The sequence below is a fragment of the Brevibacillus composti genome (assembly GCF_016406105.1).
GTDB lineage: Bacteria > Bacillota > Bacilli > Brevibacillales > Brevibacillaceae > Brevibacillus > Brevibacillus composti.
Genome location: NZ_CP066308.1, coordinates 2,365,439 through 2,480,781, shown reverse-complemented (window position 1 = coordinate 2,480,781; position 115,343 = coordinate 2,365,439). Strand labels below are relative to the sequence as shown.

Genomic DNA, 115,343 nt, shown 5'->3' with positions numbered 1-115,343 from the left:
CATCTCCGCACTGGCGGTCTTGAAGGCAGGCGGAGCCTATGTGCCGCTCGACCCCGCCTATCCCACAGAGCGTCACGCCTATATTTTAAAAAATGCAGACGTGAAGCTGCTTCTGACAAACGTGGAAGCGGAGCTGGACATGGCGCCGAGCGGCTGCCGCGAACTGCAGTGGGAGACGCTCCACCAGGCCGCTTTGCAGGCGAGCAAAGCAAATCCGGACATAGTCTTCACGAAGGAACAGCTGGCCTACATCATCTACACATCAGGCTCGACCGGGACGCCAAAGGGTGTCGTGGTTCGCCATCAGCCCGTCATCAATCTGTTTGACTGGGTGAATAAAACCTTTGCCGTCGGCGAGGCGGATCGCATGCTCTGGATTACGTCGCTTGGCTTTGATTTATCGGTCTACGACCTGTTTGGTATGTTGGCGGCAGGAGGATCGATCCGTATCGCAGATGAGGAGGAGGTGCGCGAACCGGAGCGTCTCTTGGCGTATCTGGACAGCGGAGAAATTACCTTCTGGGATTCTGCTCCTGCCGCGCTGCAGCAGTTGGTTCCCTTTCTCGACCGACCGTCGCGGGAATTCGGCAAAAGCAATTTGAGACTGGTGTTTTTGAGTGGCGACTGGATACCGATCGGCATGCCGGATTTGCTAAAAGAACATTTTCCACAGGTGGAAGTGGTCGCCCTCGGGGGAGGGACCGAAGCCACAGTCTGGTCCAACTTCTATCGCATCAGAAAGGTTGCCAAGGAGTGGATAAGCATCCCGTACGGAAAACCGATCCAAAACGCCAGGTACTACGTCCTGGATTCACATCTCAACCAGTGCCCCGTGGGAATCCCCGGCGAGCTGTACATCGGGGGCGAGTGTCTTGCCGAAGGCTACGCGAACGATCCGGCACTGACGGAAGCCCGATTCATCCCCGATCCGTATGGAAAGCCGGGGGGCCGCATGTACCGAACCGGAGATCTCGCTCGCTATTGGCCGGATGGAAATCTCGAGTTTCTCGGCCGTGTGGATAACCAGGTAAAGATTCGCGGCTACCGCATCGAGCTTGGCGAGATTGAAAAAGCGATCACCTCGCATCCCGAGGTGCAAAGTGCCGTCGCGCTCGCCTATGAAGAGACGCCGGGAGACAAACGCTTGGTGGCGTACGTGGTCGCCAAACCAAACGCCAATCTCACACCGGGAGATATCCGCCAATTTATCAAGGCCAGTCTGCCGCCTTACATGGTGCCCGCGGCTTATATCTTTGTCGACGGGATTCCGGTGACCACCAATGGCAAGGTGGATCGGAGTGCATTGCCCAAACCGGTTTTCTCCCGTTCGGATCTGGGACAGGAATACGTCGAGCCGCGCACTTCGGCTGAAGCAGTCCTGGCAGAGATCTGGAGCGACATTTTGGGGCATAAGCAGGTGGGCGTCCATGACAACTTTTTCGAATTGGGCGGTCATTCGCTGCTCGCGACTCAGGTGGTGACGCGCGTGCAGGAGCAATTTGAAGTGGAGCTCAGCGTAAAAGAGATGTTTGAGCATCAGACGGTAGAGACACTGGCCAAAGTGATCGAGCAGAAAGTGGCAGAGGCGATCGAAGGACTTGCGGAAGAAGAAGTGTGGGAGCTCTTAAAAGTGATGGATTGAGTTGCAGAGAGGAGGGGAGTTACGGATGAGCGAGGAAATGCTGTCCCCGCAAAAAAACTTATCGGCAGCGAAGCAGTTATTGTTGGAAAAGCGGCTGAAAGGGAAGGGGAAGACCTCATCCCCGGCTCCGGCCATCAAAAGGCGTGAAAACAGGGAGCTGGCCGCGGTTTCTTACCCGCAGGAGCGAATGTGGTTTGTGAACCAGTTGCAACCGGAGAGCGCCGCCTATAACGTCCCGGGTGCGCTGCGGCTTACGGGAGAGGTGGATGTGGCAGCGCTGAAAAAAAGCATCGACGAAATCATCCGCAGGCATGATGTGCTCCGAACGACTTTTCGCGCGGTCGACGGACGACTTGTCCAAATCATTGAAAAAGAGATGCAGTTTGATTGGCGCGTGGATGATCTTCGCCATTTTCCCCAGGAAAAGCGGGAAGAGGAGAGAATCCGGGCCGAAGCCGAGATGGCATGCCTTTCCTTTGCCCTCGACCAGGGACCGCTCATCGGGATGCGTCTCTTGCGGGTAGCGGACGATGAACACATCTTATTGCTGACGGTGCATCACATCATCTTTGACGGCTGGTCGATCGGGATTTTTGTCCGGGAGCTCGCCAGCCTGTATCGCGCCTACAGCAAAGGAGAAGAGGCGTCACTCCCGGAACTCGTGATCCAGTATGGGGACTATGCGGAATGGCAGCGGAATGTCTGGCTCGAACAGACGGAGATGGACAAGCAGCTATCGTATTGGCGGGAAAAGCTGAAGGGTATGCCTGCAGCGCTGGACTTGCCCACCGACCGGGTGCGGCCGCCTGTCCAAACCTTTCGCGGGGCGGCCAAGACGTTTGCCCTGCCTGCAGATTTGAAGCGTCGACTGGAAGCTTTGGGCAGGCAGGAGGGCGCCACCCTCTTCATGACCCTGCTGGCCGCTTTCAAGACGCTGGTGTACCGCTATTCCGGGCAGAGCGATCTCGTGATCGGGACACCGATTGCAGGCCGCAAGCATCGGGAAACGGAGTCCTTGATCGGCCTGTTCCTGAATCTGCTTGCGCTGCGGACAGACGTGTCGGGTGAGCTCAGCTTCCGGGACCTGCTCAGGCGAGTCAAACAGGTGACGCTGGAGGCTTATGCGAATCAGGATATCCCCTTTGAAAAGCTCGTGGAAGAGCTGAAACCGGAGCGCGACCTGAGCCGTCATCCGCTGTTCCAGGCGATGTTTGTCTTGCAAAATGCGCCTGTCCCTTCTTTGGAATGGGAGGAATTGCGCATCGAGATCCAGGAGCTGGAGACGGGTACCGCCAAATTCGACCTGAATGTATGGATGACAGAGACAGCGGAAGGGTTAACAGGGACGTGGGAGTACAACACCGATCTGTTTGATGAGCAGACGATCGTGCAGATGGCCGGACATTTTGAGAACATCCTCCGCACCGTGGCAGACGACGCCGACCAAAAGCTAGCGGAGCTGCCCATTCTCACGGACAGGGACCTTCAGGTGCTGCAGGAATGGGCAACCGGGCCGCAAGTCGAGATGCCAGAGACGACGATCCACGAATTGATCGAAGCCCGGTCTGCTGAGACGCCTGATCGCATTGCCCTGGTGTTTCGGGAACGGCAGATGACGTACGCCGATCTGGATGCCGAGGCAAACCGGCTGGCCCATTACATCCTGGAGCGCTCCGCGGGAACCGATCCTTTTATCGGTGTGTATTTGGAACGTTCACTGGAGATGGTGATCGCTCTCCTCGCTGTGTTGAAAGCAAACCGGGCTTACGTGCCGATTGATCCTGAGTATCCCGAAGAACGAATCCGCTACATGCTGGAGGATTCCCGGGTTTCCTTGATTCTGACGCAAAGCCGCCTGCGAGAGAGCTTGCCAGCCGGGATCGATGCGATTTGTCTGGACCGCGATAGACGGCTGTGGACGGGCATGAGTCCGAGAAAGCCGGAGGGGACCTCCTCTCCTGATCAGGAGATGTACATGATCTACACCTCCGGTTCGACTGGTAAGCCGAAAGGGGTTATCAACAACCACCGCGGGGTGGTCAATCGGCTGCTCTGGATGCAGCAGGAATACCGGCTTACCGAGGGGGATCGCGTGCTGCAGAAAACGCCGTTCAGCTTTGACGTGTCGGTCTGGGAATTCTTCTGGCCCTTGCTGGCTGGAGCGCAGCTGGTGATCGCGGAGCCAGGCGGTCATCGGGACTCCTCGTATCTGGTCAGGCTGATTCAAGAACAACAAATCACGACCCTGCATTTCGTTCCGTCCATGCTGCAGATTTTCCTGGAACATCCCGAATCGAGCCGATGCACCTCCCTGCAGCGCGTCATTTGCAGTGGCGAAGCCTTGACTGCCCAGCTGCAAAAAGCATTCTACGAGCGTTTGGATGCAGGACTTTACAACCTGTACGGACCGACGGAAGCGGCCGTCGACGTGACGGAGTGGAAATGCCAAAAGCATGACCCGAACACCGTCGTTCCGATCGGCTACCCCATCTCCAATACACGCATCCTCGTACTGGATGCCCGGCTGCAGCCGGTCCCCATCGGTGTGGTTGGCGAACTGCACATCGGCGGTGTACAAGTGGCCAAAGGGTATCACAATCGTCCGGAATTGACGGCGGAGCGCTTTATCCCCGATCCGTTCAGCAGCGAACCTGGCGCTCGATTGTACAAAACAGGCGATCTGGCCCGTTTCCGTTGGGATGGATCAATCGAGTACATGGGGCGGATGGACAATCAGGTGAAGCTGAGAGGGCTCCGCATCGAGCTCGATGAGATCGCGGCCACACTGGAGCAGCACAAAGACGTCCGGCAAGCGGTCGTGCTCGTTCGGGATGCAAGCCCGGAGGATAAACGCTTGGAGGCTTACCTGCTGTTGGAAAAAAATGCGGCGGCATGGGAAGCGAAGGAATGGCGGGATTATCTCAAAAAGAGGCTGCCGGAGTACATGGTGCCAGGCAGATTTATCGCAGTAGAGGAGATGCCCTTGACCGCAAACGGAAAGCTGGATCGAGGCGCTTTGCTGAAAATGGCCGGTGAGCCGGTGCTGCCACAGGAAGCATATGTCGCTCCGCGGAATGCCGTCGAGGAGGTTTTGGCTGAAATCTGGCGCGATGTTCTGGGGACGGAGCGGGTCGGTGTCCACGATGATTTCTTTGAACTGGGCGGCCACTCTTTGCTCGCCACCCAAATTGCGACGCGCGTCGCGCAGGTCTTGCACAGTGAACTGCCACTTATCCCATTCTTTCATCATCCCACGGTCGCAGGAGCGGCCGAGCTCATCCTGCAAGACCCGCTTCAAAGGACGCGCATCGAAAAGACGGCCCAGCTGCTCGTGAATCTGTCCCGCCTCTCAGAAGAAGAAGTAGATGCGCTGTTGCTGGAGTCCAGTACCACGAAAGGAGGGAGAGACGCATGACTTCTTCCGGCAGTATGATGAAACTTTCGGAAAAGAAACGGATGTTGCTGGAACGTCTTCTCCAGGAAGAAGGCATTGAAAAGGCAAACATGGCCGCCGGTCCGATCCCTTCACGCGAGAACAGAAACGGTATCCCCCTTTCTTATACCCAAGAGCGGCTCTGGTTTGTCCATCAGCTGGAGCCCGATAACCCCGTATACAATATGCCCGCCGCTCTGAAGTTCAAAGGGCAGCTTCATCTCGCGGCGCTTGAGCGCAGCATTCACGAAATTATTCGCCGTCACGAAGCGCTGCGAACCGTTTTCCGGGTCATCGACGGACAGGCAGTCCAGGTGATACTGCCCGACCTGCAATTGCAGCTCAGCGTGGACAAGCTCCACATGCTTCCGGCAGAAAAGCGTGAGGAGGAGCTGCAGCGTCTGAAGCGGGAACATGCACGTCAGTCGTTTCCGCTGGATGAGGGACCGCTCATGCGCGCGAGGCTGGTGCAGGTGGAGGAGCAGGAGTATGTACTGCTGCTCACGATCCATCACATTATTTTTGACGGCTGGTCGATCGGTGTCTTTGTGAGGGAACTCGCCAGTCTGTACGAATCGTACGCGCAAGAAAAAGAGCCTGCGCTCGCGCCGCTGCCGATCCAGTTCGGAGATTTTTCCCTCTGGCAGCGAGAGCAGTTGGAAGGAGAGAAGCTGGATAAGCTGCTCACCTACTGGCGCGAGAGACTTCAGGGAGCGCCGGCGTCTCTGGAATTGCCTGCGGACCGCAAACGTCCGCCAGTTCAAACATTTAACGGTTCCACCAGTACCTTTACGATCCCGGCCGCTTTGAAAAAGAAGGTGGAGGAGCTGGGCCAACAGGAAGGGGCCACCCTGTTCATGACCCTGCTGGCTGCGTTCAACACCTTGCTGTATCGCTATACAGGGCAGACGGATCTCGTGCTGGGGACGCCGATCGCCAATCGCAATCGGATCGAAACCGAGGCACTGATCGGCCTGTTTTTGAACATGCTGGTCTTGCGGACGGATTTGAGCGGTCAGCCCACCTTTCGGCAACTGCTGCACAGAGTGAAGGAAGTTACGCTGGGAGCCTATGAACACCAGGACCTCCCTTTTGAAAAAGTGGTGGAGGCTCTGGGGCAAGATCACGACCTGAGTCGCAATCCATTATTCCAGATTCTGTTCGTCCTGCAAAATGCGCCTGTACCCGCGCTCCGATTGCCGGGCGTGGAGCTGGAGCTGCAAGAATTGGAGACCGGGACCGCCAAGTTTGACCTGAGCGTATGGTTCACAGAGACAGACGAAGGGTTGGCAGGGACATGGGAGTATAATCGCGACCTGTTCGATCCGGAGACGATTGAGCGGATGGCGGCGCAATTTGAAAGGTTGCTCGCCTCTGTGACAGAGCGACCTGATCAAAAGGTGACGGAGCTCTCTATCTTGCCCGATGAGGAATACCGTCGTGTGGTCTACGACTGGAATGATACGGAGACGAGCTATCCGCAGGATGTCTGCATCCATCAGCTGTTTGAGCGGCAAGCGGAGCATAGGCCTGACTCCACGGCGCTTCTCTTTGAAGACCGGCATGTCACGTACCGGGAGCTGAATGAAAAAGCGAATCAATTCGCTCATTATCTGCGCAAGGCAGGGGTGGGCCCCAACACCCGGGTCGGCATTATGATGCAGCGTTCTGTAGAAATGATCGCCGGTGTGCTGGGTGTCCTGAAAGCAGGCGGTGCCTATGTGCCGCTCGATCCGTCGTACCCGGCGGAGAGACAGCAGTACATCTTGGAAAATGCCGAGGTCAAGGTTCTCTTGACGCAGGGCAGTGCAGCGGAGGGCAGGGGCTGGAGCGAATCAGAAAAAGAGGTGGACAGCGGTGAGGATCGGGGCTGTCTGGTGCTGGAGTGGGAGCGCTGCGGCGAGCATATTCGCCGAGAGAGCCGGGAGAACTCCGAGCCCGCCGCCACTCCGGACGATTTGGCTTACATCATTTATACCTCTGGTTCTACAGGCAGGCCAAAGGGCGTCGTCGTCCGGCACAAGCCGGTGATCAACTTGATCGACTGGGTGAACAACACTTTTCAGGTGAACCCGTCCGACCGCATGCTTTGGATCACATCCCTAGGCTTTGATTTATCCGTCTACGACATCTTTGGCATCCTGGCCGCGGGCGGTTCTATCCGGATCGTCCCCGATGGCGATGTTCGTGAACCCGAGCGTCTGCTGGAGCTGCTCGACAGCGGAGAGATTACCTTCTGGGATTCCGCACCGGCTGCGCTGCAGCAGGTCGTCCCGTTTCTGGAAAGCGGCTCTCGAAAGCCGGGCGAAAGCAGGCTGAGGCTAGTCTTTTTAAGCGGCGACTGGATACCGGTAGGGATGCCGGATCTGCTGAAGAAAAATTTCCCCCTCGTGGAGGTCGTCGGGCTCGGCGGCGGGACGGAGGCGACAGTCTGGTCCAATTACTACCGGATCGGGGAAGTGCCGCCGGAGTGGATTAGCATCCCGTATGGCAAACCGATTCAGAATGCAAAGTACTATATCCTGGATCCCCACGGCAATCCCTGTCCGATCGGCGTCCCGGGCGAACTGTACATCGGCGGGCAATGTCTCGCCGAGGGGTACGCGAACGACCCCGAGCGAACGGCAGAAAGATTTATCCCTGATCCGTTCGGCAAACCGGGAGAGCGGATGTATCGCACAGGAGATCTGGCTCGCTTCTGGCCGGATGGAAACATGGAATTTCTCGGCCGCGTCGACAATCAGGTCAAAATCCGCGGGTACCGCGTCGAACTGGGCGAGATTGAGACCGTCGTCTCGCAGCATCCACAGGTGAGGAATGCGGTCGTCATCGTCTTCGAAGAAGAACCCGGGGACAAACGGCTGGTTGCCTACGTGGTCACGCATCGCGAGGAAACGGTTGCCGTCCCTGAACTGCGCAGCTTTTTGCGCGAAAGACTGCCCGAGTACATGGTTCCCGCCTCCTTTGTATTCGTCCCAGCCATACCCGTCACGACGAATGGAAAGGTCGACCGCAAAGCATTGCCCAAGCCCGTTTTTTCCCGCTCTGATTTGGGGCTCGATTACGTTCCGCCCCGCACACCGGTCGAGGAGACATTGGCCGCGGTATGGGAAGCGGTGCTCGGCCAAACCCCTGGCATTCACGACAATTTCTTTGAGATGGGCGGAGACTCCATCCTCGCGATCCGGGTGATTTCTCTGGCCAAGGAAAAAGGGCTCCGATTTACCCCAAAGGATTTGTTTCAGCATCGGACCATTGCCGAGCTGGTCAAAGTGGTGAGGACAGCCGAGCGGCTGCAGCATGAGCAGGGAATCGTGGAAGGACCGGTGCCGCTGACGCCGATCCAGCATTGGTTCTTTGAGCAGGAGATGACGGAGCTCCATCACTTCAACCACGCGGTGCTGCTGGAGGAAAAAGAGCCTCTCGACCTCGGCTTGTTGGAACAAGCCATGCAGCATTTGCTCAGACATCATGATGCCCTGCGACTTCGGTTTACCCGTGGCGAAGCGAGATGGGAGCAGCACAATGCAGGCGGGGGAGATGAGGTGTCACTCGAACGTGTCGATCTCTCCTCGCGATCCGCAGAGGAGCAGGCAGCGGCCATGGCCGACAAGCTGGCGGAGTGGCAGGCTTCCATGAATCTGTCGGAGGGGCCGATCATCCGCATGGGACACTTTTCTTTTGGGGAGGAAAAAACGGGTCGAATCTTTCTCGCGATCCATCACCTCGCCGTCGATGGAGTTTCCTGGAGAATTCTTCTGGAGGATTTGGACACGGCCTACCAGCAGCTGAAAAACGGTGAGAGTATCCGCCTTTCGCAGAAGACGACGTCTTTTCAGCACTGGGCTCATCGGCTTGTCGACTTTGCTCGTACCGGACGTGTTCAGCAGGAAATCGATTATTGGTTAACGGCATTGCCTGAGCAAGCAACGAAAATTCCTGTTGACTGCGAGACGGGAGAGAATGCAGTGGACTCCGCAGAAACGGTAACGGTGGGGCTGGAGGCTGATGAAACCACGCAACTGCTGACAGAGGTGCCAAAGGCATATCGCACACAGATCAACGAGGTGCTGTTGGCTGCCCTGGTCCGATCATTTGCCAGATGGACCGGATCAGATGAGCTGCTGATCGACCTCGAAGGGCATGGCCGCGACCCATTTGCGGAAGACCTCGATCTGTCGCGGACCGTGGGCTGGTTTACCAGTCTGTACCCGTTGCATGTGAAGGCGAGTGCCGCACATGGCCCCGGACTTTTGCTGAAAGCCGTAAAAGAGCAGATGCGCGGCGTGCCCAACAACGGAATGCGTTACGGACTGTTGCGCTACTTGTCCGGCGATGATGCAGGGCAAGCATTGCGCAAACTGCCGCGGGCTGAAATCAGCTTCAACTACTTGGGACAGTACGATGAGACGCTGACCCGGCTGAAGACGTTTACGCTGGCGGAGGAGTGCAGCGGGCCGGATCGGAGTCCCCGTGCCACACGGCCTTATCTAATCGAGATCAGCGGAAAAATTATGAGGGGCCGGCTGCATCTGGAGTGGAACTACAGCCGCAATGTCCATGACCGCTCCACGATCACCAGGCTGGCCCATGATTATATGGCATCGCTGCGGGAAATCATCGCCCACTGTACGTCTCCGCAGGCAGGCGGTTTCACACCATCAGACTTCCCGGCGGCTAAAATCTCCTCGGGCGAGCTGAGCAAGCTGCTCCTACGGGTACAGAAAGAAATGGGGGGACGAAATCATGTCGATAACCGTTGACGACAGACAGACAGTGGAAGACAACATCCAGGACATCTATCCGCTGTCGCCGATGCAAGAAGGTCTGCTCTTTCATTCCCTGTTTTCTCCGCAAGGCGGAATATATTTTGAACAAATGGTCTATCGCGTTCAAGGAGAACTTCATGTTGCCCATTTCCAGAAGGCATGGCAGGAAGTCCTAAACCGCCACTCGATTCTCAGGACGGCTTTTTACTGGGAGGAGACTGAAAAGCCGCTTCAGGTCGTCTTTCGTGATGTGGCCTTGCCTTTTACTTATCAGGATTGGAGTCAGCTCTCCGGCGCGGAACAAGAGAGCAGATTGGAGGAGTATCTGCAGGAGGAACGGGAACAGGGCTTTGAGCTGACCATGCCGCCCTTGCTCAAAGTAAGCCTGATCCAGATGGATGCGGACGTCAGCCAGATTGTCCTGAGCTTTCATCACTTGCTGCTGGATGGCTGGTCACTTCCTCTCCTTCTCGGCGAAGTTTTCGCCCTGTATCGGGCCTACGAGCAGGAGCGCAGCATCGTGCTGGAAAGCTCCCGCTCCTTTAAAGACTACATCCTATGGCTGAATGAACAGGATACATCCCGGGCAGAGCAGTACTGGAGAAAAACCTTGGCTGGTTTTCAAACGCCAACCGTTCTGCAGATTGATCGCGCGGAAGGGAACAGCGCCGGACAGGCAGCAGTTTTTTCCGAGCGGGAAGCACGCCTCTCTCCGGCCGCCACGGCAGCTCTGCAAGCCCTGGCCCGCCAGAGCGGAGTGACGCTCAATACCATGGTGCAAGGAGCATGGTCCCTTTTGCTCAGCAGGTACAGCGGCGAAAAAGACGTCGTGTTTGGGAACGTCCTCTCCGGCCGCTCCGGCGATCTGGCCGGAATCGAATCGATGGTCGGGATGTTCATCAATACCTTGCCCGTCCGAGTAAAGATTCCCAAGAATGAAACGGTGCTGTCATGGCTGAAAACACTGCAAGAGCAGCAAGTGGAATTGCGCCAGTACGAGTACAGCTCCCTGCTCCAAGTCCAAGGGTGGAGCGAAATCAAGAGAGGGCAATCGCTGTTTGACAGTGTCCTGGTCTTTGAAAATTACCCTGTGGATGAACAGATCAAAGCAGGCATGGGCGGGTTGTCGATTGAAGCGGCCCGGTTTATCGAGCGGACCAACTATCCGCTCAGCGTGCTCGTCGCACCGGACCATGAATTGATGGTAAAAGTCATCTACGACTCCATTCGGTTTGGCGAGAGTTTGGTGGAGCGGATGGTAGGGCATTTGCTCACCTTGCTGGAGCAGATGGCAGAAAATCCGGAAGGCGCGGTCGAAGCGCTGGAGATGATGACCGAAGCGGAGAGGCGGCAGATTGTAGAGGAATTTAACGATACCGCTGTCGATTACCCGAGCCATCTTACCGTGACAGAGCTTTTCGAGGAGATGGCTGCCTATGCGCCGGATCGGCCGGTTCTGTTTTACCAGGACCAGTCCTTCACGTACCGGGAGTTAGACGAGCGGGCGAGTGGATTGGCTTATCAATTGAAAGCGATGGGCGTGCAGCCAAACGAGTTGGTGGCGGTATTTGCCGAACGATCGCCGGAGATGGTGATCAGTGTGCTCGCCATCCTCAAAGCGGGAGGTGCCTATGTACCCATCGACCCCGACTATCCGAGAGAACGAATCGAGTGGATGCTGCAGGATTGCAACGCCCGCGTCATGCTTGCTTCCGCTGTCATCGAGCAGATGGACGTCTCTTTTTCCGGAACCATCCTCAACCTGAGTCAGATCGATTGGAATGAAGCCAAGGCGGCTCGTGAAGCCCCTGCGGGTGATGAGGGACGGCAAGCCTTCCCATCCAGCACAGATATCTGCTACGTCATGTACACCTCTGGCTCGACCGGAAGGCCAAAAGGAGTCATGGTCAGCCACCGGAATGTCGTCCGGCTGGTGAAAAATACGAACTACGCCCAGTTTGACGAAAACACTCGCATCCTGCAGGCAGGCGCCCCCGGTTTTGACGCCTGCACCTATGAGATCTGGGGCGCTCTGTTGAATGGAGGCCGCCTTTATCTGGTGAACAAAGAGGTCCTCCTCGATGCCGGCCGGATGAGAGACGTGATCCAGGGATGCGGAATTACCGACATGTTCCTCAGCAGCCCGCTGTTCAACCAGTTGTCCCAACAGGACAGCACGATGTTTGCCGGGATGAAAACCTTGCTGGTCGGCGGTGATGTCGTGTCCGCGCCGCATGCCAAGCGGGTTGCGCGGGCCGCCCCTGATCTCGTCGTGGGCAATGCATACGGTCCCACGGAAAATACGACCTTCTCCACGTTTTGTCCGGTGGGCACAGAGCCTTCCTCGACCATCCCGATCGGACGGCCGATTCATAACTCGACCGCCTATATCGTGGACGAGGAGCTGCGCCTATTGCCGATAGGCCTGATCGGAGAGCTGGTACTGGGGGGTGACGGCGTCGCGCTGGGTTATCTCAACCGCCCCGAATTGACAGCGGAAAAATTCGTGGACAGTCCCTTCCGAAAAGGGGAGCGCTTGTACCGCACGGGAGATCTGGCCCGTTTCCTCCCGAACGGAGAGATCGAATACCTGGGACGGACGGATGATCAAGTGAAAATTCGCGGGTTTCGCGTGGAGCTGGGGGAGATCATGAACCACTTGGCCGATCACCCGGCTGTCAAAGAAACCGTTGTGGTGGTGCGTATGAACGCACAGGGGACAAAAGAGCTTTGCGCCTACTACGCCGCCGAATCCGCCGTGGCCCCTGATCAGCTGCGCGATTTTCTGGCCGAGAGATTGCCCGCGTATATGATTCCGTCCCGCTATGTCCACATGGAACGGCTGCCTCTAAACACAAACGGAAAAGTGGACAAAAGCGCACTTCCCGAGCCGGACGAAACCGACAGGGAAAGCAGCCATGATTTTGCCGCTCCCCGCACCCAAGTGGAAAGGGCATTGGCAGAGATATGGCAGGAGGTGCTTGGGCATCCGCAGATAGGGATTCACGATAACTTCTTTGAACTGGGCGGAGACTCGATCCTCACGATCCGGGTGATTGCCCTGGCAAAAGAAAGAGAGCTTTCCTTTTCTCCAAAAGATTTGTTTGAAAACCGCACGATCGCACAGCTGGCTCGGGTAGTCAAAACCGGCGCCAGGGTCCAAAGTGAGCAGGGATTGGTCGTAGGAGAGGTGCCGCTCACCCCGATTCAGCATTGGTTTTTTGAACAAGAGATGACCGACCCCCACCATTTTAACCACGCTGTGCTGCTGATCGAAAACGAGCCCGTCGACCCGGAGCTGTTTGAGAGGGCGGTGGAACATCTGGTCAGACATCATGACACCCTGCGGCTGCGATATGAACAGGGGGCAGAAGGATGGCGGCAACGCATCGCGGACTGGGTGGAGCAGGTATTCGTTGAGCGGATCGAACTTACCGGCCTGTCAGCAGAAGAGCAGCAGGCAGCGATGATGTCGAAGGCGACAGAGATTCAGTCCTCGATCAGCCTTACAGAAGGGCCGATCATCCGGGCAGCCCGCTTTGCGCTTGGCGGGGAAAAGGCAGCACAGATCCTGATCGTCGTCCATCATTTGGCTGTAGATGGCGTCTCCTGGCGGATCTTGCTCGACGATTTGCAGACGGTGTATCAGCAACTGAAAAACGGGGAAGAGGTCCGGCTGCCGCAAAAGACCACCTCTTTCAAACAGTGGGCCGAACGCTTGGCCGAGCACGCCGAGTCCACGCACATCAAACGGGAGGCGGCTTATTGGAGAGAAAACCGTGCTGCCTGCAAGCTGCCTACTGACCACGAGCTTGCGCCGGGTACCGTAGCGGACCTCAATACGGTGGCGTCACAGCGATCCGTGGCGGTAAGTCTGAGCGCGAAAGAGACAAAAGAGCTGCTGCAGGAGGTGCCCAAGGCATACCAGACACAGATTCATGAGGTTCTGCTCGCAGCTTTGGCGCAGACCTTGGCTGTCTGGACGGGGGAGCGTTCTATCTTGATTGATCTCGAAGGGCATGGCAGAGAGACGATCGCCGAAGATTTGGACTGCTCACGCACGGTCGGATGGTTCACCTGCCTGTATCCGCTGGCCCTTACACCGGGAGAGACGGACCGTCCGGGAGAGGTTCTCAAGGCGGTCAAGGAACAAGTGCGCCGGGTTCCAAACGGCGGCATCGGCTATGGTCTTATCCGTTATCTCGCGGACGAAGGGAAGGAACATATGGGTTTGGCCGGTCCGCGTGCGGAGATCAGCTTCAACTACCTGGGACAGTTCGACGAAGTGCTCGCCAGGATGGATACATTCACGATTGCGCAGAATGGCTTGGGACCGGAGCGAAGCCCACGGCAGCAGCGACGATACCTGCTCGAGGTTAACGGCAAGATTTTGGGCGGCCGCTTGGAAATCACGTGGAACTACAGTGAACACATCCATCTTCCATCGACGATAGAAAAGCTTGCCGAGCAATTTATCGCGGCCCTCAGGGAGTTGATCTCACACTGCCTTTCTCCTGAAGCAGGAGGATACACCCCTTCTGACTTTCCGGAAGCAGAATTGGATCAAAGCGATCTGGATGCTCTGATGAAGGAGATGAGCGCGCTCAAGGAGGGGAAGTAACGTGCCGAAAAACATCGAAGCGATTTATCCGCTTTCAGCTGTACAAGAAGGGATGCTTTTTCACAGCATGTACGCACCGGAAGCAGGGGTATACGGCTGCCAGTTTACCTGTACCCTGACCGGGTCCTTACAGCCGGAGGCTTTCAGAGAGGCCATGCAAAAGGTGCTGGAGCGCCACTCCATCTTGCGAACGCTGATTTGGGAACGGCGGGAGAAGCTGTTTCAAGTGGTGGCCAACGATGTGGAGCAGCCATGGGAGTATCTGGACTGGCGCGGGATGTCAGAGCCCGAACAGGCCGCGAGATGGGAGCAATACCTGGATGAGGAAAGGCGACGCGGCTTTGATCTCTCCCGTCCCCCGCTTATGCGAACGGCGTTGATCCAGATGAAAGACGAGGCTTACCGCTTTATTTGGAGCTTTCATCACATGCTGCTGGACGGCTGGTCTTTGTCCATCGTACTCAAAGAAATGTTCACGCTGTACTGGTCGCACTGCAGCGGGCAGGAGATCCACCTCGATCAGCCTCGGCCGTACAAGGACTACATCGCCTGGCTGCAGCGGCAGGACATGTCCAAGGTAGAAGATTTCTGGCGCAAGTTTTTACAAGGATTCCTGGCGCCGACTCCCATGCATGTGGACAAGCCGATCGGCAAACGAAACAAACAGACGGAAGAGTTCACGGAAATCGAGTGGAAGCTCCCGCAAAAAACAACTACAGCGTTGCAAAACCTCGCGCGTCAGCACGGGTTGACGCTCAATACGCTGATTCAGGGCGGTTGGGCGGTCTTGCTGAGCCGGTACAGCGGGGAGGAAGACGTGGTGTTTGGGGCGGTCGTATCCGGCCGCTCGGGAGATTTGGCGGGGATCGATTCGATGGTAGGGCTGTTTATCAATACCCTGCCGATGAGAGTCCGGCTAAGCGCGGAGGATACCCTCATCCCCTGGCTGAAAAAAATCCAGGAGCAGCAGGTCGACCTGCGTCAGTATGAATTCAGCCCGTTGGTTGACGTCCACAGATGGAGCGAAGTCTCGCACGGCCACCCGCTTTTTGAGACGGTCCTGGTCTACGAAAACTACCCGGTGGACCGTACGCTCGGAGAGTGGGGCGGAGAGCTGTCTGTTCAGGATGTCGTCTCCCATACCTGGACGAACTACCCACTCAGCATCATGGTGGTTCCGGAAGCAGAGTTGAGAGCCAAAGTGCTGTACGATTCCAGCCGTTTTGACGGAGAGACGATTCAGCGGGTCATGAGCCATCTGGAAACCATCTTGACCGGGATGACCGAAAACCCGGCGGCCAAACTATCGGAATTGCCCGTCTTGACCGAGCAGGAGCGCCGCCAGCTGATGGAATGGAACGCGACAGACGCGCCATATCCGACGGACATCTGCATCCAGCAATTATTTGAGACCCAGGCGGCACAAAGGCCCGACGCGGTTGCCCTGCTGCTGGAAGACGAGCAGATGACCTATCGGGAATTGGATGAGCTCTCCAATCAGATTGCCCGCCGTCTTCTGAGGGAAGGAGTAGGTCCGAACGTCAGGGTGGGCGTGATGATGGAGCGCTCCATGGAAATGATAGCCGCCGTGCTGGGTATTTTGAAGGCTGGCGGTGCCTACGTTCCGTTAGACCCTTCCCATCCGGGCGAACGGCTGGCCTATGTCCTGGAAAATGCCGAAGTGGCCGTCCTGCTGGCTCATAGCAGCTGTGTGGAGAACCTGCCAGATGGACATCCTGTCGTGATTCTTTGGGAGGCGGAAAAAGAGTCAATCAGGCAGGAGAGCAGGGAGCGCCCGGGAGCGGAGACGTCGGCACAAAATCTGGCTTATATCATCTACACATCCGGCTCTACCGGAACGCCCAAAGGGGTAATGGTTCGCCATCAGCCTGTGATCAATCTAATCGAATGGGTCAACAACACCTTTGCCGTGAATGAGTCCGACCGTCTTCTCTGGGTGACGTCCCTCGGCTTTGACCTTTCTGTCTATGATATTTTCGGCATCCTGGGAGCTGGCGGCTCGATCCGCATCGTGAAGGATGCAGATGTACGTGACCCCAAGCGCCTGCTGCAGCACTTGAGAAGCGGAGAGATTACGTTCTGGGATTCAGCTCCTGCCGCTTTGCAGCAAGTCCTCCCCTTTTTGGGCGAGACATCTAGCGAGGCAGGCGAAAGCCGACTGAAACGGGTGTTCCTCAGCGGCGATTGGATTCCGCTGAGCATGCCGGACGAGCTGAAAAAGCATTTTCCGGGCGTCGAAGTAATCAGCCTGGGGGGCGGAACAGAAGCGACCATCTGGTCGAACTTCTACCGGATCGGCGAAGTAGAGGAGGACTGGGTGAGCATCCCCTACGGTAAGCCGATACAAAATGCCAGGTACTACGTCTTGGATGCCCATCTGAATCCCTGTCCGATCGGCGTTCCCGGCGAATTGTACATCGGCGGCGCCTGTCTGGCCGAAGGATATGCCAACGCACCAGAGTTGACAAGCCAGCGCTTTTTGCCTGACCCGTTCGGGGCACCGGGGGATCGCATGTATCGCACAGGAGACATGGCGCGGTACTGGCCGGACGGCAACATGGAATTTCTCGGCCGGGTGGACAACCAGGTCAAAATCCGCGGATTCCGGGTCGAGCTTGGGGAAGTAGAAGCGGCGATCGCCCAGCATCCCAATGTGCAAACCGCGCTGGCGACGATTCAGGAAGTCCCCTCGGGAGACAAGCGGCTGGTGGCCTATGTCGTGCCCAAATCCAAAGAAGAAGCCGTGTCGTCCGCGTGGGGCGCCGAACAGGTGTCGCAATGGCAAACCGTCTTTAATGAAATTTACCGGCAGCCTTCTCCGACGGAGGAGCTGGCGTACAACACGATTGGCTGGACAAGCAGCTATACGGACTTACCGATCCCGCAGGAAGAAATGAAGGAGTGGGCAGACCGCACGGTGGAGAGAATCCTCTCGCAAAAGCCGGGGCGCGTCCTGGAAATCGGTTGCGGTTCGGGCATGCTCTTGTTCCAAGTGGCGCCACATTGCGAGGAATATTGGGCGACCGATCTCTCCGAAGAGACGATAGCCCGACTGGGTCAACAGATCGCTGCGATGAATCTGCCGCAGGTTCATCTGGCGTGCAGAGAGGCGACCAATTTCGCAGGGATTGAATCAGGCTCCTTTGATATGGTCGTGCTCAACTCGGTGATCCAGTATTTCCCCTCCCTCTCCTATCTGATGGACGTGCTCGATGGAGCGATCCAGGCGCTGAAGCCGGGGGGCGTCATCTTCCTGGGGGATGTGCGCAACTATACGCTGCTGCGTACCTTCTATACGTCACTCGAACTATTCCAGGCGCCGGATACCCTCTCTGCCGCACAATTCCAGCAGCGCGTCACGAAGCGGCTGAACCAGGAGAAGGAATTGCTGATCGACCCGGCCTTCTTTGCCGCATTGCGCAAGCGCCACAGTCAGATCTCCGAGGTGCAGGTTCAGCTAAAAAAGGCACGTCATCAAAATGAGTTGAGCAAGTTCCGGTACGATGTGTTTCTCCATGTTGGCAAAGCACATCAGGCGCCGGCTGCGCCCAAAGAAGTCCAATGGGAGGAAGAAACATGGAATCTCGCCAAAGTCCGGGAGGTGCTCTCGGAGGAACCGGAGATTCTGGTCTTCCGCGACATTCCAAACCGGCGCGTACGCGAGGAGCAGGCAGCCGTGGATCTGCTGAGGAGCCCCTCTCACCCTGAAAACGTAGGGGAGCTGCGAAAAAGGCTCATCCCCGCCAGGGAGGAAGGGATGGACCCGGAAGAGTTCTGGCAGCTGGGAGAAGACCTGTCGTATGACGTCTTCATCACCTGGGCGTCAAGCGGGAGCAGCGATCGGATGGATGTGGTCTTCGCCCGAGAGCACGCACTCTCCGCGCCGCTTTCGTACGAAGCCATACTGGGCGGCTCTGGCAGGGATAGCCGTGAATCAAAACAGTGGAGCTATTATGCCAATAGTCCGCTGCAGGAAAAGCTGTTCCAGCAGATGCTGCCGCAAATCCGCGAGAGAGTCAAAGAAAAGCTGCCCGAGTACATGATACCGTCGGCCTATTTGTTCCTGGACGGCTTGCCGGTCACGTCCAACGGAAAAGTGGACAGGCGAGCGCTGCCACTGCCGGAATTGACGAGAGAAGGGGAACGGCAGTACCTCGCTCCGCGCGATCTCGTGGAGATGCAGCTGGCCCAGATCTGGGAGGAATTGCTGGGTACCCGGCCGATCGGCGTCACGGACAATTTTTTTGAACTGGGCGGACACTCTCTGCTCGCCGTCCGCTTGATCATGCAGATCAAGGAACAGTTTCAGCAAGAGCTGCCGTTGTCCGTCTTGTTTGAGGGGACGAGCATCGAATATTTGGCCCGCGTCCTCCGTCAGCAGGAAGCCGGGCAGGAGCGATCCAGCTCTCCGCTCGTCGCGATCAAACCCCATGGTGCGAAGCCGCCGCTGTTTCTGGTGCATCCGACAGGAGGAAATGTGCTCTGCTATCTCCATTTGGCGCGGCACATCGAGAGAGACCAGCCCTTGTACGCATTGCAATCACCGGGTCTGTACGGCGATTGGGAGCACGCTCAATCGATTGAGGCGATGGCCGCTCACTATATTGACGCGATTTTGTCGGTTCGGCCGGCCGGTCCCTACCTGATCGGCGGCTGGTCATACGGTGCCGCTGTGGCCTATGAAATCGCTCTGCAAATGGAGAGGAGGGGTCTGGACGTAGCCAAGCTGCTCTTGATCGACAGTCCGGCGCCGAACTACACACAACGCCTCCCGGAGATGAACCAGACCGCTTTCTTGCTCTCACTGTTTAGGGAACTGGAGCGCTTTTTCGGGGAATCGGTCGCGTTCACGGAGGAGGAGATCAGCGGACTGTCGCCGGATGAACAGCTGCCTTATTTGCTGGAGCAGATGATCCGGGCGGGTTTGATTCCGCCAGGTTCCGAGCTTGCCGATATCGACAGGCTCTTGGAAGTCTACCAGACCAATCTGTTTACGCTGCAAAGGTATAACCCGGCTGGCAAGTTCTCGGGTCAAGCGGTCCTCTTCCACTCGACTCTTCCGAATGAGGATGATGTCCTGAAGCAGATGGTAGAGGAGCAGGATGCTACTGCCGGGTGGCGTCATTACTTGTCGCGTCCCGTAGAAATGCATGCGATTCCGGGCGATCACGTGACGATGATCACAGAACCGAATGTCCGTGTATTGGCCGAGCGAATCCGTTCTGTGACAGAGACGGGTCAGAAGGTCAGCTCAATCTGAAAGGGGAGAGATGAACATGGGACAAACAGGACTGGTCTCACCCAGGGTAGAGGATCAATTTTCTACCCTGGTCCAGATGCTGCAGTACAGAGCGGAGCAGATGCCTGACCGTTTGGCGTTTCAGTATCTGCTCCACGGCGAGGAGGAAGGGCCCAGCTTCACCTACCGGGAGCTGGATCTGCGGGCGCGCTCCATCGGGGGGTATCTGCGCCAAAAAGGGCTGGAGGGCAAGCGCGTCCTCCTCCTGTATCACGCCGGATTGGATTTTATTGAAGCCTATTTCGGCTGTCTCTACGCAAACGTCATCGCGGTTCCTGCCTATCCCCCAAAAGGAAACCACCACATGCAAAGACTACAGGCCATCATCCACGACTCGGCAGCAAGTGCGGTCTTAACCACCTCGCAAGTAAAGGAAAGCGTGACCCATTCAGCAGACAGCGGCGGCCTGCACCAGATCGAATGGCTGGCCAATGACGCGATTTCCGCCGCGGAAGCCGCAAGTTGGTCAAAGCCGTATGCCGATGAGGAGACCATTGCCTTTTTGCAGTACACCTCCGGTTCCACCGGCTCTCCAAAGGGTGTCATGGTGACACACGGCAATCTGCTGCACAATTTCCGCAGCATCCAGACCTCCTTCGCCTTGACAGAAGAGACGCCCATCCTCAGCTGGCTGCCGCTGTTTCACGATCTCGGGCTGATCGGCAAGGTGCTGCTTTCGGTATATACCGGTTCTCCCGCTTATCTGATGTCGCCCTTGGATTTTATCCAGCGGCCCAGACGCTGGCCGGCTGCCATATCCAAGTACCGCATCTATTATAGCGGCGGACCCAATTTTGCATATGACATGACGGTGCGCAAAACAAAACCGGAAGAGCGTGAACAATGGGATCTCTCCTGCTGGCGGGTGGCCATGAACGGTGCCGAGCCGATTCAAAGCGAGACGCTGCGCAGGTTCGCCGAAGCGTTCGAGCCCTCCGGCTTCCGCCTGGAGTACTTTCATCCCGGCTATGGTCTGGCAGAAAACACGTTGATGGTATCCGCAAGAGGCATCCAGCAAAGGCTCGGGATCTACGAGGTGAGCAAACAAGCGCTGAACGACGGGTACGCTGCCGAACCGCTGGACGAATCGGATCGGAAAGAGGTAGTCGGCTGCGGCCATACCTCTACGGATCAAGAGGTGCGGATCGTACATCCGGATACCCGCCAGACATGCGGAGACAATGAAGTCGGGGAGATTTGGGTCAAAGGGAAAAGCGCAGCGAAGGGGTATTGGGACAAGCCGGAGGTCTCCCGAGAGGTGTTTTATGCGCAGACCGCTGACGGCGAAGACGGACCGTATTTGCGCACAGGGGATCTGGGCTTTACGCGCAACGGTGAGATCATCGTCACAGGGCGCATCAAGGACATGATTATCATGCATGGTCAAAATCATTATCCGCAGGATATCGAGTACACCATCGAAACCTGTGATCCGATCTTTCGCCCGAACAGTTCGGCTGCGTTTACGGTTGACAAGGACGGCGAAGAGGTCCTGATTGTCGTCGCCGAGGTGCATCGCAAATACTGGCCGGTCAGCAGGCAGACGTTTGCCGAAAGCAAGGTCAGCCATCGTACGCCCGTCGTTCTGGAGGAGATCTGGACCACTGCCAGGAAAGCCGTCGCCGAAGCGCATGAATTGCGTTTGCACGAGCTCGTCTTGATCAAAGAGCAGTCCATCCCCAAAACATCGAGCGGGAAAATCCAGCGCAACGCCTGCAAGCAGGAATACCTGAGCCGTTCCCTGTCCATCTGGGGCGAGGGAGCAGAGCAGTGAAAAGCCTGACAAGAAAAAATCGAAAACTTAGGGAGGTAATGGATTATGGATATGAGCATGACCACTCTGATCGTTCTGAGCTTGGCCTGTTTTCGCCTGACCCATTTGCTGATTTCTGATGTCATCACCGCTCCCATTCGCTGGATTTTTGTCGAAGAGGTGGAAGAGCCGGATGCGCAAGGCCGGATGAACAAATACGTCTATCCCAAAATGCCTGCCTGGAAAGCGATCTTCGGGATTCTCTTTTCCTGCCCATGGTGCATGGGCGTGTGGGTAGGGGCAGCCTTGACCGCCGGCTGGTATTACTACCCGTCGATTACCTTTGCCATCTCCCTCATCTTCGCGATTTCCGCGGTCGCCGGATTGCTGGAAACCGTTACTCGCTACTGGGCCGTTCATACGTACAGCCCGACCCAAACGCAACTAAACAAATTTGACGAAATTAAACAACAATTCATGGATAGCAAAAATAAATCCGCCTGATTGTCCAAATAAGGAAAAGGGGGATCCATCCATATGGCACTTTCATGGGACGACAAAGAGACGGTTGCTCATCAGCTGTACCATGTCTTGAAAAGCAAGGACAACACGTATCTGCGCATTTCCAGACATGCGCTCGAAAAGCGTGCGATGGCGTTCATTCAGTCTGTGTACACACTCTTTTTCCCCGATCATTTGGTGATTCCCGAACACGAAAAGGATTTTCTGAACTGGCTGACCGAGCAAGCCTCCGAGGTGGAAGAAAAGATCGTTGATCTGCTTCATCCGATCACCTGTCATGACACCAACGGGCGTGCATTGGGAAATTGTGACGAAGCTGGCGGATGCCGCGCTCACGCGGATGAATTGATTCACAAAATGCCGGAAATTCGACGGTTGATCAGCTATGATGTGACGGCAGTCTACGAGGGTGACCCGGCCGCCACCGGAGTAGAAGAGGTGATCCTGGCATATCCGGGGATATTTGCGGTGGTGGTGTATCGGGTGGCGCATGCGCTGCTGAACCAGGGGGTCGACGTGATTCCCCGCATGCTGACAGAGTGTGCCCACGCGGTGACGGGAATCGATATACACCCGGGAGCCAAGATTGGCAAAGGTTTCTTTATCGACCACGGGACAGGGGTCGTCATCGGCGAGACGTGCGAGATTGGCGACCATGTCAAGATCTATCAAGGGGTGACGCTTGGCGCATTGAGCATCCCGAAAAACAAGCGGAGCTCCCCGCTAGTCGATCAGAAGCGGCATCCCACGATAAAGGATGATGTCACCATCTACGCGGGAGCGACGATTCTCGGCGGCAAAACGGTCATCGGGGAAAGGGTGCAAATTGGTGGGAACGTCTGGTGCACCGAAAGTGTTCCCCCTAACAGCAGGGTCCTGAATCGTCCCTCCATCGAGATTGGAACCAGACGACAAGAGCTGAAGCAGCCCACCCTGCCGGAACGCTGCTGATGTCAGCCGGTGGAAACTACACATGGAACTGGAGTGGGAGGAATGTTTGTGCGGAAAAAAGCTTTTTTTCTAGCAGGCTCAATCCTGTTGATCTTAACTGGTTGTGCTCCTGCCCAGCAGGCAAACCATCTGGAGGAAGAACCCCAGGCAAAAGTGGTCCAGGTCTTCACTGTCCGGCAACAGGCAGAACAACCTGTCCATAAGACGCTGGGGATCGTGGAAGCCAGAGGGGACCTCCTTCTCTCATTTGGCTCTGCCGGGAAAATCGGAAATGTACAGGTATCCAAGGGGGATAAGGTAAAGCAGGGACAGCTTCTGGCTACGCTGGAGACGGGCTATCTGCAAAGCAGTATCGACGTCGCCCAGAGCGAGGTAGAAGCGGCAAGCGCCCGCAGGTCCAAAGTGCTCAAAGGCGCTGCCGAAGAAGAGATCCAGAAGCAGCGGCTGCAGGTACAGAGTGACTTGCTTAGGCAGCAGCAGGTCCAGCAAGACATGGAAAATGGCAAGCGCTTGTTCGCTGGCGGAGCCATTTCCCAAAAAGAGCTGGAGCTGTTGGAAGCACAAGCGCAGCAGGCGGCCTTGACACTGAAAAGCTCGCAGCTTCAGCTCGAACAGCTGGTGAATGGGACGAAGGCGGAGGATGTGACGGTCGCTGCCGCCGCTGTCAAACAGGCGCAAGGCCGCGTGGAACAAGTGAGGCAAACCATTGATGAGACCCGGATCGTCGCGCCGGTCTCCGGCACAATCGTCGATGTGAGCAAACGGACAGGTGAGCTGGTCGGTCCCGGGGAGGTCGTTTTTCACTTGATGGATACGGACCAGGTCGTGGTGGAGATACAGGTCGATGAGGATCAGCTGCAGAGCTACCAGGCAGGCGCAAGCGTGCAGGTAAGCAATGATCAGGGGCTGAAGAGCGAGGGGACGATTGCCTTTGTTTCCCCGGCACGCGATCGGGTCACGGGGAAATACGCGGTCGAAATTGCCGTGCCGAATCCGCAGGAGGCATGGCGTCATGGAATGATTGCGACCGTCGAGAAGCCGCAGAAATTGAGCGGTTTCATCGTTCCTCTGGAGAGCGTCGGCATCTCTGGCTCCGAGCGCTTCGTGATGGTCGTCGAGGACGGTGTCATCGCGAGAAAGGTGGTAGAAACGGGTCGAATCATCGGGAACCAGATGGAGATTCTCTCAGGCGTAAAGGAAGGCGACCAGCTGCTTCGTACCGGTATAACCTACTACGTAGCGGGTGAGAAGGTAATCGCTAAGGAGGACTAATCTTGGAAAAAATGATCGATTTATTACTGAAGCGACGGCTGATCATCTACTTGTCCACTCTCCTGATAGTGATTGCTGGATTAGGTTCCCTGTATTCTTTTAACATCGAACTGCTTCCGAAGACCAATCTTCCGCAGATCAGCGTCCGGGTCTCCGGTGCGGCTCTGCCTCCTGAAGAGATGGAAGAAAAAGTGACGAACCCAATCGAACAGGAGCTCAGGACGGTCGCGGGAATAACGGATTACACCTCGCGGACCGGCACGGGTTTTTCCCAGATCATGATCACGGCGGAAGGAAGCCAGGGGGAAAAAGTAAAGCAAGAGGTGCAAACCATTGTGAACCGCTTGCGAAACGGATTTCCCCAAGGCATCGACCAGGTAGACATCACACAGATGAATCTGGGGGATGAGCAGCTGATCGATTTTGCTCTGGTGGGTGCCGATCCCCAGGCGCTTCTCCAGATCGCCCATACCACGATTCGGAACAAAATCAAAGCGGTGCCAGGGGTAAAAGCAGTCGATGTCATGGAACGGAGTATCGGAAATGAAATCACCATCACGCTGGATCCCGATCGGATTGCCGTCTACGGCATGACAGTTTCCCGCGTGATGGAGCAACTGCAGATGATGAACGGGAAACAGGCTGTCGGCATGATCGAAAATACCGGATTTGACACGGTCGTCATGGTGGACGGCTCGATCAAAAGCGTTCACCAGCTCACTTCCGTGCTGATTGAAACACCGATGGGCGCTGTCCCCCTCCATACCCTGGCCACGATACAAGACAACCGGGGAAAAATCTCGGACTCTGTCGGGATGACAAACGGTCAGGTGCTGGTGCAGATCAGCGTGACACGAGGAGCGGGTACTGACCTGATCGAGACCCAGAGACAGGTGGAGCAGGCCGTAAAAGAAGTGGTTGATGCATCCAATGGTCAATATGAAGCCAAAGTGATGTTTGAAGGCGGCTCCTTTATCGAAAACGCGGTGGGCAATTTGAGCCGGGACGTGATGATCGGGGGATTGCTCGCGGTACTCATCCTGCTGGTGTTCTTGCGAAATTGGCAGGTCACTCTCGTCATCGCGACAACGCTACCGCTATCGGCTTTCATGACTTTCATCGCGATGAAAGTCGCGGGCTACCACATCGATCTGGTGACACTGGTCTCACTCAGTCTTTGTGTCGGACTGGTCGTCGATGCGGCGATCGTGATGCTGGAGAGCATCTATCAATTCCGGGAAAAAGGGGAGACTTTGCACAGCGCGATCGTCAAAGGAAGCAAAGAGGTATTCACGCCGATTCTCACCTCCCAGCTGACGCTGATCGTGGTTTTCTTGCCGCTTCTGTTTGCCGATTTTGAGGACTGGCTAAAGCCGATTCTGCACACCATCGCGTTTACGGTGACTTCCACGATCGTCGCTTCCACCATCGCTGCCTATTTTTTCGTGCCAGTATTTGCGCAAAGATTCTTGAAGCATGACAAAGGCTCGGCCCTAAAAGCAGGGGAGGGCACAAAGCAGCTCACCGTGGTCGGCTGGTTTTATCGGCTTTTGCAAATGGCCCTGAGACACCGCGTAAAAACCGTGCTTGTGGCTGTCGTCCTGTTCATAGGCGTGATGATGCTTGCTCCTTTCATCAAGATGGGTGAAAATTTGAACCCCTATGAAAATCTGATGCAGGCGGAAATCAGGATGCCCAGCGGCTTTACCGTAGAGATGACCAAACAGGCGGGGCTTGAGGCGGAAGAAAGTTTGCGCCAGATCGCGGATGTTCAGGATGTGTTTTTCTTTGCCAGTGAGGAGATGGCCCAGTTTTACATTTCCCTCGTGGGCAAAAAACAACGCCAGCACAGCAAAGAAGAATTGACCAAAGCAATCAATGAACGTCTCTCCCGGGTGACGTACGTGGAAAGGGTATCGACCACATTTGGTGGCAGCGGGGAAGACGCCCCGATTCAGATCAATGTGATCGGGGAAGATCTGGAAACCAGCCGCGAGATCGCGGGAGATATCGAAAAACTGCTGGCGACCGTTCCCGGCGTCATCAATATACGCAATGATTACGACCAGGGAAAAGAAAAGCTGACGCTGATTCCGGATCAAGAGAAGATGCTCCGGCTCGGTGTGGACCAGCGATCGCTGCTTGGCCAGCTCGGCATGATCCTGGGTGATCAAGTCGTAACGAAAATGACGATGAACGGCATGGAAGTCGATGTCGTCGCCAAGCTGCCGGAAGCATGGATGAAGCATCCGGATCAGTTGCGCAGCCTCATGATTACGACAGCGACGGGTGCTCAGGTCCGTCTCGCGGAGCTGGGAGAAATCCAGCACGGTAAATCTCCGGTCGTATTGAAGCATGAAAAAGGGGATCGACTCCTGACCGTATCGGCGGAATTGCTCGGAACAGATCTGGGAAGCAGTGGCCGTGCGATTAAAGAAAAGCTGAGCACGCTTGCCGCCGTGCCTGGCCATAAGGTGGAAATCGCCGGAAAGCTGAAAGAGCAGACAGCCAATATGACACAGGCTCTGTTCGTTTTCCTCGCAGTGGTGGCCATCATCTACGTCATTCTGGTCACCCAATTTGGCCGATTGTCGCATCCGTTTATCATCTTGTTAACCATACCGATGGCGCTGGTGGGCGTCGTGATCGGATTTTTGCTGACGAGGCGGACGCTCGGAGAGATGGCGATGATTGGCGTCATCATGCTGGTCGGGATCGTGGTGTCCAATGCGATCCTGTTGATCGACCGGATCAATCTGCTGAGAAGACGCGGTTATCAATTGAACGAAGCGATTCTCCAAGGGACGAAAGATCGTGTGCGCCCTGTCCTGATGACCAAGCTGACGGCGATCCTCGGGATGCTGCCGATGGCACTGGGACTGTCAGAGGGGTCCGATCTGCAAACCACGCTAGCTACTGCCGTGATTGGCGGATTGATTACCCATACGATGGTGACGCTCGTCTTGGTTCCCGTGCTGTATTCCCTGTTTGAGGGCAGAAAAGAAAAACGCTCACAAAAACGCCGCGAAAAATGGGAGACGGAAGCGATTTCGATACGCTAGACAGGGAGCGTGAGGTGGTCATGGTCCAGGTCTATGCAGTAAAAGTACCAGCCGTCATGCCGCAGCATATCTATGATGCGCTGATCGAACAGGTTTCGGATGAAAAACGCCAGAAAATCAGCAGATTCCGCAAGCAGGCGGATGCCTGCCGGACGTTGTTGGCGGATGTGCTTGCCCGTACCGTCGTCTCGCGAACGCACCAGATCGCAAAGGAAGAGCTCGACTTTCAGTACGATGCATATGGCAAACCATCTGTAAAAGGGAGAGCTCACATCCACTTCAATGCGTCCCATTCCGGAGACTGGGTCGTTCTCGCCATAAGCCCGGCTCCGGTTGGGATCGACGTGGAAAAGATCACTCCCCAGCATGTGGGCATTGCCAAACGTTTTTTTTCGCCGATCGAATACGAGGACTTCGCAAGACAGCCGGTGGAAAACCGTTGCGCTTATTTTTACGATCTTTGGACGCTGAAGGAGGCCTATCTGAAGGCAGTGGGCAAGGGGCTGTCCATACCGTTGGACTCGTTTGCGATCCGCAAGCAGGGGCACGACCATTTTTATTTGTCCGCCCACGCTGAGTCGCCCGAGCGTTGGTATTTTAAACAATATGGCCTCGACCCGGCCTATAAGCTGTCCGTTTGCGCACAGACGCGGGAATTTACCGATGAGCTGTACGTGACTCAGCCTTCTGAGCTGCTGACCTAGCAGACGGTATCCAGGGGCGATCTTGATTCTTATTGCTGTGAATTCCTGAAACGCAAAGCCGTCAGCGAGATTCTGGGCTCAGACGGTTTCCAAAGTGAGTGTCTGAGGAGGGGGTCTTTTGCCCAAGTACAAACTATTTTGCCTTCCGCACGCCGGTGGTTCTGCCAGCGCATATGCGAAGTGGAAGCCTCTGTTCCTGCCGAGAATGGAAGTGGTGCCAGTGGAGCTCGCGGGGAGAGGAGCGAGGTTGAAGGAAAAGTTGAACCGCAGCATGGAGCATGCAGTTTTCGACATCTACGAGCAGATACAGGGGCAGGTGGATGAGGGACCCTATGCGATTCTGGGACACAGCATGGGGAGCCTGCTCGCATTTGAACTGCTTCATCAACTCTCCGCCCGCGGACACAGGCTGCCCCAACTCGCGGTCTTTTCCGGCAGCAATCCGCCCCATCGGCCGGTGGGGAAGAGAAGACATCTCCTCTCTGACGAGGAGTTGCGGGAGGAGCTGCTGTTGTTTGGAGGGACGCCCGAGGAGCTTTTGCTGCATGAAGAGCTCCTGGAAATCATCATGCCGATCATCCGGGCGGATTTCCAGATCGTCGAGACGTACAGACCCCAAAACACTTCGGTTGCTTTTGATTGTGATTTTTTGGTTTTACAGGGGAAAGCCGATTTGTTTACGTCTGCGAAACAAGCGGGGGAATGGGGCAGGTACACGAGGCGATTGTGTCACCTGGAGCCGTTTCCCGGCGGTCATTTTATTCTGTTTGAACACGAGGAGGAAATTGCCCGTTTGATTCTGCAAAAAATGGAAGCGAAAACCCGCGCACTATTTCTCCATCCGCACTGACTGTCTTTCTTCCTAAGATAGGACGATGTTTGCCGTTTAGCCGGGAAATGTTCTTCAGATGGAAAGCGAAGAAAAAGGGGCTGTCCAGAAAGTCAGCATAAACTGACTTCTGGGCGCCCCGTTTTTGTTGAATGTAAAAAATAAGCACAAAAAAACCGTCTTTTCTTGTAAAATGGAAGTTACCACACTACCAATTCAAGAAAGGACGATTTTCTTGCGTAATCGGACGACTACTAATCATGATTATACCATGCAACTGGCTCTTCCTCTACAGGATGTGGAAGAAAAAATGATGCCCACGCGACATCTTGCCCCTACCTTCAAACCGTACGACAACAAGCAGGCTCAGATGATTCTGGATTTGGAGATGTATGTTCCCACCCATCATGTGGCTCGTGTCATTGATGAAATGATCGAAGCCATTCCGGATCAGCAGTTGTTTGCTCATTACACGGGCGGAGGCCGCAGTTCCTACCATCCCAAAATGATGCTTAAGGTGATCCTTTACGGCTACTCACAAAAGGTTTATTCCTGCCGCGGTATTGAAAAGCTGTTGCGTGAGAACCTCCCGGCCATGTGGCTGGCGGCGATGCAGCAGCCTGACTTCCGTACCTTGAACGATTTTCGCGGCGTGCGCATGAAAGCGTTCATGGACGAACTGTTTGAAACGATGATCCGCAAGCTCATCGCGGACAACTACATTTCGATGGAGCAGTACTTTTTGGATGGCACAAAGATTGAAGCCGATGCGAACAAGTACTCTTTTGTGTGGAAAAAATCCACGCTTCGCTTCGAGGAAAAGCTCAAGGAAAAGGTGCAGGCCACCCTTGCGCATATTCATACGCTCACGCAGCAAGAAGCTGGCGAATATGCAGCGGCAGACCCGGAAGAGCTCCCTGCCAAGCTCGAAGAAGCAGCGGCCGTGCTGGAGGAAAGAGTCGAAGGCTTAACCGAACAGCTCACGCAGACCAGCGGCAGCGAAGAGCGGAAAGCCTTGCGCAAAGCGCGCAGTGCCTTGAAGAGGCCGCTGAAACAGATTCGGAAGGATTTCCTTCCTCGCTTCGCCAAGTATGAGCAGCAGAAAGCCTGCTTTGGCGATCGCAACAGCTACTCGAAAACCGATCCGGACGCCACGTTTATGCGCATGAAGGAAGATCACATGAAAAATGGCCAACTGAAGCCAGGCTACAATGTGCAAATGGCCACGGAAAACCAGTTTGTTTTGTTCTACAGCATCCATCAGCGTCCTACGGATACACGATGCTTTATTCCGCATATGGAGCGATTGGCGGCGTCTTCGTTGCCGATGCCCAAAACCGTGATTGCCGACGCTGGCTATGGCAGCGAGGAAAACTACTTGTATGCGATGGGCGAAGAAAAACAGCCGCGATTTGAGTTTCTCATACCCTACGGCAACTATTTGAAGGAGAAAACCCGACGATACCAGAAGGACATCCGGCACGCTTCCAACTGGACGTATGAAGAGCAGGATGATCGCTTTGTTTGCCCGAATGGTCGATACGTTCGCTTTAAGAAATACCAGACGAAAAAAAACGCTTCTGGCCTGGAGCAAAGCTTCAAGATCTATGAATGTGAGGATTGTAGCGATTGCCCGCTCAAGCTCTCGTGCACCAAAGCAAAAGGGAATCGCCAGGTACACTGGAACACGATATGGGAAGAGTTAAAGGCAAAGGCCAAAAGAGCCCTTGAGGATGACGAGAAGTCCGCGATCTATGCTCGGCGTAAAGTGGAGGTAGAAAGCGTGTTCGGTCACCTCAAGGGCAACCGGTCGTTCCGACGGTTCTCCTTACGGGGGCTGGACAAGGTTCACGTCGAGTTTGGGATTGTGGCATTGGCCCACAATCTATTGAAAGTGGCAGGCATCCGCCTCGCTACTTTCCTGCAAAAGCAGCCGCACAAAAAAGCTGGACGGAAAACATTACGTTTTTCCGCCCAACTTTTTATTTTGGGGACTTATTGGACAGCCCCTTTTTACGTACGGTCTCTATTTCGGGAAAAGGAATTACATGCTGGAGAGCGTATCCGTCAAAACAGGCACGATTTGCTTTTTGCGGGAGACGACGCCTTTCAGCACCGCTTTGTTCTGATCCAGCTGTACGTTGTACGCTTTTTCCACGGCATGAGCAGCCTTGCCCAATGCCAGTCCGATGGAATCATTGTTCAGAATATCGGTCACGACAAATAGGAACAGGTCGAGCCCTTTTTCTTCGATAATGGCGGAAAGAGCAGCCTCGAGCTCGGCTTGACGAACCATGACTTCGTTGACGTCCACGGCATTTACCTGGGCGATTTCTACTTTGTAATTGCCCATTTGAAACTCCTTGGCGTCCAGGGAGATGAGCTGCTGGATAGATTTGTCGCTAAGATCCGCGCCTGCCTTCAGCATTTCCAGGCCGTAGCTTTCCAAGTCGACACCAGCGATCTCCGCCAATTCACGCGCTGCCGCCACATCCTGGTCGGTGCAGGTGGGGGACTTGAGAAGAAGCGTGTCGGAAATGATCGCGGACAGCATCAGTCCTGCCATCTCTTTGGAAATGTCTACGCCGTGCTCCTTGTACATTTTTTTCAATATCGTCGTGGTGCAGCCGACAGGCTCTGCACGGTAATAGAGGGGATTGCTTGTTTCAAAATTGGCGATGCGGTGATGGTCGATGACCTCTACCACTTGCACTTGGTCGATGTCGCTTACGCTTTGTTGACGCTCGTTATGATCTACCAGGATGACCTGATCCACTTCATTTGCGGCTGTTTCGATCAAACGGGGGGCGGCTACCTGAAACGTATCCAGGACGAAGCGCGTTTCCCCGCCAATTTCTCCGAGGCGAACCGGTTCTACGTCAGCGCCCAGTTTGGTTTTCAGATCCGCGTAGACCAGCGCAGAACAAATGGAATCCGTATCGGGATTCCGGTGTCCAAAGATAAGAGTTTTTCCCATCCGAATTGCTCCTTCATAGTTTTTTGGCGAGAAAATTATACCATGAATTGCGGGCAAAATGTGTTCAAAATGAAAAAACCCCCCACGTCCATAAAAGTCGTGAGCGGTTTTTTGTGTTGTGAGCTGGGAATCTTACTCTTCCACTTTAATGGAATCAGTTGGGCATCCTTCTGCCGCGTCACGTACGTCGTCAAAAAGGATTTCCGGAATCTCAGCGCTGTTGGTGTTGTCGTCGATCTTGTTGAAAGCGAGGCCCTCGTCATCGTAATCGAAAACGTCAGGAGCCGTTGCGCCACAAGCACCGCAAGCGATACAAGTATCTTTGTCTACCCATGTGGTCATCGTGGTTTCACCTCCCATACCCAATGGTACGTCCACTGTCATAACTCATTGTATGCTGTGTCTGGTAAGATTTCAAGAATGAATCGCATCTAAAAATGTACGACTATCGATACAGGGGGATTTCCGGTGTCTTCAAGCTGCTGTAATGCTTGTGCTGGAACTCTTTGAAGTCCCCGCTGTGAACCGCATCTGTCGCGGTGAGGACGCGGACGGCGGCATGGAGATCCTTGATTCCTAAATTTTTGACATCATCGGACTCGAACAACAAATCGAGCCGGGCCGTCAAATCTTCCGGGTTGTAGCCGCCCCATTTGTTGTGCGCTGTCATCGCAGTGGCCGCGAGGTACGTCTTGTAATGGAACGGCAGCTGCTTCCATTGCTCTATGCTGACTGCAGCCGGTAGTTCCTTGGGCAGAGGCTGCTTGGTGACATAAGCGGACTCCCAGGCCGCCAGCGAATGGTAAAATTGCTCGTTGGCTTTGAACCAGTTGGTCAAGGCGAGCCGGGCCGTGATTTCGTCCGGCGAGAGAGCATTATTATTCTGATCGGATAGCAATTGCTTCATACCATCCAAATAAGCCCGTGCCCCTGCTTGATACTGCGTATGGGCCTGCACCAGCAGAGGAGAGGTGGGCAGCGGCACTTCCTTGCCGAGCTGCGTAGTGGTTTGCTTGGCGGCTTCGATCAGGGCTTTTATGCTGTCTTTGCGAGTGGCAGGGTCCTGATCGGGCCAAGCCTCCATCTTTTCAAAATGGACGCGCTTCAGCTCCAGAAAGGGGGCGTAGACCGCGTAGTAAAAACGGATAAAGTCCTGTTCGCTGTAGAGCTTTTGCTCGCGCAGCTGACGCTCCCGCTCCGCTTCCAATCTCTGCTGTTCCACGATGGCAGCCTGCTCCGCCGCGATCTTTGATTTCATATAATAGGCGCCGAAAAAAAATCCGCCAACCAGGCAAGCAAGTGATATGATGATCATGTAGGCAAATAAAAATTCAGATTTCGACAGACGCTTGTTCATATAATCCTCCACAGTTGTTGGTACGAGTAAGGGATGCGTTCGCCGGGCCTTTGTACACGAGGGCCAGGGGAGCATGCCCGTTTATGAAAAGGAGTAGCCATGAGCAGTCCAACTCTTTCCGAACAGGAATGGACCTTTTTGTGTTCCCTGCTGCTCGGCGGGATGAAACCCCTGGCAGGGGAGAGGACGATCCAGTCCTTGTACTATATCCTTCGCGGACGAAAAGCCAACCAGACCTTGCAGGACGTTCATTTATACAGCCTTTATCCGTATTATCGGATGTTTCCCCGCCTTTTGAAAGAGGAATGGGAGAAAATTGTTCGGCGAATGCAGGAGAATGGCCTGATCATCGCCATCCCTGCAACCGAAAACAGGAAAAAGCCGTCCTTTCAGCTGACGGAAAAAGCGCAGCAACTGTCCCGGGAAGCCGAGGAGAAATACCGGCTATCCTTTTGGTTTGCTCCATTTGACAGAGCGGACATCCCCGAACAGCTGGACACGTTTTGGCTGCGCCTCCATCTGCTGGTGCAGACGTGCTCCCATTTGTTAGAAAATGACGTGTCCTTTCAGCCGATCGTCCAGGACAAACGGATCCAGCGCTGGGTCAGAATGCAGCTGTCTGGCGGGCAGGACCGGAAGCGCTGGCTTGACGGGCTGGCGGACGAGCTGTATGCATGCATGCGAATGCTGCCCGAGCCGGTTCAAGAGATCATAGTTCGCCTCTTCACAGGGTTGTCCCAATCGGGCGTGACGCTGACCCAGCTCGGCATGGAAAAACAGGAAGCGCCCTCCTACATACTGCTGCAGCTGCGGTCTGGCCTCGCCCGGATGATCACCTATTTGCAGGAGCACGCGCAGCAATTTCCGCTCCTTGCCTCTTTGCTCGCCAGGGAAGGAGAGCGGGATCCCCGCCTGACGGAGAGCGCATCGCTTACGTATGCGATGACCAAACGCGGCTGCACCATCGAAGAAATAGCCCAAAAGCGCGGGATCAAACCGAGTACAGTGGAAGACCATCTGGTGGAAATCGCCCTGCGTTGTCCGGAATGGGACAGTTCCGCCTACCTGCCGGCTGAATTGGCCGAACAGATTGCGGCCATTAGCGAAAAATTGGGGACAAGCAGGCTGAGAAGAGTGAAAGATCAGCTGGGACCGGGCGTTTCCTACCTGCAGATCCGCCTGGCGCTGGCGAGGGGGAGGGGAAGCGAATGAATGAGAGATGGCGGACATGGCTGCATGATCAATTGCGGCTTTATTTCGGCTATACAGCTTTCCGACCCGGACAGCTGGAAATCATGGAGAGGATCTGGCAGCGCAAGAATGTGCTGGGGCTGCTGGCCACCGGCGGAGGGAAGTCGATCACCTATCAGCTGCCGGCACTCTGCCTGCCAGGGACGGCCGTCGTCGTCTCGCCGCTGATCTCGCTGATGGTCGATCAGGTCCAGCAGCTACGCGGCAAGCGGCGCATTCCTGCCGCCTATGTCAACAGCATGCTGGAACCGGCGGAAGCGCGTGAGCTGTTGGCCGAGATCGCCAGCGGCGTCTGTAAAATGGTGTACGTGTCGCCGGAAAAATTGCAAAGTCCGGCTCTGCAAATGGCGCTGCGCCGCGCGGGAGTGTCCATGGTGGCTGTCGACGAGGCGCATTGCATCTCCCAATGGGGTCATGACTTTCGCACAGATTACCTCCGCTTGCCCGAAGTGATCAAACAGTTGGGTACCCCTCCCGTGCTCGCGGTGACGGCTACTGCTGCGCCCGGCGTGAGGGAGGAGATATGCAGACTGCTGCAGATTGAGCCAGGCGATGTGGTGGCACAGCCGCTGAACCGAGGCAATATTGCGATGGACATCATCCCGGTGAAGTCAGAGGAGGAGCGCCGACGTCTGGTCGCCAAGGCAATCGAGGAGCTGGAGGGGCCGGGCATCGTCTATTGCGGCACGAGGCAGGCGGTCGAGGCTTTGGCTGCCGAATGCCAGATTGCCGGAAAAAAACGAGTGCACGGTTACCACGGCGGAATGAGCGGCATGGATCGCATGGTCGTCCAGACCCAGTTTTTGCGTGACGAGCTGGATGTGATCGTGGCTACCAATGCCTTTGGCATGGGCATCGACAAGCCGGATATCCGCTACGTGCTTCACTATCACTTTCCCCCCAGCCTGGAAGCATACGCCCAGGAGATCGGCAGGGTGGGACGCGATGGGCAGGCTGGCTATGCCGGCTTGTACTATGCCCCGGAAGACAGGCTGATTCACGCCCATTTGCAGGGAAAAGAATATCCCACAGAGGAGCAGCTGCACCGTTTTCTGCAGCTCCTGTCAAGCCAGGGGCTGATCTCGCTGCAGGAGCTGCTTCTCGCCGACATACCGGAAGAGATGGCCGGCTTGTTGTTTTTTTATGCGGAGCAGGCGGGTTGCGTCAGCGATGTGTCCACAGGCCGCGATCACATTCGCTACGCCTTCGCGGAGGCGTCCCGCTCAGCCAGACAGGAGACAGCGGCGGCCATGATGCGGGCGATGGAGACGCCCAAACGGCAAAAGAGAAAAAAACTGATCGATATGCTCTCCTGGTTGGAGGGCGCTGGCTGCTTTCGGGAGCGGTTGAACCGTTATTTTGGCGAGACCGACCGCTCGTTTTCACACGCATGCTGTACATACTGCGGACTTGATCCATCGGCTTTCAAACGAGTTGGGACCCCGGCAAGCGGGCAGACGAACAAAACAGAATGGAATTTGCGGAAGGCATTGGAAAACCTTTTGCCGAATAAAAAGGGAGGCAGTGTCTGTTGAAAGAGCAGCATCCTATGATTGACGACGCGACACTGCGCTTTCATCTGTGGCTGACGCAGCTGATCGTACTGGGACTGGCAGCAGCGGGGAGCCTGATCTTTCACGGTTGGGAAAAATCGCTCGCCCTCTTCCATCTCCCGCCAGCAAGGGCATTACTCTGGTCGGGAGGGGTCGCTCTGCTCGTCGTCCTCACCAGCATCGCGATGGACCGTTATTTGCCGCCAAAATGGCAGGATGACGGAGATATAAACGAACGGATCTTTTCCGGGCTCTCTCCTTGGCAAACAGCGCTGCTTTGCATCATAATCGGCCTGGGGGAGGAATGGCTGTTTCGCGGCGTCATTCAGCCGTTTGCCGGGAACCTGTGGACCAGCCTTTTGTTTACGTTGGTCCATGTCCGCTATTTGAGAAAGCCGCTGTTAATCGGCAGTGTTTTTCTTACGAGCTGGCTGTTGGGCTGTCTGTTTGAAGCAAATGGTCTGCTGCTCCCGCCGATTCTTGCCCATATCTTGATTGATCTTTTGCTTGCCTTCTATATTCAGTGTGGTTGTACGCGTGAGAGGAGGAGCCGGAAGTGACAAGGCATGAAGACAAACAGCCTTCAAAAAACAACGAATTCCCAGAGAGAATCGAATTGCCGGGAAGCATGGAACTGCTTGAGAGCTTAAAGCTGCTTGAAAGCGGAGAACCGCCGGAGAGCAGCGCCGGTTTCGCAGATCGCGAATGGCCGGAATCCGGCTTTGCTCGCGCCCAGAGCGATGGGTCGCTGCCCGGGACAAGCGGGGAAGAGCATCCTCCCGTCACCCTCCCAGAGCGTGCGGGCGCAGCCGGACAGCAGGGTTTCCCGCCGCGCCGTCTCAAACACCAGCAGCCAAGCCGAGACGGCAGGACGAGGACAGGTCCGTTTCCCTATATGACATTGCTCAAGGCAGGGCTGGCGCTGTTCGGCACGCTTTTCTTTGTCTTGATCGGCTTCGAATTGTACAAGGCGGCGCAGTCCGCGCCCGCGAAAGTCACGGTGGAGGAGAAGGGGTATGCTCCCGCGGGTACGGCTTCCACCCAGCCCATCCAGCAGACGGAGCAGGCCGGGAACGCCAAGGCTCCTCTCCCGGCCGAAAAGGTGGGTGCAGAGGCAAACGGACAGGGCGGAGCAACTGGCGGCACAGATGCTGTCAGCCTTGCGAGCCCCGGCGCCGGCCAAACGACTGGCGAAAGCAGCCTGGCCGGGGACACTGACAACACAAACGCCAATCCGTCCAGTCCGGCATCCGCTTCCTCCGCAACCGGCGTGGCTGCCCGTCCCCAAGCAGGGGACAAGAACGGCGCAACAGCCAAATCCGATGTGGCAACGAAGAACAATGGTGCAGCCAAATCCGAAGCTTCAGCGAAGAACGGCGGTGCTCCCAAGCCACAAACGGCAGCCGAGCAGTCCGTATCACCGGCGGAGCCAGGCGTGAGACAGCATAAAGTGAAAAAAGGGGAGACGCTCTTCCAATTGTCGCGCCTCTACTACGGACATAACAGCGGTGTGAAAAAAATCGCCAGCTACAATGGAATCAGCGCCGACGCGCAGCTCGTAGAAGGACAGATCGTCAAAATTCCTCCCCAATCGTAAAATCCGGCAAATAAGCCTATGCGGCAATGGCAAAAATAAGCGAAACGAAAACAGGGTGGTATGAACGTTGACCTTTGACACCGTGATTATAGGCGGCGGGATCGCGGGGTGGCAAGCCGCGATTCAGCTATGCCGTTGCCTGCGAAAAGTAGCCGTCATCGATGCGGGGGGCGGACGCTCGTCTGCGTCCAAAGGCTACCGCAACCTGCTGGGATTTCCCGGCGGCGTGAGCGGAGCACAGCTGCGCGAGGCAGGTCGGGAGTATGCGATACGCATGGGTGCCGTCTCCATCAGCGATGAAGTCGTTTCCCTGGCGCAAAGGGAAGACGGCCTGTTTGAAGTAGAGACGAGAGGCAAACAGAGACTGCAAGGGCAAACGGTCGTACTGGCGACGGGAATCGCCGACCCCTTTCCCGATATCGTCGGGCTGAAGGAATGCCTCGGTATCTCTGTTTTCATTTGTCCGGACTGCGACGGGTTTGAATCCGCCGGGAAAAAGACGGCTGTGATCGGACTGGAAAAACAAGCAGTGGAGATGGCGAAGGCGCTCTCCTTTTTTACGGATGAGCTACTGCTGTTCCACCACCAGGATGCGGACGAGTCCCCGAGCATAAACGGCATACCAGGCGGGCCGGCGTCGCCCTATCCGATCCGCCGCGAACGAGTGGTCGAAGTGGAGCATACGGGGGGAGAGCTTACCCGTCTGGTGCTCAATTCCGGGGACACGGTAGAGGTGACCCGGGCGTTCCTCGCATTTCCCGGAGCGCGCGTCCAGTCCCGATTGCTCCAGCCTTTTCAGGTGCGCTGCAATGAAAAGGGACATGTCCTGGTCAACCCCCGGACAAAAGAGACCAGTCATCCGGGGATCTGGGCGATTGGAGATGTGACGGTTCACTCCCAGCAAGTGGCGATCGCCATGGGGGATGGCGTCCAGGCGGCCATCTGGATACATAAACGGCTGCTCAGCAGCAGGCCCGGCTGAGTAGATGTCGCTTCCCCAAGGGCGGTTATCAGGCGGCCTTATCCTGGCAACGGATAAATGTTTCCTGGGAAAGCGCAGAAAGCGACATCTGCCCACGCCGCCATCCCCCCTGTTCGCCAGTTTTCGACATGCAGCAGGGCGCGGGAGCAGTTGAAGGGGTTTCTCGGCTATATTCTTGTCCACAAATATGGTATGATGGTAGTAACCCAAAAAGCAGGAATTTGGGTATTCTACTACCAGGTATTCGTCGGAAAATGCGGAGAACTCTTACAGGCTTTCTTTCATAATTTGTAGTACGACTGGATGGCGAGGAGGGACGGTCATGCGTGTTGAACGCCTTGGTCAAGATAAAATACGAATCTTTCTGACGTTCGACGATCTGTCAGAGAGAGGAATCGAAAAAGAGGACATGTGGCGTGACATTCCCAAAGTTCATGAACTGTTCAACGATATGATGGAGCAGGCATATCACGAACTTGGCTTCGAAGTGTCGGGTCCTGTGGCCGTTGAAGTGTTTGCCTTGCCAGCACAGGGAATGGTCGTAATCGTAACTCGCGGAAAAACGGGAGCAAAAGCGGAAAAAGATGAGGATGACTATGATGACGACGATATGTACGAACTCGAGGTGACGCTCGAGGAAAGCGATCTTGTCATCTATTCCTTCCGCGATTTTGAGCATCTGGTCGAAGCGGCTCATCGGATAAACGCTTTCTTGATAAATGGCGGAGCAGCCTATTTTTACCAAGGGAAATACTATCTCGTACTCGAGGAGCTTGACGTGGACCAGGAGCGCTATCAAAAGCTGATTGCGATCCTCTCTGAATACGGAGAGGCGACTCCGACTACCGTATATGTTTTGGAAGAATACGGAAAAGTAGTCTTCTCAGACGATGCTGTCAAGGAAATCTGCAGGCATTTTCGTTAAATACACGACATCGCAGTATGCGAGTAAAAAGAGCACCGGGCCAATGGCCGGGTGCTCTACCTGTATATACGGGGGATGGCAGACAGGATCTGCCCGACGCCCGTGGCGATATCTCGAGACGATACTCCAGGGCGATACCGGAGGCGATACCCGAGGCGATCCTCAAGAGTTACGCGAGAACCCCCGCAAACAGATCCGACTCCTTTTCCCGATCGGCTGTGGCGGGTTGATCATCGAGATGGACCCGTATGAAATAGTTCGTATCCCGGACGTATGTGGTGTCTCCCTGAAGCACGCCGGGAAATACGCGCTGGACGGAGAGATGCTGTGTCCGATGGGCGGCCAAAGCCTGTGCCACCTGCTTCACATACTGGGGAGCGGAAATCAACGTCGTAATCGAGGACAGCGGATCGGTATAGGGAGGGGCCATATCGCCGAAGGTCTTTTCAGTGGCATGCGTTACATAGTACAGCTTTTGAACAGGTGTATCCGGACCGAACCTTTCGACAGCCAGGCGGGTTGCCGCAGAAATCGCCTGATGGTCGGGATGGCCGGAGATGCCGTGAGGAACAAACGTGATGACGATTTGGGGCTGGTGCTGCTTGATCGCATCCTGAATTTTTGCGGCGAGCTCCTCCGCGGGAACATGGGAGAGCTGTTTGTCTACGTACCCCATAAACTCCACACTGTCGATCCCCAGGATGGCAGCGGCCTGCATCAGCTCTTTTTCACGCACGAAAGGGAGCTCTTCTTGTGTGCATATAGGAGGATTGCCAGGCTTGCCTGCCTCTCCTCTGGTGGCGCACAGCAGGTGGATGGAGACATCCGGCTGGTTCGCGTAGTGACAGATGGTTACTCCCGAGGTAAAGGTCTCGTCATCGGGATGGGCGAAAACGAACAAGATTCTCTTCTTTTTCATGAGGAACCTCCGATTAGAAAGCGTGTGCTGCTACGAATATTATAAGGGGGAACTGAGCGTTTTGACAGTGAACGGGTGCATGCGAGGTAATGAGCACGGGATCAAACGGGCAAGCTATCTCCATCCGCAATTGTCCGCTGCCCCCGTGCGAGAGCACTCCCGACGAACAGTTGGCGAAACGGGACCGTGCAGAGAACGGCTGAAAAAAACAGTTGTGGCTAGCCCAAAAGTGCCGATTACGCCGCAAAAGGGAATTTTCATCTTCTCATCCCTGATACAAGCGTGTATACTTAACGATGGGTTTACCGACAACTATTTTGAGGTGAATATGTAATGGGTAATCACGAAGTGGTAACCGAAAACACCCAAGGACAGAAAAAACAACAAGAGAGCTTGAACTTGTTGCATTCTACCCAAACGGTGATCAAAGAAGCACTTGAAAAGCTAGGTTACCAGGAAGCAATGTACGAACTCTTGAAGGAGCCGTTGCGCGTTCTGACCGTACGCATTCCGGTTCGCATGGACAACGGAGAAGTAAAGGTCTTTACCGGTTATCGCGCACAGCATAACGATGCAGTTGGTCCTGCCAAGGGGGGCATTCGTTTCCACCCTGAGGTTACAGAGGATGAAGTTAAAGCGCTTGCAATTTGGATGAGCCTGAAAGCCGGCATCGTCGACCTGCCTTATGGCGGCGGTAAAGGCGGCATTATCTGCGACCCGCGTGAAATGTCGTTCCGTGAACTGGAGCGCCTGAGCCGCGGTTATGTTCGCGCAATCAGCCAAATTGTCGGTCCAACAAAAGACATTCCTGCTCCTGACGTGTTCACGAACTCGCAAATTATGGCTTGGATGATGGACGAGTACAGCCGGATTCGGGAATTTGATGCCCCTGGCTTCATTACCGGAAAACCGATCGCACTGGGCGGTTCCCACGGTCGTGAAACCGCGACGGCAAAAGGGGTAACCATCTGCATTCACGAAGCAGCCAAGCGCCGCGGCATCGATCTGAAAGGTGCGCGTGTGGTTGTACAGGGCTTCGGAAACGCAGGAAGCTACCTGTCCAAATTCATGCATGACGCGGGCGCGAAAGTCGTCGGCATCTCCGACGCATACGGTGCCCTCTACGATCCGAACGGCTTGGACATCGACTATCTCCTGGACCGTCGTGATTCCTTCGGGACCGTTACGAAATTGTTTACCAATACCATTACAAACAAAGAGCTTTTGGAACTGGATTGCGATATTCTGGTGCCGGCTGCGATCGAGAACCAGATCACGGCGGAAAATGCCCATAATATTAAAGCCCAGATCGTTGTAGAAGCAGCGAATGGACCTACCACGCTGGAAGCGACCAAAATCCTCACAGAGCGCGGCATTCTGCTCGTGCCGGACGTACTGGCCAGCGCCGGCGGCGTAACCGTATCTTACTTCGAGTGGGTACAAAACAACCAAGGTTACTACTGGTCCGAAGAAGAAGTCATCGAAAAGCTGGAAAAAGTGCTGGTAAAAGCATTTGATAACGTATATTCCCTGGCGCAAACCCGCCGTATCGACATGCGTTTGGCTGCATACATGGTGGGTGTCCGCAAAACGGCTGAAGCTTCCCGCTTCCGTGGCTGGGTATAAAAGTCGATTCGATTCATGGATTGATTGACCATAGAAAAACCTCCTTGCACCCGCAAGGAGGTTTTTTTGCATCTATCGGTCGAACAACTGCTGCAGCTCGGCAAAGTCTTTGGTCTGTTGCAGGGCCGCCATCAGTTTCAGGCGGGCTTTTTGCCCATTTAGTCCATTGGAGAAGATGACACCCATTTCTTTCAGCTGACGACCGCCGCCGTCGTAATCGTACACGTCTTGAACCTGCCCGTTAAAGCAGCGGGAGACGAGAACGATCGGAATTCCTTTGTCCAGCAGCTTCTGGATCTCGGGGAGGATGGCGGGGGGCACATTTCCCAGCCCAAATGCTTCCAGGACAAGTCCGTCTACTGGCTGGTCAAAGAGAAAAGCAAGCCAGCGCGGATCCATGCCTGCCACGGCTTTTAAAAGCGGCACGTTGGCCGTCGGATTGGCGATTGGGTAATGCTCCCGGACCAGCGGGGCATGGTGGTAGCTGACGTGCTTCTTCGCGATCGTGCCAATCGGGCCGTACTGAGGAGACTGGAAGGTCGCGACATTGCTGGTGTGTGTCTTGGTGACGTGTCTGGCAGCGTGGATTTCGTCGTTGAATACGACCAGTACCCCTTTGTTGCTGCTTTGTGGATCGGCAGCCGTCCGCACCGCAGAAATCAGATTGACCGGTCCGTCCGCGCCCAGCTCATTGCTGCTGCGCATCGCGCCAGTGACGACGATCGGGACGGTAATCGGCAGCGTGAGATCGAGGAAATAGGCGGTTTCCTCCAGGGTGTCTGTCCCATGCGTGACGACCACGCCGTCATAGCCGTGCTGCATCAGCTCCTCCTGGATGAAGAGGCGGAGCTGGTTCATGATTTCAGGCGTCATATGCGGACTTGGCAAGTTCAGATAGTTTATCATCGTCACGTCGGCATAGCGCTGAAGCAGCGGCTGTATTTTTTCGACAGCGTGCTCTTCCTGGGGTTTTACGCGCTCGCTTTCATCTATGGACATGGCGATCGTGCCGCCAGTGTTGATGACCAAAACTTTCTTTTGCATATACTCTCTCTCCTGTACGGGTTTTCAACTCACCAGTATTCATGGTACGATGGATTACAGTCTTATGTAAAGGAGCAATACTCAGATGCTTGCTGTGATCGGTGCGGCAATCGCCCCTGGTATCGCCATCCTGAGTTATTTTTATCTCCGTGACAATCTGGAGCCCGAACCGATTTCTCTGGTTACTCGTTCATTCCTGTTCGGGGTTCTTTTGGTGTTTCCTGTGATGGTTCTGCAGTATATTATGCAGAACGAGTGGAACTGGCAAAACGAACTGTTCGCCAGTATTTTCCAGTCGGCGGTGGTAGAAGAGTTTTTCAAGTGGATGGTCATTTACTTCGCTGTCTATAAACATGTAGAATTCGACGAGCCATACGACGGGATCGTTTACGCGGTAGCCGTTTCTTTGGGATTTGCCACATTGGAAAACCTGTTTTATCTGGTGCTAAACGGTGTGGACATCGCTTTTTGGCGTGCGCTTCTCCCGGTCTCCGGCCATGCCCTGTTCGGGGTCTGGATGGGCTTTTACCTGGGCAAAGCGAAGTTCTCCGGCGCGCATCGCCTGGAGCTGCGCCGCTTGTGGATGTCGCTTTGTTTGCCCATCGGTTTGCACGCGCTGTATAATGCCATCTTTTTGACGACCGAATACTGGTTTTGGCTGATCGTGCCATTCATGCTCCTGCTCTGGTGGCAAGCGCTGAAAAAAGTGAAGCGGGCCCATGATTTTGGTTCTAAAACGCTGACTTCCCGTCCACAATAGTACGGAGGAGGAGACGTATTGTGCCAGTCAATCAACGAGCAAAAGTGACCATTCGCTGCAATGTATGCGGAGAAAAATTTACGCTCCGGGGAAGACGAGATCCTTCCGGCAAAGTGGATACGGGCTTTAAGCAATGCCTTTGCAACAACGACAGGCATTTTAGTATTCACGAGGAAAATTGAAAAGCCTGACCAGGGCAAGTGGAAACATTCCCCATTAGGTACAGACCTAAAAGGAGAACCGGCGATAGCAGCCGGTTCTTTTTTGTTTGGGCGTTCAGCTTTTTCTCATCTCGTCCTGCTGATGGTGCATAAACCAATCCGGCTCCACTAACACTATGCAAAGATTGCATGATATGCCAAGGAGGATGTTGCTGTGGGACCGAGGTTGCGTGCAGGCGTACTGGCGGTGCTGGCGCTTGTCATCGGATGTTTAGTCGTTGCGGGACGAGCGGAGAAGCCCCTTGCCCCGATTCAGGAAGTGGAGGCGGCCGCTCCAGCTAAAGCCAAAACAAAAGCGAACACGACACAGAGTTTTCATCCCTCTCGATTATCAGAAAATGACATGAAGCTCATGGCGAATGCCGTGTATGGAGAAGCCCGCGGAGAGCCCTATGAGGGGCAAGTGGCCATCGCCGCTGTCATCTTGAATCGCATCGAGAGCCCGTCTTTTCCCGATACCCCTTCCGGCGTCATTTTTGAGCCCAGAGCCTTTACGGCGGTAGCGGACGGGCAGATCTGGCTCACCCCGAATGCGCAAGCAAAAAAAGCGGTTCGCGACGCTTTGAACGGATGGGATCCGACAGGCGGTTGCACCTACTATTTCAACCCGGCGACGGCGACGTCCAAATGGATTTGGAGCCGGCCCCAGGTAAAACGAATCGGAAGGCATATCTTTTGCCGGTAACTACGAAGGGAGGATGGTTTTGACATGGTATACGGAGCAGTAGCGCGCGTGCTCATGCCGGTAGCCCTGATCGGCCTGGTAGGTGCCGGGATGTGGGGGTACCAGGAGCACAATGAGAAAAACTCGATCCTGATCAAGGCGGAAAACCAGTATCAACGAGCTTTCCACGATCTCAACTACCACATCGACAAGCTGCATGATGAGCTGGGTAAAGCATTGGTGATCAATTCGCGAAGCCAGATGACCCCGTCGCTGACGAATGTGTGGCGCCTCGCCTACGCTGCCCAATCCGATGTGGGGCAGCTCCCGCTGACGCTGATGCCTTTTAACAATACCGAAGAATTTCTCTCCAAGGTAGCCGACTTTTCGTACAAGGTAGCGGTCAGGGATCTCGAGAAAAAACCGTTGACCGAAAAGGAGTACCAGACGCTGCGGGTATTGCACAACCACTCCAAGAGCATTCAGGATCAATTGCGTCACGTCCAGACCAACGTCCTAGACAGGCGCCTGCGCTGGATGGATGTGGAAACCGCTCTGGCGTCGGATGACAAAAAGAGCGACAACACCATCATCGACGGTTTCCGAACGATTGAAAAGAAGGTGCAGGAATTCCCCGAGGTGGATTGGGGGACCAGCATCCAAAGCCTGGACAAGAAGAAACAGCAGCGGATCAAAGGGATCGACGGCAAGCCAGTCTCCGAAGAGGAAGCGAGAAAAATCGCGTTGGACTTTACCGGACTCGATCAAAACCAAGCCAAGGTCGAAGTGGACCCCAATGGCAAGGCAGAAGAATATTCCGCGTACAGCGTGCGAATTACGTCAGGCCATGCGTCTTCGCCGATCTACATGGATGTGACCAAGCGGGGAGGCAAGGTCGCCTGGCTGATGAATGAACGGGATGTAGGAGAGCAGCGGTTGACGATGGAACAGGCGGAAGCCAGCGCCAAAAAGTTTTTGGAAGCACACGGCTATACCGATATGGTCGTGGCCGAAAGAGACGGATACGAGGGGATGGCTGTCCTCACCTTTGTGCCGGAGAAGAACCAGGTGCGCATCTACCCCGATGCGGTGACCGTAAAAACAGCGCTGGACAACGGCAGTGTCGTCAGCTTTAACGCCACCGAGTACCTGTTCAACAACAAGCAGCGCATCCTGCAGAAGCCGAAGGTGTCCAGAGAGGAAGCGAGAAAGAAGGTAAATCCGAGCGTCAAAGTGACGGAACAGCGGCTGGCCGTAATCGAAGGTAAAGATGACGGCAATGAAGTCCTCTGCTGGGAGCTGACCTGCGACTTCGACGGCAACGCCTATATGGTCTACATCAACGCGCTCTCCGGGGAGGAAGAAGAGATCGTCAAGATGACCACGGGCGGGGAAGACAGGGCACGGGAGTAGACAGGCCCAGCAGGAACCAAACAGATGGCAAAGTCGATGGGAAAGCCGAATGCATGCGGTTTTCCCTATTTGCCGTTAACAGATAGAACCAGTTATAATGGAAGAGGTATGAGGAGTAAAAGGGGGAAGCTTAGCCATGCTGCCAAAAATCGGACAAACCATCCACCTTGACCTCACGGGTGACGGGGAGGAGAACCAGCTCTACACGTATAAATCCAGGGTTGCGGATTTACGGGATCAGATCGCTGTCATCGAGCTTCCCATCAGCGAGAAAACAGGACGAACCTCTCCTCTGCTGGCGGGTACCGCATGCCATGCCTGGTACATTGGCGTAGACGGGTCGCGCTATGAATTCCCCACCACGATACTCGGCCGGTACAGCGAGAACATTCCTGTCCTGCACATGAGCCTGCCTGCAAAAGAGGAGGTCAGACGGAACCAGCGGCGCAATTACCTGCGGATTCAAACCAGCATCGAGATTGCCGTCAAGCTGGACGATTCGATCCGGAACTACCACTTTCTGGCGAGGACCGCTGATCTGAGCGGAGGCGGACTGTCCTTCACCTGCCAGGAGACGTACCGCTTGAAGGAACAGGACACCCTGAAGATTTGGCTCTCGCTTCCGAACAAAGCGGGTCAGGTGCAGCACGCGTATGCCGAAGGGGAGATCGTTCGCGTCAAAGCCCCTAAAGAAAAGGGCAAGCATCAATGGGTCTCCGTCAAGTTCGTGCAGATCAGCGAATCAGACCGGGCCAAGATTGTCCGCGCCTGCTATGAAAGGCAGCTCGAGATGCGAAAAAAAGGGGCAATCGAGTAAAACAGTCGGAAAGGTGATGTCTCATGGCTGATGACTTCGACCGGCAATTTACCCGCTTTTCCCGGCGCATGGAAAAGGGCATGATCCTCGCGATCGTCCTATGCGCTTGTTTGCTGATGGCCGGAGAAATGCTGCTTTCGTTTGAGCCGCTGCGCAGCACACTGGTGGAAACGGAACGGCTGGAGGGAGTTATGCACAGACCTTAAAGGTTTGCGCATGCTTCCATACTATGGTACTATTAAAGACAACATAGAGAGTTGAGAAAGTGATGCAGGGGCTTCGACAGAAGCTTTTCTTGTTTTGGTTTCTTTCCAGCCCTCATACATAGCAGGTGAGCACAGAATGAATATTGCAATTGACGGACCAGCGGGAGCAGGAAAAAGCACCGTAGCCAAACTGGTGGCAAAGCAGCTGGGATACCTGTATATCGATACCGGTTCGATGTATCGCGCACTGGCGTGGGCCGCTTTCGCCCACCAGGTACCGATTGATGACGAGAAAGCGGTATACGAACTCCTGATGAAGAATCGCATCACCCTGCAGCGCGATGGAGAGACGCAGCGCATCTTCTGGAATGACCAGGACATCACCGATTCGATCCGCACGCCGCAGGTGAGTCAGTACGCGTCCGTAGTGGCCAGCTACGCATTGGTACGCCAGCAGATGCTGGTGCTGCAGCGCGAGATGGCCAAAGGCGGCAATGTCGTCATGGACGGCCGGGACATCGGCACACATGTCCTGCCGGAAGCTGACGTGAAGATCTTCCTCACAGCCTCGATCCGGAAGCGAGCTGAGCGAAGATTGCAGGAATTGCTGCAGAAAGGGCACCAAACCGATCTGGCATCCCTGGAGGCGGAGATTGCCGAGAGGGATAAGCGCGACATGGAGAGAGAAGTGGCCCCGTTGCGCCAGGCGGAAGATGCCGTTTTGATCGATACATCAGAGTTGACCATTCCGCAGGTTGTGGACGAGATTCTGCAAATTTGCAAGCAATTGGGTGAATGAGCCAGTGAGTTACTATCGTACATTTCGCGGTCTGTTTCGATTTGTTTTTTCTGTCTTTTATCGATGGCAAGTCATTGGTGCCGAACATATACCTAAGGAAGGTCCTGTTATCCTGTGTTGCAATCATATCTCTTTATGGGACCCGCCTCTGCTTGGCAGCGGTATCGACAGACAGGTTCATTTCATGGCAAAGGAAGAGCTGTTCCGGATTCCGGTGATTTCCTTCCTCATTCAAAAATTCGGTGCGTTTCCGGTAAAACGGGGGGCGGGCGACCGTACCGCCATTCGCACCGCTTTGAAATTGCTTGAAGAGGGAAAAATCTTTGGAATCTTTCCGGAAGGCACGCGCAGCAAAGATGGAACATTGGGGCCTGGCATGTCCGGCGTATCGATGTTTGCCCTCAAATCAAATGCGGCTGTGATTCCGGTTGCGATCAAAGGTCCATACAAGTTGTTCCGTCCCGTCAAGATCATTTACGGCCAGCCGATCGACATCGCATCGCTTCGCGAGCGAAAAACGGACTCCGAGACCTTAAAAGAAACAACCGACCTGATCATGAGCCGTATCCAGTCACTTTTGGATCAACATTGATCGGAGCAAGACGGAATAGAAACGGCAAAGGGTAGAATACTAACTTTGCTGGAACTTCTTGGCTTGTCAGCTAGCTGTCAGCCCTCGGGCGGCAGTTGCAAATATACATGATCCCGCTTCTTTTCAGTGGATGTTTAAAAAGGAGGAGTAACCGGCTTGAAGTCGCGGCCAGTTTCCCGAAATCATGATTTTCTTTGGATTCCTCCGTTTTAAATAACCTCTCCTAGAAGCATGGACTTGATGGTATTGAAGGAGGTTTTACTCATGATGGAAGAAAGCAACGTAAGCCTGACGGATGCGACAACCATTTCCGTGGGGGATGTAGTTAAGGCTACGGTGACTAAGGTGGAAGAAAAGCAAGCCTTGGTGGACGTAGGTTACAAATACGACGGGCTGATTCCGATCAGTGAACTTTCTCCGTTGCATGTGGAAAAGGTGTCCGATGTCGTGGCAGTAGGGGACACATTTGAAGTAAAAGTAATCAAACTGAACGATGAAAAGGAAGAACTGGTCGTCTCCAAAAAAGCGGTGGCCATGGAAGTTTCCTGGAATGAGCTGGAGCAAAAAATGGCGACCGGCGAAATCATCGAAGCAGAAGTAAAAGAGATCGTAAAAGGCGGTCTCGTCGTCGATGTAGGCGTGCGCGGATTTATCCCGGCTTCTATGGTAGAGCGCCACTTCGTCGAAGACTTCAGCGAGTACAAGGGCAAGACCCTGCGCCTGAAGGTTGTGGAGATGGACAAAGAAAAGAACAAGGTGATCCTCTCCCACAAGGCCGTCCTCGAGGATGAGGCCAAACAGCAAAAAGCGTCGATTCTGGAAAAACTGCAGCCGGGCCAAGTGCTGGAGGGCACCGTTCAGCGCATGACCGATTTCGGGGTATTCGTCGACATCGGCGGCGTAGATGGGCTGGTTCACGTCTCGGAGCTGGCTTGGAATCGCGTGGAAAAACCTTCTGACGTCGTCAAGGAAGGCGAGAAGGTGAAAGTAAAAGTCCTGAAGGTCGACAAGGAGAACGAGCGCATCAGCCTCAGCATCAAGGAAACCCAGCCGGGTCCGTGGGCAGCGGCGGCTGAGAAGTTCAAGGCCGGCGAGATCGTCAGCGGTACCGTGAAACGCCTCGTATCCTTTGGTGCTTTTGTAGAGATCGCACCAGGCATTGAAGGTCTTGTGCACATCTCCCAAATTGCCAACCGCCGAGTAGGCACGCCAGGCGAGGTACTGAAGGAAGGCCAAGAGGTGCAGGTGAAGATTCTCGATGTGGTGCCAAACGAGCAGCGCATCAGCCTCAGCATCCGCGCGGTGGAAGAAGATCGCGTGGAACAGGCCGAGCGCGCCAGCAAGCGCGAGCAGCAACAATTCCAGCAAGAGAACAACCAGCCATTGGGTGTTACGCTGGGCGAGCTGTTCGGCGATCTGAAAGACAAACTGAAGTAAGAAACCAGGGGATGCGCGCGTGCGCGTCCCTTTTTTCATCAATCGAAATGATGCCGATGTTCCGATCCGATCGGATTTAGGAGAGCACAGGAGGGAGCTATGGAGCGTTCGCAACGGAAAATGGACCACATCCGGTTCACCTTGGAAACCAGAGAGGAGACCGAGAGCTTTTGGGACGATATTTCTTTTCCGCCCAACAGTTTACCGAATATATATTATGGAAACATCGAGCTTGGGACAACACTCGCCCCTTTTGCTTTGGATTCGCCAATCATCATTAACGCGATGACAGGCGGGGCGGCCGCGACAACCGAGATTAACCGCGCTCTGGCTGTCATCGCTCGGGAAAGAGGGCTGGCGATGGCAGTCGGCTCTCAGATGGCCGCCCTCCGCGACGAGGCTGTGTCACATAGCTATCAGGTGGTGCGTAAGGAAAATCCGACCGGGCTGATCTTTGCCAATCTCGGAGCGGAGGCCACCGTCGATCAAGCGATGCGCGCAGTTGAGATGATTGAAGCGGATGGTCTGCAAATTCATCTCAACGTCATGCAGGAGCTCCTGATGCCCGAAGGAGACCGCGACTTTCGCGGCTATCTCGACCATATCTGCGAGATCAAGGAGAAGCTGCCAGTGCCCGTGATGGTGAAAGAAGTGGGATTCGGCATGGCAAAAGAGACCATCGGGCAGCTCATCGAGGCCGGTATCTCCCTGTTGGATGTGGGAGGCAGGGGCGGAACCAATTTCGCCAAGGTCGAAAACAAGCGGCACCACCTCCCGATGGCCATGTTCGAGAACTGGGGCTTTACCACTGCGGAGAGCCTGCTGGAGACAGAGCCCTGGCGAGGCCGACACGCAGCCTTTATCGCCACGGGCGGGATCCGCAACGGGCTGGATGCCGTAAAAGCCATCGCGCTTGGCGCTTCAGCGGTCGGCATCGCCGGTTCTATCCTGCGGCTGGTGCAGACGAGCCCGCTGGAGATGTGCCTCGAATACGTGGACCTTTGGCATCATCAGATGCGCGTCGCGATGACGGCGCTGGGAGCGGCTACGGTAAAAGAGCTGCAAGAGGTCCCGGTGCTGATTACGGGAAAGACAGCCGAGAAGGGGCGCCTGCGCGGCTGGAATCTGGAGGGGTACGCTCGCAGGGGCAGCAAGAGTCGCGCTGATTCATGAAAGCATATCGTTTGAGGCATACTTTGGGAAGACAACCACATCTTGAGGGAGATGGACATGAACGAAGGTACGCTAGCAGTCCTCATTCAGTGGTGTTTTCTTTGTCTCGTCTGGATGGGTCTCTACGATCGGGAGCTGACCCGTTGGGGGATGAGCCGTCCGTTAGCCTTGGCCGTGGTCGCGGCGTTTCTGGTCTGCAGCTTTGTCAGTTGGAAGCTTTCTTTTTTGCCCTCTGTTCAGGTTTACATCAGCGGTTTTCTTCTGCCTTTTCTCTGCGCAGGTTGGCTCTACTCGCGCATCCCGGGCAGGCGGAAGAGACTGTATCTCGTGATTGGCGGGTGTATGGGCACGCTGTTGTTCTGGTTTCGCTGGCTGCTGTTTACCGATCCGATTCTGGCTTTTTGGGATGTGCGCTGGATGCTGCCCGCCTGTGCGTTTTTTGCCGCCCTAACAGTGAGCCGCTCCGCGCTGATCCAACTGTTTTTGCTGCTTTTCGCCTTGCCGATCAGTGATCTTCTCTACACGGTCTACGAGTGGAGATTGGCCGGCTTTGGCCAGATCGGCAATGAGTACGCACAGGATTTGTTGTGGAGCGCCCTTTCCCTCTCTGCCGTATGTGCGGCGGTTTTGACGTTGATTCGGCGGCTTTTCCGCCTGAAAGACCCGGAAGCCTCCCGCACGGATCAGAACCAGTAAGGGAGAATGATTGTGAGTCATCAGCAGGATATGGTATGATTGTCTAGTTAAAACGTAAAACGAGAGAGAGTGTGTAGGCTATGGGATTGCCAGTGGTAGCCATTGTGGGGAGACCCAACGTGGGCAAATCCACGATTTTTAATCGACTCGTCGGCGAACGAATCGCCATCGTCGAGGACAAGCCGGGCGTAACGCGCGACCGCTTGTACGGAAAAGGCGAATGGCTTGATCAATATTTTCATGTCATTGATACAGGCGGCATTGAATTTGGCGAAACCGACGAGATTTTGCTGCAGATGCGTCATCAGGCCGAGCTGGCCATCGATGAAGCGCATGTCATTATCATGATTGCCGACAGCCGCACGGGCGTGACGGACGCTGACCTGGAGCTGGCGCGCATGCTGAACCGTACCGGAAAGCCGGTCGTGCTCGCCGTGAACAAGGTAGACAACCCCGAGATGCGGGCAGAGATCTACGATTTTTATACGCTCGGGCTGGGAGAGCCGTATCCGATCTCCGGCAGCCACGGGCTTGGCCTCGGCGACATGCTGGATGAGGTGATCCGCCACTTTCCCACAAAGGGAGAAGCGGACGAAGATGAAGATGTCATCCGCGTGTCCATCATCGGACGGCCAAACGTCGGGAAGTCCTCCTTGACCAATGCGATTTTGGGCGAGGAGCGGGTGATCGTCAGCGACGTCGCCGGCACGACCCGCGATGCGATCGATACGCCGTTTGAACGCGATGGCCAGAAATACATTCTGGTCGACACCGCAGGGATGCGCAAGCGCGGAAAGGTGTACGAGAACACGGAGAAATACAGCGTGATGCGGGCGATGCGGGCGATCGAGGATTCGGATGTCGTACTCGTCGTATTGAACGGGGAAGAAGGCATTATCGAGCAGGACAAGAAGATTGCCGGCTACGCTCACGAGGCGGGCCGCGGGGTCATCATCGTCGTCAACAAATGGGACGCCCTGGAAAAGGACGACAAGACGATGATTCGCTTTACCGAACTGATCCGCGAAGAGTTCAAATACCTGGACTATGCGCCGATTCTTTATGTGTCGGCGAAGACCAAGCAGCGGGTCCACACCATCCTGCCAAAGGTAAATCAGGTGGCGGAAGCCCATGCCATGAGAGTGCCGACATCGGTGTTGAACGACCTGATTACAGATGCGACGGTCATGACGCCCCCGCCATCGGATCGCGGAAAGCGGCTCAAAATCAACTATGCGACACAGGCGTCAGTCAAACCGCCGACGTTTATCCTGTTTGTCAACGATCCGGAACTGATGCATTTCTCCTATGAGCGATACATAGAGAACAAGATACGGGAAGCGTTTGTATTTGAAGGCACACCCGTACGGATTTGGACGCGCAAAAAAACATAGGGAGAGGGAATTTCCATGATGTTTTTGTCCTTGCTGATCAGTTATTTGATGGGGTCAGTCAGCTTTAGTTATCTCATCGCGAAAAAGCTAGCAGGCATCGACATTCGTACGCAGGGAAGCGGCAATGCGGGAGCGACGAATACATTGCGCGTCTTGGGGAGGGGCCCTGCGATTGCCGTGTTGGTTCTGGATGCGCTAAAAGGGTTGGCGGCCATGGGGCTGACCTTTTGGCTGACAGACGGCAATCCGCTCGCCTATGCGCTGGCCGGACTTTTTGCGATCATCGGACATAACTGGCCAGTCTTCTTCGGGTTTCGCGGAGGAAAGGGCATTGCGACCACAGTCGGGGTGGCATTGGGCTTTTCTCCGCTTGCCTTTCTCATTTCCGGCATCATTACGATTCTGATCATTGCGATTACTCGCTATGTCTCGCTGGGGTCGCTCGTGCTGGTCACCATCCTGCCGATCTTCCTCCTGGTCTTGGGCAAGGAACCGGCTTTTATTGGGGTGAGCGCCGTCCTGGCAGTTTTTGGGTACATTCGCCATTGGAGCAATATCCGCAATCTTCTTTCAGGCAAAGAGCGTAAGCTGGGGGAAAGCGAGCAGCGGACGCTGAAATAAGAAACCAGTATACATGCACAACTTCTTTTGCGTGATATTCAGCAGAAATGTGCTGAAGTGGAGGGGGAAGCATTGAGTCTTGAAGTAGCAGTGATTGGTGCGGGCAGCTGGGGAACAGCACTGGCATCCGTTTTCGCCGATAATGGCCATCGCGTACATCTATGGATGAGAAATCCCAAGCAAGCGGAAGAGGTTAATACGCGGCATGTCAACGAAAAGTATTTGCCGGATGTCCGTCTCTCGGAGAACATTGTAGCTTCGACAGATTTGCAAGAGGTGGTCCATGGAAAGCCGGTGGTGCTTCTGGCGGTGCCGTCCCATGCGATGCGCGCGGTCACGAGAGAATTGTCGCCGCATCTGCATCCGGAGGTCTTGTTGATCCACGCCACGAAAGGCTTTGAAATGGAAAGCCTGAAGCGGATGTCGGAGGTGATCGCGGAGGAGGTATCTCCTGCGGTCGCGGAAGGGCTGGTTGTCTTGAGCGGTCCCAGCCACGCGGAGGAAGTCATTCTCCGCTCTCCGACGACAGTGGTCGTCACTTCCGCCTCTGAGGACCGCATGCTGAGGGCCCAGGTCTTGTTGATGAACAGCTACTTTCGCGTCTATACCAACCCCGATTTGATCGGTGCAGAACTGGCGGGCGCTTTGAAAAACATCATTGCGCTGGGAGCCGGGATGTCGGACGGGCTTGGGTTTGGCGACAATGCCAAAGCGGCCTTGCTCACCAGGGGCTTGGCGGAGATTACCCGACTGGGAGTCAAGCTGGGCGCGATGCCTCTCACCTTTGCCGGTCTGGCAGGGATCGGCGACCTCGTCGTGACCTGCACCAGCAAGCACAGCCGGAACTGGCGCGCAGGCTACCTGCTCGGCCAGGGAAAACCGCTCGATGAAGTGCTGGAACAGATGGGGATGGTCGTCGAGGGCGTGCGTACGACGAATGCGGCTTACGCCCTGGCCAGTCGCGAGGAAGTCAGCATGCCCATCACGACAGTCCTGTACCGCATTTTGTTCGAAGGAACCTCTCCGCGTCAAGGCGTCGAAGAGCTGATGGGCAGGGGACGCACACGTGAAAATGAGTACCTCGGCCCGTACCATACCTGAGGAATTCGCTCACCTTTTTAGGCTCCTGCACATACGTTGTAGATGTACATCAAATGTCGCAAGGAGGGCTAAGAGCGATGGGAGGCATCTCGCGCCGTTTTATGGAGACGCTGCAAAAAAAGGCTTCGAAGCAGGTGGACGAAGGGAAGCTCCGCATGTTGGCCGGCCAATTTCGGCCGGAGGACTTTGAGAATGAGGAAAAATTGCGGCAAATGATCCGGTCGCTGGCGGCCTTGAGCGGGAAGACGCTGGACGAAGAGCGGGAAAACCGGATCGTGGACATGTTCCGCAGCAATGAAATCAATCTCGGCGATGTCCAATCCCTGACAAAGCTATTGCGCCAATAGAGAAATGGGCGGTTATGCCCGTTCCATGCCAGACGATATGTCATACAGTATCACTAGGAACAATCATGGCTCTACAGGGACATGGCTGGTCTGCAGATTCAAGAAAAAAAGAGGGAGTTCATCCCTCTTTTTTTCGTTTCGAGGCGCCGCTCGTCGTTTGGCTGAGCAGGTTCTGCACCAGTGGCGACTGGAGTATGCCGAGAAGCTGTCCGATATCAAGATTGCCCAAAGGATTGCCGCCGCTGTTTTCCGCGCCTTCGCTCAGCTCTTCCACATCTGCGCTCTCAGCTGCCTGCGTGCGGGCTTTGCGCTTGTCGGCGGGAGGTTTTTCGGGCTCGCTGTTTTTGCCATTGCGCTTTCCGATGGAATCAAAGATCTCCATGGCGCCATAGAGCGTATCCATGGTCTCCTCGACCTGCCGAATCGTGCTGCTGATGCCTTTGATATTGCTGCGCATTCTCGACACAGATGTGCGCAGGTCTACCGTCTGCACCGCCTTTTTCGGGGTGACGGCGAGCGACACCTCCGCCGGCTGCTCGCTCAGCTTGCGGCTGGGCATCGGTGCGTAAGGATTTCGCCATTTTTTTGTGGTCATCAGTATCCCTCCATGTTGGGCGGATTCATCAACATAGTCTATGCGAGTGTCTAGGCCGAGGTTCAGCCGAAAAAGCGAAGACCCGCTGAAGTATGGTATAATGAAGCAAAACATAGAGAAAAGGATGCTGTCTAGATCATGCCTATCGATCCGATGACCAAGATGAACATCTCACTGGCGGCCATCGCCCTGATGTTCGTCTGCAATTTTCTGATGATTTTCGCACGAAAAACGGCAAACGGCCTGCTCCGTTTTCTGTTGAAGACGGTGGCTTTTCTGATGCTGCTGGTTACGTTTGTCATGATCATTATCGTTATCTTTGCATAAGGAGGGGCAGATGTTGAATCAATTGTCGCTTGTGACCCGTTCCGGAGAGCATCAGCTGCCTCTGGAGACGGGGAAAACGATTGTGGCCATTGCCAAAAGTCAAAAATTAGGCTGGGGATATGCGTGTGAGCGGGGGATATGCGCCCAATGCCGGACGCTGGTGATAGAAGGAGCCGACTATCTGAATGAGATCACGGAGGCGGAGAAGCTTCGCCTGAGAAAAGCGGAGCGTGCCGAAGGGTATCGGCTCGGATGTCAGATCAAAGTGGTTCAAGAGGGCAATGTGACGCTGGCTCACCGTCCGTATTGACGGGAGTGTGACGGGATGGGAAAACTTTTATTCTTGCCTGCGGGCAAATCGCTGAAAGTGCGGCCGGGCCAGACCCTCATCAGCGCGGCACGGGCAGCGCGCATCGTGATTCCGCAGCGCTGCGGAGGACATGCTTCCTGTCTGATGTGCCGTGTCGTGGTGGAAAGCGGAGAGGTGAGTGCGCCCTCGCCCCTCGAAAGGCGCAAAATGTCAGAGAGTGATCTGCAAAACGGGGTGCGGCTCGCCTGCCAAACCAAGACGACAGAGGGAAACTGCACGATCCGCATCCCCGATAGCAAGTTTAAATCGGTCGTGCAGGCGGCTCTGGAGCGGGAGCGCAGGCAAAACGAAGAAGAATGGTAGCAAGAGGGGTAACGTGTGATGTGGATGAAACCGAACAAATGGATTGTACCCGTAATGATTTTGATGCTCTCCGCGCTATTGGGCGGTTGTCTGTATCCGGAGGAGAGGAAGCAGGAGAACCAGATTCCCAGCGAATTTTACCTGGAAGCCACCCAAAAAGCGGTTGAGCAGTTCCAGCAGGAGACAGGCGTGCTGCCGATTGCCACGAAGAACATCGATACGCCGATCTTCGAGAAGTACGAGATTGACTTCCGTAAACTGATGCCGAAGTACCTGCCGGATGTGCCGGCCAATGCCTTTGAAAAGGGCGGCGTCTACAAATACGTGCTGATTGACGTCGAGACGAAGCCGCAGGTGAGGCTGATCAATCTGAGTGCGGTCAGCAAGGTAGGAGATATCCAGGCAGCCGTCGACCGTTTCCAGCGGAATTATGAGAAGCTGCCGGTTAAGGCGGATATTGGCAATGGCTATTTCTCCATCGATTTTGAAAAGCTGAGCATGAAGGAAGTGCAGATCCCGGCCATGGCCGGCAACTACCTCTTGCCGCTGGTGATGAACGCAGAAGGTAAGGTGGGCATCGATTATGCGGCGGACATCGCTACGGTTCTCCGGACTTCGCAGGCGGAGGTCCCCGCGAAGACCGATCCCCGCTATGTGATGGCGAGAGAATCGATGTTTGTCCCGGCCAAATCTTTTCCGTACGAGATGGTAGAGGGTGAACCTCGCCTGCTCAAACTACGCTAAAGCAGCTCATGATGGGCTGCTTTTTTTATTCCGGGGACCGAAGGGTTCCCCTATTTCTATGTAACGGTACTGCAGTGAGAAGAAGCATGTTTCCCTGCTTAGCTCCGGGCTACGCCCTGCTGGGGGCTTAGACTGTCCGCTCCAGTACGATTCGCGGGGGAGACGCCAAAGCAGTTTCCCTCCGCTGTCATCCCAAGGTGGCGCTCCTTTTTCCCGCAAATCGCCCCTCCGCTGGGCAGGGCTCCACAGTCGCAACGCAGGGAAACATGCTTCTTCATGTAACCATTACAGAAAATCTTGAAGGTGAATGCTACACCTTAAAAACGACTAAGTACTTTGACTAACGAGGTTTTGAAAAAATAAGCCGGAAGAAAGCAGATTATACCGAAGAAGAAGCATGTTCCCATGCGTAGCGACTTTGCGGAGCCCATCTAAGCGGAACAGCGGCCCGCGGGAAAAAGGGGCGCAACGTGGGATGGCCCCGATTCACGTCATTTTAAACAGAAAGTTGTCCTCCGCATGTTCATAAACATGAGAATAGACCGTTTGCAGACAACAAAAAAATGGCCGAATCTGGTTTTTTTGTTCTATGGATCTGATTCCCACATATATTGGTATTGTCCAAGATACTAGTACGAGTTCACGGAAAATACTGGCGGTCAGGGATAATTCGGAAAAACGGTCATAGTGTAACAATAGACAAATAGAAGGAGGTCATCGATGGTGGAACGAGTCGATATTTTTAAAGACATTGCCGAACGGACGGGCGGGGATATCTACCTGGGGGTAGTTGGCCCGGTTCGGACGGGTAAATCGACTTTTATCAAACGGTTTATGGAACAGATCGTCATCCCCAACATTCACTCGGAGGCGGAGCGGATCCGGGCGACGGATGAGCTGCCGCAAAGCGCTTCTGGACGAACAATCATGACGACTGAGCCAAAATTCGTTCCGAACCAAGCCGTCCAAGTAAACGTTACGGAAGGACTCAGCATTAACGTCCGCCTCGTTGACTGCGTCGGTTATACGGTTCAGGGAGCCAAAGGGTTCGAGGACGACAACGGACCGCGCATGGTGCATACCCCCTGGTATGAAGAGCCGGTTCCGTTTGAGGAGGCAGCGGAGGTCGGTACCCGCAAGGTAATCCAGGAGCACTCCACGATCGGCATCGTGGTGACGACTGACGGCAGCATCGCGGAAATCCCTCGGGCAGGCTATCTCGAAGCGGAAGAGCGTGTCGTCAGCGAGTTGAAGGAAGTAGGCAAACCTTTCGTTATCGTGGTCAACACGACCCGCCCGCGCTCGGATGAGACCGAAAATCTCCGCCTGGAGCTGCAGGAAAAATACGATGTGCCTGTCGTCGCGCTGTCTGTCGATCATATGTCTGAGCAGGAAATCCTGTTATTGATGAAAGAAGTGCTGTTTGAATTCCCTGTCCATGAAGTAAACGTGAACCTGCCCAGCTGGGTAATGGTACTGGAAAATGGACATTGGCTGCGCCAAAACTACGAGGATGCCGTAAAAGAAACGGTACAGGATATCCGGCGCTTGCGTGACGTCGATCGGGTCGTGGGCTTTTTCAATGAATACGACTTTGTGGAGCGCGCATCGCTTGCAGGAATGCATATGGGCCAAGGCATTGCGGAAATTGACTTGTTCGCGCCAGATGAACTGTACGACCGCATCCTGATGGAGATCGTCGGCGTCGAGATTAACGGCAAAGACCATCTCTTGACGATCATGCAAGATTTTGCGCACGCCAAACGGGAGTATGACCAGGTCGCCGAGGCTCTCCACATGGTCCGCACAACGGGCTACGGCATCGCCGCGCCGTCTCTGCACGAGATGACCTTGGACGAACCTGAACTAATCCGCCAAGGCCCGCGCTTCGGGGTGCGGCTGAAGGCGACGGCTCCTTCTATTCACATGATTCGTGTCGATGTGGAGTCGGAGTTTGCCCCGATCATCGGGACAGAAAAACAAAGCGAAGAATTGGTTCGCTACTTGATGCAGGACTTCGACAAGGATCCGCTCTCCATCTGGAATTCAGATATCTTTGGCCGTTCGCTTCACTCCATCGTCAGGGAAGGCATTCAGGCAAAAATCACGATGATGCCGGACAATGCCCGCTACAAACTGCAGGAGACGCTGGGACGGATTATCAACGAAGGCTCGGGTGGACTGATTGCGATTATCCTGTAATAGATATGACGAAGGAACTATAAATCAATAGGTCCAAGGGGGCTCCCGATGTGACGGGAAGCCTTTTTTTCTTTGTTTTCGTTTAAATTCGACAGGTGGGGGCTTGAATTTACAAGAATGGTGTATTACTATTAGCTTGTCAGAGCGGTAAAAACACCCAAAAGCGTATAAATCGCGGGGTTTCGGTTAAGAAAAGTAATACCTGTGGCCAACCTACTTTGAGGGGAGGTGAACAAAATGAACAAAACAGAACTGATTGCGAAAGTGGCTGAAACCACTGAACTGACAAAGAAAGATGCAACGAAAGCTGTTGATGCAGTTCTCGATGCAATCGCTGAAGCCTTGAAGCAAGGCGATAAAGTCCAACTGATCGGTTTTGGCAACTTTGAAGTTCGCGAACGTGCGGCTCGTAAAGGTCGCAACCCGCAAACAGGCGAAGAGATCGAAATCGCTTCCAGCAAAGTTCCTGCCTTCAAACCTGGTAAACAACTCAAGGACTCTATCAAGTAATCGTCTGCTAACAGTATCACTTACATAAAAATCCACATTTTGACAATGTGGATTTTTTCACGTTTTGACAACCTTACATACCTGCTTGTACTTTTTAAAAAGACCTTTGGCCTATCATTCGTTTTGTTTTTTTTAGGTTAGTATGGTAATATGGGCTTGTTTCGCTGTAGGAAGAGGAGGTACGGATTAATGAGCGTCGATTTGGAAAAGATTCAGACAGCCGTTCGGATGATTCTCGAAGCGATCGGGGAGAATCCGGATCGGGAAGGACTGCTGGATACACCGAAGCGTGTAGCGAAAATGTACGCGGAAGTTTTTGAAGGGCTGCAGATAGACGAGGAGAAGTATTTTGAGACCGTGTTTAGCGAGGACCATGAAGAAGTGGTGCTGGTAAAGGATATCCCCTTCTACTCCCTCTGTGAACACCACCTCGTACCCTTCTTCGGCAAGGCGCATGTGGCCTATATCCCGCGCGGAGGCCGGGTCGTCGGTCTGAGCAAGCTGGCTCGGGCGGTGGAAACCGTAGCCCGCAGACCGCAGCTGCAAGAGCGGATTACGGCGACTGTGGCAGATGCGATCGTCCGCAAGCTGGATCCCCATGGAGTCGTCGTTGTCGTCGAAGCCGAGCATATGTGCATGACGATGCGCGGCGTGAAAAAGCCAGGCTCCAAAACAGTGACGTCAGCAGTGCGCGGCATTTTTGCCAATGACCCGGCTGCCCGTGCCGAGGTTTTTAGCCTGATTAAATAGCAAATTTTTCTTGACAGTAATACTAAATTTTTTTATAGTAATGATGTAAAGTCGGGATGTGGCGCAGCCCGGTAGCGCGCACCCTTGGGGTGGGTGAGGTCCAGGGTTCAAATCCCTGCATTCCGACCATCATCATAAAAATCGATACAAACGATAAAAAACGCGAGAGTCTGGCTGAGTCCACTTCGCGTTTTTCTCTATCTTAAGAATGAACGAATGGTACGCCGAAAAAGGATTGTCTGTTCCATTTTTGGTCTTGCATGGATAGACATTCGTGTGATATACTGAATTTCGTTGAACCGAGAAATCGGGATGTGGCGCAGCCCGGTAGCGCGCACCCTTGGGGTGGGTGAGGTCCAGGGTTCAAATCCCTGCATTCCGACCATAGCATGTTACGGATTTTCAAAGAGGGAGTCTCTTGTCGCAGATGCGGCAGGAGACTTCCTTTTTTCGTTGGAAAACTTCCTATTGGCTTCCGGTTTCATCTTCACTATAATAGATGGAAGCAAGACAAGCAGAAAGGTTGTTCATGTATGAAGATGACGCTGTCTTTCCAACCAAATTTGTCGCCAGCCGCCAGGGCAAAGGGATATGAAGGCGCGATGGCTGCGTCCGCTGAGACGGGAGCAACCCCTTTTGCGGACGTATTGCAAGCGGAGCTAGCCAGCGGGCAAAGAGTGATCCGCGCCGAACAGATCATGGCTGAACTGGACGGTTCCCCGGATTGGAACTTCGAACGCCTCATCGGTACATACCCATCCAAGTCCGATGGCCAAACATCGGCTGCCCCGCAAGGAATCATGGAGAAAATTGGCAAAGTTGCCCGTTCATACGGCGTCGACGAGGCGCTCGTGCGTGAAGTGGTCCGCGCTGAATCCAACTTTAATCCGCATGCCGTATCGCGAGCGGGAGCCAAGGGCTTGATGCAGCTGATGGATGCGACAGCGAAATCGCTCAAGGTACGGGATGTCTACAATCCGGATGAGAATCTGGCCGGCGGCACCAAGTACCTCCGCGAACTGCTCGACCGCTATGACGGCAATGTCAAGGTGGCGCTCGCCGCCTACAACGCAGGACCTGGCCGCATCAGCAGGCTCGGTATCGACACAGATGACGAGCTGGAGGAAAGATTCAGTCAGCTTCCTGTGGAAACGCAAAGATATGTGGACAAGATCATGAAACGCTTGGATCAGGATCGGACATCCTAAGGATTCGGGGCAAGAGCATGGCTAGTTAGGAGGCGACAGCGTGGCACAATCACCCAATACACATCAGGATTACTTTGTTGTGAGAGCAAAAGAAAACGGCGTGCATGTCATCGGGCTGACCAGAGGGTCTGACACGCGTTTTCACCACACGGAAAAGCTGGACAAAGGCGAAGTGATGATCGCCCAGTTTACCGAGCATACCTCCGCGATCAAAGTCAGAGGAAAAGCTGTGATCTACACCCATCACGGGATTATTGACACGTCGGATGAAAAGCAGGCATAGCCTGCTTTTTTTAATTGTAGAATGATGGTGAGGAGGGATGTCTATGCCGCGCAGATTGTTTCTCGCCATTGCCGTATCCGCCTTTTTGGCTGCCATGCTCTCGTTCGTCCCGACACTCTCGATCAAACAGGCGGATGTGCCTGCTTTTCAGGCGTCCAGACCCGTAGAGTTGAGCGAACAAAATGTGGTGGATTTGTTTACATTCCTGTCCACTCATTATAAGATTAAGCGTGTAAAATGGGAAAATCCGTCGGTTTTTGTTGACTTGGCTGTGAGTCCAGGCGATGCCATCGAGCCGGGCAAGGTGTATCGTGATTTTTACAGCTTGACGCATGATGTGTTCCGTTTGACTGGCAATGTGGAGCATCTGTTCTTCCGGCTGCTGGAGCGCAAGGAGACAGATAAAAGCACTAAGCTGCTGATCGCCATCGAAGCAAACCGGCCGGACCGGGCAGCCTATGACTTGTCGCCGGACAAGATCGAGGATGTTGAAGCCCATGTCCGGTCCCGCTTCGCCGTGCGCATCGACCCTTATTTTTATGACAGGGTTAGTCCTTGACCACAGAAGTATGGTATGATGGTAGGGATGGTATTTTGCCCGCCTATCGGTAGCAGGGTAAAACCGAACGGAAAGGTAATGACCAGGTTGTGGAGGAGGACGCATGAGCAAAGAGCAGAACACATTCATAGATGAGATCCGTGCCATTATCGACCAGATCTACCAGCGAATCTCCATTTCCTATGTAGAGCAGTATGTGGACATACCGGCGATGGCAGAGAATCGTCTCGCCTTGCTGTATCTCTTTTTGCGAAATCAAGGGATGGACAAGGATCGGGCACGGACGTTCTCAGTTACAACCGGCCTCATGCAACTTGGATTGGACATGCATGAAACCGTAAAAAACACATACGGGGACTCTTTGGTAGAGGAGCGCAACCGACAGTTAACGGTGTTGGCCGGGGATTATTACAGCAGCCGTTACTATCAACTGCTCGCTCGATCGGGAGAAATCGAGGCCATCCGCGTCCTGGCGGATGCCATTCAGCGTGTAAACGAAGCGAAAATGAAGCTGTACCTGAGAGAAAAAGAAGGCAGGCTTTCTTCCGAAGAGTATCTGCAACTGCGCACGATCATTGACACCGGCCTGTATGTGGCAGTGATCGACAAGCATGCCGGGACGGAAGAGGCTCGCCGCTTCTGGCGCTCTCTCCTGGAAGAGACCGCGGCGGTCGAGTACATGATCAGCGAGTGGGAACAGTTAAAGTGGCAAGAGCAGGCGCCCATCGGTTTCTCCCGCTTCTTGCTGCAAAAACCGGGCGCGACGATCAGTCAAGTGCTAAGTGTAATCGATTCCAAAGCGACAGAGCTGCTCGACATGTGCGAGCAATTATTGCGCACCCTTCATCAGACAGAGGCCCAGGATGTCCTGACATGGATCACCTCCCGCTATTCGCACCGTGTCAATCGTCTGAGACGGGTCGTAGAGGAGATGTGATCCCCGTGGACGAAACACAAATGAAAGAGAAGGCGAAATACGTTCACAGCGTGTTTGAGAGCATTGCCGACGAGTACGACAAGATGAACAACATCATCAGCTTTGGCAGCCATATCGCATGGCGCAACTACACGATGAAGCGGATGAACATCAAGCCGGGGCAGACGGCGATTGACGTCGCCTGCGGAACCTGCGACTGGACGATTACGCTCGCCGAGGCCGTCGGCAAAGAGGGGCAGGTCGTCGGTCTTGATTTCAGCCAGAATATGCTGGATGTGGGCGCCTACAAAGTGGCGAACAAAGGCGTCGGCGGCGTCGTAAAGCTGGTGAATGGCGATGCGATGAAACTGCCGTATGAGGACAATACCTTTGACTTCGCTACCATCGGATTTGCCCTCCGCAATGTGCCGGATGTGCAAACAGTCTTGAGCGAAATGGCCCGCGTAGTCAAACCGGGCGGCAAAGTCGTTTCCCTGGAGGTGTCCAAGCCTCCTTTTTATCCGTATCGCCAGTTATTCTATTTGTACTTTTACAAAATCCTGCCCCTGATCGCCAAATGGACGGTCAACAAGTACGAGGAGTACGCCTGGCTGCCACAGTCGCTCACCAATTTCCCCGACAGCCGCGAGCTCGCCGGCATGTTCCAAAAGGCAGGCTTGGACCCGGTAGAGGTAAAGCTGTTCATGGGCGGAGTAGCGGCACTGCACATAGGGACTAAGCCCTGACGAGTCAACGGGTATCTCTTCAGTGAATAGGAAGTGTATGACGTGAGTCTTCGTAAATTAAAAATCATCTTGGAAATGATTAAATTCGAGCATTCCATTTTTGCGCTCCCGTTTGCTTTCATGGGAGCTGTTTTGGGTAAAATTGTAGTAGAGAATACGTGGCCGACCTGGACGGAAATCTTTTGGGTGACAGTCGCGATGGTAGGGGCGCGCAGTGCGGCGATGTCCCTGAACCGTTTGATCGACCGCTTTATTGATGCGAAAAATCCGCGGACCGCAACGAGAGCCATCCCTGCGGGTCTCATCTCGATAGTAGAAGTGATCGTCTTTATCGTCATTTCTTTTGCCGTTCTCTTCTTTGCGGCATTCCAGCTCAATTCGCTGGCCGTGAAACTGCTCCCTTTGGCCGTGTTTGTTCTGATTCTGTACTCTTATACGAAGCGTTTTACCTGGCTCTGCCACTTTGTCCTCGGTGTGGCGATTGGCTTCGGGCCGCTCGGCGGCTGGGTCGCGACGACCGGGCAGGTGGACGGAACGGGTCTCTTGCTGTTTATCAGCGTGCTGTTCTGGACAGCCGGCTTTGATATTATGTACGCCTGCCAGGATGCTGAGTTTGACCGAAAAGAAGGGCTGTACTCCATGCCGAGCCGCTTTGGCATCGAAAAGGCGCTGCTGATTGCACGTGCTTGCCATGTCATCACTTTCTTCGGTCTCTTGTCTCTCTATATGATCGCCGATCTTTCCCTGTGGTTTTTGGGCGGCGTGCTGATTTCCGGTGCGATCCTGTTGTACGAGCATATGCTGGTCAAGCCGACGGACCTGTCGAAGCTCGATGTCGCATTTTTCAACATGAACGGAATCTTGAGCATGGTCATGTTTACCTTTACCATGCTGGATCTGGTGATCTCATGACGGCCCAAGCATGGGCTGTCGGCATTACCGGGGCGAGCGGCGCGATTTACGGCGTCCGGGTGGTACAGGAATTGTTGAAGTGCGGGCATACGGTTCATTTGATGATCACAGAGGCGGGCTGGCAAGTCTTTCGGGATGAGCTGGACTGGGAGACGGAGGATCGCGAAGAGCTTCTGAAAGAAAAGCTCCAGCAGGATTTTCCCGGCGAACTGCGCTACTGGGGGCTGCGCGATTTCAACTGCCCGGCCGCCAGCGGCTCCTACCGCTGCCAGGGGATGATCGTCGTTCCCTGCTCGATGGGCACCCTCTCCGGCATTGCACACGGCGCTTCGGGCAATCTGCTGGAACGCGTCGCCGATGTCATGCTGAAAGAGGGGCGCCGCCTGGTGCTGGTTCCCAGAGAGACGCCATTAAACGCCATTCAATTGGAAAACATGCTTCGCTTGAGTCAACTCGGGGTCAAAATCCTGCCGGCCATGCCGGGGTTTTACCAGAAACCGCAGACGATGGACGACCTCGTGAATTTCGTCGTGGGCAAAGCGCTTGATGCCATGGATGTTCCGCACGCTTTGTTCCGGCGCTGGGGGGAATAAGAGTATGCAAAAATCCTTGCGCATCGGACAAATCCTGTACACCAACACGCTCCCGGTTTACTTTCATTTTGATCAATCCCGCTTTGAGGACCGGATCGCCTTTCTCCGCCAGGTGCCCGCCCAGTTGAATGAGGCCATGGCCCGCGGCGACATTGACGTCGGACCGATCTCCTCATTTAGCTATGCGGAGCATGCCTCGGAATACCTGGCGCTCGCCGATCTGTCCGTGAGCGCCAAAGGCCGGGTAGGATCCATTTTTCTTTTCAGCAAAAAGCCGATCGAGGAGCTGGACGGGGCGCGCATCGCGTTGACCAATACATCGGCCACATCGGTCAATTTGCTCAAGATCATCCTGCATAAGTTTTACGGCCATCAGGTGTCCTACGTTACACAGGCTCCGGTGCTGTCCGAGATGATGCAGGAATCCGACGGCGCTCTGCTGATCGGCGATGACGCCATCATGGCCATTCGCCAGCGCGTGCCGTATATGATCTATGACCTCGGGGAACTGTGGCATCGTTTTACCGGGTATTCGATGACCTTTGCGCTGTGGGCCGTGAGAAAAGCGGTGCTGGCGGAACATGCGGAGCTTTTGGGCGAGGTGCACGCCTCTTTTTTGGCGAGCAAGAAAATGTACCAGCGCAATCCGGAGCCGCTGATCGATTATGTGCATATGCACTACGGCGGGGAGAAGGCGGATTGGCGCCAGTATTTCCGGGGACTGCAGCATTCCTTTGACGATGAACAGAGGGCCGGCCTGGAGTATTTCTATCGCTGTGCGGCGGAGCAGGGACTGCTGCCCCGGCCCGTAAGCGTAGAAGTGTGGGAGAATCCGGACAGCAAAAACTACGTTGAACGAAAATAGGTGGAGCGGATGAACCTGGTCGATATCTATTTTGAAATGAAAAAAGATGTGGAGTACATCGAGAACCAACTCGAACTCTCCATTGACACGAGCGTCACGGAACTGTACCAGTCCTCCACACATCTGTTGAAGGCGGGCGGGAAGCGGATCCGTCCCGTCTTCGTGCTGCTTGGCGGCAAGTGGGGAGATTATGATGTTTCCCGTCTGAAGTACGTGGCGGTACCGCTCGAGCTGATCCACATGGCGACGCTCGTCCATGATGATGTCGTAGACAATGCGGACAAGCGGCGCGGCAGAGACACCGTGAAAACGAAGTGGGACAACAAGGTGGCGATGTACACGGGCGACTACATCCTGGCCCGTGCGCTCTCGATCGTGACCGAATTGAAGATTCCCCGGCTTCATCAGATCTTGTCGGGTGCCATCGTGGAGATGGTAAAAGGCGAGATCGAGCAAGTCCGGGCGCTGCACAGCTGGGATCAGAATTTCCGGATGTACCTGCGCCGCATCAAACGGAAGACGGCTCTCCTGATTGCGATCAGCTGCCAGATGGGGGCGATTGCGAGCGGGGCGACGGAAGAGCTGGTCCGCAAAATGTACTGGTACGGGTACAACGTCGGCATGGCTTTCCAGATTACCGACGACATCCTCGATTTCACCGGTACGGAGAAGCAGCTGGGCAAACCGGCTGGCAGCGATTTGCGGCAAGGCAACGTGACGCTCCCGGCTTTATACACGGCTCGCCACGGGAAGTCCAGCGAACAGTTTCAGAAATGGATTCGCGAAGACACCTTCTGGAACCATGTAGACGAGGCGATCCAGCTGGTTCGAAAAGACGAGGGGATTGCGTTTTCTCAGCGGCTGGCCGAGCGCTATATCGCGCGGGCGCGGCAGATCATCTCCGACCTCCCGGACAACTCGACGAAGAAATCGCTGGTGGGTGTGGCTGATTTTATCATTGACCGCAAATTTTAATGTTTTTCACGCGTTTTTCACGCGGCGCAGGTTGATTGCCGCTAATACTTTTGATAGAATTTCACATGGTGTCACAAACCAATACATAGCTATACTGGAGGCAACCTTACGATGGAAAAAACGTTTCTGATGGTAAAACCGGATGGCGTACAGCGCAATCTGATCGGTGAAATCGTTTCCCGCTTTGAGAAAAAAGGCTTTCAGCTCGTAGGAGCGAAGCTGATGAACGTAAGCCGTGAACTGGCTGAGCAGCATTACGCAGAACATAAAGAGCGCCCGTTCTTCGGCGAACTGGTCGACTTCATTACTTCCGGCCCTGTATTTGCGATGGTATGGCAAGGCAACAACGTCATCTCTACCGCTCGTTCCATGATGGGCAAAACCAACCCGGCTGACGCTGCATCCGGCACGATCCGCGGCGATTTCGCTACTTCCGTAGGCATGAATATCATCCACGGTTCCGATTCCCCGGAAAGCGCGGAGCGTGAAATCGGTCTGTGGTTTGGCGAGGGAGAAGTTCTCTCCTACGAAAAAACCATCCAACGCTGGATTTAAGCGCTGCAGCTCGGTGCTTGACCATCCGGACAAAACAGACTCCATCCCGGAGTCTGTTTTTTTTTCGCCGATTTGCAACATCTCCGGGGAGGATTTTGTCAGAATAAGGCGAATCGCAATGGTAAGTCGTCGAAAGGGGATATCGTAGGATGGATGACAGGGATTTTCTCCAATTCATCGCAAATGTAAAAAAATTAACCGGTATTGATCTCGCACTATACAAAGAAGCACAGATGAAACGTCGGCTTACTTCGCTCCGCGTGAAGCGGGGATACTCCAGCTTTGTGCAGTATTTTGAGGCCATTTCCAAAGACAAAGAGCTCTTCTACGAATTTCTCGACAGGATGACCATCAATGTATCGGAATTTTTTCGCAATCCGGGCCGTTGGGAGGTCTTGGAGAATAAAATTTTGCCGAGGCTGGCGCGCCAGTCGCCCAGGCTGAAATGCTGGAGCGCGGCATGCTCGACGGGAGAGGAGCCGTACACCTTGACGCTTCTTTTGTTGAAGCATCGCTGGGAAGCCTCCCTTTTGGCGACAGACATCGACGAAGGCGCCATCGCTAAGGCGAAGCAGGGCGTATATACGGACCGGGCCTTGCAGGATTGCCCCAAAGATCTCTTGAACAAGTATTTTCAAAAGGACAGCCTGAGCTACAGGGTGGCGGACGAGGTGAAAAACCGCGTCACGTTCCGCAAGCACAATCTTCTGGCCGACCCCTTTGAGAGCGGATTCGATCTGATCATCTGCCGCAATGTGATGATCTACTTTACCGAGGAAGCCAAGCATGAGCTGTATCAAAAATTCAGCCGCGCGCTTCGTCCGGGCGGCGTTCTCTTTGTAGGCAGCACCGAACAGATTTTTCAGCCTCAACAATACCAGTTTGAGACAGAGGATACATTCTTTTACCGAAAATTAGGGTAAAGCGGTGCCGCGCGAGTATATCCATGTCGTTTTTTCCCAACACTAGGAATAACCACTACTCATAGGGGAGGCAGCATATGGACAAGCACCAAGTCATCGAGGCATATCGGCGAGGCTTGATCACTCTCCAGGAGTGCGGACAAATCCTCGGTGCGGAAAAAACGCAGCTGGATGACCTGCTGCGTGCCGACCACCTCCGCCGCTCCATATCCAAGAGTCCCTTTATGATTGCGGACCACTAGCCAGTAGAGCATATCGGCGGACGCTTCTCTCTGAACGGGAAGCGTCCTCTCCGTATAGCGAACATTCGGGATCCATGGAGAGATTAAGCCGTTTCCCATTTTTGTATTTCCACCGGGGTAGAGGTATGATATTATAACGCTTAAAAGTGATAAAGGACAGCAACCCATATGAGGGAAGAGCAAGTGCTGCCTGCAGGATGGAGGAAGCGAGAGATGCGTTATTTAACAGCAGGGGAATCACACGGTCCGCAATTGACCGCGATCATTGAGGGTGTTCCCAGCAACCTGCCGTTTTCTGTCGATAAAATCAACGAACAGTTGGCCAGACGGCAAAAAGGCCATGGCCGCGGCAGAAGAATGCAGATTGAAAAAGATGAGGTCAAGGTACTCTCCGGCGTCCGTCACGGGTATACGACGGGGGCGCCGATCACACTGGTGGTAGAGAATAAAGACTGGACACATTGGCAGGGGATAATGAGTGTGGAGCCAGTCGAAGGCGCAGAAGAGAAACGCCGGGTCTCCCGTCCGCGTCCGGGCCATGCGGATCTGAATGGCGCGATCAAATACCATCAGCGCGATATGCGAAATATTCTGGAACGTTCCAGCGCCCGCGAGACGACGATTCGCGTGGCTGTCGGGGCTGTGGCCAGACAATTGCTGGAGGCATTCGGCATTCGCGTCGGCGGACAAGTCTTGCAAATCGGAAACGTCGTGGCCAAACGCATCGAGCTTCCTTTGGAGGAATTGATCGCCCGCACGGAGGAATCGCCGGTGCGCTGCCTCGATGAGGAAGCGGCGCCGAAGATGATGGCCCTGATCGATCAGGCCAAGGAAGAGGGAGATTCCCTCGGCGGCATCGTGGAAGTGATTGTCGAAGGCGTGCCGATCGGACTGGGCAGCCATGTCCAGTGGGATCGCAAGCTGGATGGACGCTTGGCACAGGCGGTCATGAGCATCCAGGCCTTCAAAGGCGTCGAGATCGGCATCGGTTTTGAAGCGGCCGGCCGGCCGGGCTCGCAGGTCCACGACGAGATCCTGTGGAGCGAGGAAAAGGGATACAGCCGCAAAACCAATCGCGCAGGCGGATTGGAAGGCGGTATGACGACGGGCATGCCGATCGTGGTTCGCGGCGTCATGAAACCGATCCCGACTTTGTACAAACCGCTGATGAGTGTCGATATCGATACGCGCGAAGCGTTTTCGGCGAGCATCGAGAGATCGGACAGCTGTGCCGTTCCCGCTGCGAGCGTCGTGGCCGAAGCCGTGGTCGCTTGGGAAATTGCCAATGCGATGTGCGAAAAGTTCCCATCCGACTCGCTTGACGATATGCTCGAAAACGTTAAGCAATATCGCGCGTATACGGAGAAATTTTAAATGATCCGCAATGTACTGCGGGTCGAGCTGGGCGAGCGCTCGTATCCGATCATCATCGGGGAAGGTCTTCTGCAGCAGGCGGCCACTCTGCTGCAGGAGGGGGGGATCGCCCCGGCGGCTCGCTTGTTTGTGATCACAGATGAACATGTCGCGCTGCGCTACCTGCCGCCGCTGGAAGACAATCTGAAGTCTGCCGGTTATTCGGTGCATGCTTATGTAATTCCGGCGGGGGAACAGTCGAAGAGCCTGTCGATGTATGAAAAGGTGATGACGGCCGCGATCGAAGCAGGGCTTGATCGGAAATCCGTGATCCTCGCCCTCGGCGGCGGCGTCGTCGGAGATTTGGCCGGCTTCGTGGCGGCGACCTATATGCGGGGAATCCGTTTTGTGCAGCTGCCGACCACCCTGCTTGCTCACGACAGCTCTGTGGGCGGCAAGGTGGCGATTAACCATCCCTTGGGCAAAAACCTGATCGGCGCCTTTCATCAGCCGCAAATGGTTCTCTACGATACAGCCGCCATCGCCACGCTGCCGGAAAGAGAGAGGGCAGCCGGCTTCGCTGAGGTGCTGAAACACGGCTTGATCGCCGATGAAGGCTTTGTCGCGTGGCTGGAGCAGCATGCCAGCGAGCTGTGGGATCTCGATTCAGAATTGCTCGGCAAAGCGATATTCCGCGGCTGTGAGGTCAAAGCCAATATCGTCTCGGCTGACGAAACCGAGCAGGGGCAGCGCGCCTTGCTAAATCTGGGACATACCTTTGGGCATGCCTTTGAAGCGCTCTCGGAATACAGCAGGCTGAACCACGGAGAAGCCATTTCCGTCGGCATGTGTCTGGCAGCCAAAGTGGCGGAGCGGATGCAGCTGGCTTCGGCTGGCGTATATGCGCGTACTCGGGAGCTGCTGCGCCGTTATCATTTGCCGACAGCATGGCCGCATTGGCTGGACCCAGAGGACGTGCTGGAAGTGATGAAGCGCGACAAAAAGGCGGTCGGCGGCAAGCTGGCGCTGGTGCTGCCCCGTGCGATCGGGCGGGTCGAGCTGATCTCCGATGTGGACGAAGCGCTGATTTTAACAGTCATGAAAGAAGAAGCGGGGGCATAGAGAAAATGGGAGTGCGAGGAATACGAGGAGCCATTACTGTTGAGCAGGACACGAGAGAAGAGGTCGTCTCCGCGACGAAGCAGCTCTTGGAAGAAATGGTCCAGAGAAACGGCGTCGAACCGGATGACATCGCCAGTATTTTGATTACCACCACAGAAGATGTCAAATCGACGTTTCCGGCTCAGGCTGCAAGACTATTGGACGGCTGGCAGTATGTCCCGCTGATGTGCGCGAGAGAGATACCGGTCCCGGGAAGCCTGCCTTCCTGTATCCGGGTGATGATGCTGGTCAATACCGACAAGACAGCGGCGGAGATCCACCATGTCTTTTTGCGGGAAGCAGTCAAATTGCGTCCGGACTTAGTAAATCGTGATTGACTTTACAGGCACCCTCTTTTAGTATAGTAAAAAACGAGGGTGCCTCGTTTTGCAAACCGGTAAAAAGCAAAACCGGCTGAGTAGAGAGTGAGCAGAGTAGAGTGTAGAAGAGCTAGGCAGAGGAGAGAAGAGCAAGCTGGGATTGTGAACACATACACAATCAATCCAGGTTTCTTCCTGGATTTTTCTTATTTTCTCCCCCTATCTCTTCCTCGAACACGCAGGTGTCATCGGAGGAAGAGGACTTAGCGCCGTGACGTCGATCCCCATCCCAATGGGCGGGGCGTCATTTGCACACCCCTTGTGCATCGGCAAGCAGAGAGCAGTCGAGAAGAATCCATCTGTACGGGACACATGCTCAATAGAGATGTGGCTGCTTCCCTATTCTCTGATTTGGCGACAGGCGAATATTCCCCCTGACTCTGATGGCAACCTCCACAAAAGAGGTGAGAGAGTCATGTTTACCCCATCCTTGTCTGAAGTTCAGACGCTGGCTGAGTCGTACTCGCTGATCCCGGTGAGACTGACGCTGCTCGCAGACCAAGAAACCCCCATTCGGCTGTATCAGAAAATTCGCACGCCGCACTCCTTTTTGCTGGAGAGCGTAGAAGGAGGCTCGCGCTGGGCCCGCTATTCGTTTATCGGCCTCAATCCCTTTCAAAGCGTGGAAGCTACGGGCAATTTGATTACCGTAAAGAAAAGAAGCGGCGAGGAGTACACGCTCGAGGGAAATCCCGTCAGCTTTCTGCAAGGCGAAATGGAGCGCTATAAAAGTCCGAAGCTGAGCCATTTTCCCCGTCTCAGCGGTGGCGCGGTCGGATTTTTCGGCTACAACACGCTGCACTATTTTGAAGAACTGCCCAAGCACCAGGTGGAAAGCATCGTCCTGCCTGATATGCGCTTTCTTTTTACGGACGAAATTATCGCTTTTGATCACCTGAAGCAGGAGATCCAGCTGATCGTCAATCTCCATGTCAGCGAGGGGGACGGCGCGGCGGAGATCGAACGCAAGTACGCAGAGGTCGGACATCGGCTGCAGGAGCTTGCCTCGCAAGTGACGGCCCCGGGCCACGAGCAGTACCAGCCGCTGTCGCTCGCGGCGCCTGTCGCAGCCAGGCTGGCTGTCGAGAGCAATATGAGTCAGGAATCATTCGAGCAGATGGTGGAAAAGGCGAAGGCCTACATCGCCGCCGGAGATATTTTTCAAGTGGTCCTCTCGCAGCGCTTCCGTGCGGCGACGCAGCTCGACCCGTTCTCCGTCTACCGCGTGCTGCGGACGCTCAATCCTTCGCCGTACATGTACGTACTGCAATACGAAGGGGAGACGATCGTCGGGACGTCGCCGGAGCTGTTGGTCCGCGTCGAAAACGGCAAGGTCGAGATGCGGCCGATCGCCGGCACCCGCAAGCGGGGAAGCAGTCCCGAAGAGGATGCGGCCCTGGCGGAAGACCTGCTCGCCGACCCCAAGGAGATAGCGGAGCACTACATGCTGCTCGATCTGGGCAGAAACGACGTAGGCCGCGTGTCGGAGTACGGCACGGTCAAGGTAGAGGAAGCACTGGTCATCGAAAATTACTCCCATGTGATGCATATGGTCTCCCATGTGACAGGCAAGCTGCGGGAAGACGCCCATCCTTTTGACGCGCTTCTCTCCGCCTTTCCGGCGGGGACGGTCTCCGGAGCGCCCAAGATCCGGGCGATGGAAATCATCGCCGAGCTGGAGCGGGATGCCCGTCACCTGTACGCCGGAGCGATTGGCTATCTGGCCTTTGACGGCACGATGGACACATGCATCACCATTCGCACCCTGCTTTTTCAGGGAGGCTATGCGTACGTGCAGGCGGGGGCGGGGATCGTCGCCGATTCCGATCCGACAGCCGAATACCAGGAATCGGTCAACAAAGCGGCAGCGATGCTGGCAGCTCTGGAAAAAGCAGAGCAGCTCTTTGCCCGAAAGGAGGAGCAGACATGTTAAAAACGGCGCTCGAAACGATCTTTTCCGGGAGCGATCTCGACCGGGGACTGGCGCAGGCGGCGATGGGGGAAATCATGGACGGAAAAGCGACTCCTGCCCAGATCGGCGCGTTTCTCGCCGGCATGCGGATGAAAGGGGAACAGACGGAAGAGATTATCGGCTTTGCCCAAGCGATGAGAGAGCGGGCCGTTCGCTTTCCACTGAATGTGCAGGGGATGGTGGATACCTGCGGCACAGGCGGCGATGGCAGCCACACCTTCAATATCTCGACGGCGGCGGCAATTGTGGCAGCCAGTGCGGGCGTGCCAATTGCCAAGCACGGCAATCGCGCCGTATCCAGCAAGAGCGGAAGCGCCGACGTCCTGGAGGCGCTGGGTGTGCCGATCACTTTGTCGCCGGAGGATGCGGCAGCCTGCCTGCGGGCGACCAATCTATGCTTTCTGTTTGCGCCCCTCTACCATCAGGCGATGAAGCATGCGGCCGGTCCGCGCAAAGAACTGGCCGTGCGCACCGTGTTTAATCTGCTCGGTCCCTTGACCAATCCGGCGGGGGCGACGCGCCAGCTGCTGGGCATCTATGACGCTTCGCTGTTGCAGACCGTGGCAGAGGTATTGCGGGAGCTCGGCATCGAGCGGGCATTGGTAGTCGCGGGTGCAGACGGGCTGGACGAATTGACCGTGACCGGGTCCAGCTATATTGCCGAACTGCGCGACGGCGTGATCACCCGCTACGAAATCACCCCCGAGGAGTTCGGCCTTCATCGTTATCCGCCGAGCGATCTGCGGGGAGGAGACGCCCAAGAAAACGCTCGGATCATCGAGGCTGTCTACAACGGAGAGCGGGGAGCCGCTCGCGACATCGTATTGCTCAATGCCGGAGCGATTCTCTATCTGGCTGATCGGGTGAGCAGCATTCAACAAGGTGTCATCAAAGCGGCTGAATTAATCGACGGCGGGATTGTGAAGGAAAAGCTGGAACAGTTTCGTCAAGTAGCAGGAGGGCTTACCCATGCTTCATAAAATTGTAGACAAAAAGCGGGAAGAAGTAGCGCAGCTTCGCGCCAGCACGAGCATCCCGCAGCTATTGCAAGAGGCGTCCGAGATGCGCCCGGCAAAGCCGTTCGGCAAGGCGCTGCTGGAGAGCTGCCGTCCGGTTAGTGTGATTGCGGAGGTGAAAAAAGCCTCCCCCTCCAAAGGGGTGATCCGCCCAGACTTCGATCCGCTCGCGATTGCGAATAGCTACGCGGCTGCACAGGTGGAGTGCATGTCTGTCTTGACCGATGAGCCTTTCTTCCAGGGGAGCAAGGCCTACCTGAAGAGCATCAGCAGGGCGGTCTCCCAGCCTCTCTTGCGAAAAGATTTTCTCATCGACGAGATCCAGGTCGTAGAAGCCAGGGCTTGCGGCGCTGACTGCATTCTGCTGATCGCGGCGATTCTGGACGGCCATCAGCTGAAACAGCTGGCCCAAACGGCGGCAGACCTGGGCATGGACACCCTGATTGAAGTCCATGACCGGGCAGAGCTGGAACAGGTGCTCGCGGTGACGACGCCGTCGCTCCTGGGAATCAACAACCGCAATCTGCGCACCTTCGTTACGGATCTAGACGTGACCCGCGAGCTGGCGGCTTCAGTCCCGCCGGGGATTCCCGTCATTAGCGAGAGCGGCATCAGCAGCGCGCAGGACGTAAATGCCGTCAGAGCGTATGGAGCGCGTTCCATTTTGGTCGGCGAACACTTTATGCGCCAGCAGGATGTGACACAAGCCGTGCTGGATTTGGTCGGAGCCCTGCCGGATAGAAAGAAGCATGCGGAGCAGGTGAAGGGATGACCAAGATCAAGATTTGCGGAGTTAAACGGATAGAGACACTGCGTGTACTGACAGAATGGGGCGTGGATTACGCCGGCTTCGTCTTTGCGCCGAGCAAGCGGCAAGTGTCGGCCGGGGAAGCGGGAGAGTTGCTCAGGGCTGTTCCCGGTCATCCGCCTGCGGTAGGCGTTTTTGTAAATCCCAGCCTGCAAGAGCTGGAGGAGGTCCTGCAGGAGGCCCGGCTCTCCGTGATTCAGTTGCACGGACAGGAGAGCGCTGCTTTCTGTCAGCAGGTGCGGGAGCTTTTTTCCCTGCCGGTGTGGAAAGCGCTGGCTGTCGGCAGGGACGGCGAACGGTCAGACCGGAGAGCAGAGATGGAGCCTTATCTGGCGGTGGCCGATGGCCTTTTGTTCGATACCTACGATCCGTCACTGGCGGGCGGGACGGGCAAGCGTTTTTCCTGGGAACAAATCCCGCAGCTGAAGCAATGGTCAGCGCCGCTGCCTTGCATCGTGGCCGGGGGCATTCACGCCGGAAATGTCGGCGAACTGGTGGACACGTACCAGCCTGCGGTGATCGATGTGTCGAGTGGAGTAGAGACGGCGGGAGAAAAAGATACAGAGAAGATACGAGAATTGGTGGAAAGGGTGAGGGAGTATGACGGTGGCAAAAACGGAACAGCGGCAGGTGCCTGACCAGTATGGGCGCTTCGGTTCATTCGGAGGGAAGTACGTCCCGGAGACATTAATGAATGCCTTGGCAGAGCTGGAGACGGCATTTGCAGAAGCGCAGAAGGACGCGTCATTTCGCGAGGAGCTGGGCGGACTTTTGCGCGAGTACGCCGGACGGCCGACGCCGCTGACCTTCGCGGATAAGCTGACTGCCCAACTGGGCGGGGCACAGATCTACCTGAAGCGGGAAGATTTGAACCATACGGGAGCGCATAAGCTGAACAACGCGCTGGGCCAGGGGCTGCTGGCCAAACGGATGGGCAAGACCTCGATCATTGCGGAGACCGGCGCCGGCCAGCATGGCGTGGCCAGTGCGACGGTAGCGGCGAAACTGGGCCTGTCCTGCAAGGTGTTCATGGGCACAGAGGATATCAAGCGGCAAGCGCTCAATGTGTTTCGGATGAAAATGCTGGGAGCGGAAGTGATTCCGGCGGAGTCTGGCTCCCGCACCCTGAAGGATGCGACCAATGAAGCGATCCGTTACTGGGTCTCCCATGTGGACGAGACGTTTTATGTGATCGGTTCTGTCGTGGGTCCTCACCCGTATCCATACATGGTGCGTGAATTTCAAAAAATTATCGGCGAAGAGACCCGCGCGCAGATTCTCGAGATGCTGGGCCGCCTTCCGGACGAGATCATCGCCTGCGTCGGCGGGGGAAGCAATGCAATCGGCATGTTTTACCCCTTTATTCAGGACGAGGGTGTCCGCCTGCGCGGCGTGGAAGCAGCAGGGCATGGCATCGAGACCGGCAAGCACGCCGTTACGCTCAGTTTGGGGCGGCCCGGCGTGATCCACGGCGCGATGACGTATCTTTTGCAGGATGAGTACGGGCAGGTGCAGGAAGCGCATTCCATCTCGGCCGGACTCGATTATCCCGGCGTCGGGCCGGAGCATGCCTATTTGAAAGACACCGGCCGTGTGCACTATACCTCGGTGACCGACGATGAGGCGCTGGCAGCCGTGGAATTGCTCTGCCGCACAGAGGGGATCATCCCCGCGCTGGAAAGTGCGCATGCCATCGCGGAAGCCATCAAGCGAGCCCCGCAGATGAGCGCGGACGAAGTGCTGATCATCTGCCTCTCCGGCCGCGGCGACAAGGATGTGGAAACGATTCAGAAAGCAATGGCAGCCAAAGAGGCAGGAGGGGATGCATCATGACGCAAAAAGAGAATCGGATTGACCGTCTGTTCAGCGACCGTACCCGCAAGCGGTTTATTCCTTTTCTGACGGTAGGAGACCCCACGCTCGAAGCGACTTTTCAGCTGGTTCACGGCCTTGTCGAAGCAGGAGCGGATCTGTTGGAACTGGGCATTCCCTATTCCGACCCGCTGGCGGACGGGCCGACGATTCAGCGGGCCTCCGACCGCGCCCTGGCCAATGGCGTGACGATCAAGGATGCGCTGGATCTGGTCGAGCGTCTGCGGACTTCCGGACTCGAGACGCCGATCGTCCTCTTCACCTATGTGAATCCAGTTCTGCAGTACGGCATCGAGCGCTTGTTTGCCGATCTAGCCGCGAAAGGAGCGGACGGGATCGTCATTCCGGATTTGCCGGTGGAGGAAAATGCAGCCGCAGTGAAGGCGGCTGCGGATAACGGCGTTCACGTCATTTCCCTGGTAGCGCCCACATCGGATGCCCGGATCCAAAAAATCGGACAGCAGGCAACCGGTTTTCTCTACTGTGTCTCTTCGCTCGGCGTGACCGGCGCGCGATCCAGTCTGCGCGAGGATCTCCAGGAGTTTCTGGAGCGCGTGCGAGCGTCTACCCAAGCGCCGACCGCAGTCGGTTTTGGCATCTCCACCCCCGAGCAGGTAAAAGCAATCGCGCCCCATACGGACGGGATCATCGTCGGCAGTGCGATCGTCCAGGAAATCGAGCGGCAGGGAGAGCTATTGCGCGATCCGGACCGGATTGGCGAAGGTGTCAAAAGAATAAAAAACTTTGTACATCAGCTGACGAGTGCGCTACAATAAGGGGAAAAATGTGACTGGAGTGAAGCGTGGATGCGACCGAAGCAGCGTATTCTCAGTGCCCCGGTGTATCAGCCGGGTAAGCCGATCGATGATGTGAAACGAGAGTTCGGCCTTACAGAAGTCATCAAGCTGGCGTCCAACGAAAACCCGCTCGGCTGTTCGCCCAAAGCGAAAGAAGCCATCCGGGCTCAGCTGGATTCGCTGGCCCTCTATCCGGACGGAGCAAGTCTTCAGCTTCGTTGGGATTTGGCGGACTTCCTCGGCGTCAAGCCCGAGCAACTCATTTTTGGCAATGGATCGGATGAAATTATCCTGATGATCTCCCGCGCATATCTCGAAGTGGGCACCAATACCGTGATGGCCACTCCTTCCTTTTCCCAATACCGTTCCAATGCGATGGTCGAGGGAGCGGAGCTGATCGAGATTCCGCTGAAAGACGGCGTGCATGATCTGGAAGCGATGGCGGCGGCCATCAACGACCAGACCCGTGTCGTCTGGGTGTGCAATCCGAACAACCCGTCGGGAACCATCGTGACGGCCGAGCAGCTGAGCTCGTTTTTGAAAAAGGTGCCACAGGACGTGCTCGTCGTGATGGACGAAGCGTACTACGAGTACGTGGTGGATGAGGAGTACCCACAGACCATTCCGCTTCTCGCGCAGTATCCCAATCTGATCATCTTGCGCACCTTCTCCAAAATCTACGGACTGGCTTCCTTGCGCGTCGGTTACGGCATCGCCTCCGAAGAGCTGATCAGCCAGCTGGATCATGTGCGGGAACCGTTCAATACAGGCTCGCTGGGTCAGGCTGCCGCCCGTGCCGCGCTGCAGGACCAGGACTTCGTGAAAGCATGCTGCCAGCAAAACCGCGAAGGCATCAAGCAGTTTACCGACCGTTTCGATGAGTGGGGGCTGTCGTATTATCCGTCGCAGACCAACTTTATTCTGGTGAATCTCAACCTGGACTCCGACGAGGTGTTTGGCAAGCTCTTGCAGCAAGGCATCATCGTCCGTTCCGGCAGAGCACTCGGTTTCCCCGGCTATCAGCGCATCACAGTGGGGACCCGGGAGCAAAATGAAAAAGTATTGCAGGCTTTGAGCAACATCCTCGTCGGTGCAGGGAAATAGCGGAAGATGCCGGTGCCATGTTGCCGGCATTTTTGTCTCGTACAGATGCGGCTTCGCCTCGGAATGGCGAAGCCACGTTTTCTAAACAGATAGAGAGAGGATAGGCTTTTGGAGATGAAAACGACAATCACGATAATAGGAGTTGGATTGATCGGCGGGTCTGTCGCGCTGGCTCTGCGGAAGGACCCGCAGGTGCGCATCGTCGGATTTGACGTCCGTCAGGATACGCTGGACAAGGCATTGACTCTCGGGGTCCTGCACGCGGGTACGACCGATCTGCAAACAGCGGTACGAGAGGCCAATGTCATCATCGTTGCGGCTCCGGTGGAACAAATCTACGCGACGCTGGACCGTCTGACAGAGCTCTCGCTGCAACCGGGCGTCATCATTACGGACGTAGGCAGCACGAAGTCCGGCATCGTACGCTACGCACAAGAGAAATTGCCGCGTGAGGTTACCTTTATCGGCGGACATCCGATGGCGGGCTCTCACAAATCAGGCGTCGAAGCGGCATCCGACCGCCTGTTTGAAAATGCCTATTACGTCTTGACGCCCGCAGAAGGTACGCCTGAGCATCAGGTAGAGAGGCTCGTCAGCCTCCTGTCCTACACCCGGGCCAATGTCGTGCGGATGGATCCGAATGAACATGACAAGGTAGTAGGGGCGGTCAGCCATTTCCCGCACATCCTCGCATCCGCGCTGGTCAATCTCGTCGCCGGCTATGAAGATGAGAACGCCTGGCATCATCGTTTGGCTGCAGGCGGCTTTCGCGACATTACACGGATCGCTTCGAGCAATCCGCGCATGTGGCGCGATGTGCTCCTGAACAATCGCGAGCATCTGCTCTGCATCGCGGAGGACTGGGCCAGAGCGCTGGATGAAGTCATCGAGCTGATCAAAGACAGAGAGGCGGAAAAAATCGAGGACTTTTTCCGAACGGCCCGCGAGTTCCGGGACGGCTTGCCCGAACGGAAAAAGGGCGCCGTGCCTGCCTTGTACGACCTGTACATCGACATCCCGGACCACCCTGGAGAAATCGGGCGAATAGCGACGCTGCTCGGCGCCAAGAAAATCAACATTACCAACCTGCAGATTCAGGAGACCCGCGAAGATATCATGGGAGCTTTGCGCATTACGTTTCGCAATGAAAGCGAGATGGAAAAGGGCGAAGAGCTGCTCCAGTTTTTCGGCTACAAGGTATACAAGCGAGGGTAATTGCTTGTATCCTTGCACTTTGGGGCATAGACGCTTTGCAGTATGACTGCGGCGGCTGCTACTGCCATTATTGACGAGCTATTTACGGGGAAGAGAGACTATGGAAGAAAAGGGGAATGTCAACGTGCTTCGCGTGCAACGTGCTCAACAAATTTCAGGGACCGTCCGTGTGCCTGGAGACAAATCTATTTCCCATCGCGCTGTCATGTTCGGTGCGCTGGCGGAGGGAACGACTACGATTGAGGGCTTCCTGCCGGGAGCTGACTGTCTTAGCACGATCAGCTGCTTTCGTCGGATGGGGATCGAGATCGAGCAGGAGGGAGACAAAGTCGTCGTCCACGGCAAAGGCTGGTACGGCCTGCAGGAGCCATCCCAGCACCTGGATGTCGGCAACTCCGGCACGACCATTCGGCTGATGGCAGGGATATTGGCCACGCAGCCCTTCCACAGCGTCATGGAAGGGGACGAGTCGATCGCCAAGAGACCGATGCGCCGCGTGATCGGTCCTCTGCGGCAGATGGGTGCCAAAATCGACGGCAGAAAAGACGGCGAGTTCACGCCGCTCTCCATTCGCGGAGGCAATCTTGCGGCCATCTCCTATCAATCCCCGGTGGCCAGCGCCCAGGTCAAGTCGGCGATCCTGCTGGCAGGTCTGCAGGCGTCGGGTGTGACGAGCGTGAGCGAGCCGCAGCTTTCCCGGGATCATACGGAGCGCATGCTGGAGGCTTTTGGCGTGAAACTGGTGCGCGATGGGCTGACGGTCTCCGTCGAGGGCGGACAAACCCTGAAAGGGCGCGCGATTCAGGTGCCCGGTGACATCTCCTCCGCCGCATTCCTGATCGCGGCTGTGATGATGGTGCCCGGAAGCTCGCTTGTGATCGAGAATGTAGGGATGAATCCGAGCCGCACCGGCATCCTGGATGTCGTAAAGATGATGGGCGGCCAAATCGAGCTGTTGAATGAGCGCGTGGTTAATGAAGAGCCGATCGCTGACCTCAAGGTAACGCACAGCCAACTGAACGGCGTGGAGATCGGCGGCGAGATCATCCCGAGGCTGATCGACGAAATCCCGGTCATCGCCGCGATGGCGACGCAGGCAAACGGGCGGACGATCATCCGCGACGCTCAGGAGCTGAAGGTGAAAGAGACGGACAGGATCGCGACGGTGGTCAGCGAGCTGAGCAAACTGGGGGCCAATATCACCCCGACGGAGGACGGCATGATCATCGAGGGGCCGACGCCGCTCCGCGGTGCCGTGATCGACAGCCTGGGCGATCATCGGATTGGGATGGCCATGGCGATCGCCGGGCTTGCTGCCGAAGGGGAGACCTTCGTAGAAAATGACGAAGCGATTTTGGTTTCCTTTCCGGGATTTCCGGAAGTGCTGCAAAGCATCTGCCGCTGACAAACACCCGATAAACCCGCAGGAGATGCGGGTTTTTTGCTTTCTTTATGGACCGATAAATTATGGATAAAAAATGTTTGACAAGCGCTTACATTCAGATATAATAAAAGTACAGTATGGTTTCTCTCCACTCCTATCCAATATAATAAAGCACATGTGTGCTACCGCCGTTTTGAATGCGCTTTCATTCCGGCGGTCTTTTTTTTGTTCAAATAGAGATGGCCACCTGCTCCCAACTGCCGGAATCGGCGATCTTCAACACGAAGCGGTACTTTTTTTCGCTGCCATGCATATGCTCCTACTGGAAGAGCGTCCATCTACGGATGGGGGAGGGACGAGCTATGACGATGGAAGAGACCGTGATCCGAAATGGAACGATCGTAACGGCAAACGGCATGATGGAACGGGACCTGTGGATCCGCGGCGGAAAGATCATCCGGATCGCGAAGGATGTATTGGGAGCAAAGCGAATCGGCAAAAAAGGCGGGGTGCAGGAGTGGGACGCCACGGGCATGTATGTTTTGCCCGGTTTTGTCGCCATGCCGGATACCCCTGTGGTGAAACAGAGAAAGAAGACCGACTATCTTGCGGCCGAACGGAATCTGGTCGCCTTTGGCTATACCTGCAAGGCAGAAATGCTGCCGCTCCGTCCCTGGCGAAATGCAGCGCAGCGCAGGTACCAAAGCGTCATTCATTATAATAGTATGATTGATTACACACTGATGGTGGAGGTCTCCGCCCCTCTATTGGACAACCATCTGCTGCGCCAGCTATGCGCGGAAGGCTACCGCATCATACGGGTCCGCATCCGGCATCCCGAAGAAATTTTTCGCCTGGACTGGGAAACGCTTTCCCCTACGCTTACGTCTTATAAGGTGCTGCTTACTCTCGCTGTACCTGAAGAGAGCGGATTTTCCCGAGAAGAGAGGAAGAGAATCTCCAGCCTCTGGCTGCACCGCTGCCGCTACTGGCAGATTCGGACGTGGATTCAGGCAGAGGGAGATTTGCCAGTGGAGGAGGAACACAGCTTCTATCATCTGTATCAAGCGGAAGGGGTCACCTGCGATCAGGCACTCCGCTCCTTTATCCATACTCCCTTCCAGCCGCTCTCGGTGATGGCTGGACTGGATAGTGTCCACATCGATCCGAGGCGCATGCGATGCAGGGGGGAGGAGCTGCTCAGCGCTCTGGTAAAGCTCTGCGCGACCAATACAGCCAAGGCGATGGGGCTGTATCCCCGGAAGGGATCGATCACGCTGGGAGCAGATGCCGATCTATTATTCCTGAAAAAAGAACAATGGTTGACAAAATTTGATCTATCCACTATTCTCAAATTTAGCGAAATTCGTCTTCCAACTTCTGTTATGTCGAACGGAAAGTGGATTTTACATGGAGAGCAATTTTCCCCTATGATAGGAATGGGACGTTGCCTCTTGCACACCAAGCCGTATAGCTTTGTGATGTAACCCCACCACTGGGGGTTTTTTCGTAAAAGTTTTTGATTTCTGACGTGGAAATGTTCGTCAGGTCCGCGCAACTTTTTACATCCCCGGCAGTCTAAACATACAAAGACTGCGGAGGGATCGGAATCGCAAGGAGGTAATCCTGGACATGACCGATTCCCAGCTTATCCGCGAAATCAAAGAAGGAAATCTAGAATGCTATGCTGAGCTGATACGTCGTTACGAACGAAAGATCCTGGCGTTCGTCACTCATCTGCTGCGTCAGGCTCATTTGGAGCACATGGCGGAAGACATATGCCAAGAGACGTTCTACAAGGCGTACAAAAGCATTCATTCATTTCGTGATGTAGAAGCGACCTTCTCCACCTGGCTCTATACCATCGCTCGAAATTCTGTTCTCAGTGAGCTGCGCAAAAGCCGCAACTCAGATGTGTATCTCGAAGATACCTTGCAGGTGCCGCTTGCGTCCTTTGAACGCTTGCCGGAACAGGTGCTGCTCCGCAACGAGCGGGAGCATCTCGTCCGCCTGGCCATCAACAACCTGCCTGAAAAGCAGCGCTCCGCCCTCATCCTGCGAGAGTACGAGCAGATGGACTACAATGAGATTGCCACGATTCTTGATCTGACGGTCAGTTCGGTGAAGTCTCTGTTGTTTCGGGCACGGCAGAGCATCAAGACTCAGTTGGAAGCCTACATCCTCGAACCTCATTTGGATGAAGCTGAAGGGATGAATCGATGATGAAATGTGAAGATGTCCAAGATAAAATGCCGGACTACGCGGATGGATTGCTGCCCGAAATGACACGGCGGCGAATTGATCTTCATTTGGCAAACTGCAAAAGCTGCCGTTCCGACTATGAGCTCTGGAAGGACAGCAGCGACTGGATGGAGACGGACAAAGAGAATTACCATGCGATCACGCCGACCCAGTCGATCGTGGACGCGGTGATGGCGCGCATCCTCTCCGAAGAGAAATGGGCGATCCCGATCGGCCGAAAGGTATTCGCCGTTACTGCCAGAATGCGCCGGATCGGTGCGAGTGCAGCTGCCATTTTGCTGATGCTTTGCACGTTTACGCTCTACGTAAACTCGAGCAATGCAGAACAAGCGAACTCCCTCTTGATTGGCAATGAAGTTCTGGCCATGGGCAAGCATGCTCAGGTCGTCACTTCGTCGATGCAATCAGAGGATGGTACGTACATCGTCGAATCGGAGCCATTGGTATCGGAGGGACAGCCATTGGCCTCCGCCACCGCCTCCATCATTCCGCTGGATGGAAGGCACGGGACAAGCGAAACAGATGGCCCCAATTACGGAATGGTGCTCAGTGTATTCGGTATCCTGGTCACCGTTCTCACCATGAGTTGGTTTACGCGGGCCTGATCGAAAAAGACCGTCTTCGGACGGTCTTTTCGCAACTCATCGGCGATTTGCTCTATAATAAGCAGTACGACCATACATATGAGGTGAACGACATGACAAAACAATGGCTCTATGTGATCGACGAGGCGATCAAACGTATCGAAAACGACGAGCTGGAGCTGGGGCTGCAAGCGTTGAAAAAAGTGCAGAAGCACGGGAAGGATTTGCCGGAGGTGATGCTCTACCTGGCTGAAGTGTGGTATCGCTTTGGCCATCTGGACGAAGCGGAGAGTCTGATTCGCGACATCCTGCAGAAACACCGCGAGCTGGAGACGTCGCTGAAACAGGAGTATCAAATGCTGCTGGCCGAAATCGCGCTGGATGGCAATGATTTTGACACCGCGCAAAGCATCCTCTACGACCTAAAGGAAGCAGGGGAGGAGAGTATCCGCCTCGATCTCTTGCTGACCGACCTGTACTCGATGCAGGGGCTGGATGAGGTGGCGATCAAATACCTGGAGATGGCGCGGCAGAAGGATCCCGGCAACAAGGAGATCCTGACCGCGCTCGGCAACATGTATTTTCAGATCGGCAAGGACGAAGAAGCGATGCAGATCCTGGAAGACGCGGGCGGGCAAAGTGTCGATCTGCTCCTCTCCAAAGCGCGTGTTCTGGCCCAGAACGGCGATTTTGAGCAGGCCTATCATCTGTACCGGCAAGCGTCCGCACACGAACAATCGGCCGAGGTTCTGTACGGCTGTGCGATGATGGCTTTTCATACCGGGCATATCGAGGAAGCCGCGGGCTACGTCGGCAATTTGCTGGCATTGGATGAGGAATATGTCGCCGCCTATCCGCTCGCTGCCGATATTTATCTGTCCATGGGCAAGACGGAAAAATCGATTGATGCGCTGGAACAGTACGTGGAGCTGTCCGGCTTTGATCTTGATCAAATCCGCAGGCTGGTCGCCCTGCTCACACAAGCGGGTCGGTACGAGGATGCAAAAACCTACCAAAAATTGCTGGATCAATGGAGTACGGAAGAAACGGAATAAGTTCGAGGACGTTGGGGAAGTCACATTCGTGGCTTCCTGTTTATTTTGCTGGAATTTGGCAAGAATGGTGGGTAACAAAAACCTTCGCTAAGGAAGGGATGCCCAGATGAACTTGGCTGAGATAATGGTGTATACCGACATCAGGCAGCTTCACCAAATGGCCAGCCACTATGGATGTGAATGCAATCCCAACTCGAAAAATGAATTGATTACGACACTCTTGTCCAATTTGCGCCACAAAGGGACGATCGCCAAGGAGATCGAGCAGCTGTCACGCGAAGAGACGCATTTTTTTCTGCTCCTTTTTCTGGACAAGCGTACGCAAATGTCCCTTGAAGATCTGCTCGCCAAGGCGGGAGTCGCACTGGAAGCGAAGAAGGAGCGAAAACAGGAGGAAGCCCGTACATACATAGCGAAAGCGATGAAGCGCGGCTGGATTTTTCCCGCCAAAACAAAAGCCGTCGGACAATACCAGGTGCCCCATGATATTCGAGAGCCGCTTTTGCAGGCTTGGCTGCTCCGATGGCAGAACGAGGCGGAGCCCTTTGCGGCCGAGCCGGAAGCGTATCGGGATGAAGGGACAGCACTGGTTGACGATATCATGCAATTTTTGCAATTCCTACAGCGAGAGCCTGTGCCGCTGACGGCAGACGGCAGCATGTACAAGCGATACCAGCAGCAGCTGCTGCAATTTCTGCAAATCAAGGAGGAGCCGCTCGCGCCCCAGCGCTGGCGCTTTGGGTACGGGCTTCACTTCGATCTCTATCCGGACCGCTTTTCGCTGATCTATGACTTCTGTTATTACCAGCGATGGATCGAGGAAGTGCCGGGCCAGGTGATGCTGACCGAAGCCGGTCTGGAGCGGCTGCAAACCCCGAGTGGCGACGCGCTGCACGGCGACACACTCTACCATGAGGTGATCCGGTTTTGGATGAGATTGTACAAGCGGGCGATTCCCAATCTGCCCATGCTGGTGCAGCTGATCCCCATGATGGCCTCGCAAGGCTGGGTATCCCAGAGAGAGTTTTCGCGCAGCCTGCTTCCCTGGATACGACCCTTTTACTACGACGAACCTCAAAATATTCTCGTCAATCGAATTTTAAAAATGATGGTACATCTCGGTTTGATTCGAGTCGGACAGGTACACGACGGAGAGTGGATCTACTCGGGGACCTATGCCAGCCAATCATGGCTTCGCAAATACAATGGATTTACAGATACTACCATTTTATTGAAGTGAGGGATGTACATGGAATGGGCCAATTTTTATTCCAATACCTACGGAAGCAACAATCAGCTCGTGTCGGGCTTGCTGTCCGAAATGCTGATCGATGAACAAGTCCGTCTATATCGAAAGAGAACGCTGTATCAGGAGATCGACGATGCCCTCGCGGAAAAGAACAAAGAGCGGTTTTTGCAACTGACGGGAGAATTGCGCGAAATCATGGCCTACGAAAAGGCGTGAGCGCGTAAAAGAAGTATCGTTGCTTGTTTTGCAGAATTCGTGTTACGCTAGTTTCCAAAAGGCTAGGGAAAGAGGGGACGGCTTATGCAATGGAATCTGCAGGAAATGGAAAAATGGGAGGAGCTGCAGCCCTATGTGGATACTGCGCTGCTCCCTCTTTATTTGTACCGGACTGAGATGGAGCTCCCCAAACAGGTGCTGCGCATGAGCTATCTGATGAATCTGGGAGCCGCCATCGAGCAAAAACTGAAAGGGAGAGTGCTGCTGTTCCCTCTCTGCTATCAGCTGGGCGAAGCGGCTAGGCCGCAGCAGTTTCCAAAGGAGTTCAAACACTGTGTCTGCCTGCAGTTTCCGGGAGAGCAGCTAAAAGTAGAGGCAGAGAATGTGACTGTTTTGACAGTGGGGGAAGAAGATCTGGAATCCGCCCTCCGTTTCGAGGTCACAGCTGATATTTTTTCACAAGAAATCATCCGAATCTGGCAGGGGAAATAGAGGAAACGGAGAAAACAGCTCATTCTCTGCTGTCATTTTTGACAAAATGGCAACAATATGTTTGACGGACGGGATTGCCAAGCGGCACGTCCCTTGGACATTCTTGACATCTTTTTGGGCGTTAGCTATGATTGGGATTGACCTAGTGTATATGTATTGAAAAAGCCATCGTTGTGCGATTCTACAGGATAAGGAGGGAAAATAGAGATGGGCGACAAACAGGAGATTTCCAGACGAACATTTCTAAACTACGCACTCATGGGAACTGGCGGGTTCCTTGCTGCGGGTATGATCACACCTATGATCCGTTTTGCGGTCGACCCCTTGCTCAAGGGCCATGCGGGTGGAGATACAGTAGCGGTTGGAAGTGTAGATGAATTTGGCCCAGAGCCGAAGCGTGTCGAATTTAAGGTCCATACCAAGGACGGTTGGTATGAGTCCGATTCCACATTGTCTGCATGGATTACCAAAAACGAGAAGGGCGAAATTCTTGCTCTTTCCCCGATCTGTAAGCACTTGGGGTGCACAGTAAACTGGAATGACCCGGCAGGACATCCGAACGAATACTTCTGCCCGTGCCACCTCGGACGCTACAATATCGAAGGGGCACACATCCTGAATACTCCGCCGACTGCATCCCTCGATGAATACGAGACGGAAGTAAAAGACGGCAAGCTCTATCTGGGCAAACTGAAACCAAATCCACGTCCGGGGGTGAGTGGCTAACATGATGCAAAAAATGTATGACTGGGTCGATGAGCGATTAAACATCACCCCGATGTGGCGTGATTTGGCGGACCATGAAGTGCCTGAGCACGTAAACCCTGCTCACCACTTCTCTGCCTTTGTTTATTGCTTTGGCGGCCTTACATTCTTTATCACCGTCATTCAAATTTTGTCTGGGATGTTCCTGACCATGTACTACGTGCCAGACATCATCAACGCGTACGAGTCTGTAAAGTACCTGCAAAATGAAGTCGCTTTCGGGGTTATCGTGCGTGGTATGCACCACTGGGGTGCCAGCTTGGTCATCGTTATGATGTTCCTACATACGCTGCGTGTCTTCTTTACCGGTGCGTATAAAAAACCGCGTGAATTGAACTGGGTAGTCGGCGTACTTATTTTCTTCGTCATGCTCGGTCTTGGATTTACCGGTTATCTGTTGCCTTGGGATAACACAGCGTACTTCGCGACCAAGGTAGGTCTGGAGATCGCAAACTCCGTACCGCTGATTGGCCCTTATGCGAAGACACTGCTGACGGGCGGCGATATCGTAGGGGCGACAACCCTGTCCCGCTTCTTCGCCATCCACGTGTTCTTCCTGCCAGGCGCACTGCTTGGACTTTTGGGAGCTCACTTCGTCATGATTCGCGCACAAGGTATTTCCGGTCCACTATAAGAGTTTTCGATACTAAGGAGGCAATAGCATGGCTAAACACGATAAAGATGCTACCTTCGTCGGAGACTCCCGGATATCGGCGAAGCGTATCCCAAACATCGCTCCATCCTACTCGGACTTTCCGGGAAAAACAGAGCCTTTCTGGCCGAACTTCCTGCTGAAAGAGTGGATGGTGGCGGCGGTTTGTCTCGTTGGTTTCTTGGTTTTGACGGTATCCCATCCGTCGCCGCTGACCGACCTGGCAAACCCGAATGACACATCTTTCGTCCCGCTGCCGGACTGGTACTTCCTGTTCCTCTACCAGCTGCTCAAGTATCCTTGGGCTGCAGGGGACTGGGTCGTCCTCGGTACAGTGGTCATCCCGGGTATCGCTTTCGGTGCTCTGATGCTGGCTCCTTGGCTTGATGCCGGCAGCGAACGCCGTCCGTCCCGTCGTCCGGTTGCTACTGGCTTGATGCTGACGGCTTTGGTCGGGATCTTCTACCTGACTTGGGCTGCTGACCATGAGCATTCGCTGAAGCATTCCGCGAGCAAAGGCGGCAGCGGCGGTGGCGGCAACCACGCAGCAGCACCTGCAGCGCCAGCAGACACCAGCTTCAAAGCGGATGCGATCTGGACTGCGCAAACAAGCTGCATGGGCTGCCACGGCAAGAGCCTGGAAGGCGGCATGGGACCCAATCTCCAAAAGATCGGGGCTACTCTGGACGCCACACAAATTGCTGATGTGATCAAAAACGGTAAGGGACAAATGCCTGGCGGTCTGATTAAGGATGAAGCAGAAATCCAAAAGCTGGCCGAATACCTGGCATCCTTGAAATAAGCTAATACGGAAAAGCTGACTGACGTTCGGTCAGCTTTTTCTTTAGAGGCGAATATAGCGGGAGACGATTTTCATGAGCTTGTTATGGGAGTGGTTTTGGCAGTCACTAGGGAAGAGATGGTTTCTCTGGACCCTGTTTGTCGTCAACCTGCTCGGAACCATATACGGATTCATCTGGTACGGCAATCAACTGGCCGAGACCCCGGCGTATCTGCGCCTGTTCGTACCGGACAGCCCGACAGGCAGCGGTCTGTTTACCCTGGTGCTGCTGACATATTTAATGGGACGCCACATTCCTGTGTTGGAGGCTCTTGCTGGCATTACCAATTTTAAATACGGAGTATGGGCTGTGGGGATTATCCTCGCGGGTTGGATGATGGGGAATCCCATACGCTGGACGGATGTCATGCTGCTCATCTCCCATACAGGAATGGCTGCCGAATCTGTGCTATACGCGCGCTTTTACAAATTGAGCTGGCTCCCGGTGGGGATTGCAGCGCTGTGGACATTAAACAATGATTTCCTCGATTATGTGATGGACATCCATCCTTGGCTGCCCAGTGTCCTCGTGCCCTATACAGGTACCGTCGGCTTTTGCACGGTGATGCTCAGTATCGCGTCCATCGCGGTGATTTGGTTCGCCAATATGCGATTCGGCAGAAACAGAAACAAGTTCTAGTCACGTCCTCCTTTCCATAGGTTGTACTAAGGGAAGGGGGGGTTTGTCTTGAAGAAAAACATCCGGTTTCTGCTGTTCTTCCTGGTGATCGGCCTCTTGCTTTCCTGGCCGATTCATACGTTGGTCACCAAACTTGGCAGGCCGGCGGAGGTACAGCAGCTTGCCGAGCTGGATGAAATAGCTCATCGGTTCTTGCTCGCGGCAAAAAAAGGGGATGTGGAAGACGCGCAGCAGCAGATTCTCCTGCTTGCGGAGAAGTTTCCTAAGCAAAAGCTGCCGCAAACCCTGCGGATCGAGAGCCTGAACGCCGTCACCCAATCCATCTTGGCGGCTCGAAACAACTTGAACAGCAAGTCTATCAGCGAACAGCAGCTGCTTTGGGATGCGACACGCGTACGGGTGGTCGTCGACGCGCTTACGCATGACCATCAGCCGATGTGGCGCGGATACTACTCTTCCTTTTCTTCGCAGCTTCACGATTTGCTGTTGGCGGCGGTCGAGCGGGACTATGCACATTTTCGGGAGCAGTTTGAAGAAAATTCTCGCTTGTACCTAGCCATTCGCCCGGCGATGACGATACACGTCGCGGAGGGGCAGCTGAAGAGAATGGACGCGGCCTATGACGCGATCTCCAAGGAAATTCGAAACAGCAAAATCGAATGGAATCAGGTGAGGAGTTACCTGCGGGAGCTGCAAGCAAGCACGCAGACGGCTTTCATCGGAGAGGACAGGAGCACGCTCGCCTCCCTGATCATGAGCGATTCCCCTGCGGGAATGATGTTGAGCGTCTTGACCGCAGTGGTGATGGCTCTCGGTTACGTCGCGTGGAAAAAGTACAAGGGGCAGTTTCGAACGGTCTCGTAGATGGATATGGGCAAAGCAAAACAACACCTGCCGGCTGGATAGCAGCTTTCGAGGTGTTGTTTTTTTGTGCTTGGTTTGGATGCGATGCTGTATGGGTTTCGATACTGAATGTGCCGTTTATTCGCGAAGGGGCTGCTTGTTCTCGTCAAGCGTAAAGCCTTCTCCCAGCACCTCATGGACATCATTGACGATGACGAAGGCATGCGGATCGATGCCTTGGACAATCGATTTATAACGCATCACTTCATTGCGGCTGACGACCACGTAGATCACTTTTTTCTCTTCGCCGGAAAAAGCGCCTATTCCGGCAAGCAGGGTGACGCCGCGGCCCAGTTCGAGAATTTGCTTGGCAATGTCATCCGCGTGGTTCGAAATAATCGTCAGCGCTTTTCCGGCGTAGGCGCCATCCTGGAAGAAATCGATGACTCGCGCGGCGATGAAGACCGCGACCAGCGTGTACATCGCACTTTCGAGATTCAAGTAAACCAGGGAGGCGGCGATCACCAGCATGTCGCCAAAGAAAAGGGTTCTGCCCATGCTGATGCCCATGTACTTTTGCAGCAAGCGGGCGATAATATCGACGCCGCCTGTGGTACCGTCATACCGGAAGATGATTCCCAGCCCGATGCCCACCGCGACCCCGGCGAAGAGCGAGGCGAGCAGACGGTCCTCCATCGGCATAGGATAGAGGCCTTCGAATAAAGAGAGGAAGAGCGACAGGGACACCGTTCCCATAATGGTATAAATAAAAGAAGTTCGGCCTAACACCTTCCAGCCGAGAATGAACAAAGGAATATTCAGTACGAAGAAAACAAGCCCTTGGTCAATGACAGGAAAGAGTAGCTTTAAGAGGATGCTGATCCCGGTAATACCGCCTTCGGCTAAATTGTTTGGGATGTTAAATGCATTGATGCCGAATCCCATGATAGCAGACCCGATGATGATGGCGATTACGCTTTTCAGCCGAAGTTTCATCAAGTAATTCCCCCTACGGGCTTAAGCCCCAAAAATCCCGATGTGTGGTCAGGTGACCGTCCAGGTGTATACGACTGCCATTATAATGGAACGCCGCTGGAAATGTCCATATGTCCCCAGCAGAGAGATTTTCAGATTTGGCAAACGGCAGTAGATCGGTTACGATAAAGAGAATGGAAAAATGAAGGCTGCAAAGGAGTGACCCGATGAATCAGCGAAAAACTCTGGAGGAAATCCAGCAAGAAGTGGATCAATACATATCGCAGTATAAGGAAGGCTATTTTTCTCCACTGGCCATGATGGCCCGCATGACAGAAGAAGTGGGCGAATTGGCTCGGGAGATTAATCACTACTACGGTGAAAAGCCAAAGAAAAAGGACGAGGACGCGAAAACGGTCGAGGAGGAATTGGGCGACGTTTTCTTTATTGTACTTTGTTTTGCCAATTCGCTCGGAATCGATTTGCAAGAGGCGTTTGATCGTATTATGCACAAATTCAACACCCGTGACAAAGATCGGTGGACAAGAATCGAGGAGAGCCAATGACGATGAACAGACAAATTCGCGTTGCCGTAGCAGGAGCATCTGGACGAATGGGACAAGAAGTCGTCAAAATGCTCGGCGAGGATCAGACACTCATCTATACAGGCCCGCTGGATACGCGGGTGAGCGACGCCGAGCTGGAACGTCAGCTCGACGAGATGAAGCCGGATGTGCTGGTAGATTTTACGACGCCTCACTCGGTCTATCGGCATATGGAAATGTGCCTGCGCCGCCAGATCCGGCCCGTCGTCGGGACAACCGGCTTGAGCCCGGAACAGTTGCAAGATTTGACCGCACGTTATAAAGAAGCGGGACTCGGGGCAATCATCGCGCCGAACTTTGCAATCGGGGCGATTTTATGCATGAAATTTGCTGCGATTGCGGCCAAATATATGCCCCATGTGGAGATCATCGAGCTGCATCACGACCGAAAACTGGACGCCCCCAGCGGAACCGCGCTGAAAACAGCCGAAATGATTGCGGCTGTGCGTGAAAAACAACAGCAGGGACATCCCGATGAGACTGAAACCATCGCGGGTGCGCGCGGGGCAGACTACGATGGATTCCGCATACACAGTGTCCGCTTGCCGGGAATGGTCGCCCATCAGGAAGTATTGTTCGGAGCGACGGGGCAGACGCTCTCCATTCGCCATGATTCGATCAATCGGGAATCGTTTATGCCGGGCGTCAATATGGCGATCAAAGCTGTCATGAATCTCGATTCGTTGATATACGGTCTGGAGCATTTGATCGACTAGCTAGCACGAAAATTTAAACGTTCGTTTACATCCTACCGACAGCAAGGGAGAGGTCTGCGTGAAGATAGCATTGATTGCCCATGATCGCAAGAAAGAAGAGATAGTCCAATTGGCCATGGCGTATGAAACGATCTTTCAGGACCACGAGCTTTTCGCGACAGGGACGACGGGTCAGCGGATCATGGAAGCCACCTCTTTGACAGTGACCCGGTTCTTGTCCGGTCCGCTGGGTGGCGATCAACAGATCGGGGCGATGATTGCGCGCAATGAGATGGATCTGATCATTTTCCTCCGCGACCCGCTGACTGCTCAGCCCCATGAGCCGGATATTCTTGCCCTGCTGAGACTTTGCGATGTTCATAAAATTCCGTTTGCGACCAACATGGGGACGGCGGAAATTTTGCTCAAAGCATTGGAGCGCGGGGAGCTGGATTGGCGGGAAGTCGTGCACAAGGAGTGAAGGAAGATGAAGGAACTGGATATACTGGCGATTGGCGCCCATCCCGATGATGTGGAGATCGGTGCAGCAGGCACCTTGCTTCTTGCGGCCAAACGGGGCGAGCGTGTCGGCATCCTGGATCTGACCTATGCCGAGCTCTCCTCCAACGGCACGGTGGAGAGAAGACAAAGTGAGGCGGCGGCCGCCGATCGGCTACTCGGGGCGGCGCATCGCTACAACTTTGGCTTGCCCGACCGCGGACTGGAGAGGGTGAGAGAGGAGGCGATCAGCCGGGTGGTCGATTTGATTCGCGAGACGAAGCCGCGCGTGGTGCTCGCGCCCTACTGGCAAGACCGCCATCCCGATCATGAGAGCGTCAGCCGAATCGTCCGCGAGGCGGTTTTTTCCGCTGGCATTCGCAAGTATGCGGCCGGCCAATCTCATCCAGCCTATCGTCCGGCGAAGCTGTTGTACTACTTTATCAACACGACGGCAAAACCGGATATCGTCGTCGATATTTCCGGCGTCTTCGAGGAGAAGATGAATGTGCTGCGCTGCTATCGGAGCCAGTTTGAGCTGGAGACGGACAGTGTCGCAACTCCGCTCAATAACGGGTATTTGGAGTCGGTCTCCTACCGCGAGCGACTGTTCGGGCAGCAAACGGGTGTGGCCTATGCGGAAGGCTTTGTCAGTTCGGTTCCGTATGTCGTGGACCGCTTATAATAGAGGTGAGAAAATATATGAAAATCGGCATTACTTGTTATCCGTCACTTGGGGGCTCCGGCGTCGTGGCGACGGAGCTGGGGAAGCTGTTGGCGGAGCGCGGGCATCAGGTGCACTTCATTACGTCAAGTATGCCGTTTCGCCTCAGCAAGTTTCATCCCAACATTTTTTATCACGAAGTGGAAGTGAGCCACTACGATGTGTTTAAATATCCGCCCTATGATTTGACACTGGCCAATCGGATGGCCCAGGTGGCCCGATCGGAAAAGCTGGACCTTTTGCATGTCCACTATGCGGTGCCCCATGCGCTGTGCGCCTATTTGGCCAAACAGATGGTGGGCGACCATTTGAAAATTGTCACTACCCTGCATGGAACCGATATTACGGTCCTCGGATACGACTCCAGCCTGTCCAGCCTGATCCGGTTCGGGATTGAGCAAAGCGATTTGGTGACGGCCGTCTCCCACGATCTGATTCGCGAGACGAAAGAGCTCCTGCATGTGGAAAAGCAGATCGTCCCGGTCTATAATTTCGTCGACAAGCGGCGCTACTATCCCAAAGAAGTGAGCGAGATCAGGCGGATGTTTGCCCCCCATGGCGAAAAGATCATCATGCACATCTCTAATTTCCGGCCGGTGAAGCGGACGCCGGATGTGATTGAGGTATTCGATCGGGTCCGGGCGCAAATGCCCGCCAAACTGCTTCTGATCGGGGAAGGTCCCGATTTGAGCATGGTGCGTGAAAAGATTGCGGAGAAGAAGCTAGAGGCAGATGTTCATTTTCTGGGCAAGCAGGAGGACGTCGCCGAAGTGATTTCACTGGCGGATGTCATGCTGCTTCCATCAGAAAAAGAGAGCTTTGGCCTCGTCGCGCTGGAAGCGATGGCCTGCGGCGTACCCGTCGTGGCAACGGTGGCTGGCGGTCTGCCCGAGGTCGTTCTCGATGGCGTATGCGGCTTTCTGCGGCCGATCGGCGATGTAGCCGGCTTGGCGGAGAAAACCTTGCTGCTGCTGCAGGATGAGGAGCTGTATGCCCGTTTTTCCCGCAGCAGCATCGAGCGCTCCTGTGAAACGTTTTGTCACGAAAAGATCACCACGGAATACGAAACGCTTTATCTGGAACTGCTCCAACAATCGAGATAGCTTCAAGAGCGGGGAAATCCGCTTTTGGCTAACTGAAACAGCTTGGCAATCATGATCGTCAAGCCCATGACCCATCTCATGAATGACGCCTCCTTTTTTGCAGGCGGACGAAAACGGAGTGTAGCTTGTGGCAAAAAAACTGGCAGAGGAGATCTTGAAAAAGCTGGAAGCCAGCGGGTACGAAGCGTACTTTGTCGGTGGTTGCGTCCGCGATTGGCTGCTGAATCGGCCTGTGCACGATATAGATATATGCACAAATGCCCATCCGGGCGACGTCATGCGGCTGTTTCCCGCCCATGTGCCTACCGGGCTGAAGCATGGGACGGTTTCGGTCAAATCGGGGGGAATGCTGTTCGAGGTGACCACTTACCGGACCGAGGGGAAGTACGAGGATTATCGAAGACCCAGCGAAGTCAGCTTCGTTTCGGAGCTCCGGCTTGATCTGATGCGCCGTGATTTTACCATGAATGCGATGGCGATGGATCTTCGCGGCAAACTGGAGGATCCCTTCGCCGGTTTGGATGATTTGAAACAGGGCTGGATTCGCGCGGTAGGGGTGCCCGCCGAGCGATTTCGCGAGGATGCCTTGCGCATTCTGCGTGCAGCCCGTTTTGCCGCGCAATTGCAATTTCAAATCGAGCCGGATACGCTGCGGGCGATGGAGGAGACCGCCAGCTTGCTGATCCATATCGCGATCGAGCGCGTCCGGGAAGAGCTGCACAAGATCATCGACAGCCCGGCCCCGGCCGTAGGCGTCGCGCTGCTCTGCCAAACCGCCGCATTGAAGAGCTGGCCGCTGCTTGACCGGCTCTTCTCCGCTGGGATCCCACACGCACCGCGGCTGCCCCGGCTTGCGGAGCTGACCCAAAAATGGTCGCTGCTGCTGTACGGCAGCGGGTTTGGCGCAGAAGAAGCCAGGCAGGTATGTCAGGTGCTCAAGCTGTCCAAGCGGGAAAAGGAGACCATCTGCGCGTTTGTGGAGTGTCTGACAGAGCTCCGCCCGCATTGGGATCAGCCGCGGGAGATCGACTGGCGATCGCTTTTGCTGCAGAGAGGCTGGGCATTTTGTCAGAAACTGGACGGTATTTTGCAGGCTTGCTGGCATAACAGCGCCGCGGCTTCGGATGTGACCAGGTCGCTGCGGGAGACCTATGAACAGATGCAGGTAAAATCGATCCAGGAGCTCGCCATCAGCGGAAGAGAGCTCTCCGTGCTGCTGGATAAAAAACCGGGCCAATGGATCCAACACATCCTGCAGCATCTCTGGCAGCAGACGGCGTTTCACCGCCTGCCCAACACGCCGGAGGCCTTGCTGGAGGAAGCGAGGAAAGAGGTTGTCCGATATGAACATTAAACAGGAGATCATCAATGCATTCCACGCAAAACCGCGAGAATTCATCTCCGGAGAGGAATTGAGCCAGACCTGCGGCTGTTCGCGGACGGCGATCTGGAAGCATATCGAAGAGCTGCGCAAAGACGGCTACGAGATCGAAGCCGTGCGCAAATCCGGGTATCGGTTGATCGCGGCACCGGACCGTCTCTCCGCCGAGGAGATCCGGGCAGGTCTGGATACCTACCGGATCGGCCAAGTGGTGATGGCCCATGATTCCGTCCCGTCCACGCAGCCGCTCGCCCATGAAGCGGCCAGCAAAGGGGCGCCGGAGGGGACGCTGGTGATCGCTGAGCAGCAGACAGGGGGAAAGGGGCGTCTTGGTCGCCCCTGGCATTCGCCGAGCGGCACGGGCATCTGGATGAGCCTGATTGTCAGACCGGCGATACCTCTGCCGAAGACGCCGCAGATGACGCTGCTCACGGCAGTCGTGCTGGCCAAGACGATCTGGGAGGAGACCGGGGTGGAGCCCAAGATCAAATGGCCGAATGATATCTTCATCGGAGACAAAAAAGTGAGCGGCATCCTGACCGAGCTGAATGCCGAGTCCGATCGCGTCAACTACCTGGTTATCGGTATTGGTTTAAATGCCAATATGACCCGCGAGGATTTCCCGGAAGAACTGGCGTCGATCGCCACGTCTCTGCGGATCGAATCCGGCAAAAAGCTCAAGCGGGCCCGGTTTATCCAGCGCTTTTGCGAAAATTTCGAGCGCGAGTACGACGATTATCTGCGGGAAGGCTTCGAACGTGTGAAGTCGGAGTGGGAGCAGAATTCTTATACCATTGGCAAATGGATCACGGTCAGCACGATTCAGCAATCCCTCGAGGGAAAAGCGATTGGCCTCGATGCGGAAGGGGTCCTGATCCTGGAGGACGCCCAAGGCAAACGGCACAAGGTATACTCCGCCGATGTCAATTATCGTGCAAATTCCTAAATTTTCTGGTATACTCCATGTGGTAGAGGCGGTATCGGTTTTCCGAACGGCACTCTCATCGGCAAGGTGAACATGGAGTTTTTTCTTTTGATTATTGTGCAATGCTATGGACAACAATCTGCTCAGAGCCTGTGTGGACCGAGACAGAGGGAATCCAGTGACACACATGAACCGTGTGGCTTTTCTTTGTGTGGACAACCTTCTCCCTTTTCGGCGAGAAGGTTTTTTTGTTTCCTGACAGGTCTCACGGACGAGGGGCGCATGTAGAGGTGGGAGAGGAATGACAAACAACCTGGCACCGATCACGACTGCGGATCTGCGTGCAAAAAAACATGCAAGCGAGCCGATCGCCATGATCACGGCGTACGATTTTCCATCGGCCAAGCTAGCGGAAGAAGCGGGGGCAGACATCCTCCTGGTGGGAGATTCACTCGGCATGGTGGTTCTCGGGTACGACTCTACGCTGCCTGTTACCATGGAGGATATGGTTCATCACACCAAAGCGGTGACGAGAGCGGCCAAACGAGCGTTTGTCGTGGCGGATTTGCCTTTCCTCAGCTATCATGGCACGCTGGAGGAAGGCGTGAAGAATGCGGGGCGGCTCATGCAAGAGGGCTTCGCCAAGGCTGTAAAGATGGAGGGGGGCGTCGAGCTGGCTCCGCTCGTAAAAAAATGCGTGCAGGCGGGCATTCCCGTCATGGGCCACATCGGCCTGACGCCTCAAGCTGTCCACCAGCTCGGCGGATACAAGGTACAGGGAAAAGATGTGGAGTCCGCAAGGCGGCTGGTCGAAGAAGCAGAGGTGCTGCAGGAAGCAGGAATCTTTGCGCTGGTATTGGAATGCGTGCCGGAGGAGTTGGCCGCTCTGATATCCTCAAGGCTGGACATCCCGGTGATCGGGATCGGCGCAGGTCCTTCCGTTGACGGCCAGGTGCTTGTCTATCACGATCTCGTCGGCTACGCTTCCCAATTGAAGCCCAAATTTGTGAAGCGCTACGCAGAAATCGGCGATACGGTCCGCGAGGCGATCAAAAGCTATGTAGCGGAAGTGAAAGAGCGTCAGTTCCCCGGGCCGGAGCATGTCTTTCACGCCAAAGAAGAGGTTATTTCCCGGCTGTACGGGGGAGGGGATGAACAGTGACGATGCGGACACTTCAGCAAATCGAGACCATCGAAGCGCTGCGCGAGCAGATCCGGGCAGCACGCCGCCAGGGAAAACGGATCGGCTTCGTCCCCACGATGGGCTATCTGCATGAGGGACACCTCAGTCTGGTGGAAGAAGCAAAGAAACGAACGGATTTTGTCGTCATGAGCATTTTCGTCAATCCTCTCCAATTTGGCCCGAGCGAAGATTATGAGCGCTATCCGCGCGATTTGGAGCGGGACAGCCGTCTCGCGGCCGAGGCTGGCGTAGACCTGTTGTTTACGCCGAGCGTAGCAGAGATGTACCCGACGCAGGTCAAGACCACCGTGTCGGTCAGCGGTGTATCGGAGCCGCTGTGCGGCCGCTCCCGTCCCGGCCATTTTGATGGAGTGGCGACGGTGGTCATGAAGCTGTTTCAGATTGTTCAGCCGGATGAAGCCTTTTTTGGTCAAAAGGATGCCCAGCAGGTGGCTGTCGTCGAGCAAATGGTGCGGGATTTGTCCGTCCCCGTGACGATCATCCCTTGTCCCATCGTGCGGGAGGCAGATGGGGTCGCGATGAGTTCGCGCAATGTCTATCTGAGTCCGGAAGAAAGAAAGCAGGCCGCCGTGCTGTATCGCAGCCTGCAAATGGCCAAAGAGCTGCTCGCGCAGGATAAGGCTCCCGCGCAAGTGAGAAGCGAGATGATGCGGCTGATCGAGGCGGAGCCGCTGGCCCAAATCGATTATATCGAAATACTGAACTACCCCGATCTGACGCCGGTCGAAGCAGCGGGGACGGGTCAACAGATCCTGGTTGCTTTGGCCGTCCGCTTCGGCGCCACGCGGCTGATCGACAACATGATCTTGACCCGATGATAGAGGGGAAGAGGAGGATTTCCACTGTGCTTCGTACGATGATGAAAGCAAAAATTCACCGAGCTACTGTGACGGAAGCCAATTTGAATTACGTCGGCAGCATTACCATCGACAAGGAGATTCTCGACGCACTGGACATTTTGCCCAATGAAAAGGTGCAGATTGTAAACAACAACAACGGTGCTCGTCTGGAAACCTATGTGATCGAGGGCGAGCCGGGCAGCGGCGTCATCTGTTTGAACGGAGCGGCTGCCAGACTGGTGCAGCCGGGAGATATCGTGATTATTATCGCCTATGCGCTGATGAGCGACGAAGAAGCGCGCCGTCATCAGCCGCGTGTAGCGATTATGGACGAACATAATAAAATAGCCCAACTGCTCTCGGAAGAAGTGCACGCGACTGTGCTTTGACCGAGAGGAAGTGCAGCGACGCTGCATAGAGGCCCATCCCTTGTGAGACAATGAGTACTACACACGCCTCACAGGGGGTGGCTTTTTTTGAAGCTAGAAGATTGGTTCCTTACACTGCAACGGAAAGCAGAGACGATTGAACGAGAATGGCCAGACGCCACCGAGCATGAAAAGCTTCAGCTCGCCGATCAGCTTTTTCAGCTTCGGAAGGTTAGCGATAAACTGGTTGATCTGTGGCTGCAATTCGAAGAGAAATTGTCCTATGCCATTCGGCAGATCAAAAAAATGGAAGGACATGAAGTAGAGCAGGAGAGCTCCTTGGAAGAAATCCTGCAGGAAGCCAAAGGGTTAGCCGCCCAAGCGCAAAAGGGCGAAGCATCTCCCGAGCAGAAGGAGCCGGAGACCGCCATCGCTAGCAAAGAAAAGGCGGGGGACAGCGAGTCCCTTATTGCCTTTGCTCCCGCAAAGGCAGGCACTGCTCTGCAAAAAGAGGCCGAACTGCAGTCCCACCTTCAGTACGAGCATATGTTCCGAAAAGGGGAAGGCTTCTATCATCTGCGGATGTATCAGGACGCGCAGCGCTGCTTCGAAGAGCTGGTGGAAGCCTCACCGGATTGGGAGAGCGGCCGCCTGTACTACGGCTACAGTCTGCTGTTCTGCGGAAAAAAAGAAGAGGCGCTGCGGGAATTTCGGCTGCTCAGCCGATCGGCCAGCTCTCCGTCTGTCACGGCCATCAGCTACAATGCGATCGGATGCATACTGGCGGAAGAGGGGCAATGGCTGGAGGCGGCGCAAGCTTTTCGGGAGGCGATCGCCGTACGGCCCAAGCATGGGGATGCGTGGTTTAATCTGGCGCTGTGTTATTTGCAGGACGGCGAAGCCCATGAAGCTCTGGATACGGTGGAGAATCTGTTGGAAGAATCGGATCAGGACTGGGAGGCCCAGATGCTCTGGCTGCGCGCGTGGCGCTTGATGCAGCTCCAGGACCCGTCTGCCGAGCGGGAGGCGCCACCTGCACTTCGCTTGCCAAGCCGCCATCTGGACAGCGAGACGCTGCGTGAGATGGCTTCTTTGTACGAGTCGCTGGGCAATTACCACCGCGCGCAGGTATGCTATCATTTTCTGACCGAGCGTTTGCCGCGGGAAGGCTGGACCTGGCACGGTCTCGCGTGGAATACCTGGCTGATTGCCGGGACGAAGCGGGCATTGACCCTGATGAAAAAGGCGATAAGCCTGGCGCCGGATCAGCTCGACTTTCAATTCAGCTACGGCTGGATGCTTCTCTTCGACGGCAGGGTGGAAGAAGCGCTGGAAACATTCCGCGCGATTCTGCTGACCGAGCGCGAACACCGTCTGGCTCAGTCCGGCATGATTACCGCCTACGAATGGATGGGAGACATCCAGGCAGCCAAAAAATTGGCCAAACCCTTTCTGGATGATCCGGACACCTATGTACGCTCCTTGGGTTGCTACCACCTCGGACGGATCGCCATGGCCGAGGAAAATTGGCGGCTCGCCGAGCAGTATTTCCGCAGGGTGCTGCCGCATAGCGACCATTTTCGCGAAATCCCGTTTTATCTGCAAATGTGTGCGAACAAACTGGGAGAGCCCGCCACGGAACGCGAACTCTTTCACCCGTAAGCAGGCGTGAGCAGGAAATTTCCCGGTCTTTGCCGAATTGTAGGGGAGCGGACTTACGAACACAGACCGCGAACGTACGAGGTGACCACAGATTGAATCGTTTCATCGTAGTAGATTTTGAGACCACGGGGAGCCATCCGAGGCACGGGGACAGTATCATCCAAATCGGTGCTGTTACGATTGACGACAGTATTGTGACCGAGTCATTTTCCACCCTGATCAATCCCGGACAGGCGATCCCGCCTTTTATTCAACAACTGACTGGCATCAGCGACGAGATGGTAGCGGATGCTCCCACCCTGGAGGAGATTCTGCCCCGTTTTCTTCCGATGTTGGAAGGGCGGACCTTTGTCGCCCATAATGCCAGCTTTGATCTGCAATTCCTGCAAGAAGCCCTGCTGAGCCAGGGCTATTATACGTTTGACGGATATGTGCTGGACACCGTAGAGCTCTCCCGCTTTTTGCTTCCCATGCAGGGAAGCTATCGGCTCGGGGAATTGGCGGACGATCTGCAAATCGAACATGATCGGCCCCATCAGGCTGACAGCGATGCGATGGCGACGGCCGGGTTATTTTTGCACCTGCTGGATATTCTGGAGCAGCTGCCATTGGTGACGATCCAGCGCTTGCAGATGCTGGTCGCTTCCTTCCGCTCGGACTTGTCCGAGCTGCTTCGGTATGTCGAGATGAAAAAATGGTCATCCGTAGAAGGGTTTGCGGAGGAGGGGCTGGAGGGCGGCGGAGAAAATCAGCCGCTGGACGAATCGGCCACAGGGAGACGGCAAATGCCTGCGGAGTCGGATAAGTGGGACATTTACAGACAGCTGGCTTTGCGAAAAAGACCGGAGCGCCTGCGCGCTTCTCTCAAGCGAGAAGAGCGGGTGACCACGCCTTTTGACGAGGTGGTCGAACAGATGATCGCGGAGAAGGCCGCCATTGCGCAAAATCTCCCGGGGTACCAGCGCAGAGAGGCGCAGGAATCGATGATGCGGGCGATCTTTGAGGCGATGGAATCGGGCTCCCACCTGCTGGTTGAAGCGGGGACGGGCACGGGAAAATCGCTGGCCTACCTGCTCCCGTCCATCCTTTGGGCAAAACAGCACGGCGAGCCCGTGATCATCAGCACGAACACGATTCAGCTGCAGGAGCAGCTTTTTCACAAGGAAATCCCCGCCTTGACGCAGTCTTTGCCCTTTTCCTTTCGCGCATCTACCCTGAAAGGCCGGGGCAATTACCTCTGCTTGCGCAAATTTGAGCAGAGCCTGGACGAAGCAACCGAAGGAAGCAGCCAAGAACTGCTCATGGTCAAAGGGCAGATGGTCGCCTGGCTGACGCAGACTGAGACCGGGGATGTGGAAGAATTAAGCATGCCTGCGGCGGGTCAGCAATATTGGCAGCAGGTGAAAAGCGATACGGAATCATGCCTCCACCGAAAATGTCCCTGGTTTAGCCGCTGCTACTATTTCCAGGCGCGGGAGAAGGCAAATGAAGCCGACCTCTTGATCGTCAACCACGCGCTGCTGGTCAGCGACCTGCAGGCCGAACATCGCATTTTGCCTGCGCATGACATCGTCGTCATCGACGAGGCTCACCATCTGGAAGACGTGGCGACGCACCACATGGGCAAGCAGTTCTCCACCACCCAGCTCTTGTTCCTGCTGGACAGGGCCAATCCATCCGAAGGCAGCTTCCTGAAACGCTTTGCCGAGGAACTGTATGATCATTCTTCGGATGAGGGACGCGATGAGGTCCGCGCGACGATCGGAAAGCTGCAGAAGGCATTTCCGCCGCTGAGAGACAAGGCGCTTCAACTGACCCAGCTTATCTACCAGTGGGCAGCAGACCGGGGAGAAGAGACCTCCGACACGGGCCGGGACACCGTCCGCTACCGGATCAGCTCCTTTTCCGGCAAGCATGAGCGCATTCGCAAAACGGCACGGCGAGTCATGGAGGAGATGGGAGTCTTTGCGGGCGATCTGGACGCGCTGCTGCGCCGGATGCCCGCAGGAGAACAGCAGTCTTTCGAACTGAGCAGCCTGTTTACCGATGTGAGCGGACTGGTCAAAGAATGGCAGGCAGTTCTGGAGATGATCCACTTTTTCCTGCTGGAGGCGCAGGACGAATACGTCAGCTGGATGGAAATTGAATCGCGAACACCGAAGAAGCAGGTGTTTTTCTATGCCGCGCCACTGGATATCGCGAGCAACCTGGAGGAGCCTCTGTTTGCCGAACGGCGCAGCGTCATCCTCACCTCGGCGACCCTGACGGTCAAAGACAGCTTTTCCTACATCCTGGAGCGCATGGGACTGGACCAGCTCCCGGAGCATCGCGTCCGCACCCTGCTGCTGCCTTCTCCCTTTTCCTACGAAAAACAGGGGCTGCTGCTGATCCCTTCCGATCTTCCTCTCCTGGGAAAAGAGAGTGAACAGCATTATCTGGAGGCGGTCATTCAAGGCTGTGTGGATACGGTTCGAGCCGCGAACGGGCGGACGATGATCCTGTTTACCTCCTACTCGATGCTGAGGCAAGTTTATCAGGGGATGAAGGAGCAGCTGGGAGAGGAAGGGTATACGCTGCTCGGCCACGGCATCGACAGCAATAACCGGACCAAGCTGGTGCGGCTCTTTCAGCGGGAAGCCAAAACGGTGCTGCTCGGCACAAGCAGCTTTTGGGAAGGGGTGGACATCCCCGGAGAAGCCTTGAGCTGCCTGGTCATCGTCCGGCTGCCGTTTACCCCGCCCAATCACCCGGTCTACCAGGCACGGGCGGAGAGGCTCAAAGAGCGGGGCAAGAACGCTTTTATGTCGCTGGCATTGCCGCAGGCCGTCATCCAGTTCAAACAGGGCGTGGGACGCCTGATCCGCCATCACGAGGATCGCGGTGCCGTCATCGTACTCGATGCCCGGATCGTTGAATCTCGCTACGGCCGCTCCTTTTTAAAATCCCTGCCGCCGTTTGATGTGCGCACCGGTCCCTGGACTTCGCTGCGCGAAGAGATCCGTCCCTATCTGGAGGGCATGCAATCCTTGTCTGACTCATAAAATGAAGCAATAGTCTCTCAGGGATCTAGGTGATAAAATAAATGCTATGGAAAGCGGGAAGAGCTTGGCTGTTGGTGATGGCTGTCCTGATTTTGTTGCTGCCCGGCTGCTCGATCGACGACCATTTACAAAAAACGGTGAAGGTGGAGGACCCGTTCGCAAGTGAAGACGAGCGTGACTTTATCGGCCTTGTCATTTATTATCTGGAATTGGCGCATGGCGAAAGTATATTGATACGCTTGCCAAGCGGAAAGCACATGCTGGTCGATACCGGCAGTGCCGAAGATTGGCCGCGGTTATTTAAAGAATTGACAGATCGGCGCATCACCCGGCTGGAGTATGTCGTTCTGACCAATGATCAGCCGGAGCATGCGGGCGGCTTTGCTTTTTTGGCGGAGCGCTTTCCGATGGAAAAGGTGATATTGCCCAAGCTGATCGAGCTGCCCATCCAAAAGGCGACGATGCTCCGGCCGGGCAAACATGTGCAGACTGTGGTTGACGGAGATGTGGTCAAATTGGACAGCGAAGTCGTGATGGAGGTGCTCCATCCCAGCGAGCCGCTGTTTCTCTCGCCGCAGGACAATTCGCTGGTCTTCCAGCTGCGGCACGGGGAGCTGCCGTTTTTATTCGTCAGCGGGATCAATGAAAAAGCCGAGGGGCGGCTGCTGGAAAAGCATAAGGAGCGCTTGAAGGCGGCTGTCCTGAAGGTAGCCGATCAAGGCAGCAACCAGGCCACGACGCAGCCGTTTTTAAGCAGAGTAGACCCGCAGGTGGCCGTGATCTTGACCGCCCAGACCAAAGATGAGAGCCGCCTGGGCCAGGAAGAAGTGCTGGAGCGGCTGGGCGAGTCATGGGCGGAGACCTATCTCACCAGTCAGGACGGAACCATTGTCATCTTTTCCAACGGGAAGGATTACCGCATTTTGAAACGAAAAAAATAAGGAGGATCGACCGTACGTGGCCAAAAGTGAAAAGATTTCGGAAGCTGTAGTGCGTCGCTTGCCGATCTATCTGCGCTACCTAAGTTACTTGCAGCAAGTGGGCGTAGCGACGGTGTCCTCCCAGCAGATGGGCAAAAATCTGGATGTCAATCCGGCGCAGATCAGAAAAGATCTTTCCTCCTTTGGGGATTTCGGCAAAAAAGGGATCGGGTACGACGTCAACTATCTGGTGGAAAAAATCCGGCAGATTTTAAAGTTAAACGAAGAAATTCGGGTGGCATTGATCGGAGCGGGCCATTTGGGACACGCCATCAGCAACTACAATGCGCATGTGGAAGATTACATGCGGATCGCCGCCATCTTTGACAATGATCCGGCGAAATGCGGAAAAGTGCTGGCGGGCATCACGATTCAGCCGCTGGAAGAGCTGGTTGAAACCGTACAGCGCCAAAAGATCCGGCTGGCGATTATCACGGTACCGGCATCTGCCGCCCAGTCGGTGGCCAACCTTCTATTGGAAGCAGGGATTGAAGGCATTCTCAATTTTGCGCCGACCACGATCCGGGCGGACCGGGACGTGCGCATCCACTACGCAGACGTGACATCCAGCCTGCAGAGCCTTGCCTATTATTTAACATAGAGAACGGAGTGTGCGAATTGAACAAAAAGACAATCTTAACACATGCGACAGTAATCACCGTCAACGGACAAAACGAAGTGATTTCGGACGGGGCTGTCGGCTACGAAGGCAGTGTCATCACCTATGTCGGTCCGACTCCGGAAGATCTCAGCGGCTATGACGAAGTGATTGATCTCAAAGGAAACTATCTGCTCCCGGGACTGGTCAATACGCATGGCCACGTAGGAATGTCCCTGCTGCGCGGCTATGCGGATGACTTGCCGCTGCAGCAATGGCTGGAAGACAAGATGTGGCCCCTGGAGGCTCAATTCACGTCCGATCATGTGAAATGGGGCACATACATATCCTTGATCGAGATGATCCGAACCGGAACGACGACGTTCGTGGATATGTACGACCATATGGATGAAGTGGCAAAAGCGGTGGAAGCCTCCGGGATGAGAGCCAGACTCTGCCGGGGGATGATCGGGCTTTGCTCGGAGGAGGAGCGCGCGGCCAAGCTGCGCGAATCGGTCGCCTTTGCGCGCAATTGGCATAACCAGGCGGATGGACGGATCACGGTCATGATGGCGCCGCATGCTCCTTATACCTGCCCGCCATCGTTCATCAGCCAAATCGTGGATAAAGCGGAGGAGCTGGACCTGCCGATCCACATCCACATGTCGGAGACCGCATGGGAAGTTGGACAGAACGTGAAGGATTACGGCGTACGCCCGGTTGCCCACCTGGAGAATCTCGGTGTCTTCAATCGTCCGACACTGCTGGCTCATGCCGTTCATCTCACGGATGAAGAGATCGATGTCTTGGCAAACTATCAGGTAAAGGTGTCCCATAATGTCGTCAGCAACCTGAAGCTGGCCAGCGGTGTAGCCCCCGTGCCAAAAATGCTCGCCAAGGGGATCAGCGTATCGCTCGGAACGGACAGCAGTGCAAGCAACAACAACCTCAATCTGTTCGAGGAATTGAAGCTGGCAGCTATTCTGCACAAAGGCGTCAATCATGACCCTGTGGCTGTGCCAGCTGATGCCGCCTTGCGGATGGCGACGCGTTACGGTGCGGATGGCGTGTTTCAGGCTGAATCGCTGGGATCGATTGAGGTGGGCAAACAGGCCGACCTGATCGTCTTGAACAGCCACCAGGCGCATTTCCATCCTGCTCACGATCCGGTCTCCCACGTGGTGTACGCCGCCAATGGGCGCGACGTGACAGATACGATCGTGGCCGGCAGCTTCTTGATGCGCAACGGAGAACTGCTGACCGTGGATGAAGAACGCGCGATCTATGAAGTCAACCGCATGTTTCAACAGCTCAATCGCTAAAGGCAAAGTGCATGCGGGTGCTTGCAGGACGCGAGGCGAGTACGTGTGTAAGGAAAAGGCTCCTGCCCATGGGTGACAGGAGAAAAGAGTTGTGTAGGTGTAGGTAGAGAGATTTTGATTGGCCACCTTGCCGACTTATTTTCGCCATACTTCGGTGAGGGAGGTATGCCGAAATTCCAGTGTGGATGAGTGAGACGATGCTCGTAGAGGTGAAGATAATGCTGCCCACGAGACGCGATAATCCTGCAGCATCGCCCCTAAAAGGTCAGGAGATGTCGTTTGGTTTGACAGCTTCACGCGCTCACCTCCTCGGGGTGTACTTGTAGTATGGCCTCCCTGTGCCCGCGTATGTTTAGCAAGTTTTCCGTCCCGTTCTAAAACCTTCCCATCGTTCATACGCATAAGGAAAAACGGGGACAGGAGTGAAGGGACTTGTATCTGAAGCCCAAACAACTTTGGTGGTTGCCGACCATTTTTCTCGTCCTGTTTACCTTAGGCGCGCTGATTGGACAACTCCACAACCGCTTGGACATACAAGAGGCCTCCGTGATATCGCCCGCGCAGCGGGAGGAGGCCGACCGTCAGATGATCGCCAGCCTATTGGATCAACTGACCGGTGATCGGGAACGTGCGTTTTCCGTATTGATGAAGGAACATGTGTTGAGCGGCACATACAAAGGAGAACAATTTCACTTGAACGGCGATATCTCCGGCCACAGCTTCGAACTGGTGCGGGAGGATGAACAAGTGCAGGTAAAAATAGACGGCGAGCCCCAGGATCATCAGGGCTTGCCGTACTCCCTCTATACGCCGCATCAGCACGCGACCATCTTGAAGACCAAACTGAAGCATATCACTTTGCTTCCGGTAACGGACGGTTCGGGCCAAGGGTGGCAGGGCTATCGGCTGACGGTGCCCGCCCAGGAGATCACGGATTTGCTGGGACTTTGGCTGGGACCTTCGTTTTCGATTCAGGATCTGACCCCCCGCCTGGCCAAACAGATTGCGGTGGAATATCAATTATGGTACGATGGACCGACCCGTGAATTGCGGCAATTGGAAGTCTATTTGCAAATGGAGACCTCGGCCGGACTGAAACGGGATCAGCTTCGTTTTCAGTTATAGGGCGGAGGAGATAAAGGAGTTAGACCCGTGTATTGGAGAATCATCGCAGGAGTCTTTGCAATCTTGCTGGTCGTCGGCCTCAGCTCGGCTTACCACCTGGGATCGACAGTCGTGGGCAAGCAAAAAGACTTTGAAAGTCAGGTCAGACAATGGGTGCAAGAGCGTACGACGATCGCGCAGATCGCCACAATTGACGAGTACCGCGGCAAGGAATCCTACGCCGTCGTCACCGGAGTAAACAAGGCGGGCACGCCCGTGATCGTCTGGATGACTGCCGATACGATCGCCTTTGATACGATGGAGCGAATGGTGACGCGGGAAAGTGTAGAAGCGGCTGTGAAAAAGGGTTTTCCCCAGGGGGAAATCTATCGGATCGTCGCGGGCATTGACGGGGAGAAACGCTTCTGGGAAGTGACGGTCCGCGACGAGGAAGGCCGCTTCCACTATTTGCATTACGATCTGTATACAGGCGCCTTGCTCACCTCCTATGTCATCCACTCGTAAAGATTGCGGATTCGCAAGCGGAATAGAAAAGCTCTTCCGATCAGGAGGGGCTTTTTTCGTTTCCATCCAACAACTGTAAGGAAAAAATGATAGACGGATATGATATACTGGAGCCGTTGACTCGGTTGAACGAAAGGTATTGTAGAATAGGAGGAGAAGCTGTGCAATTGCGTAAGAATGCCATTGGACTCTCATTGCTGGCGACGCTGATTCTCTTGTTCGGCGGTTGGTTCTTGTACCAAAAACTTGAGGTAGAACAGCCAATCCGCGACCAGATTGGCCGTTTTCAATCTGCTGAGCTGGTAGAATTGCATGCGGGCAAGCACAATATTCACATAGATTTGAAAGTGACAAACCCGGAGCTGTTTCCGCAGGAATACCGTCAATTGCTGAAGGAAGCGAAAGAGCTTGCGGGGAACAAACAGATTGAAGTGACACTGGCCAACCAATCGGAGGAGCTGGAACAGGTCTGGATGAAGGGGCTTTTCTCGTTTACGGAAGCCGTAGATTTGCACCAGTACAGCCGCATCCCGCAAATGGTGAGCGAATGGAAAGAGGCGTATAAGCTGGATCAGGCGCTGGCGCAGATGGATGGCGAACATGTGTACGTGTACCTCAAGCGGGGGAATGAAGACTATTACGCGATCATTCCGCGTGTCGCAGAGAGTGAGGTGATCGCCCGTGGGTAAAGAAATCCTGATCGGTGTCATCCCTGCAGTGCTGGTATTTCTCTTGTTCCTGGGGATCAATATCACGCCGTTTATCGTCTTTGCTGTCGTCCTGACGGCGCTCTTTTTCCTGATCAACCGCCAGGGTCAGGGCAATCTGTCTATCGGCGGCAAGGGGAAAGCAAAGCACGTCGTCCCCAAATCGACTGTGCAGTTTGCGGAGATCGGCGGGCAGGAAAGAGCCAAAAACGAATTGATGGAAGCGCTCGATTTCCTGAAGCACAAGGATCAGATCGCCCAATACGGCATTCGTCCGCTGAAAGGCGTGCTGCTGACAGGACCTCCGGGTACGGGCAAAACGCTGATGGCCAAAGCTGCCGCCAACTATACCAATTCCGCATTTGTCGCTGCATCCGGCTCCCAATTCGTCGAGATGTACGTTGGGGTTGGTGCCCAGCGCGTGCGCGACCTGTTTAAAGAGGTCAAAGCGCTGGCAGAGAAAAACGGGCAGGACAGCGGGATCATTTTCATCGACGAGATCGATGTCATCGGTGGAAAGCGAGACGGACAGCAGCAGCGCGAGTACGATCAGACGCTGAACCAGCTGTTGACCGAGATGGATGGGATTGGGACGAGTGAAAAGCCGCGCATTCTGATAATTGCGGCCACCAACCGGAAGGATATGCTGGACGCGGCGCTGCTTCGTCCGGGCCGTTTTGACCGGCACATCAGCGTCGATTTGCCGGACAAGACAGCGCGGGAGCAGATTCTCGCGATCCATACCAAAAATAAACCGCTCGCGCCCGATGTCTCGCTGGAGCAGGTGGCCCAAGAGACATTCGGCTTTTCCGGCGCACAGCTGGAGAGCGTTGCCAATGAGGCAGCCATCTACGCCATGCGTGAAAAGAGTGCGAGCATCGAAGCCCGCCATTTTGCCTACGCTGTAGACAAGGTGATGCTGGGTGAAAAGGTAGACAGAGAAGCGTCGGGCGAAGAAAAGAGACGCGTCGCCTTGCATGAACTGGGCCATGCCATCATGAGCGAAATCGTCCGCCCGGGATCGGTCTCCCAGGTGACGCTGAGCCCGCGGGGCAAAGCGCTGGGGTACGTGCGGCAAAATCCGATGGAAGACCGTTATCTCTATACCAAGGACGCTTTGGAAAAACAGATCATGGTCTGTCTCGGCGGAGCCGTCGCGGAAGAAATCTACTACGGCGGCCGCAGCACCGGCTCGAAAAACGACTTTGAGCAGGCGCTGAACATGGCGCAGGAAATCGTGCAGAGCGGGATGTCTCGCCTCGGCATCGTCCATGTGGGGTATATCGCCAAGGACCGCATCCACGATGAAGTAAACTTCCTCCTGGAAGAGCTGCTGGAGAAGACGCGCGATTTGCTGGGCAAGCACGATCCCGTCTTCCGGCAAGGCCTTGAGACACTGATGGAAGCGGAAGTTCTGCAGGGGGACGAATTCCGCAGCCTGTTGAAACAATATTCTCCCACCACACAGGAGCTGGCAGGATAATGCCGGCTCTTTTTTCTTGTGCGCCACGCATGGCGACTAACTAGGCGGTGAAAGTCCGCTGTGGGGGCTGGTAGTGGCCAACCACTAGCCAAGAGCAAGGGTGTCCACCGTGAGGTGGAATCTGAAGGAAGCTGGAGGCAAAATCCCGGCCCGAGGAACACGAACATCATCAGGCATATGGAATGGGACAAGCTTGCGAGACAAAGCAAAGTCCAATACACTACACGGACATTCCGGTGTAAATGATGCGGGTATATGGGAGGAAAGTGAGTCGTCTTACCGTGGGAGGTCTCATGGACGTGAGAAGATGACATTCGAATCACGGTTGAAACAAGATTTATCATGAGAAGTCAGCAGACGCCATAGTACCTCGAGCAGTCGACGGCTTGAGGGAAGGGCTGAACCTTAGGAGGTGGTCGTCAATGAATGTTACCGAAACAGGAGATAAGGGCAGCCAACTTCCAACGGAAGGCTCACCGCAAAAGAATAGTGCGGAACACGAAGGATATGCGGGAGTGCACGTTCCTGAGAGGATAGCTGAAACCGACGACACCAACGCAAACGAGTCGAAGGAAAGGTTACTTGAGAAAATCATAAGCAGAGACAATTTGAACGAAGCGTTCAAAAGAGTCAAAGCGAATAAAGGTTCACACGGAATCGACGGGATGGGCGTAGATGAACTTCTACAATATCTCAAAGAAAACGGTGAAACCATCAAGGAACAAATCCTGGCGGGCAGATATCGCCCAAATCCCGTTCGAAGGGTAGAAATCCCAAAAGAGAACGGAAAGAAAAGAAACCTGGGCATCCCAACGGTGGTTGATCGAGTAATCCAGCAGGCAATTGCACAAATGCTCACGCCGATCTATGAGCAACAGTTCTCGGACAACAGCTTCGGGTTCCGACCCAAACGAAGTGCCCACCAAGCCATAAGGCGCAGCCAGCAATATATTCAGGAAGGCTACCGCTATGTTGTGGATATGGATCTAGAGAAATACTTTGACACCGTCAACCAAAGCAAGCTCATTGAAGTACTCTCAAGAACGATTAAGGACGGACGAGTCATTTCACTAATTCATAAATATCTTCGGGCAGGAGTTGTCGTGAAGCACAAGTTTGAGGAAACAGAAGTCGGCGTACCGCAGGGCGGGAATCTGAGTCCAATTCTCAGTAATATCATGCTGAATGAGTTGGACAAGGAGCTGGAGAAGAGAGGACACAAGTTTGTGCGATACGCAGATGATTTACTCATCTTCTGCAAGAGCAGACGAAGTGCCGAACGGACACTAACCAACATTCTCCCCTACATTGAAAAGAAGCTGTTCCTAAAAGTAAATCGGGAGAAAACCGTGGTGGACCTAGCCATTCGAGTGAAGTTTCTGGGATTCTCATTCTACAACCAACGAGGGCAAGTGAAAGTCCGCATCCATCCCAAATCCATCGCCAAAATGAAAACAAGAGTGAAGGAACTAACCGCAAGAAGCAATGGCATGGGAAATGAAGAGAGAGCCGAAAGGCTCAGACGCTATATCATGGGATGGGTCAACTACTTCAAGATTGCGGATATGAAGAACCTGCTCCAAACAACGGATGAATGGATGAGAAGAAGGATTCGAATGATCTACTGGAAACAATGGAAACGAATAAGGACAAAATTCGAAAAGCTGATCTCGTTTGGAATCCCAAAGTTCAAGGCATGGGAATACGCAAATACAAGAAAGAGCTACTGGAGAATCTCCAATAGCCCCATCCTCGCGAAAGCCCTCGATAACAACACCATTAAAGGCCTCGGATTTCTTTTCTTCTCAGATTATTATCGACAAGTGACTGCGTGAACTAAGGAACCGCCGTATACCGAACGGTACGTACGGTGGTGTGGGAGGTCGGCTACTCAACTAATGGGTAGCCCCCTACCCGATGCTGTCCGCATTTTGCGCGTGCCCCTGTGCCGCTAGAGGGCGCCGGCGGCTTCGGTCCGCAAATGGCAGGCCAACTGAATTTTGAGCATATCCTCC

The 115,343-nt window shown here is 54.9% G+C and carries 103 protein-coding genes, 2 tRNA genes and 2 pseudogenes (2 of these 107 running past the window's edge); 99 read left to right on the top strand and 8 right to left on the bottom strand.

Going from position 1 to position 115,343, the window contains the following annotated elements; all coding sequences use genetic code 11:
• The 13 genes and pseudogenes from JD108_RS12700 to JD108_RS12640 form a co-directional block, all read left to right on the top strand.
• On the top strand, positions 1–1,642 hold the 3' end of the coding sequence (locus tag JD108_RS12700; protein ID WP_228728434.1) for a non-ribosomal peptide synthetase. Its footprint begins 1,667 nt before the window's first position; 1,642 of the gene's 3,309 nt are visible here — the last part of the coding sequence; the start codon falls outside the window, past its left edge; its stop codon occupies positions 1,640–1,642.
• Between the two features lie 25 nt (positions 1,643–1,667).
• Positions 1,668–5,057, top strand: a complete 3,390-nt coding sequence (locus tag JD108_RS12695; protein ID WP_198826437.1) for a non-ribosomal peptide synthetase — start codon at positions 1,668–1,670, stop codon at positions 5,055–5,057.
• Positions 5,054–9,838: a non-ribosomal peptide synthetase gene (locus JD108_RS12690; protein ID WP_198826436.1), complete on the top strand. Its 4,785-nt coding sequence runs from the start codon at positions 5,054–5,056 to the stop codon at positions 9,836–9,838. Before JD108_RS12695 ends, JD108_RS12690 begins: the two co-directional genes overlap by 4 nt.
• Positions 9,822–14,465, top strand: coding sequence for a non-ribosomal peptide synthetase (locus JD108_RS12685; protein ID WP_198826435.1), 4,644 nt, complete (start codon positions 9,822–9,824; stop codon positions 14,463–14,465). Before JD108_RS12690 ends, JD108_RS12685 begins: the two co-directional genes overlap by 17 nt.
• Before the next feature lies 1 nt (position 14,466).
• On the top strand, positions 14,467–19,746 hold the full coding sequence (locus JD108_RS12680) for a non-ribosomal peptide synthetase (protein ID WP_198826434.1): 5,280 nt from the start codon (positions 14,467–14,469) through the stop codon (positions 19,744–19,746).
• 16 nt (positions 19,747–19,762) lie between these two features.
• Positions 19,763–21,559 carry a fatty acyl-AMP ligase gene (locus JD108_RS12675; RefSeq protein WP_198826433.1) on the top strand — a complete coding sequence of 599 codons (1,797 nt, stop codon included), beginning with the start codon at positions 19,763–19,765 and terminating at the stop codon, positions 21,557–21,559.
• A 45-nt stretch (positions 21,560–21,604) separates the two neighbouring features.
• On the top strand, positions 21,605–22,042 hold the full coding sequence (locus tag JD108_RS12670; protein ID WP_198826432.1) for a DUF1360 domain-containing protein: 438 nt from the start codon (positions 21,605–21,607) through the stop codon (positions 22,040–22,042).
• A 33-nt stretch (positions 22,043–22,075) separates the two neighbouring features.
• A complete protein-coding gene (epsC, locus tag JD108_RS12665; RefSeq protein WP_198826431.1) occupies positions 22,076–23,011 on the top strand; it encodes a serine O-acetyltransferase EpsC in 936 nt (311 codons plus the stop codon).
• 48 nt (positions 23,012–23,059) lie between these two features.
• A complete protein-coding gene (locus tag JD108_RS12660; protein ID WP_198826430.1) occupies positions 23,060–24,283 on the top strand; it encodes an efflux RND transporter periplasmic adaptor subunit in 1,224 nt (407 codons plus the stop codon).
• Between the two features lie 11 nt (positions 24,284–24,294).
• Entirely contained in the window at positions 24,295–27,345 is a 3,051-nt protein-coding gene (locus tag JD108_RS12655) for an efflux RND transporter permease subunit (protein ID WP_228728433.1), read from the top strand.
• Between the two features lie 20 nt (positions 27,346–27,365).
• Entirely contained in the window at positions 27,366–28,049 is a 684-nt protein-coding gene (locus JD108_RS12650; protein WP_198826428.1) for a 4'-phosphopantetheinyl transferase family protein, read from the top strand.
• A gap of 118 nt (positions 28,050–28,167) precedes the next feature.
• A complete protein-coding gene (locus JD108_RS12645) occupies positions 28,168–28,899 on the top strand; it encodes a thioesterase II family protein (RefSeq protein WP_198826427.1) in 732 nt (243 codons plus the stop codon).
• A gap of 172 nt (positions 28,900–29,071) precedes the next feature.
• Positions 29,072–30,766 (top strand): annotated as a pseudogene (locus JD108_RS12640) (IS1182 family transposase); the annotation flags it as partial.
• A 156-nt stretch (positions 30,767–30,922) separates the two neighbouring features.
• Here the strand turns inward: JD108_RS12640 and JD108_RS12635 are convergent.
• The 3 genes from JD108_RS12635 to JD108_RS12625 all read right to left on the bottom strand — a co-directional run bounded on the left by JD108_RS12635 (position 30,923) and on the right by JD108_RS12625 (position 33,212).
• The gene (locus JD108_RS12635; RefSeq protein WP_198826426.1) at positions 30,923–31,855 is read right to left on the bottom strand and encodes a manganese-dependent inorganic pyrophosphatase; all 933 of its coding nucleotides are present in this window, start codon (positions 31,853–31,855) and stop codon (positions 30,923–30,925) included.
• Between the two features lie 132 nt (positions 31,856–31,987).
• Entirely contained in the window at positions 31,988–32,197 is a 210-nt protein-coding gene (locus tag JD108_RS12630; RefSeq protein WP_198826425.1) for a ferredoxin, read from the bottom strand.
• A 103-nt stretch (positions 32,198–32,300) separates the two neighbouring features.
• Entirely contained in the window at positions 32,301–33,212 is a 912-nt protein-coding gene (locus JD108_RS12625) for a hypothetical protein (protein WP_198826424.1), read from the bottom strand.
• Between the two features lie 99 nt (positions 33,213–33,311).
• Between JD108_RS12625 and JD108_RS12620 the strand changes: the two genes are divergently transcribed.
• From JD108_RS12620 to JD108_RS12595, 6 genes are all read left to right on the top strand, one after another.
• Entirely contained in the window at positions 33,312–34,424 is a 1,113-nt protein-coding gene (locus tag JD108_RS12620; protein WP_198826423.1) for a YpbB family protein, read from the top strand.
• Positions 34,421–35,998 carry a RecQ family ATP-dependent DNA helicase gene (locus tag JD108_RS12615; protein ID WP_198826422.1) on the top strand — a complete coding sequence of 526 codons (1,578 nt, stop codon included), beginning with the start codon at positions 34,421–34,423 and terminating at the stop codon, positions 35,996–35,998. The genes JD108_RS12620 and JD108_RS12615 overlap by 4 nt, the downstream gene beginning before the upstream one ends.
• On the top strand, positions 35,995–36,576 hold the full coding sequence (locus JD108_RS12610) for a CPBP family intramembrane glutamic endopeptidase (protein ID WP_228728135.1): 582 nt from the start codon (positions 35,995–35,997) through the stop codon (positions 36,574–36,576). The genes JD108_RS12615 and JD108_RS12610 overlap by 4 nt, the downstream gene beginning before the upstream one ends.
• On the top strand, positions 36,573–37,613 hold the full coding sequence (locus JD108_RS12605) for a LysM peptidoglycan-binding domain-containing protein (protein ID WP_228728134.1): 1,041 nt from the start codon (positions 36,573–36,575) through the stop codon (positions 37,611–37,613). Before JD108_RS12610 ends, JD108_RS12605 begins: the two co-directional genes overlap by 4 nt.
• 67 nt (positions 37,614–37,680) lie before the next feature.
• Positions 37,681–38,595, top strand: coding sequence for an NAD(P)/FAD-dependent oxidoreductase (locus JD108_RS12600; protein WP_198826421.1), 915 nt, complete (start codon positions 37,681–37,683; stop codon positions 38,593–38,595).
• A gap of 322 nt (positions 38,596–38,917) precedes the next feature.
• Positions 38,918–39,520, top strand: a complete 603-nt coding sequence (locus JD108_RS12595) for a genetic competence negative regulator (RefSeq protein ID WP_198826420.1) — start codon at positions 38,918–38,920, stop codon at positions 39,518–39,520.
• Positions 39,521–39,689: 169 nt separating this feature from the next.
• Here the strand turns inward: JD108_RS12595 and JD108_RS12590 are convergent, their stop codons facing one another.
• On the bottom strand, positions 39,690–40,439 hold the full coding sequence (locus tag JD108_RS12590) for a PIG-L deacetylase family protein (protein ID WP_198826419.1): 750 nt from the start codon (positions 40,437–40,439) through the stop codon (positions 39,690–39,692).
• A gap of 333 nt (positions 40,440–40,772) precedes the next feature.
• On the opposite strand from JD108_RS12590, the gene JD108_RS12585 reads away from it, so the two are divergent.
• Entirely contained in the window at positions 40,773–42,065 is a 1,293-nt protein-coding gene (locus tag JD108_RS12585) for a Glu/Leu/Phe/Val family dehydrogenase (RefSeq protein ID WP_198826418.1), read from the top strand.
• A gap of 72 nt (positions 42,066–42,137) precedes the next feature.
• Here the strand turns inward: JD108_RS12585 and JD108_RS12580 are convergent, their stop codons facing one another.
• On the bottom strand, positions 42,138–43,109 hold the full coding sequence (locus JD108_RS12580; RefSeq protein WP_198826417.1) for an asparaginase: 972 nt from the start codon (positions 43,107–43,109) through the stop codon (positions 42,138–42,140).
• Positions 43,110–43,194: 85 nt separating this feature from the next.
• Between JD108_RS12580 and prsW the strand changes: the two genes are divergently transcribed.
• The 14 genes and pseudogenes from prsW (at position 43,195) to JD108_RS12510 (ending at position 55,350) form a co-directional block, all read left to right on the top strand.
• Positions 43,195–43,869, top strand: a complete 675-nt coding sequence (gene prsW, locus JD108_RS12575; protein WP_198826416.1) for a glutamic-type intramembrane protease PrsW — start codon at positions 43,195–43,197, stop codon at positions 43,867–43,869.
• Between the two features lie 492 nt (positions 43,870–44,361).
• A pseudogene (locus JD108_RS12570) lies at positions 44,362–44,775 on the top strand (cell wall hydrolase); the annotation flags it as partial.
• 24 nt (positions 44,776–44,799) lie between these two features.
• Positions 44,800–46,167: a germination protein YpeB gene (ypeB, locus tag JD108_RS12565; RefSeq protein WP_198826414.1), complete on the top strand. Its 1,368-nt coding sequence runs from the start codon at positions 44,800–44,802 to the stop codon at positions 46,165–46,167.
• Between the two features lie 136 nt (positions 46,168–46,303).
• Entirely contained in the window at positions 46,304–46,984 is a 681-nt protein-coding gene (locus JD108_RS12560) for a flagellar brake protein (RefSeq protein WP_198826413.1), read from the top strand.
• A 23-nt stretch (positions 46,985–47,007) separates the two neighbouring features.
• Positions 47,008–47,190, top strand: coding sequence for a hypothetical protein (locus JD108_RS12555; protein WP_198826412.1), 183 nt, complete (start codon positions 47,008–47,010; stop codon positions 47,188–47,190).
• 136 nt (positions 47,191–47,326) lie between these two features.
• Positions 47,327–47,989, top strand: a complete 663-nt coding sequence (gene cmk, locus JD108_RS12550; protein WP_198826411.1) for a (d)CMP kinase — start codon at positions 47,327–47,329, stop codon at positions 47,987–47,989.
• A 4-nt stretch (positions 47,990–47,993) separates the two neighbouring features.
• Positions 47,994–48,581 carry a lysophospholipid acyltransferase family protein gene (locus JD108_RS12545; protein WP_198830105.1) on the top strand — a complete coding sequence of 196 codons (588 nt, stop codon included), beginning with the start codon at positions 47,994–47,996 and terminating at the stop codon, positions 48,579–48,581.
• Positions 48,582–48,845: 264 nt separating this feature from the next.
• A complete protein-coding gene (gene rpsA / locus JD108_RS12540; RefSeq protein ID WP_198826410.1) occupies positions 48,846–50,018 on the top strand; it encodes a 30S ribosomal protein S1 in 1,173 nt (390 codons plus the stop codon).
• Between the two features lie 99 nt (positions 50,019–50,117).
• The gene (gene fni / locus JD108_RS12535; RefSeq protein ID WP_198826409.1) at positions 50,118–51,191 is read left to right on the top strand and encodes a type 2 isopentenyl-diphosphate Delta-isomerase; all 1,074 of its coding nucleotides are present in this window, start codon (positions 50,118–50,120) and stop codon (positions 51,189–51,191) included.
• A gap of 57 nt (positions 51,192–51,248) precedes the next feature.
• On the top strand, positions 51,249–51,887 hold the full coding sequence (locus tag JD108_RS12530; RefSeq protein WP_198826408.1) for a YphA family membrane protein: 639 nt from the start codon (positions 51,249–51,251) through the stop codon (positions 51,885–51,887).
• 80 nt (positions 51,888–51,967) lie between these two features.
• The gene (gene der, locus JD108_RS12525) at positions 51,968–53,281 is read left to right on the top strand and encodes a ribosome biogenesis GTPase Der (protein WP_198826407.1); all 1,314 of its coding nucleotides are present in this window, start codon (positions 51,968–51,970) and stop codon (positions 53,279–53,281) included.
• Positions 53,282–53,296: 15 nt separating this feature from the next.
• Positions 53,297–53,902 (top strand): glycerol-3-phosphate 1-O-acyltransferase PlsY, encoded by a 606-nt coding sequence (gene plsY / locus JD108_RS12520; protein ID WP_198826406.1) that lies wholly within the window; start codon positions 53,297–53,299, stop codon positions 53,900–53,902.
• A 72-nt stretch (positions 53,903–53,974) separates the two neighbouring features.
• Positions 53,975–55,003 (top strand): NAD(P)H-dependent glycerol-3-phosphate dehydrogenase, encoded by a 1,029-nt coding sequence (locus tag JD108_RS12515; RefSeq protein ID WP_198826405.1) that lies wholly within the window; start codon positions 53,975–53,977, stop codon positions 55,001–55,003.
• 77 nt (positions 55,004–55,080) lie between these two features.
• On the top strand, positions 55,081–55,350 hold the full coding sequence (locus JD108_RS12510) for a stage VI sporulation protein F (protein ID WP_198826404.1): 270 nt from the start codon (positions 55,081–55,083) through the stop codon (positions 55,348–55,350).
• A gap of 118 nt (positions 55,351–55,468) precedes the next feature.
• On the opposite strand, the gene JD108_RS12505 is transcribed toward JD108_RS12510, so the two are convergent.
• Positions 55,469–55,945 (bottom strand): hypothetical protein, encoded by a 477-nt coding sequence (locus JD108_RS12505; RefSeq protein ID WP_198826403.1) that lies wholly within the window; start codon positions 55,943–55,945, stop codon positions 55,469–55,471.
• A gap of 138 nt (positions 55,946–56,083) precedes the next feature.
• Here JD108_RS12505 and JD108_RS12500 point away from each other — a divergent pair, with 138 nt between their 5' ends.
• The 45 genes from JD108_RS12500 to JD108_RS12280 all read left to right on the top strand — a co-directional run bounded on the left by JD108_RS12500 (position 56,084) and on the right by JD108_RS12280 (position 92,610).
• Complete coding sequence (locus JD108_RS12500; protein ID WP_198826402.1) at positions 56,084–56,272, top strand: DUF2768 family protein; 189 nt, start codon at positions 56,084–56,086, stop codon at positions 56,270–56,272.
• Between the two features lie 13 nt (positions 56,273–56,285).
• Entirely contained in the window at positions 56,286–56,582 is a 297-nt protein-coding gene (locus JD108_RS12495) for a 2Fe-2S iron-sulfur cluster-binding protein (protein WP_198830104.1), read from the top strand.
• A 15-nt stretch (positions 56,583–56,597) separates the two neighbouring features.
• A complete protein-coding gene (locus JD108_RS12490; protein ID WP_198826401.1) occupies positions 56,598–56,945 on the top strand; it encodes a 2Fe-2S iron-sulfur cluster-binding protein in 348 nt (115 codons plus the stop codon).
• An 18-nt stretch (positions 56,946–56,963) separates the two neighbouring features.
• Positions 56,964–57,689: a hypothetical protein gene (locus JD108_RS12485; protein ID WP_407649435.1), complete on the top strand. Its 726-nt coding sequence runs from the start codon at positions 56,964–56,966 to the stop codon at positions 57,687–57,689.
• A gap of 723 nt (positions 57,690–58,412) precedes the next feature.
• Positions 58,413–59,891: a stage IV sporulation protein A gene (gene spoIVA, locus JD108_RS12480; RefSeq protein ID WP_198830102.1), complete on the top strand. Its 1,479-nt coding sequence runs from the start codon at positions 58,413–58,415 to the stop codon at positions 59,889–59,891.
• 237 nt (positions 59,892–60,128) lie between these two features.
• On the top strand, positions 60,129–60,401 hold the full coding sequence (locus tag JD108_RS12475; RefSeq protein ID WP_198826400.1) for an HU family DNA-binding protein: 273 nt from the start codon (positions 60,129–60,131) through the stop codon (positions 60,399–60,401).
• 189 nt (positions 60,402–60,590) lie between these two features.
• Positions 60,591–61,151, top strand: a complete 561-nt coding sequence (gene folE / locus JD108_RS12470) for a GTP cyclohydrolase I FolE (RefSeq protein WP_198826399.1) — start codon at positions 60,591–60,593, stop codon at positions 61,149–61,151.
• 52 nt (positions 61,152–61,203) lie between these two features.
• A tRNA-Pro gene (locus JD108_RS12465) sits at positions 61,204–61,280 on the top strand.
• Positions 61,281–61,459: 179 nt separating this feature from the next.
• Positions 61,460–61,536: transfer RNA gene (locus JD108_RS12460), tRNA-Pro, on the top strand.
• Positions 61,537–61,684: 148 nt separating this feature from the next.
• Positions 61,685–62,359, top strand: a complete 675-nt coding sequence (locus JD108_RS12455; protein WP_198826398.1) for a lytic transglycosylase domain-containing protein — start codon at positions 61,685–61,687, stop codon at positions 62,357–62,359.
• Between the two features lie 40 nt (positions 62,360–62,399).
• Positions 62,400–62,642, top strand: a complete 243-nt coding sequence (mtrB, locus tag JD108_RS12450) for a trp RNA-binding attenuation protein MtrB (RefSeq protein ID WP_198826397.1) — start codon at positions 62,400–62,402, stop codon at positions 62,640–62,642.
• 43 nt (positions 62,643–62,685) lie between these two features.
• Positions 62,686–63,201: a hypothetical protein gene (locus JD108_RS12445; RefSeq protein WP_198826396.1), complete on the top strand. Its 516-nt coding sequence runs from the start codon at positions 62,686–62,688 to the stop codon at positions 63,199–63,201.
• Positions 63,202–63,304: 103 nt separating this feature from the next.
• Positions 63,305–64,138, top strand: a complete 834-nt coding sequence (locus JD108_RS12440) for a heptaprenyl diphosphate synthase component 1 (RefSeq protein WP_198826395.1) — start codon at positions 63,305–63,307, stop codon at positions 64,136–64,138.
• 5 nt (positions 64,139–64,143) lie between these two features.
• Positions 64,144–64,863: a demethylmenaquinone methyltransferase gene (locus tag JD108_RS12435; RefSeq protein WP_323958370.1), complete on the top strand. Its 720-nt coding sequence runs from the start codon at positions 64,144–64,146 to the stop codon at positions 64,861–64,863.
• A 42-nt stretch (positions 64,864–64,905) separates the two neighbouring features.
• Positions 64,906–65,775, top strand: a complete 870-nt coding sequence (locus tag JD108_RS12430) for a UbiA-like polyprenyltransferase (protein WP_198826394.1) — start codon at positions 64,906–64,908, stop codon at positions 65,773–65,775.
• Positions 65,772–66,368, top strand: a complete 597-nt coding sequence (locus JD108_RS12425; protein WP_198826393.1) for a UbiX family flavin prenyltransferase — start codon at positions 65,772–65,774, stop codon at positions 66,366–66,368. Before JD108_RS12430 ends, JD108_RS12425 begins: the two co-directional genes overlap by 4 nt.
• Before the next feature lie 4 nt (positions 66,369–66,372).
• The gene (locus tag JD108_RS12420) at positions 66,373–67,233 is read left to right on the top strand and encodes a menaquinone biosynthetic enzyme MqnA/MqnD family protein (RefSeq protein WP_198826392.1); all 861 of its coding nucleotides are present in this window, start codon (positions 66,373–66,375) and stop codon (positions 67,231–67,233) included.
• 9 nt (positions 67,234–67,242) lie between these two features.
• Positions 67,243–68,208, top strand: coding sequence for a polyprenyl synthetase family protein (locus tag JD108_RS12415; protein WP_198826391.1), 966 nt, complete (start codon positions 67,243–67,245; stop codon positions 68,206–68,208).
• Positions 68,209–68,319: 111 nt separating this feature from the next.
• Complete coding sequence (ndk, locus tag JD108_RS12410; RefSeq protein WP_198826390.1) at positions 68,320–68,763, top strand: nucleoside-diphosphate kinase; 444 nt, start codon at positions 68,320–68,322, stop codon at positions 68,761–68,763.
• Between the two features lie 149 nt (positions 68,764–68,912).
• Positions 68,913–69,686, top strand: coding sequence for a CheR family methyltransferase (locus JD108_RS12405; RefSeq protein ID WP_198826389.1), 774 nt, complete (start codon positions 68,913–68,915; stop codon positions 69,684–69,686).
• Positions 69,687–69,763: 77 nt separating this feature from the next.
• Positions 69,764–69,928, top strand: a complete 165-nt coding sequence (locus JD108_RS12400; RefSeq protein WP_198826388.1) for a hypothetical protein — start codon at positions 69,764–69,766, stop codon at positions 69,926–69,928.
• 213 nt (positions 69,929–70,141) lie between these two features.
• Positions 70,142–71,302: a chorismate synthase gene (aroC, locus tag JD108_RS12395; RefSeq protein WP_198826387.1), complete on the top strand. Its 1,161-nt coding sequence runs from the start codon at positions 70,142–70,144 to the stop codon at positions 71,300–71,302.
• Positions 71,303–72,403, top strand: a complete 1,101-nt coding sequence (aroB, locus tag JD108_RS12390; RefSeq protein ID WP_198826386.1) for a 3-dehydroquinate synthase — start codon at positions 71,303–71,305, stop codon at positions 72,401–72,403.
• A gap of 5 nt (positions 72,404–72,408) precedes the next feature.
• Complete coding sequence (gene aroH, locus JD108_RS12385) at positions 72,409–72,780, top strand: chorismate mutase (RefSeq protein ID WP_198826385.1); 372 nt, start codon at positions 72,409–72,411, stop codon at positions 72,778–72,780.
• Between the two features lie 457 nt (positions 72,781–73,237).
• On the top strand, positions 73,238–74,755 hold the full coding sequence (trpE, locus tag JD108_RS12380) for an anthranilate synthase component I (protein WP_198826384.1): 1,518 nt from the start codon (positions 73,238–73,240) through the stop codon (positions 74,753–74,755).
• Positions 74,749–75,774 carry an anthranilate phosphoribosyltransferase gene (trpD, locus tag JD108_RS12375; RefSeq protein WP_198826383.1) on the top strand — a complete coding sequence of 342 codons (1,026 nt, stop codon included), beginning with the start codon at positions 74,749–74,751 and terminating at the stop codon, positions 75,772–75,774. The genes trpE and trpD overlap by 7 nt, the downstream gene beginning before the upstream one ends.
• Entirely contained in the window at positions 75,764–76,582 is an 819-nt protein-coding gene (gene trpC, locus JD108_RS12370; protein WP_198826382.1) for an indole-3-glycerol phosphate synthase TrpC, read from the top strand. The genes trpD and trpC overlap by 11 nt, the downstream gene beginning before the upstream one ends.
• Entirely contained in the window at positions 76,579–77,256 is a 678-nt protein-coding gene (locus JD108_RS12365; RefSeq protein ID WP_198826381.1) for a phosphoribosylanthranilate isomerase, read from the top strand. Before trpC ends, JD108_RS12365 begins: the two co-directional genes overlap by 4 nt.
• On the top strand, positions 77,219–78,451 hold the full coding sequence (gene trpB, locus JD108_RS12360) for a tryptophan synthase subunit beta (protein ID WP_198826380.1): 1,233 nt from the start codon (positions 77,219–77,221) through the stop codon (positions 78,449–78,451). Before JD108_RS12365 ends, trpB begins: the two co-directional genes overlap by 38 nt.
• Entirely contained in the window at positions 78,448–79,266 is an 819-nt protein-coding gene (trpA, locus tag JD108_RS12355; protein WP_198826379.1) for a tryptophan synthase subunit alpha, read from the top strand. Before trpB ends, trpA begins: the two co-directional genes overlap by 4 nt.
• Before the next feature lie 30 nt (positions 79,267–79,296).
• Complete coding sequence (gene hisC / locus JD108_RS12350; RefSeq protein WP_198826378.1) at positions 79,297–80,391, top strand: histidinol-phosphate transaminase; 1,095 nt, start codon at positions 79,297–79,299, stop codon at positions 80,389–80,391.
• A 114-nt stretch (positions 80,392–80,505) separates the two neighbouring features.
• The gene (locus JD108_RS12345) at positions 80,506–81,606 is read left to right on the top strand and encodes a prephenate dehydrogenase (RefSeq protein ID WP_198826377.1); all 1,101 of its coding nucleotides are present in this window, start codon (positions 80,506–80,508) and stop codon (positions 81,604–81,606) included.
• 124 nt (positions 81,607–81,730) lie between these two features.
• On the top strand, positions 81,731–83,011 hold the full coding sequence (gene aroA, locus JD108_RS12340) for a 3-phosphoshikimate 1-carboxyvinyltransferase (protein ID WP_198830100.1): 1,281 nt from the start codon (positions 81,731–81,733) through the stop codon (positions 83,009–83,011).
• 341 nt (positions 83,012–83,352) lie between these two features.
• Entirely contained in the window at positions 83,353–84,477 is a 1,125-nt protein-coding gene (locus JD108_RS12335; protein WP_198826376.1) for an amidohydrolase family protein, read from the top strand.
• A 145-nt stretch (positions 84,478–84,622) separates the two neighbouring features.
• On the top strand, positions 84,623–85,213 hold the full coding sequence (locus JD108_RS12330) for an RNA polymerase sigma factor (protein WP_198826375.1): 591 nt from the start codon (positions 84,623–84,625) through the stop codon (positions 85,211–85,213).
• The gene (locus tag JD108_RS12325; protein WP_228728132.1) at positions 85,210–85,857 is read left to right on the top strand and encodes a zf-HC2 domain-containing protein; all 648 of its coding nucleotides are present in this window, start codon (positions 85,210–85,212) and stop codon (positions 85,855–85,857) included. The genes JD108_RS12330 and JD108_RS12325 overlap by 4 nt, the downstream gene beginning before the upstream one ends.
• 92 nt (positions 85,858–85,949) lie before the next feature.
• Positions 85,950–86,891 carry a tetratricopeptide repeat protein gene (locus JD108_RS12320; protein WP_198826374.1) on the top strand — a complete coding sequence of 314 codons (942 nt, stop codon included), beginning with the start codon at positions 85,950–85,952 and terminating at the stop codon, positions 86,889–86,891.
• Positions 86,892–86,997: 106 nt separating this feature from the next.
• Positions 86,998–88,131: a hypothetical protein gene (locus tag JD108_RS12315; RefSeq protein ID WP_198826373.1), complete on the top strand. Its 1,134-nt coding sequence runs from the start codon at positions 86,998–87,000 to the stop codon at positions 88,129–88,131.
• A gap of 9 nt (positions 88,132–88,140) precedes the next feature.
• Positions 88,141–88,356, top strand: coding sequence for an IDEAL domain-containing protein (locus JD108_RS12310; RefSeq protein WP_198826372.1), 216 nt, complete (start codon positions 88,141–88,143; stop codon positions 88,354–88,356).
• Positions 88,357–88,440: 84 nt separating this feature from the next.
• A complete protein-coding gene (locus JD108_RS12305) occupies positions 88,441–88,848 on the top strand; it encodes a DUF2487 family protein (protein WP_198826371.1) in 408 nt (135 codons plus the stop codon).
• A 207-nt stretch (positions 88,849–89,055) separates the two neighbouring features.
• Positions 89,056–89,574 carry a Rieske (2Fe-2S) protein gene (locus tag JD108_RS12300; RefSeq protein ID WP_198826370.1) on the top strand — a complete coding sequence of 173 codons (519 nt, stop codon included), beginning with the start codon at positions 89,056–89,058 and terminating at the stop codon, positions 89,572–89,574.
• Position 89,575: 1 nt separating this feature from the next.
• Entirely contained in the window at positions 89,576–90,247 is a 672-nt protein-coding gene (gene qcrB, locus JD108_RS12295; RefSeq protein ID WP_198826369.1) for a menaquinol-cytochrome c reductase cytochrome b subunit, read from the top strand.
• 28 nt (positions 90,248–90,275) lie between these two features.
• Complete coding sequence (locus JD108_RS12290; RefSeq protein WP_198826368.1) at positions 90,276–91,067, top strand: menaquinol-cytochrome c reductase cytochrome b/c subunit; 792 nt, start codon at positions 90,276–90,278, stop codon at positions 91,065–91,067.
• Between the two features lie 73 nt (positions 91,068–91,140).
• On the top strand, positions 91,141–91,746 hold the full coding sequence (locus JD108_RS12285; protein ID WP_198826367.1) for a DUF1405 domain-containing protein: 606 nt from the start codon (positions 91,141–91,143) through the stop codon (positions 91,744–91,746).
• Positions 91,747–91,794: 48 nt separating this feature from the next.
• Positions 91,795–92,610: a sporulation protein YpjB gene (locus JD108_RS12280; protein WP_198826366.1), complete on the top strand. Its 816-nt coding sequence runs from the start codon at positions 91,795–91,797 to the stop codon at positions 92,608–92,610.
• Between the two features lie 117 nt (positions 92,611–92,727).
• On the opposite strand, the gene JD108_RS12275 is transcribed toward JD108_RS12280, so the two are convergent.
• Positions 92,728–93,585 (bottom strand): YitT family protein, encoded by an 858-nt coding sequence (locus JD108_RS12275; protein WP_198826365.1) that lies wholly within the window; start codon positions 93,583–93,585, stop codon positions 92,728–92,730.
• Positions 93,586–93,791: 206 nt separating this feature from the next.
• Between JD108_RS12275 and JD108_RS12270 the strand changes: the two genes are divergently transcribed.
• The 20 genes from JD108_RS12270 (at position 93,792) to ltrA (ending at position 115,163) form a co-directional block, all read left to right on the top strand.
• A complete protein-coding gene (locus JD108_RS12270; RefSeq protein WP_198826364.1) occupies positions 93,792–94,130 on the top strand; it encodes a nucleotide pyrophosphohydrolase in 339 nt (112 codons plus the stop codon).
• A 2-nt stretch (positions 94,131–94,132) separates the two neighbouring features.
• Positions 94,133–94,885 carry a 4-hydroxy-tetrahydrodipicolinate reductase gene (gene dapB / locus JD108_RS12265; protein ID WP_198826363.1) on the top strand — a complete coding sequence of 251 codons (753 nt, stop codon included), beginning with the start codon at positions 94,133–94,135 and terminating at the stop codon, positions 94,883–94,885.
• A 58-nt stretch (positions 94,886–94,943) separates the two neighbouring features.
• Positions 94,944–95,345 (top strand): methylglyoxal synthase, encoded by a 402-nt coding sequence (locus JD108_RS12260; RefSeq protein WP_198826362.1) that lies wholly within the window; start codon positions 94,944–94,946, stop codon positions 95,343–95,345.
• A 6-nt stretch (positions 95,346–95,351) separates the two neighbouring features.
• Complete coding sequence (gene bshB1, locus JD108_RS12255) at positions 95,352–96,047, top strand: bacillithiol biosynthesis deacetylase BshB1 (protein WP_198826361.1); 696 nt, start codon at positions 95,352–95,354, stop codon at positions 96,045–96,047.
• A gap of 17 nt (positions 96,048–96,064) precedes the next feature.
• On the top strand, positions 96,065–97,189 hold the full coding sequence (gene bshA / locus JD108_RS12250) for an N-acetyl-alpha-D-glucosaminyl L-malate synthase BshA (RefSeq protein WP_198826360.1): 1,125 nt from the start codon (positions 96,065–96,067) through the stop codon (positions 97,187–97,189).
• 127 nt (positions 97,190–97,316) lie between these two features.
• Positions 97,317–98,543 (top strand): CCA tRNA nucleotidyltransferase, encoded by a 1,227-nt coding sequence (locus JD108_RS12245; RefSeq protein ID WP_198826359.1) that lies wholly within the window; start codon positions 97,317–97,319, stop codon positions 98,541–98,543.
• The gene (locus JD108_RS12240) at positions 98,533–99,516 is read left to right on the top strand and encodes a biotin--[acetyl-CoA-carboxylase] ligase (RefSeq protein ID WP_198826358.1); all 984 of its coding nucleotides are present in this window, start codon (positions 98,533–98,535) and stop codon (positions 99,514–99,516) included. The genes JD108_RS12245 and JD108_RS12240 overlap by 11 nt, the downstream gene beginning before the upstream one ends.
• Before the next feature lie 280 nt (positions 99,517–99,796).
• The gene (panB, locus tag JD108_RS12235) at positions 99,797–100,657 is read left to right on the top strand and encodes a 3-methyl-2-oxobutanoate hydroxymethyltransferase (RefSeq protein ID WP_198826357.1); all 861 of its coding nucleotides are present in this window, start codon (positions 99,797–99,799) and stop codon (positions 100,655–100,657) included.
• A gap of 2 nt (positions 100,658–100,659) precedes the next feature.
• Entirely contained in the window at positions 100,660–101,517 is an 858-nt protein-coding gene (gene panC / locus JD108_RS12230) for a pantoate--beta-alanine ligase (protein WP_198830098.1), read from the top strand.
• Positions 101,518–101,543: 26 nt separating this feature from the next.
• A complete protein-coding gene (gene panD, locus JD108_RS12225; protein ID WP_198826356.1) occupies positions 101,544–101,927 on the top strand; it encodes an aspartate 1-decarboxylase in 384 nt (127 codons plus the stop codon).
• Between the two features lie 87 nt (positions 101,928–102,014).
• A complete protein-coding gene (locus tag JD108_RS12220) occupies positions 102,015–103,568 on the top strand; it encodes a tetratricopeptide repeat protein (protein ID WP_198826355.1) in 1,554 nt (517 codons plus the stop codon).
• 92 nt (positions 103,569–103,660) lie between these two features.
• A complete protein-coding gene (locus tag JD108_RS12215; RefSeq protein WP_198826354.1) occupies positions 103,661–106,609 on the top strand; it encodes a helicase C-terminal domain-containing protein in 2,949 nt (982 codons plus the stop codon).
• 41 nt (positions 106,610–106,650) lie between these two features.
• Positions 106,651–107,550 (top strand): ComEC/Rec2 family competence protein, encoded by a 900-nt coding sequence (locus JD108_RS12210; protein ID WP_198826353.1) that lies wholly within the window; start codon positions 106,651–106,653, stop codon positions 107,548–107,550.
• Between the two features lie 16 nt (positions 107,551–107,566).
• Complete coding sequence (locus tag JD108_RS12205; RefSeq protein ID WP_198826352.1) at positions 107,567–108,190, top strand: redox-sensing transcriptional repressor Rex; 624 nt, start codon at positions 107,567–107,569, stop codon at positions 108,188–108,190.
• 17 nt (positions 108,191–108,207) lie between these two features.
• On the top strand, positions 108,208–109,509 hold the full coding sequence (locus JD108_RS12200) for an amidohydrolase (protein ID WP_198826351.1): 1,302 nt from the start codon (positions 108,208–108,210) through the stop codon (positions 109,507–109,509).
• 432 nt (positions 109,510–109,941) lie between these two features.
• Complete coding sequence (locus JD108_RS12195) at positions 109,942–110,634, top strand: hypothetical protein (protein WP_198826350.1); 693 nt, start codon at positions 109,942–109,944, stop codon at positions 110,632–110,634.
• Between the two features lie 27 nt (positions 110,635–110,661).
• Positions 110,662–111,138, top strand: a complete 477-nt coding sequence (locus JD108_RS12190) for a cell wall elongation regulator TseB-like domain-containing protein (RefSeq protein ID WP_198826349.1) — start codon at positions 110,662–110,664, stop codon at positions 111,136–111,138.
• Between the two features lie 161 nt (positions 111,139–111,299).
• Positions 111,300–111,827, top strand: a complete 528-nt coding sequence (locus tag JD108_RS12185; protein WP_198826348.1) for a hypothetical protein — start codon at positions 111,300–111,302, stop codon at positions 111,825–111,827.
• A complete protein-coding gene (locus JD108_RS12180) occupies positions 111,820–113,328 on the top strand; it encodes an AAA family ATPase (RefSeq protein ID WP_198826347.1) in 1,509 nt (502 codons plus the stop codon). Before JD108_RS12185 ends, JD108_RS12180 begins: the two co-directional genes overlap by 8 nt.
• Positions 113,329–113,750: 422 nt before the next feature.
• A complete protein-coding gene (gene ltrA / locus JD108_RS12175; protein WP_198826346.1) occupies positions 113,751–115,163 on the top strand; it encodes a group II intron reverse transcriptase/maturase in 1,413 nt (470 codons plus the stop codon).
• Between the two features lie 116 nt (positions 115,164–115,279).
• Here the strand turns inward: ltrA and JD108_RS12170 are convergent, their stop codons facing one another.
• A protein-coding gene (locus tag JD108_RS12170; RefSeq protein ID WP_198826345.1) for a helix-turn-helix domain-containing protein crosses the window boundary here: on the bottom strand, positions 115,280–115,343 show its 3' end. The gene runs 2,129 nt beyond the window's last position; 64 of the gene's 2,193 nt are visible here — the last part of the coding sequence; its start codon lies beyond the right edge, outside the window; the stop codon is at positions 115,280–115,282.

Excerpts from the sequence above, each read along its gene's own strand:
- JD108_RS12695 (WP_198826437.1), top strand. The coding sequence starts at position 1,668 with ATGAGCGAGGAAATGCTGTCCCCGCAAAAAAACTTATCGGCAGCGAAG.
- JD108_RS12690 (WP_198826436.1), top strand. The coding sequence starts at position 5,054 with ATGACTTCTTCCGGCAGTATGATGAAACTTTCGGAAAAGAAACGGATG.
- JD108_RS12685 (WP_198826435.1), top strand. The coding sequence starts at position 9,822 with ATGTCGATAACCGTTGACGACAGACAGACAGTGGAAGACAACATCCAG.
- JD108_RS12675 (WP_198826433.1), top strand. The coding sequence starts at position 19,763 with ATGGGACAAACAGGACTGGTCTCACCCAGGGTAGAGGATCAATTTTCT.
- JD108_RS12670 (WP_198826432.1), top strand. The coding sequence starts at position 21,605 with ATGGATATGAGCATGACCACTCTGATCGTTCTGAGCTTGGCCTGTTTT.
- epsC (WP_198826431.1), top strand. The coding sequence starts at position 22,076 with ATGGCACTTTCATGGGACGACAAAGAGACGGTTGCTCATCAGCTGTAC.
- JD108_RS12655 (WP_228728433.1), top strand. The coding sequence starts at position 24,295 with ATGATCGATTTATTACTGAAGCGACGGCTGATCATCTACTTGTCCACT.
- JD108_RS12650 (WP_198826428.1), top strand. The coding sequence starts at position 27,366 with ATGGTCCAGGTCTATGCAGTAAAAGTACCAGCCGTCATGCCGCAGCAT.
- JD108_RS12635 (WP_198826426.1), bottom strand. The coding sequence starts at position 31,855 with ATGGGAAAAACTCTTATCTTTGGACACCGGAATCCCGATACGGATTCC.
- JD108_RS12630 (WP_198826425.1), bottom strand. The coding sequence starts at position 32,197 with ATGACCACATGGGTAGACAAAGATACTTGTATCGCTTGCGGTGCTTGT.
- JD108_RS12625 (WP_198826424.1), bottom strand. The coding sequence starts at position 33,212 with ATGAACAAGCGTCTGTCGAAATCTGAATTTTTATTTGCCTACATGATC.
- JD108_RS12620 (WP_198826423.1), top strand. The coding sequence starts at position 33,312 with ATGAGCAGTCCAACTCTTTCCGAACAGGAATGGACCTTTTTGTGTTCC.
- JD108_RS12615 (WP_198826422.1), top strand. The coding sequence starts at position 34,421 with ATGAATGAGAGATGGCGGACATGGCTGCATGATCAATTGCGGCTTTAT.
- JD108_RS12595 (WP_198826420.1), top strand. The coding sequence starts at position 38,918 with ATGCGTGTTGAACGCCTTGGTCAAGATAAAATACGAATCTTTCTGACG.
- JD108_RS12590 (WP_198826419.1), bottom strand. The coding sequence starts at position 40,439 with ATGAAAAAGAAGAGAATCTTGTTCGTTTTCGCCCATCCCGATGACGAG.
- JD108_RS12585 (WP_198826418.1), top strand. The coding sequence starts at position 40,773 with ATGGGTAATCACGAAGTGGTAACCGAAAACACCCAAGGACAGAAAAAA.
- JD108_RS12580 (WP_198826417.1), bottom strand. The coding sequence starts at position 43,109 with ATGCAAAAGAAAGTTTTGGTCATCAACACTGGCGGCACGATCGCCATG.
- prsW (WP_198826416.1), top strand. The coding sequence starts at position 43,195 with ATGCTTGCTGTGATCGGTGCGGCAATCGCCCCTGGTATCGCCATCCTG.
- ypeB (WP_198826414.1), top strand. The coding sequence starts at position 44,800 with ATGGTATACGGAGCAGTAGCGCGCGTGCTCATGCCGGTAGCCCTGATC.
- JD108_RS12560 (WP_198826413.1), top strand. The coding sequence starts at position 46,304 with ATGCTGCCAAAAATCGGACAAACCATCCACCTTGACCTCACGGGTGAC.
- JD108_RS12555 (WP_198826412.1), top strand. The coding sequence starts at position 47,008 with ATGGCTGATGACTTCGACCGGCAATTTACCCGCTTTTCCCGGCGCATG.
- cmk (WP_198826411.1), top strand. The coding sequence starts at position 47,327 with ATGAATATTGCAATTGACGGACCAGCGGGAGCAGGAAAAAGCACCGTA.
- rpsA (WP_198826410.1), top strand. The coding sequence starts at position 48,846 with ATGATGGAAGAAAGCAACGTAAGCCTGACGGATGCGACAACCATTTCC.
- fni (WP_198826409.1), top strand. The coding sequence starts at position 50,118 with ATGGAGCGTTCGCAACGGAAAATGGACCACATCCGGTTCACCTTGGAA.
- JD108_RS12530 (WP_198826408.1), top strand. The coding sequence starts at position 51,249 with ATGAACGAAGGTACGCTAGCAGTCCTCATTCAGTGGTGTTTTCTTTGT.
- der (WP_198826407.1), top strand. The coding sequence starts at position 51,968 with ATGGGATTGCCAGTGGTAGCCATTGTGGGGAGACCCAACGTGGGCAAA.
- plsY (WP_198826406.1), top strand. The coding sequence starts at position 53,297 with ATGATGTTTTTGTCCTTGCTGATCAGTTATTTGATGGGGTCAGTCAGC.
- JD108_RS12510 (WP_198826404.1), top strand. The coding sequence starts at position 55,081 with ATGGGAGGCATCTCGCGCCGTTTTATGGAGACGCTGCAAAAAAAGGCT.
- JD108_RS12505 (WP_198826403.1), bottom strand. The coding sequence starts at position 55,945 with ATGACCACAAAAAAATGGCGAAATCCTTACGCACCGATGCCCAGCCGC.
- JD108_RS12500 (WP_198826402.1), top strand. The coding sequence starts at position 56,084 with ATGCCTATCGATCCGATGACCAAGATGAACATCTCACTGGCGGCCATC.
- JD108_RS12490 (WP_198826401.1), top strand. The coding sequence starts at position 56,598 with ATGGGAAAACTTTTATTCTTGCCTGCGGGCAAATCGCTGAAAGTGCGG.
- JD108_RS12485 (WP_407649435.1), top strand. The coding sequence starts at position 56,964 with ATGTGGATGAAACCGAACAAATGGATTGTACCCGTAATGATTTTGATG.
- JD108_RS12475 (WP_198826400.1), top strand. The coding sequence starts at position 60,129 with ATGAACAAAACAGAACTGATTGCGAAAGTGGCTGAAACCACTGAACTG.
- folE (WP_198826399.1), top strand. The coding sequence starts at position 60,591 with ATGAGCGTCGATTTGGAAAAGATTCAGACAGCCGTTCGGATGATTCTC.
- JD108_RS12455 (WP_198826398.1), top strand. The coding sequence starts at position 61,685 with ATGAAGATGACGCTGTCTTTCCAACCAAATTTGTCGCCAGCCGCCAGG.
- JD108_RS12445 (WP_198826396.1), top strand. The coding sequence starts at position 62,686 with ATGCCGCGCAGATTGTTTCTCGCCATTGCCGTATCCGCCTTTTTGGCT.
- JD108_RS12440 (WP_198826395.1), top strand. The coding sequence starts at position 63,305 with ATGAGCAAAGAGCAGAACACATTCATAGATGAGATCCGTGCCATTATC.
- JD108_RS12425 (WP_198826393.1), top strand. The coding sequence starts at position 65,772 with ATGACGGCCCAAGCATGGGCTGTCGGCATTACCGGGGCGAGCGGCGCG.
- JD108_RS12420 (WP_198826392.1), top strand. The coding sequence starts at position 66,373 with ATGCAAAAATCCTTGCGCATCGGACAAATCCTGTACACCAACACGCTC.
- JD108_RS12415 (WP_198826391.1), top strand. The coding sequence starts at position 67,243 with ATGAACCTGGTCGATATCTATTTTGAAATGAAAAAAGATGTGGAGTAC.
- ndk (WP_198826390.1), top strand. The coding sequence starts at position 68,320 with ATGGAAAAAACGTTTCTGATGGTAAAACCGGATGGCGTACAGCGCAAT.
- JD108_RS12405 (WP_198826389.1), top strand. The coding sequence starts at position 68,913 with ATGGATGACAGGGATTTTCTCCAATTCATCGCAAATGTAAAAAAATTA.
- JD108_RS12400 (WP_198826388.1), top strand. The coding sequence starts at position 69,764 with ATGGACAAGCACCAAGTCATCGAGGCATATCGGCGAGGCTTGATCACT.
- aroC (WP_198826387.1), top strand. The coding sequence starts at position 70,142 with ATGCGTTATTTAACAGCAGGGGAATCACACGGTCCGCAATTGACCGCG.
- aroB (WP_198826386.1), top strand. The coding sequence starts at position 71,303 with ATGATCCGCAATGTACTGCGGGTCGAGCTGGGCGAGCGCTCGTATCCG.
- aroH (WP_198826385.1), top strand. The coding sequence starts at position 72,409 with ATGGGAGTGCGAGGAATACGAGGAGCCATTACTGTTGAGCAGGACACG.
- trpE (WP_198826384.1), top strand. The coding sequence starts at position 73,238 with ATGTTTACCCCATCCTTGTCTGAAGTTCAGACGCTGGCTGAGTCGTAC.
- trpD (WP_198826383.1), top strand. The coding sequence starts at position 74,749 with ATGTTAAAAACGGCGCTCGAAACGATCTTTTCCGGGAGCGATCTCGAC.
- trpC (WP_198826382.1), top strand. The coding sequence starts at position 75,764 with ATGCTTCATAAAATTGTAGACAAAAAGCGGGAAGAAGTAGCGCAGCTT.
- JD108_RS12365 (WP_198826381.1), top strand. The coding sequence starts at position 76,579 with ATGACCAAGATCAAGATTTGCGGAGTTAAACGGATAGAGACACTGCGT.
- trpB (WP_198826380.1), top strand. The coding sequence starts at position 77,219 with ATGACGGTGGCAAAAACGGAACAGCGGCAGGTGCCTGACCAGTATGGG.
- trpA (WP_198826379.1), top strand. The coding sequence starts at position 78,448 with ATGACGCAAAAAGAGAATCGGATTGACCGTCTGTTCAGCGACCGTACC.
- hisC (WP_198826378.1), top strand. The coding sequence starts at position 79,297 with ATGCGACCGAAGCAGCGTATTCTCAGTGCCCCGGTGTATCAGCCGGGT.
- JD108_RS12345 (WP_198826377.1), top strand. The coding sequence starts at position 80,506 with ATGAAAACGACAATCACGATAATAGGAGTTGGATTGATCGGCGGGTCT.
- JD108_RS12335 (WP_198826376.1), top strand. The coding sequence starts at position 83,353 with ATGACGATGGAAGAGACCGTGATCCGAAATGGAACGATCGTAACGGCA.
- JD108_RS12330 (WP_198826375.1), top strand. The coding sequence starts at position 84,623 with ATGACCGATTCCCAGCTTATCCGCGAAATCAAAGAAGGAAATCTAGAA.
- JD108_RS12325 (WP_228728132.1), top strand. The coding sequence starts at position 85,210 with ATGATGAAATGTGAAGATGTCCAAGATAAAATGCCGGACTACGCGGAT.
- JD108_RS12320 (WP_198826374.1), top strand. The coding sequence starts at position 85,950 with ATGACAAAACAATGGCTCTATGTGATCGACGAGGCGATCAAACGTATC.
- JD108_RS12315 (WP_198826373.1), top strand. The coding sequence starts at position 86,998 with ATGAACTTGGCTGAGATAATGGTGTATACCGACATCAGGCAGCTTCAC.
- JD108_RS12310 (WP_198826372.1), top strand. The coding sequence starts at position 88,141 with ATGGAATGGGCCAATTTTTATTCCAATACCTACGGAAGCAACAATCAG.
- JD108_RS12305 (WP_198826371.1), top strand. The coding sequence starts at position 88,441 with ATGCAATGGAATCTGCAGGAAATGGAAAAATGGGAGGAGCTGCAGCCC.
- JD108_RS12300 (WP_198826370.1), top strand. The coding sequence starts at position 89,056 with ATGGGCGACAAACAGGAGATTTCCAGACGAACATTTCTAAACTACGCA.
- qcrB (WP_198826369.1), top strand. The coding sequence starts at position 89,576 with ATGATGCAAAAAATGTATGACTGGGTCGATGAGCGATTAAACATCACC.
- JD108_RS12290 (WP_198826368.1), top strand. The coding sequence starts at position 90,276 with ATGGCTAAACACGATAAAGATGCTACCTTCGTCGGAGACTCCCGGATA.
- JD108_RS12285 (WP_198826367.1), top strand. The coding sequence starts at position 91,141 with ATGAGCTTGTTATGGGAGTGGTTTTGGCAGTCACTAGGGAAGAGATGG.
- JD108_RS12275 (WP_198826365.1), bottom strand. The coding sequence starts at position 93,585 with ATGAAACTTCGGCTGAAAAGCGTAATCGCCATCATCATCGGGTCTGCT.
- JD108_RS12270 (WP_198826364.1), top strand. The coding sequence starts at position 93,792 with ATGAATCAGCGAAAAACTCTGGAGGAAATCCAGCAAGAAGTGGATCAA.
- dapB (WP_198826363.1), top strand. The coding sequence starts at position 94,133 with ATGAACAGACAAATTCGCGTTGCCGTAGCAGGAGCATCTGGACGAATG.
- bshB1 (WP_198826361.1), top strand. The coding sequence starts at position 95,352 with ATGAAGGAACTGGATATACTGGCGATTGGCGCCCATCCCGATGATGTG.
- bshA (WP_198826360.1), top strand. The coding sequence starts at position 96,065 with ATGAAAATCGGCATTACTTGTTATCCGTCACTTGGGGGCTCCGGCGTC.
- JD108_RS12240 (WP_198826358.1), top strand. The coding sequence starts at position 98,533 with ATGAACATTAAACAGGAGATCATCAATGCATTCCACGCAAAACCGCGA.
- panB (WP_198826357.1), top strand. The coding sequence starts at position 99,797 with ATGACAAACAACCTGGCACCGATCACGACTGCGGATCTGCGTGCAAAA.
- panC (WP_198830098.1), top strand. The coding sequence starts at position 100,660 with ATGCGGACACTTCAGCAAATCGAGACCATCGAAGCGCTGCGCGAGCAG.
- JD108_RS12210 (WP_198826353.1), top strand. The coding sequence starts at position 106,651 with ATGCTATGGAAAGCGGGAAGAGCTTGGCTGTTGGTGATGGCTGTCCTG.
- ltrA (WP_198826346.1), top strand. The coding sequence starts at position 113,751 with ATGAATGTTACCGAAACAGGAGATAAGGGCAGCCAACTTCCAACGGAA.